89 protein-coding genes, 1 tRNA gene and 2 pseudogenes (2 of these 92 cut by a window edge) are annotated in these 115,343 nt (G+C 69.2%); 45 read left to right on the forward strand and 47 right to left on the reverse strand.

Going from position 1 to position 115,343, the window contains the following annotated elements; all coding sequences use genetic code 11:
• The 3 genes from ACTWQD_RS10455 to ACTWQD_RS10465 form a co-directional block, all read left to right on the forward strand.
• Window positions 1-570 carry the 3' portion of a Maf family protein gene (locus ACTWQD_RS10455; protein ID WP_443196062.1) on the forward strand. The gene continues 105 nt to the left of window position 1, outside the view, so only the last 570 of its 675 coding nucleotides appear in the window; its start codon lies beyond the left edge, outside the window; the stop codon is at window positions 568-570.
• Between the two features lie 157 nt (window positions 571-727).
• Complete coding sequence (locus ACTWQD_RS10460) at window positions 728-2,557, forward strand: acetyl/propionyl/methylcrotonyl-CoA carboxylase subunit alpha (protein ID WP_443196199.1); 1,830 nt, start codon at window positions 728-730, stop codon at window positions 2,555-2,557.
• A gap of 67 nt (window positions 2,558-2,624) precedes the next feature.
• Window positions 2,625-3,356, forward strand: coding sequence for a glutamine amidotransferase (locus tag ACTWQD_RS10465; protein ID WP_443196063.1), 732 nt, complete (start codon window positions 2,625-2,627; stop codon window positions 3,354-3,356).
• A gap of 153 nt (window positions 3,357-3,509) precedes the next feature.
• Here ACTWQD_RS10465 and ACTWQD_RS10470 read toward each other — a convergent pair whose 3' ends face one another.
• On the reverse strand, window positions 3,510-4,922 hold the full coding sequence (locus ACTWQD_RS10470) for an MFS transporter (RefSeq protein ID WP_443196064.1): 1,413 nt from the start codon (window positions 4,920-4,922) through the stop codon (window positions 3,510-3,512).
• Between the two features lie 287 nt (window positions 4,923-5,209).
• On the opposite strand from ACTWQD_RS10470, the gene ACTWQD_RS10475 reads away from it, so the two are divergent.
• From ACTWQD_RS10475 to ACTWQD_RS10485, 3 genes are read left to right on the forward strand one after another with little or no spacing between them, the layout of a single operon-like run.
• On the forward strand, window positions 5,210-6,646 hold the full coding sequence (locus ACTWQD_RS10475) for an MFS transporter (protein WP_443196065.1): 1,437 nt from the start codon (window positions 5,210-5,212) through the stop codon (window positions 6,644-6,646).
• A 1-nt stretch (window position 6,647) separates the two neighbouring features.
• On the forward strand, window positions 6,648-8,819 hold the full coding sequence (locus ACTWQD_RS10480) for a molybdopterin oxidoreductase family protein (protein WP_443196066.1): 2,172 nt from the start codon (window positions 6,648-6,650) through the stop codon (window positions 8,817-8,819).
• Entirely contained in the window at window positions 8,816-10,372 is a 1,557-nt protein-coding gene (locus tag ACTWQD_RS10485) for an FAD-dependent oxidoreductase (protein WP_443196067.1), read from the forward strand. Before ACTWQD_RS10480 ends, ACTWQD_RS10485 begins: the two co-directional genes overlap by 4 nt.
• Before the next feature lie 47 nt (window positions 10,373-10,419).
• On the opposite strand, the gene ACTWQD_RS10490 is transcribed toward ACTWQD_RS10485, so the two are convergent.
• On the reverse strand, window positions 10,420-11,388 hold the full coding sequence (locus tag ACTWQD_RS10490) for a hypothetical protein (protein ID WP_443196068.1): 969 nt from the start codon (window positions 11,386-11,388) through the stop codon (window positions 10,420-10,422).
• A gap of 362 nt (window positions 11,389-11,750) precedes the next feature.
• On the opposite strand from ACTWQD_RS10490, the gene ACTWQD_RS10495 reads away from it, so the two are divergent.
• Window positions 11,751-13,127, forward strand: a complete 1,377-nt coding sequence (locus tag ACTWQD_RS10495; protein ID WP_443196069.1) for a chloride channel protein — start codon at window positions 11,751-11,753, stop codon at window positions 13,125-13,127.
• A gap of 9 nt (window positions 13,128-13,136) precedes the next feature.
• On the opposite strand, the gene ACTWQD_RS10500 is transcribed toward ACTWQD_RS10495, so the two are convergent.
• On the reverse strand, window positions 13,137-13,523 hold the full coding sequence (locus tag ACTWQD_RS10500; protein ID WP_443196070.1) for a hypothetical protein: 387 nt from the start codon (window positions 13,521-13,523) through the stop codon (window positions 13,137-13,139).
• Window positions 13,524-13,693: 170 nt separating this feature from the next.
• On the opposite strand from ACTWQD_RS10500, the gene ACTWQD_RS10505 reads away from it, so the two are divergent.
• Together ACTWQD_RS10505 and ACTWQD_RS10510 are read left to right on the forward strand one after the other, a co-directional pair.
• Window positions 13,694-14,326 (forward strand): hypothetical protein, encoded by a 633-nt coding sequence (locus ACTWQD_RS10505; protein ID WP_443196071.1) that lies wholly within the window; start codon window positions 13,694-13,696, stop codon window positions 14,324-14,326.
• 72 nt (window positions 14,327-14,398) lie between these two features.
• Window positions 14,399-15,088 carry a hypothetical protein gene (locus tag ACTWQD_RS10510; protein ID WP_443196072.1) on the forward strand — a complete coding sequence of 230 codons (690 nt, stop codon included), beginning with the start codon at window positions 14,399-14,401 and terminating at the stop codon, window positions 15,086-15,088.
• Between the two features lie 3 nt (window positions 15,089-15,091).
• On the opposite strand, the gene ACTWQD_RS10515 is transcribed toward ACTWQD_RS10510, so the two are convergent.
• A complete protein-coding gene (locus ACTWQD_RS10515; protein WP_443196073.1) occupies window positions 15,092-15,637 on the reverse strand; it encodes a flavodoxin domain-containing protein in 546 nt (181 codons plus the stop codon).
• 92 nt (window positions 15,638-15,729) lie between these two features.
• Window positions 15,730-17,145 (reverse strand): NAD(P)H-quinone dehydrogenase, encoded by a 1,416-nt coding sequence (locus tag ACTWQD_RS10520; RefSeq protein ID WP_443196074.1) that lies wholly within the window; start codon window positions 17,143-17,145, stop codon window positions 15,730-15,732.
• Window positions 17,146-17,263: 118 nt separating this feature from the next.
• On the opposite strand from ACTWQD_RS10520, the gene ACTWQD_RS10525 reads away from it, so the two are divergent.
• Window positions 17,264-18,082 carry a purine-nucleoside phosphorylase gene (locus tag ACTWQD_RS10525; protein ID WP_066434405.1) on the forward strand — a complete coding sequence of 273 codons (819 nt, stop codon included), beginning with the start codon at window positions 17,264-17,266 and terminating at the stop codon, window positions 18,080-18,082.
• Window positions 18,083-18,122: 40 nt separating this feature from the next.
• Here the strand turns inward: ACTWQD_RS10525 and ACTWQD_RS10530 are convergent, their stop codons facing one another.
• Window positions 18,123-18,605: an RrF2 family transcriptional regulator gene (locus ACTWQD_RS10530; protein ID WP_443196075.1), complete on the reverse strand. Its 483-nt coding sequence runs from the start codon at window positions 18,603-18,605 to the stop codon at window positions 18,123-18,125.
• 142 nt (window positions 18,606-18,747) lie between these two features.
• Here ACTWQD_RS10530 and ACTWQD_RS10535 point away from each other — a divergent pair, with 142 nt between their 5' ends.
• Window positions 18,748-20,508: a phospho-sugar mutase gene (locus ACTWQD_RS10535; protein WP_443196076.1), complete on the forward strand. Its 1,761-nt coding sequence runs from the start codon at window positions 18,748-18,750 to the stop codon at window positions 20,506-20,508.
• Between the two features lie 18 nt (window positions 20,509-20,526).
• Here the strand turns inward: ACTWQD_RS10535 and nirD are convergent, their stop codons facing one another.
• Entirely contained in the window at window positions 20,527-20,904 is a 378-nt protein-coding gene (gene nirD / locus ACTWQD_RS10540; RefSeq protein WP_443196077.1) for a nitrite reductase small subunit NirD, read from the reverse strand.
• Window positions 20,905-21,172: 268 nt separating this feature from the next.
• On the opposite strand from nirD, the gene nirB reads away from it, so the two are divergent.
• The 6 genes from nirB to ACTWQD_RS10570 all read left to right on the forward strand — a co-directional run bounded on the left by nirB (window position 21,173) and on the right by ACTWQD_RS10570 (window position 28,193).
• Window positions 21,173-23,851 carry a nitrite reductase large subunit NirB gene (nirB, locus tag ACTWQD_RS10545; RefSeq protein WP_443196078.1) on the forward strand — a complete coding sequence of 893 codons (2,679 nt, stop codon included), beginning with the start codon at window positions 21,173-21,175 and terminating at the stop codon, window positions 23,849-23,851.
• A 2-nt stretch (window positions 23,852-23,853) separates the two neighbouring features.
• Complete coding sequence (cobA, locus tag ACTWQD_RS10550; protein WP_443196079.1) at window positions 23,854-24,888, forward strand: uroporphyrinogen-III C-methyltransferase; 1,035 nt, start codon at window positions 23,854-23,856, stop codon at window positions 24,886-24,888.
• A 38-nt stretch (window positions 24,889-24,926) separates the two neighbouring features.
• Window positions 24,927-26,063 (forward strand): uroporphyrinogen-III synthase, encoded by a 1,137-nt coding sequence (locus ACTWQD_RS10555; RefSeq protein ID WP_443196200.1) that lies wholly within the window; start codon window positions 24,927-24,929, stop codon window positions 26,061-26,063.
• 148 nt (window positions 26,064-26,211) lie between these two features.
• Window positions 26,212-27,081, forward strand: a complete 870-nt coding sequence (locus tag ACTWQD_RS10560) for an FAD-dependent oxidoreductase (protein ID WP_443196080.1) — start codon at window positions 26,212-26,214, stop codon at window positions 27,079-27,081.
• Between the two features lie 74 nt (window positions 27,082-27,155).
• Entirely contained in the window at window positions 27,156-27,899 is a 744-nt protein-coding gene (gene deoC, locus ACTWQD_RS10565; protein WP_443196081.1) for a deoxyribose-phosphate aldolase, read from the forward strand.
• Between the two features lie 63 nt (window positions 27,900-27,962).
• Window positions 27,963-28,193, forward strand: a complete 231-nt coding sequence (locus ACTWQD_RS10570; protein ID WP_443196082.1) for a hypothetical protein — start codon at window positions 27,963-27,965, stop codon at window positions 28,191-28,193.
• Window positions 28,194-28,274: 81 nt separating this feature from the next.
• On the opposite strand, the gene ACTWQD_RS10575 is transcribed toward ACTWQD_RS10570, so the two are convergent.
• The 3 genes from ACTWQD_RS10575 to ACTWQD_RS10585 form a co-directional block, all read right to left on the reverse strand.
• Complete coding sequence (locus ACTWQD_RS10575) at window positions 28,275-29,105, reverse strand: metal-dependent hydrolase (protein ID WP_443196083.1); 831 nt, start codon at window positions 29,103-29,105, stop codon at window positions 28,275-28,277.
• A 6-nt stretch (window positions 29,106-29,111) separates the two neighbouring features.
• Complete coding sequence (mfd, locus tag ACTWQD_RS10580; protein WP_443196084.1) at window positions 29,112-32,798, reverse strand: transcription-repair coupling factor; 3,687 nt, start codon at window positions 32,796-32,798, stop codon at window positions 29,112-29,114.
• Window positions 32,799-33,043: 245 nt separating this feature from the next.
• Window positions 33,044-38,101 (reverse strand): peroxidase family protein, encoded by a 5,058-nt coding sequence (locus ACTWQD_RS10585; protein WP_443196085.1) that lies wholly within the window; start codon window positions 38,099-38,101, stop codon window positions 33,044-33,046.
• A 273-nt stretch (window positions 38,102-38,374) separates the two neighbouring features.
• Here ACTWQD_RS10585 and ACTWQD_RS10590 point away from each other — a divergent pair, with 273 nt between their 5' ends.
• The 3 genes from ACTWQD_RS10590 to ACTWQD_RS10600 are packed head-to-tail and all read left to right on the forward strand — an operon-like array spanning window position 38,375 to window position 40,645.
• Window positions 38,375-39,871, forward strand: coding sequence for an SDR family oxidoreductase (locus tag ACTWQD_RS10590; protein WP_443196086.1), 1,497 nt, complete (start codon window positions 38,375-38,377; stop codon window positions 39,869-39,871).
• Between the two features lie 51 nt (window positions 39,872-39,922).
• On the forward strand, window positions 39,923-40,420 hold the full coding sequence (locus ACTWQD_RS10595; RefSeq protein WP_443196087.1) for a DUF2505 domain-containing protein: 498 nt from the start codon (window positions 39,923-39,925) through the stop codon (window positions 40,418-40,420).
• A 3-nt stretch (window positions 40,421-40,423) separates the two neighbouring features.
• Window positions 40,424-40,645, forward strand: coding sequence for an SCO4848 family membrane protein (locus ACTWQD_RS10600; RefSeq protein WP_443196088.1), 222 nt, complete (start codon window positions 40,424-40,426; stop codon window positions 40,643-40,645).
• Between the two features lie 56 nt (window positions 40,646-40,701).
• Here the strand turns inward: ACTWQD_RS10600 and sufU are convergent, their stop codons facing one another.
• The 12 genes and pseudogenes from sufU to ACTWQD_RS10660 form a co-directional block, all read right to left on the reverse strand.
• On the reverse strand, window positions 40,702-41,163 hold the full coding sequence (gene sufU, locus ACTWQD_RS10605; RefSeq protein ID WP_443196089.1) for a Fe-S cluster assembly sulfur transfer protein SufU: 462 nt from the start codon (window positions 41,161-41,163) through the stop codon (window positions 40,702-40,704).
• A gap of 12 nt (window positions 41,164-41,175) precedes the next feature.
• Entirely contained in the window at window positions 41,176-42,480 is a 1,305-nt protein-coding gene (locus tag ACTWQD_RS10610) for an aminotransferase class V-fold PLP-dependent enzyme (RefSeq protein WP_443196201.1), read from the reverse strand.
• Between the two features lie 110 nt (window positions 42,481-42,590).
• A complete protein-coding gene (locus tag ACTWQD_RS10615) occupies window positions 42,591-44,663 on the reverse strand; it encodes a LuxR C-terminal-related transcriptional regulator (protein WP_443196090.1) in 2,073 nt (690 codons plus the stop codon).
• Between the two features lie 220 nt (window positions 44,664-44,883).
• Window positions 44,884-45,270: pseudogene (locus ACTWQD_RS10620) on the reverse strand (AAA family ATPase); the annotation flags it as partial.
• A 62-nt stretch (window positions 45,271-45,332) separates the two neighbouring features.
• Window positions 45,333-48,068, reverse strand: a complete 2,736-nt coding sequence (locus ACTWQD_RS10625; protein WP_443196091.1) for a LuxR C-terminal-related transcriptional regulator — start codon at window positions 48,066-48,068, stop codon at window positions 45,333-45,335.
• A gap of 940 nt (window positions 48,069-49,008) precedes the next feature.
• Window positions 49,009-51,708: a LuxR C-terminal-related transcriptional regulator gene (locus ACTWQD_RS10630; RefSeq protein WP_443196092.1), complete on the reverse strand. Its 2,700-nt coding sequence runs from the start codon at window positions 51,706-51,708 to the stop codon at window positions 49,009-49,011.
• Window positions 51,695-54,439, reverse strand: coding sequence for a LuxR C-terminal-related transcriptional regulator (locus tag ACTWQD_RS10635; RefSeq protein ID WP_443196093.1), 2,745 nt, complete (start codon window positions 54,437-54,439; stop codon window positions 51,695-51,697). The genes ACTWQD_RS10630 and ACTWQD_RS10635 overlap by 14 nt, the downstream gene beginning before the upstream one ends.
• A 187-nt stretch (window positions 54,440-54,626) precedes the next feature.
• A complete protein-coding gene (gene pth, locus ACTWQD_RS10640; protein ID WP_066434356.1) occupies window positions 54,627-55,214 on the reverse strand; it encodes an aminoacyl-tRNA hydrolase in 588 nt (195 codons plus the stop codon).
• A gap of 117 nt (window positions 55,215-55,331) precedes the next feature.
• Window positions 55,332-55,946: a 50S ribosomal protein L25/general stress protein Ctc gene (locus ACTWQD_RS10645; RefSeq protein ID WP_443196094.1), complete on the reverse strand. Its 615-nt coding sequence runs from the start codon at window positions 55,944-55,946 to the stop codon at window positions 55,332-55,334.
• A gap of 325 nt (window positions 55,947-56,271) precedes the next feature.
• Window positions 56,272-57,252, reverse strand: coding sequence for a ribose-phosphate diphosphokinase (locus ACTWQD_RS10650; RefSeq protein ID WP_443196095.1), 981 nt, complete (start codon window positions 57,250-57,252; stop codon window positions 56,272-56,274).
• 5 nt (window positions 57,253-57,257) lie between these two features.
• Entirely contained in the window at window positions 57,258-58,790 is a 1,533-nt protein-coding gene (gene glmU / locus ACTWQD_RS10655) for a bifunctional UDP-N-acetylglucosamine diphosphorylase/glucosamine-1-phosphate N-acetyltransferase GlmU (RefSeq protein ID WP_443196096.1), read from the reverse strand.
• Window positions 58,791-58,839: 49 nt separating this feature from the next.
• A tRNA-Gln gene (locus ACTWQD_RS10660) sits at window positions 58,840-58,911 on the reverse strand.
• A 218-nt stretch (window positions 58,912-59,129) separates the two neighbouring features.
• Between ACTWQD_RS10660 and ACTWQD_RS10665 the strand changes: the two genes are divergently transcribed.
• Window positions 59,130-59,729, forward strand: a complete 600-nt coding sequence (locus tag ACTWQD_RS10665; protein ID WP_443196202.1) for a TetR/AcrR family transcriptional regulator — start codon at window positions 59,130-59,132, stop codon at window positions 59,727-59,729.
• A 469-nt stretch (window positions 59,730-60,198) separates the two neighbouring features.
• Here ACTWQD_RS10665 and ACTWQD_RS10670 read toward each other — a convergent pair whose 3' ends face one another.
• The 5 genes from ACTWQD_RS10670 to ACTWQD_RS10690 all read right to left on the reverse strand — a co-directional run bounded on the left by ACTWQD_RS10670 (window position 60,199) and on the right by ACTWQD_RS10690 (window position 66,634).
• Window positions 60,199-62,028: an ABC-F family ATP-binding cassette domain-containing protein gene (locus tag ACTWQD_RS10670; RefSeq protein WP_443196097.1), complete on the reverse strand. Its 1,830-nt coding sequence runs from the start codon at window positions 62,026-62,028 to the stop codon at window positions 60,199-60,201.
• 109 nt (window positions 62,029-62,137) lie between these two features.
• Window positions 62,138-63,100 (reverse strand): 4-(cytidine 5'-diphospho)-2-C-methyl-D-erythritol kinase, encoded by a 963-nt coding sequence (locus ACTWQD_RS10675; protein WP_443196098.1) that lies wholly within the window; start codon window positions 63,098-63,100, stop codon window positions 62,138-62,140.
• A gap of 81 nt (window positions 63,101-63,181) precedes the next feature.
• Window positions 63,182-64,057, reverse strand: a complete 876-nt coding sequence (rsmA, locus tag ACTWQD_RS10680) for a 16S rRNA (adenine(1518)-N(6)/adenine(1519)-N(6))-dimethyltransferase RsmA (RefSeq protein WP_443196099.1) — start codon at window positions 64,055-64,057, stop codon at window positions 63,182-63,184.
• A gap of 220 nt (window positions 64,058-64,277) precedes the next feature.
• A complete protein-coding gene (locus ACTWQD_RS10685) occupies window positions 64,278-65,462 on the reverse strand; it encodes a ubiquitin-like domain-containing protein (RefSeq protein ID WP_443196100.1) in 1,185 nt (394 codons plus the stop codon).
• 281 nt (window positions 65,463-65,743) lie between these two features.
• Window positions 65,744-66,634 (reverse strand): TatD family hydrolase, encoded by an 891-nt coding sequence (locus tag ACTWQD_RS10690; protein ID WP_443196101.1) that lies wholly within the window; start codon window positions 66,632-66,634, stop codon window positions 65,744-65,746.
• A 213-nt stretch (window positions 66,635-66,847) separates the two neighbouring features.
• On the opposite strand from ACTWQD_RS10690, the gene ACTWQD_RS10695 reads away from it, so the two are divergent.
• The 3 genes from ACTWQD_RS10695 to ACTWQD_RS10705 are packed head-to-tail and all read left to right on the forward strand — an operon-like array spanning window position 66,848 to window position 72,037.
• A complete protein-coding gene (locus ACTWQD_RS10695) occupies window positions 66,848-67,993 on the forward strand; it encodes an AAA family ATPase (protein WP_443196102.1) in 1,146 nt (381 codons plus the stop codon).
• 13 nt (window positions 67,994-68,006) lie between these two features.
• Window positions 68,007-69,461, forward strand: coding sequence for a DUF58 domain-containing protein (locus ACTWQD_RS10700; protein WP_443196103.1), 1,455 nt, complete (start codon window positions 68,007-68,009; stop codon window positions 69,459-69,461).
• Window positions 69,458-72,037: a transglutaminase family protein gene (locus ACTWQD_RS10705; protein ID WP_443196104.1), complete on the forward strand. Its 2,580-nt coding sequence runs from the start codon at window positions 69,458-69,460 to the stop codon at window positions 72,035-72,037. Before ACTWQD_RS10700 ends, ACTWQD_RS10705 begins: the two co-directional genes overlap by 4 nt.
• A gap of 18 nt (window positions 72,038-72,055) precedes the next feature.
• Here ACTWQD_RS10705 and ACTWQD_RS10710 read toward each other — a convergent pair whose 3' ends face one another.
• Window positions 72,056-73,555 (reverse strand): NAD-dependent succinate-semialdehyde dehydrogenase, encoded by a 1,500-nt coding sequence (locus ACTWQD_RS10710; RefSeq protein ID WP_443196105.1) that lies wholly within the window; start codon window positions 73,553-73,555, stop codon window positions 72,056-72,058.
• 203 nt (window positions 73,556-73,758) lie between these two features.
• Window positions 73,759-74,655: a 16S rRNA (cytidine(1402)-2'-O)-methyltransferase gene (gene rsmI / locus ACTWQD_RS10715; RefSeq protein ID WP_443196106.1), complete on the reverse strand. Its 897-nt coding sequence runs from the start codon at window positions 74,653-74,655 to the stop codon at window positions 73,759-73,761.
• Between the two features lie 69 nt (window positions 74,656-74,724).
• Between rsmI and ACTWQD_RS10720 the strand changes: the two genes are divergently transcribed.
• Both ACTWQD_RS10720 and ACTWQD_RS10725 read left to right on the forward strand, forming a co-directional pair.
• Entirely contained in the window at window positions 74,725-76,437 is a 1,713-nt protein-coding gene (locus ACTWQD_RS10720; protein WP_443196107.1) for a dolichyl-phosphate-mannose--protein mannosyltransferase, read from the forward strand.
• 57 nt (window positions 76,438-76,494) lie between these two features.
• A complete protein-coding gene (locus tag ACTWQD_RS10725; RefSeq protein WP_443196108.1) occupies window positions 76,495-78,324 on the forward strand; it encodes an AMP-dependent synthetase/ligase in 1,830 nt (609 codons plus the stop codon).
• Between the two features lie 272 nt (window positions 78,325-78,596).
• Here ACTWQD_RS10725 and ACTWQD_RS10730 read toward each other — a convergent pair.
• The 5 genes and pseudogenes from ACTWQD_RS10730 to ACTWQD_RS10750 form a co-directional block, all read right to left on the reverse strand.
• A pseudogene (locus tag ACTWQD_RS10730) lies at window positions 78,597-79,604 on the reverse strand (TIGR01906 family membrane protein); the annotation flags it as partial.
• A 136-nt stretch (window positions 79,605-79,740) separates the two neighbouring features.
• The gene (locus ACTWQD_RS10735; RefSeq protein WP_443196109.1) at window positions 79,741-81,003 is read right to left on the reverse strand and encodes an Ig-like domain-containing protein; all 1,263 of its coding nucleotides are present in this window, start codon (window positions 81,001-81,003) and stop codon (window positions 79,741-79,743) included.
• 227 nt (window positions 81,004-81,230) lie between these two features.
• Window positions 81,231-82,709 carry an adenosylhomocysteinase gene (gene ahcY, locus ACTWQD_RS10740; protein ID WP_443196110.1) on the reverse strand — a complete coding sequence of 493 codons (1,479 nt, stop codon included), beginning with the start codon at window positions 82,707-82,709 and terminating at the stop codon, window positions 81,231-81,233.
• A 148-nt stretch (window positions 82,710-82,857) separates the two neighbouring features.
• Window positions 82,858-83,088: a Trm112 family protein gene (locus tag ACTWQD_RS10745; RefSeq protein ID WP_443196111.1), complete on the reverse strand. Its 231-nt coding sequence runs from the start codon at window positions 83,086-83,088 to the stop codon at window positions 82,858-82,860.
• An 82-nt stretch (window positions 83,089-83,170) separates the two neighbouring features.
• Window positions 83,171-83,560 carry a DUF3499 domain-containing protein gene (locus ACTWQD_RS10750; RefSeq protein WP_443196203.1) on the reverse strand — a complete coding sequence of 130 codons (390 nt, stop codon included), beginning with the start codon at window positions 83,558-83,560 and terminating at the stop codon, window positions 83,171-83,173.
• A gap of 106 nt (window positions 83,561-83,666) precedes the next feature.
• Here ACTWQD_RS10750 and ACTWQD_RS10755 point away from each other — a divergent pair, with 106 nt between their 5' ends.
• The gene (locus tag ACTWQD_RS10755) at window positions 83,667-84,185 is read left to right on the forward strand and encodes a metallopeptidase family protein (protein ID WP_443196112.1); all 519 of its coding nucleotides are present in this window, start codon (window positions 83,667-83,669) and stop codon (window positions 84,183-84,185) included.
• Window positions 84,186-84,218: 33 nt separating this feature from the next.
• On the opposite strand, the gene ACTWQD_RS10760 is transcribed toward ACTWQD_RS10755, so the two are convergent.
• From ACTWQD_RS10760 to ACTWQD_RS10770, 3 genes are read right to left on the reverse strand one after another with little or no spacing between them, the layout of a single operon-like run.
• Window positions 84,219-85,925 (reverse strand): DUF5719 family protein, encoded by a 1,707-nt coding sequence (locus ACTWQD_RS10760; RefSeq protein WP_443196113.1) that lies wholly within the window; start codon window positions 85,923-85,925, stop codon window positions 84,219-84,221.
• Window positions 85,912-89,265: a glycosyltransferase gene (locus ACTWQD_RS10765; protein ID WP_443196114.1), complete on the reverse strand. Its 3,354-nt coding sequence runs from the start codon at window positions 89,263-89,265 to the stop codon at window positions 85,912-85,914. Before ACTWQD_RS10765 ends, ACTWQD_RS10760 begins: the two co-directional genes overlap by 14 nt.
• 29 nt (window positions 89,266-89,294) lie before the next feature.
• Window positions 89,295-89,837 (reverse strand): WhiB family transcriptional regulator, encoded by a 543-nt coding sequence (locus ACTWQD_RS10770; protein ID WP_443196115.1) that lies wholly within the window; start codon window positions 89,835-89,837, stop codon window positions 89,295-89,297.
• A gap of 348 nt (window positions 89,838-90,185) precedes the next feature.
• Here ACTWQD_RS10770 and ACTWQD_RS10775 point away from each other — a divergent pair, with 348 nt between their 5' ends.
• Window positions 90,186-90,890, forward strand: coding sequence for a TIGR03089 family protein (locus ACTWQD_RS10775; RefSeq protein WP_443196116.1), 705 nt, complete (start codon window positions 90,186-90,188; stop codon window positions 90,888-90,890).
• A 60-nt stretch (window positions 90,891-90,950) separates the two neighbouring features.
• On the opposite strand, the gene ACTWQD_RS10780 is transcribed toward ACTWQD_RS10775, so the two are convergent.
• Entirely contained in the window at window positions 90,951-91,547 is a 597-nt protein-coding gene (locus ACTWQD_RS10780; RefSeq protein WP_443196117.1) for a GtrA family protein, read from the reverse strand.
• A gap of 200 nt (window positions 91,548-91,747) precedes the next feature.
• On the opposite strand from ACTWQD_RS10780, the gene ACTWQD_RS10785 reads away from it, so the two are divergent.
• The 5 genes from ACTWQD_RS10785 to ACTWQD_RS10805 all read left to right on the forward strand — a co-directional run bounded on the left by ACTWQD_RS10785 (window position 91,748) and on the right by ACTWQD_RS10805 (window position 97,525).
• Window positions 91,748-92,896, forward strand: a complete 1,149-nt coding sequence (locus ACTWQD_RS10785; protein ID WP_443196204.1) for a 5-(carboxyamino)imidazole ribonucleotide synthase — start codon at window positions 91,748-91,750, stop codon at window positions 92,894-92,896.
• 95 nt (window positions 92,897-92,991) lie between these two features.
• Window positions 92,992-93,516: a 5-(carboxyamino)imidazole ribonucleotide mutase gene (purE, locus tag ACTWQD_RS10790; protein ID WP_443196205.1), complete on the forward strand. Its 525-nt coding sequence runs from the start codon at window positions 92,992-92,994 to the stop codon at window positions 93,514-93,516.
• 10 nt (window positions 93,517-93,526) lie between these two features.
• Window positions 93,527-95,182, forward strand: coding sequence for an LCP family protein (locus ACTWQD_RS10795; RefSeq protein WP_443196118.1), 1,656 nt, complete (start codon window positions 93,527-93,529; stop codon window positions 95,180-95,182).
• A gap of 56 nt (window positions 95,183-95,238) precedes the next feature.
• Complete coding sequence (gene manA, locus ACTWQD_RS10800; RefSeq protein ID WP_443196119.1) at window positions 95,239-96,528, forward strand: mannose-6-phosphate isomerase, class I; 1,290 nt, start codon at window positions 95,239-95,241, stop codon at window positions 96,526-96,528.
• A 4-nt stretch (window positions 96,529-96,532) separates the two neighbouring features.
• Window positions 96,533-97,525 carry a lipid II:glycine glycyltransferase FemX gene (locus tag ACTWQD_RS10805; protein WP_443196120.1) on the forward strand — a complete coding sequence of 331 codons (993 nt, stop codon included), beginning with the start codon at window positions 96,533-96,535 and terminating at the stop codon, window positions 97,523-97,525.
• A gap of 229 nt (window positions 97,526-97,754) precedes the next feature.
• Here the strand turns inward: ACTWQD_RS10805 and galE are convergent, their stop codons facing one another.
• Both galE and glpX read right to left on the reverse strand, forming a co-directional pair.
• A complete protein-coding gene (gene galE, locus ACTWQD_RS10810) occupies window positions 97,755-98,729 on the reverse strand; it encodes a UDP-glucose 4-epimerase GalE (RefSeq protein WP_443196121.1) in 975 nt (324 codons plus the stop codon).
• A gap of 108 nt (window positions 98,730-98,837) precedes the next feature.
• On the reverse strand, window positions 98,838-99,860 hold the full coding sequence (gene glpX / locus ACTWQD_RS10815) for a class II fructose-bisphosphatase (RefSeq protein WP_197410608.1): 1,023 nt from the start codon (window positions 99,858-99,860) through the stop codon (window positions 98,838-98,840).
• Window positions 99,861-100,068: 208 nt separating this feature from the next.
• Here glpX and ACTWQD_RS10820 point away from each other — a divergent pair, with 208 nt between their 5' ends.
• From ACTWQD_RS10820 to ACTWQD_RS10830, 3 genes are all read left to right on the forward strand, one after another.
• A complete protein-coding gene (locus ACTWQD_RS10820; protein ID WP_443196122.1) occupies window positions 100,069-100,803 on the forward strand; it encodes a DUF4245 domain-containing protein in 735 nt (244 codons plus the stop codon).
• A 9-nt stretch (window positions 100,804-100,812) separates the two neighbouring features.
• On the forward strand, window positions 100,813-101,427 hold the full coding sequence (locus tag ACTWQD_RS10825) for a carbonic anhydrase (protein WP_066434274.1): 615 nt from the start codon (window positions 100,813-100,815) through the stop codon (window positions 101,425-101,427).
• Window positions 101,428-101,498: 71 nt separating this feature from the next.
• On the forward strand, window positions 101,499-102,935 hold the full coding sequence (locus ACTWQD_RS10830) for a class II fumarate hydratase (protein ID WP_443196123.1): 1,437 nt from the start codon (window positions 101,499-101,501) through the stop codon (window positions 102,933-102,935).
• A 96-nt stretch (window positions 102,936-103,031) separates the two neighbouring features.
• Here ACTWQD_RS10830 and ACTWQD_RS10835 read toward each other — a convergent pair whose 3' ends face one another.
• Entirely contained in the window at window positions 103,032-103,592 is a 561-nt protein-coding gene (locus tag ACTWQD_RS10835; RefSeq protein WP_443196124.1) for a prepilin peptidase, read from the reverse strand.
• Window positions 103,593-103,651: 59 nt separating this feature from the next.
• On the opposite strand from ACTWQD_RS10835, the gene ACTWQD_RS10840 reads away from it, so the two are divergent.
• The 5 genes from ACTWQD_RS10840 to lepB all read left to right on the forward strand — a co-directional run bounded on the left by ACTWQD_RS10840 (window position 103,652) and on the right by lepB (window position 107,788).
• Window positions 103,652-104,518, forward strand: coding sequence for a hypothetical protein (locus tag ACTWQD_RS10840; protein ID WP_443196125.1), 867 nt, complete (start codon window positions 103,652-103,654; stop codon window positions 104,516-104,518).
• Window positions 104,519-104,564: 46 nt separating this feature from the next.
• Window positions 104,565-105,035: a GNAT family N-acetyltransferase gene (locus ACTWQD_RS10845; RefSeq protein WP_443196126.1), complete on the forward strand. Its 471-nt coding sequence runs from the start codon at window positions 104,565-104,567 to the stop codon at window positions 105,033-105,035.
• A gap of 44 nt (window positions 105,036-105,079) precedes the next feature.
• The gene (locus ACTWQD_RS10850) at window positions 105,080-105,610 is read left to right on the forward strand and encodes a hypothetical protein (RefSeq protein WP_443196127.1); all 531 of its coding nucleotides are present in this window, start codon (window positions 105,080-105,082) and stop codon (window positions 105,608-105,610) included.
• An 83-nt stretch (window positions 105,611-105,693) separates the two neighbouring features.
• Window positions 105,694-107,223 (forward strand): multicopper oxidase family protein, encoded by a 1,530-nt coding sequence (locus tag ACTWQD_RS10855; protein WP_443196128.1) that lies wholly within the window; start codon window positions 105,694-105,696, stop codon window positions 107,221-107,223.
• Between the two features lie 82 nt (window positions 107,224-107,305).
• On the forward strand, window positions 107,306-107,788 hold the full coding sequence (lepB, locus tag ACTWQD_RS10860) for a signal peptidase I (RefSeq protein WP_443196129.1): 483 nt from the start codon (window positions 107,306-107,308) through the stop codon (window positions 107,786-107,788).
• 24 nt (window positions 107,789-107,812) lie between these two features.
• On the opposite strand, the gene ACTWQD_RS10865 is transcribed toward lepB, so the two are convergent.
• Both ACTWQD_RS10865 and ACTWQD_RS10870 read right to left on the reverse strand, forming a co-directional pair.
• The gene (locus ACTWQD_RS10865; RefSeq protein WP_443196130.1) at window positions 107,813-109,255 is read right to left on the reverse strand and encodes a PhoH family protein; all 1,443 of its coding nucleotides are present in this window, start codon (window positions 109,253-109,255) and stop codon (window positions 107,813-107,815) included.
• 233 nt (window positions 109,256-109,488) lie between these two features.
• Window positions 109,489-110,250 (reverse strand): isoprenyl transferase, encoded by a 762-nt coding sequence (locus ACTWQD_RS10870; RefSeq protein WP_443196206.1) that lies wholly within the window; start codon window positions 110,248-110,250, stop codon window positions 109,489-109,491.
• 214 nt (window positions 110,251-110,464) lie between these two features.
• Here ACTWQD_RS10870 and trhA point away from each other — a divergent pair, with 214 nt between their 5' ends.
• Window positions 110,465-111,127 (forward strand): PAQR family membrane homeostasis protein TrhA, encoded by a 663-nt coding sequence (gene trhA / locus ACTWQD_RS10875; protein WP_443196207.1) that lies wholly within the window; start codon window positions 110,465-110,467, stop codon window positions 111,125-111,127.
• A 29-nt stretch (window positions 111,128-111,156) separates the two neighbouring features.
• Here trhA and ACTWQD_RS10880 read toward each other — a convergent pair whose 3' ends face one another.
• The gene (locus ACTWQD_RS10880) at window positions 111,157-111,819 is read right to left on the reverse strand and encodes an HAD family hydrolase (protein WP_443196131.1); all 663 of its coding nucleotides are present in this window, start codon (window positions 111,817-111,819) and stop codon (window positions 111,157-111,159) included.
• Between the two features lie 105 nt (window positions 111,820-111,924).
• On the opposite strand from ACTWQD_RS10880, the gene ACTWQD_RS10885 reads away from it, so the two are divergent.
• Window positions 111,925-112,101 (forward strand): alpha/beta fold hydrolase, encoded by a 177-nt coding sequence (locus tag ACTWQD_RS10885; RefSeq protein ID WP_443196132.1) that lies wholly within the window; start codon window positions 111,925-111,927, stop codon window positions 112,099-112,101.
• 9 nt (window positions 112,102-112,110) lie between these two features.
• Here the strand turns inward: ACTWQD_RS10885 and ACTWQD_RS10890 are convergent, their stop codons facing one another.
• Window positions 112,111-112,443: a hypothetical protein gene (locus ACTWQD_RS10890; RefSeq protein ID WP_443196133.1), complete on the reverse strand. Its 333-nt coding sequence runs from the start codon at window positions 112,441-112,443 to the stop codon at window positions 112,111-112,113.
• 107 nt (window positions 112,444-112,550) lie between these two features.
• Window positions 112,551-113,456, reverse strand: coding sequence for a mycothiol conjugate amidase Mca (mca, locus tag ACTWQD_RS10895; protein ID WP_443196134.1), 906 nt, complete (start codon window positions 113,454-113,456; stop codon window positions 112,551-112,553).
• 138 nt (window positions 113,457-113,594) lie between these two features.
• On the opposite strand from mca, the gene ACTWQD_RS10900 reads away from it, so the two are divergent.
• Both ACTWQD_RS10900 and greA read left to right on the forward strand, forming a co-directional pair.
• Window positions 113,595-114,053, forward strand: a complete 459-nt coding sequence (locus ACTWQD_RS10900; RefSeq protein WP_443196135.1) for a DUF4307 domain-containing protein — start codon at window positions 113,595-113,597, stop codon at window positions 114,051-114,053.
• A 200-nt stretch (window positions 114,054-114,253) separates the two neighbouring features.
• The gene (greA, locus tag ACTWQD_RS10905) at window positions 114,254-114,748 is read left to right on the forward strand and encodes a transcription elongation factor GreA (protein ID WP_443196136.1); all 495 of its coding nucleotides are present in this window, start codon (window positions 114,254-114,256) and stop codon (window positions 114,746-114,748) included.
• 120 nt (window positions 114,749-114,868) lie between these two features.
• Here greA and ACTWQD_RS10910 read toward each other — a convergent pair whose 3' ends face one another.
• A protein-coding gene (locus tag ACTWQD_RS10910; protein WP_443196137.1) for a rhomboid family intramembrane serine protease crosses the window boundary here: on the reverse strand, window positions 114,869-115,343 show its 3' portion. Its footprint extends 149 nt past the window's final position; 475 of the gene's 624 nt are visible here — the last part of the coding sequence; its start codon lies beyond the right edge, outside the window — the gene reads right to left on this strand; its stop codon occupies window positions 114,869-114,871.

Raw genomic sequence — 115,343 nt, forward strand, 5'->3', positions numbered from 1 at the left:
GTCCAGGCCCGCTATGGCGTCACCGATCCGCACGACACCGCCCTGCTCCTGGCCCGGGCGAAGGCAGAGGCCGTCGCCTCCCTGCCCGAGGCCGAAGGCGCGCTGGTGATCGGCTGCGATTCCGTCTTCGAGTTCGACGGCGAGGCGCACGGCAAGCCGTACACGGCCGACGTCGCCCGGGAGCGCATGCTCCGCATGAGCGGCAGTAAAGGTGTGCTGCACACCGGCCACTGGCTGGTGGACTGCCGGGACACCGACGACGCCGAGCCGGGCGCCGCCGGCTCCGGCGCCACGCTGGGCCACGTCACCTCTGCCGAGGTCCACTTCATGGAGATGGCGCCGGAAGAAATCGACGCCTACATCGCCACCGGCGAGCCCCTCCAATGCGCCGGCTCCTTCACCATCGACGGCTACGGCGGGGCCTTCATCCGCAAGGTCGACGGCGACCCGCACGCCGTCGTCGGCCTGTCTATTTCCACCCTCCGCGGCCTTCTGGGCCAGGCCCGGGTGGGCATCACCGATCTGTGGACCACCGGCGCCGCCGATCCCGCACTTCTCCGGGCTGAGTGAGCTATTTCGCAGCACCTTGTGGAAACCCTACAAAGGTTGGGCGCTTTACGCGCGGAATCCGCAAGTAATATCGGCGGAACCTCCAAAACCGCGCTAGGCTCCCTGAAGGAAAGAAGGAGACGCCTTGTCAGCAAATTCGGAGCAGTCCGCAAATCCCCTGCAGCGATCCGCCCAGGAAGGCACCGCCGCAGCCGCGCCGGGCGCCCACTCCCTGAGCAAGGTGCTGGTCGCCAACCGTGGTGAAATCGCGGTGCGCATCATCCGCGCCGCACGCGACGAAGGCATCGCCTCCGTGGCGGTGTACGCGGACCCGGACCGCGACGCCCTGCACGTCAAGCTTGCCGACGAGGCCTACGCACTCGGTGGCAACACCGCCGCGGAGTCCTACCTCGTGATGGACAAGCTGATCGAGGTGGCCCGCCGCTCCGGCGCCGATGCCATCCACCCCGGTTACGGTTTCCTGGCCGAGAACGCCGAATTCGCCGCCAAGGTGATCGACGCCGGCATCACCTGGATCGGCCCCTCCCCCGCCGCGATCTCCGCCCTCGGCGACAAGGTCCAGGCCCGCCACATCGCCGAAAAGGTCGGCGCCCCACAGGTGCCCGGCACCGCCGACCCAGTGGAATCCGCCGAGGAAATCCTCGAGTTCGTGGACAAGTTCGGCCTTCCGGTGGCCATCAAGGCTGCCTTCGGCGGCGGCGGGCGCGGCATCAAAGTGGCCCGTACCCGCGAGGAAATCCCCGAACTGTTCGAATCCGCCGTGCGCGAGGCCGTGGCCGCCTTCGGCCGGGGCGAGTGCTTCATCGAACGCTTCCTGGACGCCCCGCGCCACGTGGAGACCCAGTGCCTCGCCGACGCCCACGGCAACGTGGTGGTGGTTTCCACCCGCGACTGCTCGCTGCAGCGCCGCAACCAGAAACTGGTCGAAGAGGCCCCGGCACCGTTCCTCACCGAGGAGCAGAACCAGCGGCTCTACGAGTCCTCGAAGGCCATCCTCAAGGAAGCCGGCTACCTCGGCGCCGGCACGTGCGAATTCCTCGTCGGACAGGACGGCACCATCTCCTTCCTGGAGGTCAACACCCGTCTCCAGGTGGAGCACTGCGTCTCCGAAGAGGTCACCGGGATCGACCTGGTCCGCGAGCAGTTCCGGCTGGCCCGCGGCGAGGAACTGGGCTACGGCGACCCTGAAGTCCGCGGCCACTCGATCGAGTTCCGCATCACCGGCGAGGACCCGGGCCGCAACTTCATGCCCGCCCCGGGCACCATCACGCGGCTGAAAAACCCCACCGGCCCGGGCGTCCGGATCGACTCCGGCGTGGAGGAGGGCGACGTCATCAGCGGCAACTTCGACTCGATGCTCTCCAAGCTGATTGTCACCGGCGCGACGCGCGCGCAGGCGCTGCAGCGGTCCCGGCGGGCGCTCGAGGAGATGGTGGTTGAGGGCATCCCGACCGTCATCCCGTTCGACCTCGCCGTCGTGGGCAACCCGGACTTCGCTCCCGCCGAGGGCCCGTTCAAGGTCCACACCCGCTGGATCGAGACGGCCTTCGTCAATGACATCCCCGCCTGGGCCCCCACCGGCACCGATGGGGAAACGCCCGACGGCGGCGAACGCCAGCGCGTCGTCGTCGAGGTCGGCGGCAAGCGCCTTGAGGTCGTCCTCCCGGCGTCACTGGGCACCGGGGCGGGCCCGGCCGCGGCCAAGCCGGCCAAAGCCAAAAAGCGCTCGCGCGGCGGCGGGACTGCTGCTGCGGCCAGCGGCAACGCCCTGACCTCGCCCATGCAGGGCACCATCGTCAAGGTGGCCGTGGGCGAGGGTGACACCGTTGCCGAGGGCGACCTGGTGGTGGTGCTCGAAGCCATGAAGATGGAACAGCCGCTCACTGCCCACCGGAGCGGCATCGTGATCGGGCTGGCCGCGGCGGCCGGAGAAACCGTCTCCGCCGGTGCCATCATCGCACTGATCGAAGACGCGGCCGGCGAATAGCTGACCGCCCGGCGGGACGCGGGCGCGCCTCTGGCGCCCCCGCGTCCCGCCCGTGCAGACTTGGTCTGTGAAGCCATTTCTGCTCCTTGCCTCCCGGGCAGAGGACGCCGCTGCCGAGGATGAGTACGAGGCCTATCTGCGTTACGGCGGGCTGGAGCCCTCGCAGCTGGAGCGTATCCGGATGGAGGCCGGCCCCCTTCCGCGGCTGGACCTCACCGACTATTCGGGCGTGATTGTGGGCGGGAGCCCGTTCACGTCCAGTGATCCCGCCGGGCAAAAAAGCGACGTGCAGCACCGGGTGGAGCATGAGCTCGCGGCCCTGCTGGACCGGATCGTGCCTGCGGACTTCCCGTTCCTGGGCGCCTGCTACGGGGTGGGCACGCTGGGCCGGCACCAGGGCGCTGTGATCGACCGGACCTACGGGGAGGGCCTCGGCGGCGTGGCCATCAAGCTGACCGAGGATGGGCTGGCGGATCCGCTGCTGCGGGGGTTGCCGGAGACGTTCACCGCCTTCACCGGCCACAAGGAAGCCTGCACGCTCCTGCCCTCGCACGCGGTGCTCCTGGCCAGTTCCGCAACGTGCCCGGTGCACATGTTCCGGATCAAGAACAACCTGTACGCCACCCAGTTCCACCCCGAACTCGACGCGCAGGGCCTCGTGACCCGGATCGACATCTACCGCCATGCGGGCTACTTCCCGCCGGAGGCCGCCGAGGTGCTGATGGAGGACGCCCGGGGGTCCTCCGCTACGGAACCGATGAAGATCCTCCGGAACTTCGTGGAGCGCTACGCGGCCTAGGCGGACCTGCCGGTAGGCGTCCCGAAGCTCCTGCCCAGTTACTTTCCCGGACTCTCCCCCGGAAACGACAATGCCCGGCGTGTTCAGCGAACACACCGGGCATTTTTCGTCAGTTACCGGGCGGGAGCGTCAGCCCCGGCCCGGGAACCTGCGTCAGGCTACGTTGTTGGTGTAGTCCAGGTCGCGGGTTTCCTTGCTGACGAAGAGTGCGATCAGCGTCAGCACGGACATGACCGCGAGGTAGACACCCACCAGCACGGGGCTGCCCTTCGCCATCTCCCAGAGCCAGACGGCGATGAACGGTGCCACCGCTGCGCCCAGGATGGACGAGAAGTTGTAGCTGATGGCCGAGCCGGTGTACCGGACGTTGGTCGGGAAGAGCTCCGGCAACAGCGCCCCCATGGGCCCGAAGGTCAACCCCATCAGGGAGAAACCGATGATCAGCAGGGCCATGGTGCCCACGAAGCCGGCGCTGAAGAGCGGCACAAAGAGCAGGCCGAAGGCGAAGATGCCAAAGGTCACGGCGATCAGCATTTTGCGGCGGCCGTACTTCTCGGCCAGCGGGCCGGAGACCAGGGTGAAGATGCCGAAGAACACGACGCCGGCAATCAGCATCCAGAGGAAGTCGTTGCGGGAGTAGCCCAGGCCGGGAACAAACGCGGCTGCGGCCGCCTCGGTCATCGGCTTGCCGGCCTTCTCGGCTGCAGCCCTGGCGGCATCCAGGCTGGAGGCGCGGGTGCCGTAGGTCAGGGTGAACGTGGTCATCAGGTAGAAGAGGACGTACGTGGCAAGCATGATGAACGTGCCCAGGATCAGCTGGCGCCAGCTGGTCTTGAAGACCCGGGCCAGGGGCAGCTTGGCAACCTCTTTGGATTCGAGGACCTTGGTGAAGGCGGGGGTCTCGATCAGCTTGAGGCGGACGTAGAGCCCGATGATGACCATCACGGCGCTGAGCAGGAACGGCACACGCCAGCCCCAGTCCATAAACGCTTCCGGGGACAGGGCGTAGCTGAAGACCAGGAAGATCACGTTGGCGATGATGAAGCCGATCGGGGCACCCAGCTGCGGGAACGTGCCGTAGATGGCGCGCTTGTCCGCCGGTGCGTTTTCGGTGGCCAGCAGGGCGGCACCGCTCCACTCACCGCCGAGGGCCAGGCCCTGGGCGAAGCGCATCACAACCAGCAGAGCCGGCGCCCAGAACTCCCAGCCCGGCACAAGCGCCGTCGGGAGGCAGCCGATGAGGAAGGTGGCGATGCCCATGGTCAGCAGCGATGCCACCAGGGTGCCCTTGCGGCCGAACTTGTCACCGAAGTGGCCGAAGACGATGGACCCGAGCGGGCGGGCGATGAAGGCGACACCAAACACCGCGAAGGAGCTCAGCAGCTGGGTGGTTTCGTTCTGTCCGGGGAAGAACAGGCGGGGGAAGACGAGCACAGCGGCGGTGGCGTACACGTAGAAGTCGTAGAACTCAACGGTGGTGCCGACCAGGCTGGCGACGATGACGCGGCCGCGCGAGTTCACCTGTTTGGCGGACCCATGCTCCGTGGTTGTAGCAGTGGATGACATGTAGTAGCGCTTTCATTGAAGACCGGACTGGTGCTGCTCGAAGCCGCCCGGCGGAGGATACGTATGCTTACATAATAGTTCCGGGCGTCCAGTCAATGGACAAATGTTCCACTATTTGGACAAGTCGGTTTGTCTCACGTGGTGGTCATCACACTATGCCCCCAACATTCCCTCACCCCGTCACAAACGCGCCGATAGGCAAACGTCACAGCACGTTAACAAACAGCGACGGTCCCGGAAACGCGGCGTCCCTACCGTGAAAGGACAACATCCCCAAGGAGGTCCCCGTGACTGCTGAACGCACCGCAGATGCCCCGACCGGCATTTCCCCCGGTATTTCCCCCGCTGCCAACGCCGGCACCGCCCTCGGCGGGCCCGCTCTCGAACACCGTCCCGGCCGCTGGATCGCGAACTGGGATGCGGAGAACAAGGAGCAGTGGGAATCCCAGGGCCGGGCCATCGCCCGACGCAACCTCAACTGGTCCATCTTCGCCGAGTTCCTTGGCTTTGTGGTGTGGCAGCTGTGGTCGATAGTGGTGGTCCAGCTCCCCGCGGCCGGCTTTACCTTCACCACCTCGGAAATCTTCTGGCTGATTTCCATGCCCAGCCTGGTGGGCGCCACCCTCCGGATCCCCTACACCTTTATGGTCCCCCGCTTCGGCGGCCGCAACTGGACCATCGTCTCGGCACTGCTGCTGCTCATTCCCTCGATCGGGCTGGCGCTGTGCGTCTCCAACCCGGAAACGCCGTTCGGCACCATGCTCGTGGTCGCAGCCCTGGCCGGGTTCGGCGGCGGCAACTTCGCCAGCTCCATGGCCAACATCACCTTCTTCTACCCCGCCCGCGAAAAGGGCTGGGCGCTGGGCCTGAACGCCGCCGGCGGAAACCTGGGTGCCGCCGTCGCGCAGCTCGCCGTCCCGGTGGCCATCACGCTCCTGGCCGCCGGCACCGTGAACCTGCCCGTGGCCGGCTGGATGTGGGTCCCGCTCATCCTGGTCGCCGCGTTCGGCGCGTGGAAGTACATGGACAACCTCACCAGCGCCAAGGGCGACGTCGCGGGCTCGCTCGCCGCGCTCAAGGAACCGCACCTGTGGATCATGGCGCTGCTGTACATCGGCACCTTCGGCTCCTTCATCGGCTTCGCCGGGGTGTTCCCCAAGCTCATCAAGGACTACTTCCCGGCGTTCTCCTCCATCGGAGTCGGCACCGTGGCCCTGTCCCTCGCGTTCCTCGGCCCGCTGGTCGGCTCGCTGGCCCGCCCCTACGGTGGACGCATGGCCGACCGCAGGGGCGGCGCCCGGATGACCGTCGCGGCCTTCGCCGCCATGGCCGTCATCACGCTGACCATGGTCTGGACCCTGCCGCTGAAGAACTTCTGGCTCTTCCTGGGCCTGTTCCTGCTGCTCTTCACCGCCAGCGGCTTCGGAAACGGTGCGACGTACCGGATGATCCCCATCATCTTCGCCACCTCCAGCCGGGCAGCAAAGTCCGGCGCCGGCACCGTCACCACCCAGCGCCTCGCCTCCTCGGCCCTGGGCCTGGTCTCGGCCATCGGCGCCTACGGCGGCTTCGTCATCCCGCAGGTGCTCAACGCCTCCAACACCGCCAGCGGCTCGTACACCCCGGCGTTCTACGGTTTCGTCGGGGCCTATGTCCTGATGCTCGCCGTCTGCTGGTTCTGCTACATCCGCAACGCCAACCGGAACGCGATGGGACACGTCTAACATGACCAACGGCGCCGCCACGCACTGCCCCTACTGCGCCCTGCAGTGTGCCATGACGCTCACCCCCGCGCCGGCCGCGCCCCTGGACGTGGCCGGCCGGGACTTCCCCACCAACCGCGGCGGCCTGTGCCGCAAGGGCTGGACCTCGGCGTCGCTCCTGCAGCACCCCGGCCGCGTCACCGAACCTCTGCTCAAGGGCGCCGACGGCGTCCACCGCCCCATCGGCTGGGACGAGGCCCTGGCGCTCATCACCGCCACCGTCAAGGCCACCCGCGCCCGCCACGGCGCGGACGCCGTCGGAGTCTTCGGCGGCGGCGGGCTCACCAACGAGAAGGCCTACCAGCTGGGCAAATTCGCCCGGCTGGCCCTGGGCACCTCGCGGATCGACTACAACGGCCGGTTCTGCATGTCCTCCGCCGCCGCCGCCGGGATGCGCGCGTTCGGCGTCGACCGCGGCCTGCCGTTCCCGGTCGAGGACCTCGACTCCGCCAGCACCATCCTGATGCTCGGCTCCAACGTCGCCGAGACCATGCCGCCCTTCGTCCAGCACCTCCAGGGCGCCCGCGACGCCGGCGGGCTGATTGTGGTGGACCCCCGCCGTTCCGCCACCGCGGCGTTCACCTCCGACGGCGGCGGCCTGCACCTTGCGCCGCTGCCGGGCACGGACCTCGCCCTCCTGCTGGGCATCTCGCACGCGGTCATCCACGAGGGCCTGGCCGACGCCAGCTACCTCGCGGCCCGCACCTCCGGCTACGAGGCCGTGGCCCGCAGCGTGGCCTCCTACTGGCCCGAGCGCGTGCAGTCCTTGACCGGCGTCCCGGCCGGGCTGATCCGCGACACGGCCCGCCGGCTCGCCGACGGCTCCCGGCGCGGCGGCAGCTACATCCTCACCGGCCGCGGCGTCGAGCAGCACGTCGACGGCACGGACACCGCCACGGCCGCCATCAACCTGGCCCTCCTCCTCGGCCTGCCCGGCTCCGCGCGCAGCGGCTACGGCACCCTCACCGGCCAGGGCAACGGCCAGGGCGGCCGCGAACACGGGCAGAAAGCGGACCAGCTTCCCGGCTACCGCAAAATCACGGACCCCGCCGCCCGCGCCCACATGGCCGCCGTCTGGGACGTGCCGGAAACCCTGATCCCGGGCCCCGGGCTGCCCGCCGTGCAGCTCCTGGAGTCGCTGGGACAGCCCGACGGCGTCCGCTGCCTCTTCGTGCACGGCGCCAATGTGGCGGTGTCCGCGCCAGACGCCAACGCCGTGATCGCCGGCCTGCGGCGCCTGGACTTCCTGGTGGTCTGCGATTTCTTCCTCTCCGAGACCGCGGCCGAGGCAGACCTGATCCTGCCGGTCACGCAGTGGGCCGAGGAGGAAGGTACCCTGACCAATCTGGAAGGCAGGGTGCTCCGCCGTCGACGGGCACTCGCTCCCCCGCCCGGGGTGCGCAGCGAGCTGTGGATCATGGCCCGGCTGGCCGAAACCCTGGATGCCCCCTCGAGGTTCAGCGAAGATCCGGAGACCGTCTTCGAGGAGCTCCGGCTCGCCTCCGCCGGCGGCCTGGCCGACTACTCCGGCATCGACTACGCCATGCTGGACCGCGGCGAGGCTGCCTACTGGCCCTACCCCGCCGGCAGCACCGGAACGCCGCGGCTGTTCCTGGACACCTTCGCCCACGCGGACGGCCGGGCCGTGTTCACCCCTGTGGCGCCCCGCCGTCGAACTCCGCCTCCGGCGTCCGGCACCGGGTCCGCCGCGGACCGTGCGGGCACTGGCCATTCCGGAACGGCGATGACCCTGATCACCGGGCGCCTATTGGAGCACTACCAGTCCGGTGCGCAGACCCGCCGGGTGGCCGCACTCGCCGCGGCCCAGCCGGAGGCGCGGCTGCAGATCCATCCGGCAGCGGCCGCCGCGCAGGGCATCGCCGAGGGAGACCTCGTCTCGATCTCCAACAGCCGCGGCGAGGTGTCCTGCCGCGCGGAGCTGAGCACGGACATCCGGCCCGAAACGGTGTTCCTGCCGTTCCATTTCCCCGAGCTGGAGAGCGCCAACCGGCTGACCGAGGCGGCCACGGATCCGATCTCCGGGATGCCGGAATTCAAGAAGAGCCACGTCTGGGTCCGGCCCGCTGCCGCCGACTCGCGTGCCATAGAACTGCAGAAGGAAGGTGCGTTGTGACTGAGCGCATTGTTGTTGTGGGCTTCGGCCCGGTGGCCGCGCGGCTGGTCGATGAGCTGCTGCCGGCGGTCCGCAGCGGCCTCGCGCACCTGAGTGTTGTCGGCGAGGAGGCCGAGGCCGCCTACAACCGGGTGCTGGTGGCGGACCTCGGCGTCGGACGGACCACGGCAGCGGCTCTGGCACTGTCCGACGCTGCCGCGCTGATTGCCGACGGCGTCGATGTGCGGCTGGGCGTCCGCGTCCGCCGTGTGGACCGGGCCCGGCAGCAGGTGGTGCTCAGCGACGGCACGTCCCCGGGTTATGACCGGCTGGTCTTCGCCACCGGATCCCGCCCCGTGATCCCCAACCTCACGGGCCTCAACCCGGACCCGGCTGCCCCGGTGCTGCCGGCCGGCGTGACGGCGCTTCGCGACCTGCGCGACGCTGCGGCGCTGCAGGCGGCAGTGGCCGGGGGCAAGCGCGTGGTGGTGCTCGGCGGCGGTGTCCTGGGTCTGGAAACGGCCCTGGCCGCGGCCGAGGAGGGTGCCACCGTGACGGTGGTGCACAACGGCCCGCATCCGCTGGGCCGGAACATCGACCGCGGCGGCGGCGCCGTGCTCGCCGCGTCACTGCGGAACTGCGGCGTGCGGGTGGCGGGCAACGCCCGGTCCACCGGCGTCGAACACAATGCCCCCGGCGGCGGCTTCTCGGCGCTGCTGCTCGACGACGGCTCCGCGATTGACGGTGACCTGCTGGTGCTCTCCTGCGGTGTCCGGCCGCGGACCGAGCTGGCTGAAGGCTGCGGACTGTCCACCGGAGCCGGGATCCTGGTGGACCACCGGCTGCGGGCGCACCACGAGCCGCACATTTTCGCGATCGGCGACTGTGCGGAGGTCCGCTGCCCCGATCCGGAGTGCATCCAGTGCCGCACCGCGCGCGGCCCGTCAGGGCTGGTGGGTCCGGGTTGGCGGCAGGCCGAATGGCTCGCCGAGTACCTGACGCTGCTGGCCGCCGGATCCCCCGACGCCGGGTCGCTTCCTCCCCTGGCCGCGGAGCTGCCGGGCGTCATTGTGCTGAAGGCCCGCGGCATGAACATGGCAGTGGCAGGGGACGTCTGTGCCGACCCTTGGGACGAGGAGGCGTTGACGGCCGGGGCCGTGAACGGCCGCGCCCGGCTGCAGATTGCCCAGTGGGCTGATCCGGAACACGGCCGCTACGTGAAGATGACCACCCGGGCCGGTGTGCTGGAAGGGCTCGTCGCGGTGGGCATGCCCCGCACCGCGGCCGAGCTGGTGCAGCTTTTCGAACGCGGCGCCGAGCTTCCGGCGGACCGGTCGCTGCTGTTGCGCCTCGACGGCCCGGACCAGGCGGCCGCGGCCGGTACCGCCGACCCGGAGCGCACCGTGTGCCGGTGCGCCGGGGTCAGCGGAACCACAATCGCCGCCGCGGTGTCCGAGGGTTGCGGCACGGTGGCCGAGGTCTCGGGCGCCACCCGCGCGGGGACGGGCTGCGGCGGTTGCCACAACGACATCAGGGGCCTCATCGAGGCCCACTTCCAGGGGGCCGTGGCCTGAGGGCGGCGCGGGCTGACCGGTGATGCGCCAGTCCGCGCTGCCGCGCCTCAGGAGTAGCGCAGGCTTGTCAGCAGCGCCTTCAGCTGGCCGTATTGCGGCGTGGCCATCCAGGCCTTAGCAGCCGCCCGGCTCGGGAAGGCGGGGCTATTGAAGACGACGGACGTGGAGAACCAGCCCGTGCCGGTCTTCACCAGCCGGCACGCCGAAGTGACACCGTCGCCCTCCTCGAGGAACCGGGGATGGCTCAGCCCCATGCTGTAGTAGAAGCTGCCATCGCCTGGGATGGATTCCTCCGCGAATCCGAACACCGGGGCTTCTGCTTCGCCCGCCGCCAGGCCGGGCACGGGCGCCCGGTCCAGCAGGACGCGGGTAACGGGGGCGGACGTGCAACCGGACACGTAGTTGTTGCGGATGTCGACCAGCGCGTCCCCCGTGCTGTCGTGCACGGTCGCCGTAATGCCCGCAATCGTGCCGGGAACGACGGTCCGGACGGTCCAGCTTCCCGGGTAGGTAAAGGTGAGCCCGTCCGGAAAACGATAGGTCGCCGGCGCCGCGGGGTCCACAGGGGCCGGTGGGACCTCGGGGGCCGGAGCCGCCGGGGCCGGGGCTGCCGGGGCCGGGGCTGCCGGGGCCGGAGCTGCCGGGGCCGGAGCTGCCGGGGCTGCCGGGGCCGGAGCCGCGGGGGCCGCGGGGACGGGCGCGGCAAGGGATCGCGGCAGCGCAGGGGTCCGCGGCCCCGCAGGGGCAGGGGCCACCGGGGCCGGCGCTGTCGGCGCCACCGGTGCGGACGCCGCAGCCGACGGCGTGCCGGCCGGCGTCGCGCTGGCGGCCGGCGTCGCACTGGCGGTCGGTGTTGCACTGGCGGTCGGGGCAGGTTCGGAGCTGACGTCGGGTCCAGGCGAGGACGCGGCCGAAAGGTCCGTATTTTTCGCGGGCCCGCATCCCGCGAGGGCGAGGCTGAGAGCCAGTCCGGTGGCGATAAGAGCGCTCCTGTAGCCGGCGCGGTTGTCATTCATTATTGTGCATCCCCCAAAGAGTTCCGAGCGGCGGGATCGGCATCCCGTCACACGCTAAGTTTCCGGCATGGCGGCATTGGTTACAGAGTGCCCTCGAGAATATTTTCCCGCCTCCCGGCAACCCCTCCCGGCAACGGGGGTTGAACCATGCGGCGTCCCGGTTTCCTTTCACCCGCATCGGGTGATGACTGACCCGCCTTCGACCGTTAGCTTGGGGACCACGTGAATGACCAGCCCCACGGCTGGCGAGGCCCCACGAAGGTTCCCGCCGTCCAGCAACGGCCAGCGGAAGGGGACGGGATGCTCCACTGGGACCACGGAAAAGTGACTGGAATGCCCACAGGCCTGCCGGGCCGCCGGTGATGGGCGCGCCTGCAGCGCCGCCGCCCAGCATCGATCCGGCCGCCGTGATGCGGTCCAGGGCGTACATTTCTGCGCTCGTGCTGGCCGCGGTCCTGGGCGTTCCCATCTCGGTCCTTGCCTACGGCTTTCTCGCCCTGGTAGCGGCCGTGCAGCGGTTCGTCTTCATCGAACTTCCGGGGCAGGTGTTCGGGGGTTCAGCGCCCGCGTGGTGGCCGGTTCCGTGGCTGCTGCTGTGCGGGCTGCTGACAGCGCTGACCATCCGGTACCTGCCGGGCACCGGTGGCCATTCACCCGCGTTCGGATTCAAGACCGGCGGCGGGCCGCCCGGCGGCCGGGAGCTCTGGGGCATCGTCCTTGCAGCACTGACCACGCTCAGCCTGGGCGCGGTGCTCGGGCCCGAGGGGCCGCTGATCGCGATCGGCGGCGGTCTCGGGGCACTGGCGGTGCATCTGGTGAAAAAGGACGCTCCGCCGATGGCCCAGACGGTCATGGCGTCGGCCGGCAGCTTCGCGGCGATCAGTACCCTGCTGGGATCCCCCGTGCTCGGTGCCTTCCTGATCATGGAGGCGGCCGGAATCGGAGGAATGACCCTCAGCCTGGTGGCCCTGCCCGGACTTCTCGCGTCCGGCGTCGGGGCGCTGGTATTCGTCGGTCTGGACGGATGGACCGGGCTGGGCAGTTTTTCCCTCGCGCTGCCCGACGTGCCGCCGGCCGTGTCGCCCACGCTGGCGACGATGGGCTGGGCAGTGGCCATGGGCGCAGCCGGTGCACTGCTGGGCTGGCTGATCCGCTGGGCCGCCCTGTCGCTTCGCCCGGTGGTGCATCTGAACCGGGTGCTGGTGACGTCGGCGCTGGGTTTGCTGATCGGCCTGACCGCCATGGTGTACCAGCTGGTCTCCGGGCGGAGCTTCACGCAGGTGCTGTTCTCGGGCCAGGAGGCGCTCCCGGAGCTGGTCAAGGACGCCGCCGACTACTCGCTGGCGGTCCTGATCCTGCTGATCGCCTGCAAAACGCTGGTCTACGGGCTCTCGCTGAGCGCATTCCGCGGCGGGCCGGTATTCCCGTCGATGTTCATCGGCGCGGCACTCGGCATTGCTGCCAGCGGGTTGCCGGGCATGGATCTCGCGGCCGGCATCGGCATGGGCATGGGTGCCATGTGTGCGGCCATGCTGCGGCTGCCGTTGACGTCGACGCTGCTGGCCACGCTCCTGCTGGGTGTGGACGGTGTGGCCGTCACGCCCCAGGTGGTGGTGGCTGTGGCCGTGGCGTTCGTGATCACCAACGTGCTCCCGGTCCCGGGTCCGAAGTCCGGATCCGGCGAGACTGCAGGCAGTGGCACCCGGCCGGGCGGCGGAGCGGTTCAGCGTCCTGCCTGAAGGGCTGCGCTACCCCTTCGTAGACTTCCGGCCCGTCGGGGTGTCACTGAAATACGCCGCGAGGTCGAACTCCTTCTGCCACTGCGCATGCTCGCGGCCCGCGTCCAGCCTGCGGCCGGGAGTCCACCGCGGCAGGTAGTCGGCCGCGGGGATATCGCGGGCAGGCGCCGGCCGCGCCCGTACGGGCTGGGGCGCGGGCCGTACCTGGACAGATCTGGATACGGGCCGGGACTGGACGGGTCTGGATGCACGGCGGCGGTCCGGCGTCGGGCCCGCCGACGTCATCGTCAGAAGGGCGCGCACAACGCTTACGCCCGCCCAGAGGACGAGCCCCACCAGGATGAATTTCCAAAACAGGACCACCAGCGCGATGGCCACTAGCACGACGATCCACATGGCGACACTATTTCACATCCGACACGCCGGAGATAGAGTCCAGCGGCCGGATTTCTGGCGCGTGCGGCCTGCTCGGCCGCCCGGCATGAAGCGGGCCTTTCTCCCCTTGGCACGGCCGCCGGGCAGGGGTGCAATGGGCTGAGGCTCCATTCGTCCGCAGGAGGCACCCCATGAACATCCCGGTCATCCTTGCCGTCAGCGCAATCCTGGTGGTCGCCGTCGTGGTTTTTATGACACGCGAGAAGGATCCACGGCACCGGGCGGCCGCGCTGCAGCGCACCGGTGCGTCCGTTATGGGTGTGTTTACAGTCCTCGCGGGCATCTTCATCGCCGGCTACGCGCTGCAGGATCCCGGCGGAAGCAACGGACTGCTGATCACCCTCGCGTGGGTGCTGCCGATGCTCATCCTCGCCGCCGCGGCCTGGTTCTGGCCTGCCGCCACCGCTCCCCTGCTGCTGGCCCTCTCCTCTGCCTTTATCGCGGCCTGCATCTGGCTCGCATTTGATCCCGCGGCCCTGCGCAGCTTTGTCAGTGACAACGGGCCCGTCATCGCCGTCAGCGTCATTGCGCTGTCGTTCCCGGCTGCCGTCCTCGGCCTGAAGAGGGCTGCCCTGGCCGGGTGGCTCCTCGTGGCCCTGGGCGCGCTGCCGCTCCTGATTACGGTCATCGGCCGGTCGGGTCCGGTCGCATCCCTCGCCGCGGCGAGCGTGGTTCCGCTGATCGCCGGCATCAGTTACCTGGTCTCCGCCCGGATGGCAGGCGGAAGCACCACCCCGGGCCACCAGCGGGCGGCTGCGGCGTAAAATTGAAAACCGTCGGACATTTGCGCGTCACAGGAATCGGGCCCGGAGCCGATGGCAGGTAGCATCGGGGCCATGAGCGCCGACGACGACGACATCACCGAAGAACTCCTGGCCGACGCCGACAAGCTGACCGGTTTGAGCCTCGAACTCCTGGGCCTCGACCCGCACCCGGATGACATGACTCCGGAGCAGCGGCTGCAGTTCGAACCGGTTGACCTGGCCGAGATGTCCGCTGTTCCGGCGGAGGAACGCCGGAAGGCCGTCACCCAGGCCCGGCTCCTGGCCGGCCTCCTGTGGAACTCCTCGAGCATCCTCCTGGACCAGCTCTTCCGTGACCTGGGGACGCTGAGCGGGCTGGACGAGGTCACACCGTCCGATATTGCCGGCACCTCGGTGCTGTCCTCGCTGCCGCCGCAGTTCGCGGCCGGCTACGACGCCAAATTCACCCAGAAGTTCATTGTGGTGGCCTCCGACGTCACGGCGTCGCTGGTCCGGGGCTGGACCGCTCCCGGCAGCCTCGCCGCGGAGCTTGCCGTCCGCTGCCTGCTCGACCAGGCGGAGATTACCGAGGACATCTACGAACTGGACCTCCCGGACGGCTGGCGGACACAGGTCGAGGAACTCCTGCTGGAGGACGCCGACAGTGCATCCCTGTACTCGGACAGCCCAGACCTCGGCGGGGACGACGGCAGGCTTGGCTTCGAGCGCTGGTTCGCACCTCTCGCGCCCGGCGACACGGTCCCGCCGTACGCCTGCTCCTGAGCCCTACCCGCTGCCCCGCGGCGCGGCAAGGCGCGCCAGGAATTCCTCAGTGAACCGCTGGACGCCGTCCCATTCGGTGTAGACGTAGTCCCGGGTGGTGTCAGTGTCGAGGGAGCCTTTGTCGCTGGCGATCTTCTTCATGACGTGCTTTTTGATGAAGCCGTAGTGGGTGTACAGCAGGGCGCCGGCGAACAAGCCGACATGGGCGGGCCGCCACCCCGTTTCCGCCTCGAACTTCTCCACGTATCCCTCGGCGCCCTCGGCGTCCCCGTGCGCGGCCAGGCTCACCGAGACCAGCGCGGACGGCAGGCGCTCAAGCTCGGCACGGTTCTTCTTGACGAAGTCCGTGACATGCCCCTCGTGCTTGCCCATATGTACCGACGCCGCCACGATCACGGCGTCGTAGCCCTCCGGAAGAGTGTCCCCGGACCGTTTGATGTCCGCCGCCTCGGCCGCGTGCCCGTGCGCGCGGATCAGTTCCGCAATGTACTCCGCAATCTGGGCCGTCTGTCCTTCGACGGTGCCGTACGCAATGTAGATGTTGGCCATAGCCCAGTGTGCTGCGCCGGGCCGGGGCGCGGTACGGCCGAAGGTCCCCCCGGGCAGGCTCCCGGGGCGTCCCGCCGGGCGCCGCACACGGCCTACATGTGGACGTGCAGGCGCCGGGCTGCTTCGGAGATGGAGCCGCTCAGCGAGGGGTACACCGTGAAGGTGCTGGCGACGTCGTCGACGTGCAGTTTCTGCGCCACTGCGAGGGAGATCGCGAAAATCAGCTCGGAGGCGTTCGGGCCCACCACCACACCGCCGATCACGGTGCCAGAGCCCTTGCGGGCGAAGATCTTGATGAAGCCGTCTTTATGGTTGCGCATCTTGGCGCGGGCGTTGCTGCGCAACGAAAGCTTGACGACGTCGGCCTGGTACTTGCCGGATTCGATTTCCGCTTCGGACACACCCACGTTCGCGATTTCCGGCGAGGTGAAGATGTTGGACGCGACCTGGTGCAGCTTGAGCGGGGTAACGCTGTCGCCGAGGAAGTGCGCGATCGCGGTCCGGCCCTGCATCGCCGCCACGGACGCGAGCGCCAACACCCCGGTGCAGTCCCCGGCGGCGTAGATGTTCGGCGCGGTGGTGCGGGAGACGCCGTCGACCTTGACGTGACCGCTCTCCGTCAGCGCAACTCCGGCCTCCTCGAGGCCGATCCCGGCGGTGTTGGGGATGGAGCCGACGGCCACCAGGCAGTGGCTGCCGGCAACCTTGGAACCGTCGCCCAGGGTGATGGTCACGCCGTCATCGGTGCGCTCCACGGTCTCGGCGCGGGCGCGGGACAGGACCTTGACGCCGCGGCGTTCGAAGACGCCCTCCAGCACTTCGGCAGCGTCGGTGTCCGAGCCGGGGAGCACGCGGTCGCGGCTGGAAATCAGGGTCACCTTGGAACCGAGGCCGTTGTAGGCGGAGGCGAACTCGGCGCCGGTCACGCCGGAACCCACTACGATCAGGTCCTCGGGGAGTTCGTCCAGGTTGTAGATCTGCGCCCAGTTGAGGATCCGGACGCCGTCCGGGCGGGCGGTGGGCAGTTCGCGCGGGTGCGCGCCGACCGCGAGCAGGATCGCGTCCGCCTCGATGGTCTCGGTGCCGTCGGCGGTGAGGACCTCGATGGTGTGGTTGTCCAGCAGCCTGCCGGAGCCGAGCATGATCCGGACGTCCTGGTTCTCCAGGCCCTTCTGGATGTCGGCGGACTGCTGCCGGGCCAGCCGCAGCAGGCGGTCGTTGATGTGCTTGAGGTCCGCGCGCATTGTCGGGGTGCAGTCGCCGCCGTCGAGGTCGAACTTGACGCCGAGTTCGCCGGCCTCGCCGACGCGGGTCATCAGGTCCGCCGTCGCAATCAGGGTCTTGGACGGCACGACGTCGGTCAGCACCGCGGAGCCGCCCAGGCCGGCGCGTTCAATGATGGTGACCTTCGCGCCGAGAGAGGCGGCGACCATGGCGGCTTCGTAACCGCCAGGACCTCCGCCGAGGATTGCGATGCGGGGTGAGCTGAAATCGGGATGCGTAGTCACAATCAGCCATTGTCCACCATCCGGACCGGCACCACCAAGAATCCGGGCCTGTCCGGCACCGGCCCCGGTGCTGAGCACGGTGCTGGGCAGCCGGCCGCGGGCAGGATAACTTGTACCGGTGAGTACAACAGAATTCCTGAACACGGACCCCTTCGACGCCGCCCGCGCCGCCGCCGACTACATCGCAGAAGAGACGGGCGTTGACGCGCACGACGTGGCCCTGGTGCTCGGCTCCGGCTGGGGCGACGCCGCCGAGCTGATCGGCGAGACCACCGCCACCCTCTCCGCTGACGAGGTTCCCGGCTTCTCCTCGCCCTCCGTGGTGGGGCATGTCGGCACCATCCGCTCCGTGCTGACCACAGAGGGCAAGCGCGCCCTGGTCCTGGGCGCCCGCACCCACTACTACGAGGGCAAGGGAGTCCGCGCCGTCGTCCACGGCGTGCGCACGGCCGCGGCCGCCGGCTGCAAAACCCTGGTCCTGACCAACGGCTGCGGCGGCCTCAACGAGGACTGGACGCCCGGCACCCCCGTGCTGATCAGCGACCACATCAATCTCACCGCCACCTCGCCGCTCGAAGGCGCCACCTTCGTGGACCTCACCGACCTCTACTCCGCACGGATCCGGGGCCTGGCCCGCGAGGTGGACCCCTCCCTGGACGAAGGTGTCTACGCCCAGTTCACCGGCCCTCACTACGAAACCCCTGCCGAGGTGCAGTACGCCAAGCGGATCGGCGCCGACCTGGTGGGCATGTCCACGGCCCTCGAGGCCATCGCGGGCCGCCACGCGGGCATGGAGGTCTTCGGCATCTCCCTGGTGACCAACCTCGCCGCCGGCATCAGCCCCGTGCCGCTGAGCCACGAGGAAGTCCTCGAAGCTGGCCAGGCCGCGGGACCGCGCATCTCGAAACTGCTCGCGGAGATCATCGCCAAGCTCTGAGTAGAGCTCTGAGTGGATCTTTCTCCGAAACGCCGGGGCGTCAGCTCCCCGGAATGAGGTAGCGCACGGCCTTCTCCCGGTCCTGCGGAAACCGGCGCTCCATCGAATCCGCGATCCCGGCGATGGTCTGCCGGGCCAGGGCCTGCCGCCAGGCGAGTTCTGCCTGGCGCATGGTCTGGGCGATCAGGCAGCTCCGGACGAAGTTCTGCTCCGTGTCCGCCTCCGGGACATTGGCCAGGATGCCGTCGCAGCGGAACACCGGATCGGGGCCTTCCAGGGCCAGCACGATGTCCAGGACGGTGACGTTCTCCGGCCGGCGCGCGAGGTGGAAACCGCCGCGCGGGCCCGAGACCGAACCGAGGATCCCGGCGCGGACCAGCGCCTGCAGCTGCTTGTTGAGGTAGGCGCCGGGCAGCTTGTAGTACTCCGCCAACCGGGCGCTGTTCACTGCCTCCCCCGCCGGCGTCCACGCCATGTTGACGCAGCTGTGCACCGCCCACTCCACCCCACGCCCCATCCTCATATTCCAGACGCTACGTGTCCGGAAAAATGGCTGTCAAGGGTCTGGGCCAACACCGCCGTGACGGTTCTGGAAGGCACACACCTGTTGTCAAAACAGCTTGTCAAAAGAGGCATCCGCCGCGAATGGCGCTAGTTTGGTTCCTATGACGTCTTCTGATGCCGAACTCGCCCGCCTGCTGGACGACGCCCGGAGCTGGGCCGCGCAGGACCCGGATCCCGCCACCGCCGCCGCCCTGACCGAGCTGGTCCGGCTCGCCGCCGACGGCACCGCAGCGGCCCGGCAGGAGCTCGCCGACAGCTTCAGCGGCACCCTGCAGTTCGGTACGGCAGGCCTGCGCGCAGCCCTGGGTCCCGGCCCCAACCGGATGAACCGGGTGGTGGTGCGCCGCGCCGCCGCCGGCTTCACGGCATTCCTGGCCGGCGCCGTCGGGCAGACCGCCCCGGGGACCCGGCCGCGCGCCGTCGTCGGCTACGACGCCCGCCACAATTCGGACATCTTCGCCGAAGAGACCGCCGCGATCCTCACCGCCGCCGGCGTCGAGACGTTCCTGATGCCGTCTGCCCTGCCCACACCGCTGCTCGCCTACGCCGTGCGGGCGCTGGACTGCGACGGCGGCGTGATGGTCACCGCCAGCCACAACCCGCCGCAGGACAATGGCTACAAGGTCTACCTGGGCCGGCATGCCGTGGAGGAAAGCGGACGCGGGGCGCAGATCGTCGCGCCCTACGATGCGCTGATCGCCGCCGAAATCGACCGTGTGGGCACCCTGGACACCATTCCGCTGGCCGCCGGGGGGTGGACCATCCTGGATCCGTCCATCGCAGCTGACTACGAGGCCGCCGTCGCAGCCCTGGCGGAGCGTGGGCAGTTCCCTGCCCGCGACCTCAAAATCGTCCTGACCCCCATGCATGGCGTGGGCGGCGAGACCGCGGTGGCGGTGCTGCACGCGGCCGGCTTCGCGGACGTCACCCTGGTGAGCGAGCAGGCCGCACCGGACCCCGACTTCCCCACGGTGAACTTCCCGAACCCGGAAGAGCCCGGCGCCCTGGACCTTGCCCTCGAAACGGCCCTCCGCGAAGACGCCGACATTGTGATCGCCAACGATCCCGACGCCGACCGCGCCGCGGTTGCCGCGAAGGATCCGGACACCGGCGCCTGGCGCATGCTGCGCGGCGACGAGGTGGGTGCCCTGCTGGGCGCCCACGTCGTGGCCCGGCTGGCGGCAGCCGGCAGCAGCGGCAGCGGCAGCTCCGAAACCACGCCGGGGGTTTTCGCGAACTCGATCGTGTCCTCGCGGCTGCTCGCGCGGATCGCGGCGGCAGCTGGCTATGCCCATGAGGAAACCCTCACCGGCTTCAAGTGGATTGCGCGCGTGCCGGGGCTGCTCTACGGCTACGAGGAGGCACTGGGTTACTGCGTGGCGCCCTCCCTGGTCCGGGACAAGGACGGGATCTCCGCGGCGGTGCTGATCGCGGAGTGCGCGGCGGCCGCGAAAGCCGAGGGCAAGACGATTTTCGACACGCTGGACGAGCTGTACCTGGTGCACGGCCTGCATGCGAGCGACCAGCTGAGCATCCGGGTCGCGGACCTGGGCCTGCTGGACGCCATGATGAACCGGCTGCGGGTCAGCCCGCCGGAATCCTTTGGCGGGTCCGCCGTCGAGACCGTCACGGACCTCGCCGACGGCAGCGCCCAGCTGCCGCCCACCGACGGGCTGCTGTACCTCACGAAGGACGGCAGCCGCATCATCATCCGCCCCAGCGGGACGGAGCCCAAGCTGAAGTGCTACCTGGAAGTCATCCGCGCCGTCGGCTCCGCCGCCGAGCTGCCGGAGGCCCGGGCCGAGGCCCGCGCCGCGCTGGACAGCGTCCTGGCAGACGTCCGCGAGGCCTTGGGCCTCTAACGCCTTGGGAACAGGTTCCTAGAGCTCGACCTCAATGTACCCGCCCACAATCCGGGTACCGAAGGTCCGGAGCCGGAGCCCCGGCGTGCCAAGGCACTCGCCCGTGCCCAGGTCATAGACCTCCTTGTGCAGCGGCGACGCCACCGTGGGCCGCGGTCCGCGCGATCCCGTGATGCCGCGGGCCATCACAAACGCCCCCGTGGCAGGGTCCTGCTGGTCGACGGCGTAGACCTCACCGGAGGCGGTGCGGAACAACGCCACCTGGCGCCCGGCGATCAGCGCGGCCTCACCCCAGGCCGGCTCCAGGTCCTCCACGGCGCACACCCGGTGCCAGCCGGTGCCGAGGCCCGGGTGTTCAACGAAGCTCCGCGCTGCGCTTTCAAGTACGGCTGTCATGCCGGCCCCTTTCTGTCCATTCCTGACGGGCTCAGCCGCTCCTGCGGCCACACCTCCACGCTAGGGGCGGGGTGTTTCCACCGGGTGCGGTGAATGTGTCCGGCGGGTAAAAGAGACCTCACGCGGCCGGAAATGCGTTCGTGATGCAGAAGTTAAGACCACGAAACATTCGGGAAACTGAAGCGAAACTGCGCCTGCCTAGTCTGGACGGACACTTCGATTGAGAAGGCCGCGGAGTACTGACTGCGGCCCCTGCGAAAGGCCCACAGTGACCGGACAGACTTCAAGCCCCCAGAACCAGGGCGCAGAGCGCACACCACCGCCGCGCCGCGTGGTGGTTGCCGGAGGCGGCCCCGCCGCCCACCGTTTCGCCGATGCCATGCATGCCCGGGGCCTGGACGGCTGGCAGGTTACCGTCCTCACCGAGGAAGCCCACCTCCCCTACGACCGCGTCGCTTTGAGCAAAGCCCTCACCGACGCCGGCGTCGACCTCACCCTGGGCACTACGTCCTTGTGGGACCACGAGGCGCTCACGCTGCGGACCGGCGAGCGCGTCACTGGCATCGACACGGCCGGCAAGTCCGTCACCACCGCCGCCGGAACTGTGTACCCCTACGACGACCTGGTGGTGGCCACCGGTTCCGACGCCGCCCGCCTGCCCATCCCGGGCGCCGAGCTCACCCACGTCTACCGCACGCTGGAGGACGTCTGGGCCATCAACGCGGCCATCGCCGACCTCACGGAGAGGCTGGGCCGCAAGGTCACCGCGGTCACCATCGGCGGCGGGCTGCTGGGCCTTGAGTCGGCGGCAGGCACCGAGCAGCTCGGCGCCACCCCGGTGGTCATCAACGGCTCCCCCTGGCTGATGAACACCCAGCTGGACGAGGGTGCCGGGCAGGCCCTCGGCCGGCTGATCGAGGCCAAGGGCTTCACGGTCCACGGCGGTGTGTTCCCTTCCGAGGTCCTGTCCGACGACGACGGCCAGGTCACCGGGGTGATGATGGCCGACGGCCGGATCATCGACGCCGACCTGGTGATCGTCGCGATCGGCGTGAAGCCCCGCGACGAGCTGTTCCGCGCCGCAGAAGGTGAACCGCAGCTGTTCCAGCTCGGTGCGCGCGGCGGCGTCGTCATCGCCGACGACTGCTCCACGGAGGTTCCCGGCATCTGGGCGATCGGTGAGGTGGCCAACTTCGGCGGCATGTGCCTGGGCCTTGTGGCCCCGGCGAACACCATGGCCGAAATCGTCGCGGACCGGCTGCACGGCGGCGACGCGACGTTCCCGGGCTTCGATACCGCCACCAAGCTCAAGCTCTCCGGCGTCGACGTCGCCAGCTTCGGCGACGCGTTCGCCCGCACCGAGCACGCCCTGGAGATTGTGTACGCCGATCCGGCCCGCGGTGTCTACCAGAAGATCGTCACCACGGACGATGCCAAGACCCTGCTCGGCGGCATCTTCGTCGGCGACGCCGCCCCGTACACGTCCCTGCGCCCCATGCTCGGCCGTGAGCTCCCCGCCGAACCCGGGGCGTACCTCACGGCGGCGGGAGGCGGGGACGCAGGGGGCGGGGCCCTGGAACTCAGCCTGCCGGATGACGCCATCCTCTGCTCCTGCAACAACGTGAGCGCCGGGACCATCCGCGACACCGTCAACGGCTGCGGCGCCTGCGAGGGCCAGGCGCCCGTCCGGGAGCTCGGCGAACTCAAGGGCTGCACCCGGGCCGGAACCAGCTGCGGCTCCTGCGTGCCGATGCTCAAGAAGCTGCTGGAAGGTGAACTGACCAAGTCCGGCGTCGAGGTCTCCAAGGCCCTCTGCGAGCACATCGCACTGTCCCGGCAGGAACTCTTCGAGACCATCCGGGTGCGGGAACTGACCTCCTTCGAGGAGATCATGGCCACCTACGGTACCGGGGCCGGCTGCGACATCTGCAAGCCGACCATCGCCAACATCCTGGCCAGCCAGAACAGCGCGTACGTCCTGGACGCCGGCCGCGGCACCCTGCAGGACACCAACGACCGCGCCCTGGCCAACATGCAGAAGGACGGCACCTACTCGGTGGTGCCCCGGATCGCCGGCGGCGAGATCACCCCGAAGAAGCTCGGCGTCATCGCCGCCGTGGCCGAGAAGTACAACCTCTACACGAAGATCACCGGCGGCCAGCGGATCGACATGTTCGGCGCCCGGCTCGAGGAGCTCCCGGAAATCTGGAAGGAGCTGGTGGACGCCGGGTTCGAATCCGGCCAGGCCTACGGCAAGAGCCTGCGCACGGTGAAGTCCTGCGTCGGCTCCACCTGGTGCCGGTTCGGGGTGCAGGACTCGGTGGCCATGGCCATCGCGCTGGAACTGCGCTACCGCGGCCTCCGCAGCCCGCACAAGCTCAAGATGGGCGTCTCCGGCTGCGCCCGCGAATGCGCGGAGGCCCGCGGCAAGGACGTCGGTGTGATCGCCACCGCGGACGGCTGGAACCTCTACGTCGGCGGCAACGGCGGCGCCACCCCGGCGCACGCCCAGCTGCTGGCCAAGGACCTGGACGACGAAACCCTGATCAAGTACATCGACCGCTACTTTATGTACTACATCCGCACCGCCGACAGGCTGCAGCGCACCGCGCGCTGGCAGGAGGAGCTCGACGGCGGCATCAAGCACGTCGAGGACGTGGTGGTGCACGACACCCTGGGCATCGCCGCGGACCTCGAGGCGGCCATGGCCAAGCACGTGGACACGTACGTCGACGAATGGGCTGACACCCTCAAGGATCCCGAACGGCTGCGCCGCTTCCGCTCCTTCGTCAACGCGCCGGACCAGAGGGACGAGTCCATCACCTTCGTCCCGGACGAGCGCGGGCAGATGCGCCCGGCCACGGCAGAAGAGAAGGCGAAAGTCCTCATCGGAGCTTCCATCCCGGTCCGCCCCTCCACGCCGGAACCCATCAGGAACGAGGTATAGGCATGCAGCTCAGCATTGATCTCACCGGCCGTGAAGTACTGGTCACCGGCTCGGACGCTGCCGCCCGGCAGGCGGTCCGCCGCTATGAAGCCGCCGGCGCCGTCGTCTCCCGGCTCAGCACTCCGCAGGGCGCACCCCACGACGGTCCCCTTCCCGAACGCCCCTTCCTGGTTGCAGCTGTGGACGACGGACAGCCCGGCTGGAATTCCCTTCTTGGCCGCTGCCGCGACACCGGCATCCCGGTGGCGGCGGAGCCCGCTGCCGGCGCCCCCGGGCACGTCACCCTGGTGGGCGGCGGACCGGGAACCACCGAGCTCCTCACCGTCGCCGCCGTCAAGGCGCTGCGGGACGCCGACGTCGTATTCTACGACCGGCTGGCCCCCTACCAGGAGCTGCCCGCCCTGAGCACCGCCGAGCTGGTGGATGTGGGCAAGCGCCCCGGCCACCACCCGGTGAGCCAGGCCGGCATCGAGGAGCTGATGGTGGACGCCGCCCTGGCCGGAAAGAACGTGGTGCGGCTCAAGGGCGGCGACCCGTACGTGTTTGGCCGCGGCGGCGAGGAGGTGGCCTACTGCGTGAAAGCCGGTGTGCCCGTCCGGGTGATCTCCGGTGTTACCAGCGCCATCTCCGTCCCGGCCGCGGCCGGGATCCCCGTCACGCACCGCGAGGTCAGCCACATGTTCACCGTGGTCTCCGGCCACGCGCCGCTGACCGAGAAGGAGCACACCCACTTGGCTGGCCTGGGCGGCACCATCGTGGTGCTGATGGGCATCGGAACCCTGCACCAGCTCGCGGCGGGCCTGCGCCGGGCCGGAATGCGCGCGGACATGCCGATGGCCGTGGTGGAGCGCGGCTACCGCCCCGGCCAGCGGACCACCATCGCCGAGCTGGGCACCATCACCGCCGCGGCTGCGGACTGCAGCAACCCGGCCGTGCTGGTGATCGGCGACGTCGTCAAAGTGGCGGAGGCCAACCGCGGCTGCGCGGAGGCGGAAGCCGAACTGGACCGCCTGGCCGCGTCCCTGATGGGGGCGTGAGGGCGGTGAGCGCGCTCAACGCGATCGCCCCGGCCGGGCTGCCCGGCACCGGCCCGGCACCCGAAACCGAGCCGGACACCGCGGAACTGCCGCTGGAAGGCTTCCGGATCGGTGTCACCTCACACCGCCGGTCCCAGGACCTGATCGAGGCCCTGGAACGGCGCGGCGCCGAGGTGCTGCACGCGCCGGCCCTGAAGATCGCCCCGGTCCAGGAAGACCTGAACCTGATCGAGGACACCCGCGCCATCATGGCCGCACGCCCTGATCTGTGCATCGCCACCACCGCCTACGGCATGCGGCGGTGGTGCGAGGCCGCGGACACCTTCGGAATCGGCGAGCAGCTGCTGGACACCCTCGGCGCCACCCGGATGTTCGTCCGGGGACCGAAAGCCCGCGGCGCCGTCCGCGCAGCCGGGTTGGCCGACGTCGGGATCAGCAGCGACGAGACCACCGCGACGCTGGTGGACATGCTCCTCGCCGAAGGGGTGCGCGGCAAGACCGTCGCGGTGCAGCTGCACGGCTACACCGATGTCCGCCAGCTCGAACGGCTCCGGATGTCCGGGGCCACGGTCCTGACCGTCACCCCCTACCGATGGGTTAAACCCGACGGCGCGGACCGGCTGCCGCGGCTGATCGAGGCCGCCTGCAGCGGAAACCTGGACGTGCTGACGTTCACCAGCGCCCCCGCGGTGGACGCGATGTGGAGCACCGCGCACGAGATGGGCCTGTACAAACAGCTGGTGGAGAGCCTCAAAACCACCGTGGCCACCGCTGTGGTCGGCCCCATCACCGCACAGCCGCTCATCGATGCGGGCCTGCAGCCGCTGGTCCCGGACCGGTTCCGGATGGGCGCCCTGATCCGGCTGGTCGTGGAACACCTTGCCCTCAACCACGTCCGGCGCCTGGACACGGCGTCGGGCCGGGTGGAGCTGCGGGGCCGTTCGCTGCGGATCGACGGCGAGGCCGTGGAACTGGCACCCGCTCCGCTGCTGCTGCTGCGGGCCCTGCTGGGTGCCGGCGGCGCGGTCCTGTCCCGTGAGTCGCTGTCCGAGCTGCTGGAACTCCGCGGTTCGGTCCATGCCCTGGACATGACGGTCAGCCGGCTGCGCTCGGCCCTGCCGGACGGCAGGCTGGTGGAAACAGTGGTCAAGCGCGGCTACCGAATCCGTGTGTGACCCACGCCATTACTGGCCGGTAAACATTGGCGAACGGCCCGGGAAAATACTGCAACACCCGGGAAACACGCCGGAAAAACCGCCCGCCTACGCTGGTGGCATCAAGCAGTCAGGCCACACCACAGGCCACCAGCGAAAGGGCCTCACCATGTCCGCCACCTCCACCGTTTCCGCCGCCTCCACCGACTCCGCAGCCCGGCCCCGCATCGTCATCGCCGGGGCCGGACCAGCGGCGCAGGCCCTGGTCCGCCAGCTCACGCGGACCCCTTTCGCGGGCGGCATCACGGTTCTCAGCAACCGGGACGACGCGCCCGCCGAGCTGCTGGAACTCGCCGCCCTCCCGCAGGTCTCCGTCCGCTTCGGCCAGCCGGCAAGCTACATCGACCCCGACAGCCGCTACGTCACGACGGCAGACGGCCTCGAGTTCAGCTACGACCAGCTGGTCATCGCGACCGGGTCGTCCCCCGCCGGGGCGCCGCTGGCCGGGGAAGGCCGCTGCCTGAACTACGCAACCATCGACGACGCCGCCCGGCTGGGCGAGGCCGTCAAGGAGGTCACCCGGGTCCTGGGCCGCCGTCCGCTGGGCATCCTGGTGGGCACCGGAACGTCCGCCGGCCAGGCCGAAGCCGTGCTCCGGGCCCGGGGCGTCCGCCCCGTCCGCACCACCCAGCGGCCGGCTTCGGTCATTCCCACCCTCGCAGGCTCCGCGCTCCCGGCCGCGGGGGTGGTGTTCGAGGACGGCTCCAGCATGGCCGGCGACCTCGTGGTCCTGGCCGAGGAACCGCTGGCGCGGGACGCCCTCGCGGTCAGTGCCGGGCTTGCGACGGCGCGCCAGGGCGGTATTGTCATCGACCGGAACTTCCGCACCTCGGTCCCGGGAATCTGGGCCATCGGGGACGCCGCCGTGTTCGAGGGCGTCCGCCTGGGACTCCTGGTGGCGGCGTCCTCCGCCGCGTCCGTCTGCGCCTCCCAGGTGCTCCAGGCCGGCTTGGCGGTGGACCTCGCCCGGGCCGCCTGACCCCCGTGCATGCTCCGGCCGCAGGTGGGCCATTATGGCAAGATGGACACCTTAGAAGCCACGAAGGGAACACCATGAGCAACGAAGCCCCCGTCACCGCCGGAAGCGCCACCCCTGCCGCCGGCGGAGCGGCCAACGCCCCCGCCGCCGGAAACATCGCCTCGTACATCGATCACACCCTGCTCAAGCCGGAGGCCAGCGAGGCCGAGGTCCTGAAGGTTTGTGCGGAAGCGGCCGAGTACCGCTTCAAGTCGGTGTGCGTGAACCCGGTCTGGGTTAAGTCGGTCAAGAAGGCCCTCAAGGGTTCGGGCGTCCTGACGTGCTCCGTTGTCGGTTTTCCGCTGGGTGCCACCCCGAGCGACGTCAAGGCTTTTGAGGCCCGTGGCGCCGTGCTGGACGGCGCCGAGGAAGTCGACATGGTGATCAACATCGCCGCGGCCCGCGCCAATGACAAGGGCGCCCTGGTCGATGACATCGCGGCTGTCGCCGAGGCCGTCCACGAGGGCGGCGCCATCCTGAAGGTCATCATCGAGACCGCTCTGCTGGACGACGCCCAGAAGGTGCTGGCCTGTGAGGCTGCGGTGGAGGCCGGCGCCGACTTCGTGAAGACCTCCACGGGCTTCAACGGCGGCGGGGCCACCGCTGCCGACGTCGCCCTGATGCGCCGGACGGTGGGCCCTGACCTCGGTGTCAAGGCCTCGGGCGGGGTGCGGTCGCTCGCCGACGCTCAGGCTATGATTGCTGCAGGTGCAACACGAATTGGCGCCAGCTCCGGCATCGCGATCGTCAAGGGTGAACAGGGTTCCTCCGCGTACTGACCGCTATCCGGTAAGAACCGTTGCCGCCACAGTTTTGAGCCCCACGGGGCCGAGGAGGAATGAATGTCCAGCAAGACCACCACCGCCACGACGCCGCAGAATGAGAACGGCCTCGGCTCCAGCATCATCTTGTTCGCCCTGATGATGGTCCTGTTCCTCGCGTCGATCTACTCGCTGAGCTTCCTGACCCTGGGCAACCCGTGGCCGATGGCCGTCTGCCTGGGCCTGTTCGCCCTGGCCTTCTGGATTCCCCAGACCGTCACGGGCCGCTCGGATTCCGCCGGCGAAAACTGACACCACCTGCTTAAAGCACTGAAGCCCCGGGAAACCGGGGCTTCAGTGCTTTAACCGCTGCTCGTTCAACGCTGCGTACAGCTACGCGGCGGCGAGCAGGGCGAACAGGCTGTTGATCAGCCCGGTCCCCAGGGCGACGGCGTCCGGCCAGTGCAGCCTGGCCAGGGCCAGCGCCGCGCCGAACATGCCAACCATCGCGTAGGCGCTGACCGGGATCAGCACAAACCATTCCCGCCTCGACCCCGCCCGGCCCAGCAGCGGGATGGAGAACGCCCCGTTGGCCTTCCAGACGTTCCGGAGCAGCGGCAGCTTCCGCAGCAGTTTCGGCGGTTTGATCACAATGGGCCACAGCAGCGGCACTCCCCCGGTGGTGATCATGTCCCCCACAATGTGCACCAGCACGCCGGTCAGCATGGAGACGGGCAGCCAGGTCCACTGGTGCGGCGCGAACCACGTCACCAGCCCGGCCATGGTGAGCGCGAAGACCCAGTTGCTGATCCAGCCGTACTTGGGGAACAGCTTGAGCGCTTTGGCCGCGATGTTGATCATGAACATGCACAGCAGGCCGGCGCCCACCGACAACAGCCCCCACTCCGTCTGCAGCTGGAACTGCCCGGCCAGCGCCGCGAGCATCACGAAGAAGGCCGCGCCCAGCAGCGAATGTGTGCCCTGCCGGTGCCCGCCGGAGACGTTCTCGATGCCGACGGCGATCACGTTCGACAGCGGCGGCAGCGAGTGCGCCACCGTGCTGGAGCGGTGGTCCCAGTCGCAGACCAGGGCCGTTCCCGCCGTCGCCATCCCCCCGATCACAATCCCGGCCGCGTCCAGCGGGTACCAGCCCAGCGCGTACGGCCCCGTCGAGGCAACCGCCACCCACGCCGCGGCTCCCGACGCGGCGTGGTGTCCTCCCATCAACGGCTAGCTTCCCGTCGGTGAGGTGGTGACCGGCGCGTCCGTGAAAATGTTACGGATGACGCCGTTGGCCCATTCCAGGATTTCGGCGTCCTGCAGGTCCCGCCCGCCGATCCGGGCGGTTTTGGGCTTGGGGACCAGCACCGCGTCCAGGGCCGGCTTGGACTGCGATCCGGGGTACATCCGGGTGAGCCGCATGAGCTTGGACTCCGGCAGCTGCGCCGGGGAGAACCGGATGAAGTTGCCCTGCAGGGCCACATCGGACAGCCCGGCCTCGCGGGCCCCGACCCGGAAGCGGGCGACGTCGATCAGGTTCTTCGCCGGCAGCGGCAGCTCGCCGTAGCGGTCCACGAGTTCGGCGAGCACCTCGTCGATGGCTTCTGTGGTGATGGCGCTCGCCAGCTTGCGGTAGGCCTCCAGGCGCAGCCGTTCACCCGGCACGTAGTCGTGCGGCAGGTGCGCGTTGACCGGCAGTTCGATCTTCATTTCCGCGGCCTTTTCCTCGGCCTCGCCGCGGTACTCGGCAACGGCCTCGCCGACCAGGCGGATGTAGAGGTCGAAGCCGACGCCCTGGATGTGGCCGGACTGCTCGCCGCCCAGCAGGTTGCCGGCGCCGCGGATCTCGAGGTCCTTCATGGCCAGCTGCATGCCGGCGCCGAGTTCGTTGTGGGTGGCCACGGCCTTGAGCCGTTCCAGCGCCACCTCGCCCAGCGGCTTTTCGGACGGGTACAGGAAGTAGGCGTAGGCGCGTTCGCGGCCGCGGCCCACCCGCCCGCGCAGCTGGTGCAGCTGGGAGAGGCCGTACTTGTCCGCGCCGTCCACGATCAGCGTGTTGGCGTTCGAGATGTCCAGGCCGGTCTCGATGATGGTGGTGCAGACCAGGACGTCGAAGCGTTTTTCCCAGAAGTCCACGATGATCTGTTCCAGCCGGCTTTCGGACATCTGTCCGTGCGCCACTTCCACCCGGGCCTCCGGGACCAGCTCGCGGATCTTTGCCGCCGTGCGGTCGATTGTGGAGACCCGGTTGTGCACCAGGAACACCTGGCCTTCGCGCATCAGCTCGCGGCGGATCGCGGCGGAGGTCTGCTTGTCGGTGTACGGGCCCACGTACGTCAGGACAGGGTGCCGCTCCTCCGGCGGGGTGGCCAGCGTCGACGTCTCGCGGATCCCGGTCAGCGACATTTCCAGGGTCCGCGGAATCGGGGTGGCGCTCATGGCCAGGACGTCCACGTTGGTGCGCATCTTCTTCAGCGCTTCCTTGTGTTCGACGCCGAAACGCTGCTCCTCGTCCACGATCACCAGGCCGAGGTCCTTGAACGCGAAGTCCTTGGACAGCAGCCGGTGGGTGCCGATCACCACGTCCACGGACCCGGCTTTGACCCCTTCGGCGGTTTCCTTGGCCTCCTTGGCGGCTTGGAAGCGGGACAGCGGCTTGACCACCAGCGGGAAGCCGGAGAACCGTTCGGTGAACGTCTCATAGTGCTGCTGCGCCAGCAGGGTGGTGGGCACCAGCACGGCCACCTGCTTGCCGTCCTGGACCGCTTTGAAGGCAGCCCGGACCGCGATCTCGGTCTTGCCGTAGCCGACGTCGCCGGAGATCAGCCGGTCCATGGGGATCTCACGCTCCATGTCCGCCTTGACCTCGTTGATGGTAGTCAGCTGGTCCGGGGTCTCGACGTACGGGAACGCTTCCTCGAGCTCGCGCTGCCACGGGGTGTCCGGGCCGAAGGCGTACCCGCGGGAGGCCATCCGGGCCGAGTAGAGCCGGATCAGTTCGCCGGCGATTTCCTTGACGGCCTTGCGGGCCTTGGACTTGGTGCTGGCCCAGTCCGCGCCGCCCATTTTGCTCAGCGCGGGGGTGTCGCCGCCGACGTAGCGGGTGACCTGGTCCAGCTGGTCCGTCGGCACGAAGAGCCGGTCGCCCGGGGCGCCGCGTTTGGACGGCGCGTACTCCAGCACGAGGTATTCGCGCACGCCGTCGCCGCCTCCCGCCACCCGGCGCTGGATCAGCTCCACGAACCGGCCGATGCCGTGCTGTTCGTGCACCACGGAGTCCCCGGCCACCAGCTGCAGCGGGTCCACGGCGTTGCGGCGCTTCGACGGCATGCGCCGCATGTCCTTCGTGGAGCCGGCGGACGTCCGGCCCAGCAGGTCGGCCTCGGTCAGAAGGGCGAGCTTGAGCGGTTCCAGGACAAACCCGCGGCCGACGGCGGCGGTGGTCACCTCGATCAGCCCGGCCTGGGGCTCGCCGTCGAGGGACTCCACCCGGGCGCACGGGATGTCGTTGTCGTGGAACAGTTCGGCGAGCCGCTGGGCCGGTCCGGGGCCCTCCGTGGCCACCACAATCCGCCACTGCTCGCGCACATGGGAGCCGATGAAGTCCATCATCTCGGCGACGTCACCCTGGTAGCCGCGGGGTTCGCGGGCATGCAGGTTCAGGACGTCGACGTCGGGCAGCAATTCCTCGTCGGTGGCCAGCGAGGTGATGGACCACCAGGACACCTCGTGGGCGAGGGCCGCCGTGCGGGTCTCGGTGAGCGAGCGGAAACTGGCCGAGTGCAGGGCCTCAGACGCCTGCGACGTGAGGTCCAGGGGCGCGACGCCGCCGTCGGACGCCGTGGACCAGGCCGCTTCGAGGAATTCCTCGTTGGTGGCGGCAAGGTCGTGGGCGCGGGTACGGACCTTCTCGGGTTCGATCACCACGGCCATGGACCCGGCCGGGAACTGGTCCAGGAACGGCACCATGGCGTCCACCAGCACCGGGGCCAGGGATTCCATGCCCTCGACGGCGATGCCGCCGGCGATCTTCTCCAGCATGTCCGCGGCGGCCGGCAGTTGGGACTTCAGCGTCGCGGCCCGCGACATCACGGACGGGGTGATGAGGATTTCGCGGCACGGCGGGGCGTGCAGTTCGGTGGGGTGGTGCAGCCCGGGGCCGGTCAGCGACCGCTGGTCGGCGACGGCGAACCAGCGCATCTGGTCCACCTCGTCACCAAAGAACTCCACCCGGATGGGGTGATCCTCCGTGGGCGGGAAAACATCCAGCATCCCGCCGCGGACGGCGAATTCACCGCGCCGGGTCACCATGTCCACGCGGGCGTAGGCGGCGTCGGCGAGGCTGCGGACCACGTCGCTGAACGGGACCTCCTGCCCCACCTTCAGGGTCACCGGCACCAGGTCGCCCAGTCCGGCCACAATCGGCTGCACCACGGCGCGGACCGGGGCCACCACAACGCGCAGGGCGCCGGCGGCGGAAGCGTCGGGGTGCGCCAGCCGGCGCAGCACGGACAGGCGCCGGCCCACCGTGTCCGAACGCGGTGAAAGCCGTTCGTGCGGGAGCGTTTCCCAGCTGGGGAACTCGGCGACGGCGTCGGCCGGCAGGAAGGCGCGCAGCGCTTCGGTAAGGTCCTCGGCTTCCCTGCCGGTGGCCGTGATGGCCAGGACCACGGACGCGGGGGCGCCGGTGCCGTCCGCCGGCGCAGCGTCGTCTGCCGGCTGATTTGACCCTGACTGCGTCAGGCCGTCCGCCATCTCCGCGAGCAGCGCCGCGCGCAGGCCGGCCGGGGCGCTGATCTGGTAGTCCTCGCTCCGGGCCGCGAAGCCCCGCGAGGCTTCGGCCTTGACGCGGGCGTAGTTCCGGTCCTCGGCCAGGGCACGGCGCAAGCCGGTGAGAGAGGGTCCGTTGAGGCTCATAGCTGTGGCTCCTGAAGGGATCACGGGGGTGCAGGCAACACGAATAGCCGGAATTCGCGAGAATCCCGGGTACCCCAAGCCTACCGCGCAGCCCGGTGGCCCCGGACTGCCGGGCTCACCGTGACGGGCCGGACGCGGAAGGTCCCCCGCATCCGGAGGGGATGCGGGGGACCTTCCTTTCTGCCGTGACCTTACCTGGGGACCTCCACCGCTTTTTACTGCGTTTTCCTGCGGAGGTCCGGCGGTTACAGGATCGCGGTCATGGGGCTCCAGCCTCCGCCGAGGTCGATGCGGGTGAACCAGTCACCGGCACCGTTGTTCGGGTAGAGCCAGAGCTCTCCGGTGGTGTCCCGGGCGATGACGTCCGGCTTGCCGTCGCCGTTCATGTCACCCGGAGCGGTGATGGCGTTCAGCGTGTTCCAGCCAGTGCCGAGGCTTTCCCGGGTGAACCATTCGTTCTGCCCGTTGCCCGGGTAGAGCCACAGTTCGCCGCTGGAGTCGCGGGCGATCAGGTCCACGTTGCCGTCGGCGTCGAAGTCGCCGGGAGCCACGATGGAACTCATGATGTTCCACCCGGCGCCCAGGTCAACGCGGGTGAACCAGTCACCGGCACCGTTGTTCGGGTAGAGCCAGAGCCGTCCGCTGCTGTCCCGGGCGATCAGGTCCGCCCGGCCGTCGGCGTTGAAGTCACCCGGAGCGACGATGGACGTCATCACGTTCCAGCCGCCGCCGAGGTTCTGCCGCTGCAGCCAGTCACCGGACCCGGTGCCCCGGTAGAGCCACAGCTCCCCGTTGGTGTCCCGGGCGATCACGTCCGCGTCGCCGTCGCCGTTGAAATCACCGGCGCTGACAATCGAGGTCATCACGTTCCAGCCGCCGCCGAGGTTGATCCGGGTAAACCAGTCACCCGTCCCCGTACCCGGGTACAGCCACAGCTGGCCGGAGGCGTCACGGGAGATCACGTCCGTGTTGCCGTCCCCGTTGAAGTCGTTCAGCCGCATCGACGTTGCCGGCACCGCGGGAGCCGCCGGAGTCACCTCGTTCGAGGCCGCGGACCGCGGGCTGGTTCCTCCGGCGTTGACTGCCTCAACCTGGAAGTTGTAGGCGGTGCCGTTGGTCAGTCCCACCACGACCAGGGACGTTTCCGTTGCCGCGACGCCTTCAATGGTGTTGACCACTGTGTTGCCTTCGCGGACCAGGATGTTGAGCGTGTCGGCACCCTCAGGTGCCTCGAAGCCCACCGTCGCCGTGGTGTCGCCGCCAACCGCGGTCGGCGCAGCCGGGGCAGCGGGGGCTACCACAGCGTCCGGGACCACATTGATGGTCTGGTCCAGGAACCGCAGCCGTTCGACGTTGGTGATCCTGTCCGTACCGTCTTCTGCCCGGCCGCCGACGTGGGTCACGGTGGTGACTCCGTCGACGGTGCTGATGTCGTATTCGTCCAGGTTTCCGGAGAAGGCCGCCGTGTCGACGTCGGCTTCGCCCGGGCTGGAGAGGATCTCCCGGACGATCTTCACATTGCCGGGATCGATGGTGCCGGCCATGATGTCGGCCTGGAGCTCGGTCAGCGAAGTGGCCGTCCTGATCTCGGCGCCGTTGTCGTCGAGAACGCTGAGCCTGACGTTGAGCCACTTGTCGCCGTCGATGATGTCATCGGCGCCGTTGCCCCAGATCTCGTCGCTGCCGGAGCCGCCGATGACGATGTTGCCGGCCCCGAAGGTGGTGGCGCCCGGAGGCAGCAGGTCAGCGAGCCCGCTGATCCGCGCGATGCCCGCCGCGTCGAGTTCGTTGGTCAGGCCCTCGACGTTGACTTCGTTGTTCGGCTCGGACGGAACGAGGTCGTCGCCGTAGAGCACGTCGTCCTTGTCCCAGCCGGAGAGGGCCTCAACCAGGAGGAAGCGGTCCCTGACGGCGTTGGGGCCGTCGACGATGATCATCCGCATGTCCGAGTTGGCTGCCTCCACCGAGCGGGCGTGTGTGACCCAGTCGAATCCGAAGACGCCGTGGTTGCGTTCGATGCCGGGGCCTGCGACCATCACGTCGTCGCCGCCTTCGGCGTCGTAGTCGTCTTCGCCGGAGTCGCCGATCAGGACGTCATGGCCCGGAGCGTTGATGTCGTCGAAGAACGGTGCGCCGCTGTCGCCCTGGAGCAGGTCGTTGGAGTTTCCGCCTTCCTGCCAGTCATCGCCGCCGCCACCGAACACTGCGTCCGGACCGTCACCGGAGAGGACCAGGTCGTTGCCTTCACCCGCGAACGTTTCGTTGCCGTTGAGGCCGCCGTTGGAGAAGTCGTCGCCCTCGCCGGACATGATGATGTCGAGGCCGGGTCCGGAGTCAATCGCATCGTTGCCGGGTCCGCCCTTGAGCACGTCGTCGCCGTGCGAATCCGTGATGCGGTCCCTGCCGTCGCCGCCGAGGACGACGTCGGCGCCATCATTGCCTTCGATGATGTCGTCGCCGTTGTTGCCCCAGACGGTGTCGTTGTCGATGCCGCCCCAGATCCTGTCAACAGCGAGCGCGGGGTCCGCGTTGTCCTTGCCGTTGAAGGTGGACTGGGCGTTGAGCCCCGGGCGGTCGACGGTGTTGGTGACGCGGTACCGGATGGTGCCGTCCGCCATCCGCATCAGGAGCGCGGATTCATCACAGGCCGACGCCGGATCGTCCGCCACCGAGTTGCCGGTGGTGGCGTTGATGTTGGCCATCTCGAACTCGCAGTCCGCGACGCCGAACACGTCAGCTTTGAGGGCCGATGCGTCGGTGTTGCGCATGATGAGTTCGGAGAGGGAGTTGCCTTCCAGCTGGGTCCGCAGGTTCAGGCCCGAGGTGCGGGAAAGGTAGTACAGGCGGTCCCCGTCCTGGAGGTCCGTCATCTGGCGCTCGAAGATGTAGTTGAACGTCGAGCCCAGCAGGCCGCCGAAGAGGTTCGTGTACTCGGCGAGACCGCCAACCCAGAGGTCCACGCTGCCCAGGCCGGTGGCTCCGTCAGCCCAGGCGCCCGTGCTGTTGACGAACTCAAACGAATCGGCCGGAGTCAGCGCATCCGCGGTGTCCATGTCGAACAGCCGCTGGGCGGCCGCCCGCTTGTCCACGATGGACGTCGCCGCCGTGATGGTCGGGTGGGTGCCGTAGGCAGCCATGAAGTTCACCACGGAATCCGGGTGCTTGAGGTTCTGGCCAAAATCCACCCAGCTGGTGTACGGCTTCAGCGAGGACTCGCCGGTGCTCTCGTACAGCTGGGCGCGGAAGTTGTTCAGGGACGGGACGCCGGTGTCCCTGCCGCGGGCCAGGTTCAGCGAGGCAAGGTCCAGGGGCAGGCCCAGGACGTTGTTCCGCAGGGTGTCGGTGACGAACTCGTCGAGTTCGGCGCCGACCTGGTCCGTCATGCCCATGGCGATCGCTCCGGCGGCCTGCTTCGGGGTGAGCGTACCGGCTGTGCTGGAGTAGTACGCCGTGGGGTTGAGGAAGGCATCCAGCAGCGGCATGCCGATATCGGCGCCGGTGTTGGTGGTCCGGTCGACCGTCTCCGTCAGCATCGAGTGCCCGAACCGGTATGTGGCGTGGGCGAACTCCGCCTTGATGGAGGGGTCGATGCCCGTGTCCGACTGGGTGAACACGTTGAACGGGTTGATGCCGGGCTGGATCTTGCGGGCAAAATCCTCGAAGACGATGTGCTGGTATTCCATCTCCGTGACGTAGCGGGCAGCCTGGAACAGGCGTTCGCCGTTCCACTCCCCGTTGGGGAGCTTCCACTCACTGACGTCGATGTTCTGCGTGGTGATGAGGTCCTGCATGTAGGTGACCAGCCGGTTGTGCTCCGAGTGGAACACCTGGTGGATCGCCGTCAGGCCGATGTTCTCGTTCACGCGTCCGTCGCCGGCAACGAAGTGCGCCGCCAGCTGCTCGTCGTCGTAGGTGCCGGGGGTGGTCAGCGGCACGGCGACCGGGTTGAGTTCTCCGTCGCCGTCAGCCGCCAGCGGCTGGCCGGTCTGGGAGTTGAACGGCGCCGCGTTGTGCGCGATGTCATCCAGGAAGGCGATGCCGATGCGCTCGACGTTGGCCGGCGGGGCGACCGGCGCCGACAGGTTGCCTTCGACCCGGCCGGTGGCGGTCTCGTACTGCGGAAGCCCGTTGGGTCCGCGCAGGAAGCGGCCGTACTGGTCGGTGGCGATCTTGGGGATGTCGGCCACGTCAACGTCCGACAGCTCCAGCCCGAGGAGGTCCCGGGCCTGCTCCTTGATGTGCCCCCAGGTGGCCATGCCGCCCGGTTCGCCTTCAATCAGCTCGCCGGTGGTGACCGGATCGCCGTTCTCGTTGAGGACGTATTCCCGCAGGAACACCTGGTGCGCGGGATGGGACGCATAGGTCTGGCTCTGGTCCACCCACGGCGAGTCGGTGTTGGTGGCGTCCTGGACGTCATCGGCGGTGCCGAGGGCCCCGTCGGGACCGGCCTGGTTCTCAGCCCGGTTCAGCAGCATGAAGTTGGTGCGGCCGCCCGGAACGTACAGCGGATCGTCCTCGGCCAGCGGCATCATGACGTAGTTCTTGGTCTTCTTGGTGAAGTCCACGCCGTGATCGAAGAACTGCCCGAACAGCGCGAACATGCCGTTGTAGGGCGGCGAGAGACCGAAATCGGTGGTCACGTTGGGGATGTCCAGGGTCGCACCTTCGGGCACACAGTTCTCCGGCAGGCCCGCCCCATCGCAGGGCACCGCCGTCGGGCTGTCATTGACCGTGCGGTGGGCCTGGCCGGCAGCGGCCACGGCGGCGGGGTTGGTCGCCGTCTGGTCCACGATCACGTTGCTGATGAAGCGGGGGTTGCTGTCGGTGACGTTGGAGTTCACCGACTGGTAGCTCTGCCCGCCTGTCGACGTGCGCCACTCGGGATCCGAGAGGCGCGGGAACGCGCGGCTTGCGGCACCAAAGTGGTCCTGCCCTTCCACCAGGTTGTTTTCCGTGCCGTCCACGGTGCGGAGGCCGTAGGGCAGCAGCGGACCGGCAATCTGGTTGGGGCCGGAGCCCAGCAGTGGCTGGCCCGGGACGTCGTTGCCCTGGGCGTCTTCCTTGGTGGCGTGGTTTTCAGCGATTTTGATCTGCTTCAGGATGAACCGCATATCGCCTGCATTGAGGGTGAAACCTTGACCGGTCGGGGCGGCCGAGACCGCCGGCGCCAGCACGGACGGGACAACCCCGGCACTGAGCAGGAGGGCAAGGGCACCGGCCGCGACTTTGCGCGTGACACCCGGTGCCTTCCCTCGAACCGGGAGGTTGCCATCCCTCCCTCTGGTCTTGCGATGTTTCGCCATGATGTATTCCTCCATCGAGTCGCACCGGCTCCCCCCTGAATGTGGTCGCTCGGCTCACTGGATGGCCACAGCCTCGTCCTGATGCCTTTGGAAATTCTTGGGACTCGTGCGCCGGCAGGTGCGGAGGATGGTAGAGAGAGGCTTGTTACTGCGTGTGCATGCTGAGGCGGGATGACTACGTGAGTGACAGGCCTCGCCTCATGCGGCCGGACGGCCCGCGCCCGTCATTGCTAAGCTTGCTGTCCAGGCTGTCCCACCCTTCGAGGAGACTCCATGAACGGCAACCCACGAACGGTGCTCGTCACCGGCGCCACCGGCTACATCGGAGGACGGCTGGTCCCCCGGCTGCTGGAGGCCGGCCACACGGTCAAGGTCCTGGTCCGGACCCCGGCCAAGATCGCGGGGGTGCCGTGGCTGTCCGACGTCGAGGTCGTCCAGAGCAGCCTCGACGACGGCGATGCCCTGCAGGCGGCGCTGGAGGGCGTCGACGTGCTCTACTACCTGGTCCACTCCATGGCGGCCGGCTCGGGCTTCGAAGCCAAGGAAAAGGCGATGGCCGAGACAGCGGCGCGGGCGGCCGCCGCCGCCGGGGTGGAGCGGATCGTCTACCTGGGCGGGCTGCACCCGTCCAACGCCGAACTCTCTACCCACATGCGGTCCCGCGAGGCCGTGGGCAAGGTCTTCCTCGACAGCCCGGTCGACGCCGTTGTTTTCCAGGCCGGTGTGGTGATCGGCTCCGGGTCCGCGTCGTTCGAGATGATCCGGCACCTGTCCGAGACGCTCCCCCTGATGCCGGCCCCGAGCTGGGTGCGCAACAAAATCGAGGCGATCGCTGTGCGCGACGTGCTCCACTACCTTGTGGGGGCCGCAGAGCTGGAGGGTCCGATCAACCGCACCTTCGACATCGGCTGCCGCCAGGTCCTCAGCTACGCGGGCATGATGCAGGAGTATGCCGCGGAGGCCGGGCTGCCGCACCGTGTGGTGCTGGCACTGCCCGTTCCGGCGCCCAAGCTTGCCGGAATGTGGGTCGCGCTGACCACGCCGATTCCGCTGTCGATGTCACTGCCGCTCGTGGAGTCGCTCCAGCACGACGCGGTCACCCAGGAGCACGACATCGACGCGTACATTCCCCCACCCGTTGGCGGACTCACCCCGTACCGCCGGGCCGTGGCCCTCGCCCTGGGCAAGGAGCGCGACGGCCAGGTGGAAACCACCTGGGCCAGCGCGGGCGCCGACGCCGATCCGCTTCCCTCCGATCCGGAGTGGGCCGGCCACCTCGTGTACCTGGACGAGCGCAGCTTCTCCAGCGACGTGGACCCCAAGCACGTCTGGACCATCATCGAAGGAATCGGCGGGCAGAACGGCTGGTACTCCATGCCGCTGGCCTGGCAGGTCCGCGGCTGGCTGGACAAACTCACCGGCGGTGCCGGTCTGCTGCGCGGCCGCCGGCACCCGCACCAGCTGGCCGAAGGCGAAGTGGTGGACTGGTGGCGGGCCGAGCGGATCGATCGCGGCCGCCTGCTGCGGCTGCGCGCCGAGATGCGGGCACCGGGCCGGGCCTGGCTGGAGCTGTCGGTGGAGCCGGAGGGGACCGGCAGCCGCTACCGGCAGCGGGCCATCTTCTTCCCGAAAGGCCTCAGCGGGAAGCTGTACTGGCTGGCGGTCCTGCCGTTCCACAGCCTGATCTTCCCTGCCATGTCACGGAACATCACGGCGGCGGCGAAAGCGCTCCAGGATCAGGAATCGGAGCCCGCCGGGCACACCCCGTAAGATGTTTGGAGCCCGAAACGACCAGTTCCACCCCACGGAGGACCCCCAACCATGGCTTTGAGCGCATCCACCAACCTTCCGCACAGCGTTGACCGCGTCACCGCTGTTTTTGTCAACGAAGACTTCCTGCGCCACACGAGCGAGCTCGTTGGCGGCACGCTGGAGTCCTTCGCCATCTACGGCGACACGGCCGGTGCCTTCAGCACCACCACGGTGCGCACCGTCCCCACCAACCGGATGCCGGACCTGGCCCGCAAGTTCGTCGGCGAAAGCCTCAAGGTCACCCAGCTTGAGAACTGGGACGCTCCCGCCGCTGACGGGTCCCGGGTCAGCAACATCACGTTGAAGGTCGCCGGCGCCCCGCTGGACGTCAGCGCCGTCCAACGCCTCGTGGCCGACGGCGGCAGCACCCGGATCGAGCTGGAGGGAACCGTCACGTCCTCCGTGCCGTTCCTGGGCGGCAAGATCGCTGACGCGGCCGAGCCGATGGTGGGCAAGGCCCTGAACATCCAGTCCAAGCAGGCCCAGGCCTGGCTCGAAAGCCACTAGCGCATGGAGCTGCCGGCATTCCTGGCTGTTGTCCTGATCGTGGCCGGTGTCTGGTCCCTGGTGGTCTGGCCGCAGTTCCTGCGCCGGGTCCTCAAGGATCCGCGGTCCCGCGACGCGGACGGCAAAGCCACCCGCTTTCTGACCGTCCACGTCGTCCTGGTCAGCATCTCCATGCTGCTGGGGGCGGCGACGGCGGCGATTGGGATCGCCGGCCTGCTCGGTTAGGCGGGGCACAGCGCCCTGGGTGCGTTCCGCGCTCAGGGCGCTGCGCTTCCGGACGATTAGCTGCCGGACGCCGTCGCCTGGGCCAAGGCGTCTTCGGCCGCTACCCAGGAGATCATCGCGCATTTGACCCGGGCGGCGTATTTCGAGACGCCTTCGAAAGCCGAGGCATCGCCAAGGATCTCGGGATCCGCGGCAACTTTTCCCCGGGACCGCAGAACCTCGCGGAAATTGTCGATAACCCCGGTGAACTCGCTGACGTCCATGCCTTCGGCCAGTTCGGCGAGCACCGAGGCCGAGGCCATGGAGATCGAGCAGCCTTCCCCGTCCCAGCGCAACTGGGCGACCTTCCCGCCGGACACCGCCACCCGAACCGTGACCTCGTCCCCGCAGACGGGATTTAGCTGGTGGGACTGCCCCGTGGACGTCCCCGCCGGCGCCGGCGCGTCCGCCAGGCCGCTGCCGGACCGCAGTTTCGCGTGCTCCAGGATGATTTGCTGGTACAGCTGTTCGAGGCTCATATCTGCTGGTCCTTAGGCTCCAAAGTAGGGGCGGACCTCCGCGACGGCCGCGAGGAAAGCGTCCACATCGGAGGTCGTGTTGTAAAGATAGGTGCTGGCCCGGGTGGTGGCGGTCAGGCCCAGCCGGCGGTGCAGCGGCTGCGCGCAGTGGTGGCCAACGCGGACCGCGATTCCCTTGCTGTCCAGGAACTGTCCGACGTCGTGCGCGTGCACGCCGGCGACGTCGAAGGACGCCAGGCCGATCCGCTCCTGCCCCGGCGCGGGGCCGAGGACGCGGACGCCGGGAACGGATGCCAGGCCTTCGACGAGGCGCTGCCCGAGGAAGGATTCCCAGGCGTGGACCCGGCCCATCCCCGTCTCGGTGAGGTAGTTGGCCGCGGCGGCGAGCGCGATGGCCTGCGAGACTTTCTGCGTGCCCGCCTCGAAGCGCTGCGGGGCAGGCAGGAAGGCGGCCCGCTCCATCGTCACCGTGGTGATCATCGATCCCCCGGTGAGGAACGGCGGCAGCGCGTTCAACAGTTCGGACCGGCCGTACAGCACGCCGATGCCGGTCGGCCCCAGCATCTTGTGGCCCGAGAGGACCGCGAAGTCGACGCCGAGGTCCCGCACATCGAGGGGCAGGTGCGGTGCCGACTGGCAGGCGTCCAGCACCGTCAGGGCCCCGGCGTCGCGGGCCATCGCCACGAGCGCCTTGACCGGGTTAATGGTGCCGAGGACGTTGGAGGCGTGGCTGAAGGCGAGGACCCGGGTGGCCGGGTTGATGATGCCGGCGGCGGCGTCGAGATCCAGCTCGCCCGCGTCGTCGACAGGGATGAACCGCAGGGTGGCCCCGGTCCGCTCCGCCAGCTGCTGCCAGGGGATGAGGTTGGCGTGGTGCTCCATCTCGGTGACCACGATCTCGTCGCCCGTTCCGAGGGCGAACCGTGCCGCCGCCGCGCCGGCGCCCGGCAGGGACGAATTCAGGAACGCATAGCTGAGCAGGTTCAGGCCCTCCGTGGCGTTGGAGGTCCAGATGATTTCATCGGCCCCCGCGCCCAGGAACGCGGCAAGAATCTCGCGGGCGTCCTCGAAGGAGTCCGTGGCTTCCACGGCCAGCAGGTGGGCGCCGCGGTGAACGGCGGCATTCCGCTGCTCGTAAAATTCCTGCTCAGCCTCAATGACGCTCAGCGGGTTCTGGGACGTGGCGCCGGAGTCCAGGTAGATAAGCGGCTGCCCTCCCACGGTCCGCGAGAGGACGGGAAAGTCGTTGCGGATCCGCAGCACCTCATCGTCGGTCAGGGCGGGCGCGGTCAGCGCCTGGGACTCTGACGTGGGCAGAAAAACCACGCTGGCCTCCTCGGATCGGGTCAAATGGACTGATATCCATCATCCCACGGAACGGCACGCCGCATTCTGCCGCCCCCGTTACGGGGCCGGCGGCGCCCGGTTCAGGGCCGGCGTGAATCGCCGCCCGTGTCGATGAGATCGACCCTCCGGCTGACACCCAGTTTGGCGAAGACCCGGTAGAGGTGTCCTTCCACGGTCCGCTGGGACACGCAGAGCCTGCTGGCGATCTCCGCATTCGTGGCTCCGCTGGACACCAGGTCCAGGATCTCCGTTTCCCTGGCCGTGAGTTCCGCGTCCTGCTCCGGACGGACCAGGTCGATGTGGGCGGCCATCCCGGCGGCGGTCATCCGGTTCTGGATCTTGCGCTGGACCGCCAGCAGCTTCCGCTTGTCCGTGGTTTCGGCCAGGCACCGTTCCGCCTGCTGCGCCGCTTCCAGGGCCAGCAGCACGTAGCCGCCGCGAAGCGCCTTGTCGCTGATCCGGACGAGTTCGACGTCGTCGGCGTTCAGTACTGCGAGCGCGTAGTCGTGCAGCATCCCGGCCTCCCGCCCCTCGACCGCCAGGCTGCTGGCGACCAGGCCGTCCGCCGCTTCGGTGTCCCCCCGGCGCACGGCAAGCCGCCTGATGTCGGTTTCAATGCCGCGCAGACCCTGGCGCTTGGCTTCCGCGGCAAGGCCCGCCAGCCTTCTGCTGGCCTCGCCGGCACCGCCGGGCGCTCCGCCCGCCGCGGTGGAATACGCCTCGGCCAACAACGGAAGGGTTCCGGGGCCGCGGTATCTGGAGTGCCGGAAGGCGGCCGTGTGCTCTTCAGCCTCCCGGGTGTGACCCACCACCGACGCCGCGTACGCTGCCACGGCGTGGGCGAAGGGCAGCAGTTCCCAGGGATCGGCGATGGTCAGTTCCTCGACGCCGAGGACGAGTTCGGCGGTGCCCTCGGGCATGCGCCCCTGCCGGACACGGGCGAGGCCCCGCATCAGGTGCAGGATGCCGCCGCTGAGCAGCAGCCTCGACGGGTAGTGGGCCTCGTACTCATCGAGGGCCGCGGCGAGCGCCTCCCACTCCCCCGCCCAGTTCAGGCTCAGGCTGTAGCGCACCAGGAGGTCCTCGTAGACCAGCGGCAGTGCCAGGCCCGCGCTCTGCGCCTCCTGCCAGGCTTCCCGCGCCAGCCCCAGCCCTTCTGCAGTTCTTCCCTTGGCGCAGAGCAGTTCGGCGAGCAACGACTCCGCAGGGATCTTGATGTCGGGCCGCCCGCCGGCGGCCGACACCAGCCGGCTGAGCCCGCTCTCCCGGTCCGCCGCTGCGCCGGCCGGCTGGCTTCCGGGGATGCCGGCGGCGGTGGCAACCGGGCCTGCGTCCAGCCATGACGGTCCCGCGACGCCGCCCATCGGGGGGCCGCCGCGGCCGTTGGGCCGACGGACCGCGTCCGGCGCCGCGGTGCCGGCGGGTCCGGCGCTTTCCGCCGTCGCCGGTGGCCGTCCGCGGAGGCGGGCGGCCAGCAGTGCCGCCAGGTAGCTTGTGTCTTGGTCCGGAAGGGGGTGGGCGAGCTGGAGGAGCTTTGCGGACTGGCCGCCGTCGCCCAGCAGGTACCGCGCGTAGGCCATCTGCAGCCGCGCCGCGGGAATCATCGCGGCATCGGAGACGGCCTCCGCCACCCTGAGTGCGGTGTGCGCGTCGAGCGCGGTGTTGGCGGCGGTGGCGGCGGCCAGGAGCTGCTCCGCCGGTACGGGCGCCCCGCAGTCCAGGGCCCAGCGAACACGGTTAAGGAAGGCCTCCGGAGGTACCGAGGTTCCCGGCGGCAGTGACACGAAACTCGCGCGCAGCCCGGCGCTCCTGCCGGCCGGAACCCACCGGCGGATAATCTCGCCGATGAGCGGGCTCGCGGGGCGGACCGTGCGGTCGGCGCCCCGGGAGACGGTGATGATGCCCGCCCGCTCCAGGGTGTCCACCGCCTTGGGGCCGCCAAACCCCAGCAGCTGGCCGAGGGGAAGCGGACCCGCCAGCGACACGATCGCGGCGGCGGTCCGTTCCTCGGGCGACATTGCCCGCAATTCGTGGCCGATCAGGTCGGCGACCGGGACATCGGACAAGCCGGGCCGGAAGAGCAGGTACCACACGCCATGGCGCAGTCCCAGCGCAGCGGTGGCCCGTGCGTGTTCGATCAGCGACAGCAGCATAAAGGTTTCCGGCGGAAGCGTCAGCCAGCACCGCGGAGGCCCAGGGCGACACATCGGCGCGCAGGACCTGTTCGCAGAGCTGGTGCACCTCGGAGCGGGTCAGCGGCTCCAGATCGAACTTCGCCAGGATCCCGTCGTCCCAGAGGGCCAGGAATTCATCCGGGATCAGCAGGCCCGGCCTGCAGGTGGCCAGGACGCTGGCGGCCCCCGTGGCGACAGCCTGCGCAACGAGCTGCGTCGTCCCGCGGTCCAGGCACTGGGCGTCGTCGATCACGAACAGCGGCTTGGTGGGCTGGGCTTTGATGCTGTCCGTTACGGCCTTCACGACCGCGGCAAAGGAGTCCAGTTCGTGTGCGGGGAGCTGCCCGAGGTAAGGCGAGAGCGCGCCGAAGGGCACGGCCGAGAGGGCAGGCGTCGCCGTGAGCTTGATCATGGCGGTACTGGGCTGGAGTTCGCGGATGACAGCCCGGGAGACTGCGGTCTTTCCGGTGCCAGGGTTGCCCACGATGAGGGCACCGGAGGTCCCTCCCTCGCGCAGGCACTTAACAATGTCCTTCACGACGCCGGACCGGCCGACCAGTGTGGCGGACTCAGTCAGGCTTTCCACCCGCGGACCTCCCTGCGGCGCGGCTGCTCCAGGACCGCCCGGAGGATAAGGTGCCTGGCCGGTTAGCCGAGGCGCGCGTGTTCCACTGGTCCGGAGATGACATCTTTGAGTTCCGACCTGCTCGCGACGTGCAGTTTCGCGTACACCTGGTAAAGGTGACCCTCAACCGTTCGGACAGAAACGTGCATCTCGTCGGCGATTTTCCGGTTGGACGTTCCCGCGGCGGCCCTGACCGCCACTTCGGATTCCCGGGCCGTCAACGTTGAGGTCAGCAGTGACAGCACACCGTTCCTGGGATTGCCGAACCGGTCCTCGAGGGACTGCTGGGTGCGCTGGGCCATCCGGAGCGAGATCCGGTTGCCGGCGTCGTTGGCGCAGCTGACGGCTTTGCGGGTCACGTCCCGGGCGAACACCGCGTGGCCGGCGGCGTCCGCGTCCTTGGACGTTGCCAGCAACTCCTCGCTGTCCGAGTCCTTCAACCCTTCTGCCAGCCGGGCGCACAGCCCGGCGAAGTGCCCGGTGACCTGCCCCGCGAGTCCGCTGAGCTTCTGGCTGGCCTGGCGGTCCCCCAGCCGGGCGACCGCTGACAGGAACTGGAGACCGGTGGCCAGCGCGAGGGCCTCTGTGTCACTGTCCGCCTCCAGCTTCAGCGCGCGGAGAGCCTCGGTCTTCTGGCCGATTTCCGCTTTGGCGGAAAGCTCGTAGTACCGGGTGATCCGGTTGACGAGCCACGACGCGCGGGGCTGCACCTCTTCAATGTCCACCAGCAGTGCCCCCGCCTTTTCCTCGTCTCCCTGGAGCGCGAAGGCATAGGCGCAGGCCGCCGTGGCGAGGCCGGCGACGGCATCCGGATCGTGGACCCGCAACTGCCAGACCCCGGACTGCAGCCGCTGGACGGCTCCGGCGAGCTGGCCGCGGTGCAGTTCAACGATCCCCTGTCCGATCTCGAACATGCCGCCCAGGCGGGACTGTTCGTCCAGGGACTCCGTGGTGCCGGTGATGAAGTCTGCGGCCTCCCGGAACTTGGCGGACAACAGCAGGAGCAGCAGGAAACGTCCCCGTATTTCACGCATCACACGGTCCGAGAGGTCAAGGAAGCCGGCTGCGGCAGTGATCTGCCGGCCCAGCGCCACAGCGCCGAGGACGTCGCCGGTGACGGCCTTCGCCTCGCACAGCAGGCTCGCTGCCATGATCTTGGCTTCGCTGCCAAGGTCAGTGGCATCGACGTCCTGGAACATCTGCAGGACGTCCCCGTACCGGCCTTCGAAAGCCGCCAGTTCGGCGTAGGCCAGCCGCACCCGGTCACCCACCGGACCGGGCACCGTCCCGTCGTCGCGGGACACCGTGAGACGCAATTCAATCTCCTGCAGCCTGGCCAGAGCGTTGGCCCCCGCCGCGGGGCTTCGCCTGTCCAGCTCAGCCAGCAGCAGCTGCAGGGAGGCCCATTCAGCCAGGCCCAGGGTGTCGCCGGCGCGGTGCTCCGCGTCAGCCAGGACGCGGCGGGCCGCCTCATCGTTGTGCAGGGCCATCAGGGCCCGGGCAGATTCGATGGCCACCTCCGTCAGGTTTTCGCTGCCGGCTACTTCCCGGGTGAACCTCAGGGCGGACTGCGGGTCGGACGTTTTGTTGGCCTGGCGGGCAGCGGCCAGGGCCACCTGGGGGCCCACTTCTTCCCCGCAGTCCAGAGCCCATGCGACAGCAGTGGAGCCGGCGTAGTCGTCAAGGTCCAGGTCCTGGAGCACAGCGCCCAGCCGCCGGCGCAGCTCGGCACTGCGGCCGGGAGGCACCACGCTGGCGACTATGCCCGCGGTGACCGGGTTGGCGATGCTCACCATGGGCGGATGGTCATGGCTGACGCGGATCAGTGCCCGTTCCTGGAGGGTGTCAATATCCTGCGCCTTCGACACGCTCATCAGCGTCTGCAGGGGCAGGGCGCCGGCCAGCGACAGGAGCTCGAACACATCGCGCTGGCCGGGGCTGAGCCGGTTCAGGCGGGCCTTCAGCACATCCCGGATCTCACCGGCGAGGGCAACCGGCTTGTCCCCGAGGACCCACGAGTCGTCGTGGCGGACAATGATGCCGAGCTTGATCTGCTCACGGGCCAGGGCGTGCAGGAAAAGGGCATTCCCCCCGCTGGCGTTCCACAGCGCCCGTGCGGCGGTGTGGGAGAAGTGTCCCCCATACTCCTGGGCGAGGCTGTCCACCGTCTCGCTGAAGTCGAAGGGGCCCAGGTCTACCCGGCGCAGCAGGTCATCCTTCCACAGGCCCATGATGTCGCTGCCGAGGTTGGGCAGGTCCACACACGCTGCGAGCAGGAGCACGTGGCCGCCGGCGCAGAGCTGGGCGACCATCATGGTGGAGAGCTCATCGAGGTCATGGGCGTTGTCGACGAAGAGCACCACGCTGCGGCCCTGGGCCCGGGTGTGGAGCAGCTGGGTCAGGCCGCGGAGCACCATAAGCGGGTGCTCCAGGTGGGAGGCGTCGAGTTCATTGAGCAGCACACTGAGGGCCCCGTACGGGAGCTTCGAGGAAATGGAGCTTCCCCGGACCTGGACCACCAGGAAGTCGTCACCGAGCTGTTCCAGGGCGCGCTGGGCAATGAAGGACTTGCCGGCCCCGTGTTCCCCCACAATGACTGCCCCGCAACCGGTTCCTGAGGTCAGCGCCGCGACTACGTCAACAACGATCTTGTGCCGTGTGTAGTGCTTTTGGTGCCACCCCTTCCCCGGACGTTGGGCGGCTGAAATCACATCTGTTCTGCCGCTGCCCGCAGACAGGCCGGCTTCTTGCTGAAACATGAGAGAGACCTTCGCAATCAAAGTATTGACTACCGATAAACCCAACTTAGGGAGGTAGCGGATCATCGGGATGCGTAAGTGCTACTCGATTACCTCTCTGGTGCCCGGCCCCGGGCTACGTAGATGTACTCAGTCTCGCAGCGCCCCCAAGGTTCCGGAACCAAGTAGTCGGGCCGCCCCGCCGTCCTGCGGCCGGGGCCCAGGGTTCCGCGTGCGGTCTCCGTGCGGCCAGCCGCCGCGGAGGTCCCTGCGCTCATGGGATGAGTGTCGCAACAGTGCCGGTACAGACAATGCCGGTACAGACAGTGCCGGTACAGACAGTGCCAGTACCGACAGTGCCGGCACAGTCTTGGCACGGCCGCCCGGCCTGCGGGCGGCCGAGCCAGGACTGGGGCAGTGAAAGTTTAGGGAGCCGACGGCGGCTGGGGGGAGGAACCTCGGTCTCAGAAGGTTCCGACGCCGTCGGCTCCGTCAAAGGGGTTTCCGTAGCGGAAACCATTGAGGGAGACCCTTGCGAAGCAATTCAATGTCTACTGCGGCCTAATGTCTAGGGCACCTGCCGGTAACGCCCGGGCGGTCCATCGTCCCCACGGCCACGGTCCGCGCAGCTTCATTGCTGTAGCCGGGCCGCTTGTGCGCTGATGGCTCCACGTTCAAAGTCCCTTCCTTCAAAGACTTCCATGTTCAGAGACCCTTTACGTACTACGAACTTTGGGTGGTTCCTGGTGCTGACTACAATCTAGCGAACCTGACGGCAGCGGCACACCGGTAGTCCGTACTCGAATTCGCGGCGGCTTGGGAGCCCGCCGGGAACGGGGGTACTTGCCGCGGCGGCGGGCTCCGGACGTCGGCACGGTCCGGCTACGCGGACCCCGTACCCGGGTAGCCGGCAGCCTACTTGCCGCGTTCCGGGAGCTACGCACTCCGGAACGCGGGCCGGCTAGGAGGGCGGTACACCCGGCAGCTGGTCCCTGCCTTTGACGTTGAGCTTGGCATAGCTGCGGTAGAGGTGGCCTTCAACCGTCCGAATGGATACCTGGAGCTCTGCGGCAATCTGGCGGTCGCTGAGGCCGCGCACCGCCAGGGCCACGATGTCGCGCTCACGGCGGGTCAGCAGACCGAGTGCATCGATCTCAGCATCCTCATCCCGGCCGGCTACGCTGTCTGCCCGGTCCAGGCACCGCTTCCGCTGGGACAGCGCCATGCGCTCCCGCAGGGTGTCACCCGCGGCACGGTAGCCGTTCGCGGCCGCATCGTAGGCCAAGGCCGCGAAGCCCCAAAGCTCCGCGTCCTCGCAGGCCTTCCCTGCCTCCAGATGGTCCGCCGCCTCGTCGGTGCTGACAGCCGCGGCATAGTGGCAGATCGCGGCGGCCCGGGGGCCTTCCAGCTCCGGCCGCAGTTCAAGCAGCCGGGCCGCGGCCTCCCGGTCGCCGAGGGCGAGGCACAACGCCAGCGAGTCGAACTCCAGTCCGGCGGTGGAACCATCGCCGTGCAGCCGGCCCAGCGCCCGGAGCTCGCCGACGGCGCCGGGGTAATTCCCCAGCCGTGCCTTGCCGTAAACCACTTCCATCTCCGAGAGGATCCGCAGGTAGCGTGACACCGCCCGCGGCGCGGCCTCGTAGTCGGCCAGGAAAGCCGCGGCTTTGTCCTTCGCCCCGACTTCGGCGGCGGCGGCGAAGGCCATCGCGGCAGTCAAGGCAAAGAGCTGCTGGGGATCCGCGAGCCGCAGCGACTCCAGGGCCGCACTCAGGGTGGTCATCGCTTGGGCGGCTTTGCCCTGGTACAGCTGGATGATTCCGTGCGCGGCGTGGACACCCCCGCCGAACGAGATGAGGTTGGGGCCCGGGCCCGCGGCCACACCGGCCAGGAGCGTCTCGGCGGCGTTCCAGTCCCCGCCATGGATGACGGCAGCCGCTGCCCTCGCCACGAGGAACTCCGCCAGAAAATACAGTTCCTCATGTCCAGCACCCGCGGATTCCAGCGCCTGGGAGGCTGCCGCGAACGCCTGCAACGCCTTGCCCTGCACGAGGAGCCGTTCCGATTCCAGGGCCAGCTTGAACGCGCCCTCCAGCACGTTGCCGGACGGTCCCGGGTCTGCTGCCCCGCCGGAATCTGCCGGATACTCGCCGGCCAGAGCGAACACCATGGCATGCATGGTGGCGTAGCGCTCCCGTGTGGCCGCCAGGATGCCGCCGGAATCCTCCGGGTGTTCCGTGGCCAGCCGCTCCCCGGCTTCCAGGAGGGCTCCGGCACGGTCCATGATCTCGGCCGGAGGGTGGCCGAGGGCCGCCTGTACGGCCGCCCACATCAGGGTTCCCGTCAGGAGGACAGCCACACTGAGGCCCTGGGCGAAGTCCGCCTCCAGGATGTCCCTGGCAGCGGCATAGTCCGATGTGTTGAACAGGGTCCGTGCCGTCACAGACCGCGCCACCACCTGCAGGTCGGGGTCCTTGACCAGCGCCGCGGCCTGGCGCGCCAGGTCGTCCTGGTGGAGCCGGCTGGCCAGGACGGCCGCCCGGAGCAGCTGCCGGTCATCGACCTCCGCTCCGCATTCCATCGACCAGCTCACCTGGCGGAGCAGGCCCTCCGCCGACGTCGGCTCGCTGTCCATCAGCCGCAGGAGGCTCTGCCGGAGCTGGAGGCTCCGCGCCGGAGAAATGAGGTTGCGCAGCGTGTCGCCGTAGATGGAGTGCCACAACCGGAGCTGGGGGTGGGGCGCGGGCGTCACACGGATCAACTCGTGCTCGATCAGGACCGCCACCGGGTCCTCGCCCACCATGGCCTCAATCAGCTCGCGGGATACGGGCTCGGCCAGGGCAACGAGGTTCAGGGTCTGCCGCTCCTCCGGCGTGCGCCTCAGCAATTGGCGGCGGACCACGTCGCTCAGGCGGTCCCCATGGCTGTTGAGAGGGCGCGTGAGCAGCCACACGCCGTTGCGCTGGAGCAGAGTGCCGTCGCTCTTGGCGTCGTCGATCAGCCCGTTGAGCAGCAGCGGGTTGCCCTCGGAGGCTTCCCAGAGAATCTCGGCGACGTTCGGCAGGACCTGGGGTCCCAGCGCGCGGGCCAGGATAGCGCCCGTCTGCCGCTGGGTCAGGGGCCGGAGGTCGATGCGCTGGGCAATGCCCTCAAACCAGAGCTGCAGCAGTGGCTCGGGCAGGCCGGGCCGGCTGGCCGAGGCCACCAGGAGCTTGGCCCACCCGGCAGCGGCCAGTTCCACAAGGATGCCCGCGGTAGCCTCGTCAAGGTCGTGGGCGTCGTCCACAATCAGCAGCAGCGGCTTTCCGGTAGCCTGGCGCTCCTCCTCCAGTCGGGACCAGAACGTCCGGAGCACCGCCAGCTGCGAGGTGGCCTCCTGCACGGGGAGCCCGACGATGAACGGGCCAAGCACCCCGTACGGGACATTCGCCAGGGACGGGCTGCCGTGGATGCGGACCGGCGTCACGTCGGCGTGCAGGCCGGCCACCACGGCCTCCAGCAGCCTTGATTTGCCGATCCCGCTGTCCCCGAGCAGGAGGACCGCGACGTGGGTGTTGCCTTTAATGGCTTCTACCGCCGAGCCCAGGTCCTCGGTGCGGCCGGTCAGGGCGTTGGATTCTTCTGGCGCATCCGGGACGGGCGCGCGGTTCCTAGATGAGTCCAAGCAGATCACTTCGCGAAGAAACTCCAAGCTTCGTGAACACCTGGTACAGGTGCCCTTCAACCGTCCGGACCGAGATGCCGATGGCCAGGGCAATGTCTTTGTTGGAGACCCCGTTGCCGGCAAGAGTGGCGATCTGGCGCTCGCGGTCCGTGAGCAGCGGACCCTTGTTCCGGGGCATGATGGGCAGGGCGGGCACGGAATCCGCAAGGCTTTCGAGGATTGCGTGGGCGGCGCTGGCCTTCCCGCTCAGGCCCGCGGCCTTGGCGAAGTCGAAGGCGAGGGCCGCGCACCGCGCCTGGACGGCGTCGAGCTCCATGGCTGCGGCCTGGCCCGCGGCCTCCAACATGATGGCGGCATCTTTCTTCCGGCTGCCCACGGCGATGGTGCGGGACAGTTCCGCGAGCGGTCCCTGCCGCAAGGCCGCGATTTCTTCCATGAACTGGAAGTCCTTGGTGGTGCCGTTGACCGTCGCGCCGAGCATAAAGATGCCCGCCAGGGTGTACCGGCCCTTGCGGAAATGGTCCTCCGCGGACCGCACCAGGCGGTCCTTCGCTTCCGGGTCACCCAGCCAGCGCGAGGCCATGTCCAGGCAGAAGTCCGCGGAGCTCCGGACGGCGAAGCGTGCGGCGCCCTCGGCCGACCGGGCCCGGTCCAGGTAGACGGTGGCCTGCACGGAGTTCCCGGTCTGGGCGTAGGCGAAGGCAGTGGCGGCGTAGGCCTGCCGCAACGAGTGCAGGCTTGCCCGGACTTCGAGCTGGGCGATCGCGGCCAGCAGCGGATCGAGGGCCATATAGCCGCGGCCCGCGTAGACGTAGGCCAGTCCCACAGCCAGGTCGGTGGGCGCGCTGCCGGAGTGCAGCCCGTGGCCGGCCCTGCCGCTGGCGTCCTTGAGCATGTCGATGCTCTGCCGCCATTGCCCGGACAGCAGGAGCACGTTGAAGGATCTCCAGGCGAAGTTCTCGCGGATCCGCGGGACGTTGGACCATTCGCCGAGCTGCCCGCCGATGTCGCGCATCAGCTGGCGGGCCTCGAGTTCCCTGCCCGTCATGCACAGTGCTTCCATCAGGATGATGCCGGATCTCAGGCGGTGCACAGGATTGATGTCGTCCACGTCCGCCGAGGCGGCCGCCCGGAGCCGGTCCATCATGGGCGCGTAGTCGCCTATGAAGGAAAGGTAGTTGAATTCGCAGAGATCCAGGCACAAGCCGGCGCGGGCCAGCTCCTCGGTTGATGCCGCCGGCTGGTCCGCGCCGAGCCCGGAAAGCCGCAACCGGGCCTGCCGGATCAGTTCCGGGACCTGTCCGGTCCGGTCTTCGAGCCAGGCCATGCAGTCCGCTTTGGAGGCAATCAGCTCGGCGTAGGCCGCCGCGCCGAGGCCGCTGATCTGCTGGTCGGTGACATCATCCAGGGCGGCCATGGCCTGGAGCGGCAGTCCCAGCTGCAGGTAGGCTGCGGATTTCTGCAGCTGTCCCTCTGTCCACTCCGGGTCCTCCGGTTTCAGGCTGGCGGCGCACTTGAGCGCAAACTTCGGGTCGAAGAGCCTGACGGCGGCGCCGGCGGCCGCCACGGCGTGGGCCGGGGCCAGGGGCGCGTCACAGTCGTGGGTCCACGCCGCGTAGGCCAGCAGGTCCTCCACCGTCAGCTGATCAAGCTCATCCTGCTGGTGCCCCGGAACCTTGTCCCGCAGCTCGAGCCGGCGCTCCACGCTGAGCCAGTTGCGGACGATGTCACCCAGGTAGCGGTCACCGAGCGACACGAGGTGCCGGCCCGTCCGGTCGACGACAATCTGGCCCGCGTCCTCCATGTCCGCGATGACCTCGGGGCTGTACATCCGCGCGAGCCTGGCCAGGGGAAGGGTCCGGGCGCAGGAGAGGACTTCGATGAGTTCCCGGGCCACCGGGGTTTCGCGTGCATACCGGGCCCGCACAATGTCCTCCAGCGCAGTGCGCCCGTCGAGGACCAGCTCGTCCACCAGGGTCCAGACGGATCCGGACAGCACGAGGTTGCCGCGTTCGATCTGCTCAGAGACCACCGCCTGCAGCAGGGTGGGGCTGCCACCCACCATCTGGTGCAGCTGGCTGGCCAATGCGCTGGAAACCCGGTGGCCGAGGGCTGCCTGGAGCACCTCCAGGGTTTCGACCTCCGTGAGGTTGGCGAGCCGCACCTCGGCCAGCTGGCCGGAGGTGATCAGCCAGTAGAAGTCGGGCGGCAGGTCCGTAGTGCGCTGGGCGGTGGCGACCAGGCGCGCGGTCCGGGTCTGCATCAGGTTGAGCAGCACGCCGGTGCTGAGTTCATCCAGCGCCCCGGCATTGTCCAGCAGGATGACGCATTTCCGTCCCGCGGCGTCGTCCCGGATCAGGGAGGTGAGGCCGTGCAGGATGGCCGTCGGCGAGCCAAGGGAACTTTGCGGCAGGCGGGCGAGGGTAAACGCCAGGCACCCGTACGGGGTGGCCGAGCCGGGTCCGGAGCTGCGCAGCTGCAGGGTGTAGACGTCGGGCCCAAACCCGGCGATTGCGGCGCGGCCCACCTGGGTCTTGCCCACGCCCCGGTCACCGGTGATGACCACGCCCATCCTGTCCTCTGCGAGCAGGGCACTGCGCACCCGGTCGGCGTCGGCATGGCGCGCCAGGCCTGACCACCTGTGCCGGTCCAGCGGACCTGCCGCAGGATCTTCTATTCCGGGTGCCAATGTAGTGGAACCATTTCCCCAGCCCAGCGATTCCCTAGACATTTTGTTTCCTTTGTACCGCTGTGCGGACAGCAAACCAGAGCCCGTCCGCTAGAAGTAGCGTATCCCTATCCCCCGATATGAGAGTAGAGCGATCATAACGGGATTTCCGGAGGCTTGGAAAGGAAAAAGGGTATCGGCGGCAGTGCGTTACGCCGGGCGTTTCCGGGGACGTCCCCGCACGTCGCGGCTAGGGCGCCTTCGCGGGATGGAATTGCTGCTGGGCCGCCAGCAGGCCTTCGCGGACCAGTGCTTCCACCGCATCCGCCGCGGCACCGATCAGGAAGGGCAGTTCCTTCTTCTCCGCACTTGAGAAGTCCTTCAGCACAAAGTCCGCGGTGTCCATCCTGCCGGGCGGGCGCCCCACCCCGACCCGGACGCGCAGGTAATCCTTCGTGGCCAGGGCCTTGGAGATGTCCCGCAATCCGTTGTGCCCGCCCTCGCCGCCGCCGAGCTTCAGCTTCACGGTATCGAAGGGGATGTCGATCTCGTCGTGGACGGCAATGACATGGGCGGGATCGATCCCGTAGAACTGCGCCAGCGCCGAGACCGGGCCGCCGGAGACGTTCATGTATGACAGCGGCTTGGCGAGGACCACCCGGGGCCCGCCGATGCCGAGGCGCCCTTCGAGGACCTGGGCGCGGGCCTTGTGCGACTTGAAGCCGCCGCCGGCGCGCGCAGCCAGTTCGTCCAGGACCATCTGGCCGACGTTGTGCCGGTTCTGGCTGTAGTCGGGTCCGGGGTTGCCAAGGCCTACGATCAGCCAGGTGTCATTCATGCGTCAATCCTAAGAGGGTCAGGGGTCCGGTGCCCGGCCCGGGCGGCGGCTTAAGACGGCAGTGGCCGGGTCCCGCAGGGGACCCGGCCAGAGCAGGAAAATCGAGGGTAGCCGAAATTACTCGGCGGCTTCCTCGGGGGTGGCCTCGGCGGCCTCTTCGGAAGCAGCTTCCTCGGTTTCTTCTTCTTCAACAATCTCCACAGCTTCGGAGATGTTGACGACCAGTGCTTCTGCGTCGGTCAGCAGGACTGCGCCCTTCGGCAGGACCAGGTCGGAAGCGTGGACGTGCTCGCCGGCGCCGCGGCCTTCAACGTTGACCTCGACGGCGGTGGGCAGGTGGGTGGCCTCGGCCTCGAGGGACACAACCGTGAGCTCAAGGTTCTGGACGTTGCCCGGGGCAACCTCGCCGACAACGTGGACCGGAACGTCAACGGTGACCTTCTCGCCCTTGCGGACGGTCAGGAGGTCGATGTGCTCAACGATCTGCTTGATCGGGTCGCGCTGGACGTCCTTCACGATGGCCAGGTGGCCCTCGCCGTTGATGTCCAGGGACAGCAGGGCGTTGGGGACGCGGACGGCCAGGGTGGTGGCCTTCGCCGGCAGGGTGATGTGGATCGGCTCAGCGCCGTGGCCGTAGATGACGGCCGGAATCAGGTTGGCCATGCGGGCGCGGCGGGCGAAGCCCTTGCCGAATTCGGTGCGTACTTCTGCTGCGAGCTTCTGCTCAGACATGGGTATCTCCTCGTTGGATTTCAAGCTGTGGGGCTAAACGCTGTGGGGCTAAACGGTGCAGCAAGGGCGGAGGTCTGTTTGCGACCTTCAACGCCGGGCGGCCGTGGCCGCCCTTCCGAAGGGAGAATCAGACCCAGTCGATAACGGAGACCAGCGCTGCGGTGTGCCGTGCGAAGTTCTTGAGCAAACTTCGTTTGTCACGGAATACCGGCGCTCTCCCTCGCCAAGGTTCGGTTCAAGGCTACCAGTGCGGGGTCCGCTTTGCGAAAAGCGGCCCCGCCCAGCCTGGCTGGTATGGCTGCTGTTGTGGGTGCTGTTGTGGGTGCTACGCGTTGCCGTCGAAGAGGCTGGTGACCGAGCCGTCGTCGAACACTTCGCGGATAGCGCGGGCGATCAGGGGCGCGATGGACAGCACGGTGAGCTGCGGGAAGCGCTTGCCGGCCTCGATCGGAAGCGTGTTGGTGACCACTACCTCGCGGGCACCGGATTCGGCCAGGCGCTGGGCCGCGGGATCGGAGAAAACGGCGTGGGTTGCCGCGATGATGACATCCTTCGCGCCGGCATTCTTGAGTACCTGCACGGCGCCGGAGATGGTTCCGCCGGTGTCGATCATGTCGTCGATCAGGACGCAGGTGCGGCCCTCGATCTGGCCCACCACCGTCTTGGAAACGGCCTGGTTGGGGACGGTGAGGTCCCGGCTCTTGTGCACGAAGGCCAGCGGCGCGCCGCCGAGCCGCTCGGCCCACTGCTCCGCGACGCGGACGCGGCCCGTGTCCGGGGAGACGACCGTGACGTTGTCCGAGCCGACCCGGGTGCGGATGTAGTCGGCCAGGAGCGGGATGGCCATCAGGTGGTCCACGGGGCCGTCGAAGAAGCCCTGGATCTGCGAGGTGTGCAGGTCCACGCTCATGATGCGGTCGGCGCCAGCAGTCTTGTACAGATCGGCGACCAGGCGGGCGGAGATGGGCTCGCGGCCGCGGCCCTTCTTGTCCTGCCGGGCGTACGGGTAGAACGGGGACACCACAGTGATCCGCTTGGCGGAGGCCCGCTTGAGCGAATCGATCATGATCAGCTGTTCCATCAGCCAGTTGTTGAGCGGGGCCGGGTGGGCCTGGATCACAAAGGCGTCGGTGCCGCGGACGCTCTCGCCGGCCCGGACGTAGATCTCGCCGTTGGCGAAGTCATAGGCGTCCAGCGGCAGCAGCTCGGTTCCGAGCTCCTTCGCGATTTCCTTCGCCAGCTCCGGGTGCGCCCGCCCCGCGGCCAGCACCAGCTTCTTCTCGCCGTGTGCCGTAATTTCGCTCATGATTGCTAGCCCTCTTCTGTCGGTGCCGGAGTAGTGGAGGATGTAGGGGCGGCGCCGGGGGCGTCGGTTTTGACCGCGCCAGCGGACTGGGCCGCGGCGGCGGACTGGGCCAGGGCGGCGGAGACCGAGCCGGGACGGTTCTCTTGGACCCAGCCTTCGGCGTTTTCCTGCTTCGCGAGGGACAGGACGAGGGCGCCGGCCGGCACGTCTCGGCGGATGACGGCGCCGGCGCCGCTGTAGGCCCCGTCGCCGACCCGGACGGGAGCCACGAACACGGTGTTGGAACCGGTGCGCACGCCGGACCCGATGACCGTGCGGTGCTTCTTCTCGCCGTCGTAGTTCGCGGTGATGTTGCCGCAGCCGATGTTGGTGTCCTCGCCGATCTCGGCGTCGCCGGCGTAGCCCAGGTGAGACAGTTTGGAGCCGCGGCCGATGGTGACGTTCTTGGTCTCGTAGAACGCGCCGATCTTGCCGGTCTCACCAAGGACGGTGCCGGGGCGCAGGTAGGTGAACGGTCCGACGCTCGCCCTGGCGCCGATGGTGGCGCCGGAACCGTGCGTGCGCAAGACTGTGGCGCCCTCCCCCACCTGGACATCGGTGAGGGTCGTGTCGGGGCCGACGACGGCGTCGCGCGCCACGGTGGTGGTGCCGTGCAGCTGGATGTTGGGCAGCAGCCGCACGTCCTCGTCGAGGATGACGGTGGCATCGATCCAGGTGGTGCCGGGGTCGACGACCGTGACGCCGGCACGCATCCAGGCCTCGACGGTGCGCCGGTTGAGTTCGGCGCCGAGTGCTGAGAGCTGGACGCGATCGTTGGCGCCTTCGACCTGCCAGCGGTCTTCCGTGACGACGGCGGCAACGCGGCCGCCGGCGGCCCGGGCAAGGCCCAGCACGTCGGTGAGGTACTTCTCACCCTGGGCGTTGTCGGTGGTGACGTGGGCCAGGGCGTCGCGCAGCACGGCGGCGTCGAAGGCGTAAATGCCGGAGTTGATCTCCCGGATGTCGCGTTCGGCGTCCGTGGCGTCCTTGTGTTCCCGGATGCCGGTGACCGTGCCGTCCGCAGCCCGGAGGATGCGGCCGTAGCCGGTGGGGTCCGCGAGGACGGCGGTGAGGACGGTGACGGCGTTGCGTCCGGCCTCGTGGCTGGCGACGAGTTCGGCGAGGAGGGTGCCTGTGAGCAGGGGCACGTCGCCGTAGGTGACAACGACCGTTCCGCTGAGCTGCCCGCCGGGGTGGCGCGCGTCGAGGGCCTCCAAGGCAGCTTCGACGGCGCGGCCGGTGCCGGGCACCTCGTCCTGGTCGACGATCAGCGCTGCCGGGTCGACGGAGGCGATGTGGGCGGCCACGAGGTCGCGTTCATGCCGGACCACCAGGGCCAGCTCCTGCGGCTGGATGGCCCGGGCGGCGTGCAGGGCGTGCCCGACGAGGGACCGTCCACCGATTTCGTGGAGGATTTTCGGGGTACGGGACTTCATCCGCGTACCGGCGCCTGCCGCCAGGACGATGACGGCGGCCGGGCCGGTTTTCTCGGGGCTCACGTACGGGCTCTCCTTGCTCATTGGCTTAGCTCATGCCGTTATTCTGCGGTTCCGCCCATAGGACTCGAACCTATACTCCACGGCTCCAAAGGCCGGGGTGCTGCCATTACACCAGAGCGGACCATGCCGAGGCGCTGAGCCTGCGGCACGAGAATCAATTCTGCCATACTGCGTTGCCGTTGCGTGCTGGGGGCGGCACACGGCGGCACGGCCGCGCCGCCCGCCGTCGGTGTTCTGGGGCATGATGGAGCTGTGAGCAACAGCGCAGGGGTAGCCGAGGGGGCGGAGAGCCGAAGCGGCCGCCCGGCGCGGCCCGCCGGCAACGTACCCCGGATCCGGATGACGGGCGCGCAGCGCCGCAGCCAGCTCATCGGGATCGGCCGGGGCCTCTTCGCCCTCCGCGGCCTGGACGGCACCACGATCGAGGAAATCTCCGCTGCCGCGGGCGTCTCCAAGCCGGTGATCTACGAGCACTTCGGCTCGAAGGAAGGCCTCTACACCCAGGTCGTCGACTACGAGTTCCGGATCCTGCTGGGCGCCATCAACGACGCCTTGTCCGAAGAGGCCAAGCCAAGGGTCCTGGTGGAGCGGGCCGCCCTGGCCCTGCTGAGCTACATCGAGGACCGCACCGACGGGTTCCGCATCCTCATGCGTGACGCCCCGCCGACGCAGCCCGAGGGCGCCTTTTCCACCCTGCTCTCCCACGTCACGGCCCGGGTGGAGCACATCCTGGCCGACGAGTTCGCCCGCCGCGGCTTCACCGCCGCGGACGGGGCGATGTACGCGCAGATGCTGGTGGGCATGGTGGCCATGACCGGCCAGTGGTGGCTGGACAGCCGGACCCCGGACAAGCGGGACGTCGCAGCCCACCTGGTCAACCTGGCCTGGAACGGCCTCACAGGACTCCAGAAAGACCCGGAGCTCCGCAGCGAGAACTAACCTTTTGGCGTCTGCTCGCCTCCGCGGTGCGGCGGCCCTTCGCCGTCGCTTAGACACGGCGCATAGGGGCCCCTGCGGTCGCTGGGCGACCTCCGGAGCCCGATTCACCGCGATGCGCTCCTTTGCGAAGGTCCCCCGCACCGCTTGTGCCTGCCGTCCAGTTCTGAGGTCCGCCGCACCCGCTTGTGCCTGCCGTCCCGTTTCGCGACGGGCCGCCGCACCGCTTGTGCTAGCCGTCCAGTTTGGCGGAGGTTCTCCGCGCTCTCTGCCGAATGTTCAGTTTGCGAACTGGGCCCAGCCGTAAGGTGGCGCTCCGAGCGCCGGAGGCGGTCCTTCCGAAAGGAGCGCATCGCAGCACATCGGAGCGCGGAGGTCGCCCAGCGACCGCAGCGCTCCCTATGTGCTGTGTCTAAGCGACGCGGAAGGGCCGGCTGCGGCACCCAACCCGGCACAGCACAGGCTGGACGGCTTATTCGCCGAGGACTTCCAGCGCTCCCAGCCATTCAAGTTCGAGGGCTTCGCGTTCGATGGCCAGGTCCTTGAGCTTCTTGCCGAGCGCGGCGAGGTCGCCGACGGCGGCGGGGTCGGCGGCCGCGGCGGTCATCTGGGCGTGGAGCTTGTCTTCCTGCTGCTTGAGCTTGCCCAGCTGGCGGTCGATGCGGTTCTTTGCCTTGCGGGCGTCGCGCTTCTCGGCTTCGGTGGGGCCGGCAGGCGCGGGGGCCGACGTGGAGCTTGCGGCCGTGACGGGGTTGCCGCCGCCGGTGATGGTCGACCCGGCCAGCGCACCTTCGCGCAGTTCCAGGTACTGGTCCACGCCGCGCGGCAGGGACCGGATCTTGCCGTCGCCGAGGAGCGCCATCTGGTGGTCCGTGACGCGTTCGAGCAGGTAGCGGTCGTGGCTGACCACCACGAGTGTGCCCGGCCATCCGTCCAGGACGTCCTCGACGGCGGCCAGGGTGTCCGTGTCGAGGTCGTTGGTGGGCTCGTCGAGCATCAGCACGTTGGGCTCACCCACGAGCAGGCGCAGGAGCTGGAGGCGCCGGCGTTCACCGCCGGAGAGGTCCTTGACCGGGGTCCACTGTTTCTGGTTGGTGAAGCCGAGCTGCTCCACCAGCTGGCCGGCGGTGAATTCCTTGCCGCCGACGTTGAACGAGCGTTTCTCCCGCTCGATGACCTCGATGACCCGCAGGTCCTTGACGTCGTCGAGTTCCTTGACTTCCTGCGTCAGGACGGCGGTGACAACGGTCTTGCCCCGCTTGAGTTTGCCGGAGGTCGGCTGGATTTCACCGTTGAGCAGTTTAAGCAGCGTGGTTTTGCCGGCGCCGTTGACGCCCACCAGGCCCAGCCGCTCCCCCGGCGCGAGGCGCAGGGTGATGTCGTCGAACAGTTTCTGCCCGGGCTCGCCGCCGAGGAAGTCGAGCGAGACATGCTCGAGGTCCAGGACGTCCTTGCCCAGCCGGGCCGTCGCCATCTTGCTGAGCGCCGTCGAGTCGCGCGGTTCGGGGACATCGGCGATCAGGGCGTTGGCCGCCTCAATCCGGAATTTAGGCTTGGCGGTGCGCGCCGGGGCGCCGCGGCGCAGCCAGGCGAGCTCCTTCTTCACCAGCTGCTGGCGCTTGCTTTCGACGACGGCGGCCGTCCGGTCGCGCTCGGCCCGGGCCAGGACGTAGGCCGCGTAGCCGCCCTCGAAGGGATCCATGATGCCGTCGTGGATTTCCCACGTCTTGTTGCAGACTTCGTCGAGGAACCAGCGGTCGTGGGTGACGACGAGGAAGGCGCCCTGGTTGGCCCGCCAGCGGGTCTTCAGGTGCCGGGCCAGCCACGCGACGCCTTCGACGTCGAGGTGGTTGGTGGGCTCGTCGAGCATGATGACGTCGTGGTCCTCGATCAGCAGCTTGGCCAGCGCCACGCGCCGCTTCTGCCCGCCGGAGAGCATGTGGACGTTGGCGTGCCAGTCGACGTCGGACACGAGCCCGCCCATGACTTCGCGGATGCGGGGATTGCTTGCCCATTCATGGTCGGCCTGGTCGCCGACGATCGCGGCGCCGACTGTGAGGTCGCCGTCGAGCACGTCGCTCTGGTCCAGGTAGCCGATGTTGACCTCGCTGCGTTTGGTCACCCGGCCGGAATCCGGGGTGGAGCGCATCGCGAGCAACCGCATGAGGGTGGACTTGCCGTCACCGTTGCGGCCCACCATGCCGATCCGGTCGCCTTCTTCCAGGCCGAGGGTGATGCCATCGAGGACGGTACGGGTTGCATACGAGACGGTGAGGTTCTCGCCGCCGAGCAGGTGTGCCACTGGAAGCTGCTTTCCTAGAGAAAAATACTGTCAAACAGGAAATGGCCGGGCCGGATCGTTCCAGGCCCTCCGGGGCCGTGCGGACGACGGCACCTCTTAGACATTCCTATTAAAGGAGCGTATCGGAGATGATGCGCGCCCCGTGAACTGGCCCGTGCACCGCCAGGGCCTCCAGGCCGTGGTGCCGGAGGTCCTCGGCGAGCCCTTCTGCCGCCGCCGGACTGTGGGCCAGGAGCGCGACCGTGGGCCCGGACCCCGACACAATCCCGGCGATCGCTCCGAGGGATTCCCCGAGCCCGAGGGTGTCCCGGAGCCCGGGGGCCAGTTCGATGGACGCGCGCTGGAGGTCGTTGACCAGGACCCGGCTCAAGGCATCGGCGTCGCCGCCGCGCAGGGCCTGGAGGATCAGGGGGTCCACCGCGGTGGGTTCCCCGACCACCGCCTCCTCGGCAGCGCGCAGCCGGTCCAGGGTCCGGTAGACCTCGGGGGTGGGCAGGCCGTAGTCCGCGGCCACCAGGACCCAGTCGGTCTGCGCCTTGACGAGGGCCGGGGAGAGTTCGTCACCCAGGCCAAGCCCCACGGCTGTTCCGCCGAGCAGGGAAAACGGCACGTCGGCACCCAGTTCGGCGGCCAGGTGGGCCAGTTCGTCGCGGGACAGCCCGCTGTTCCACAGCGCGTCGCAGGCCAGCAGGGTGGCGGCCGCGTCGGCTGAACCGCCGCCCATGCCGCCGGCCACCGGGACGCGCTTGGTGATTTCGAGGTGCACGCCGGTGGAGTGCTCCGAGACGTCGGCCATGATGGCTGCGGCTTTGTAGGCCAGGTTCCGCTCGTCCAGCGGGATGTCCACGCCGTCGAGGTTAAGGGTGCTGGCCGGGCTGATGCTGACGGTGATGTCGCCGGTGTCCGTGCTCGTGGCGGCGACTTCCTCGTAGAGCGAGACGGCGAGGTAGACGCTGGCTACGGAGTGGTACCCGTCTGCCCGCAGGGGCCCGACGTCGAGTGAGACGTTGATCTTGCCGGGAGCCTTGACCCGGACAGTCCTCGCGGCAAAGCGCCCTCTCACTGCGTTCATGGCTCCACGCTATGGCATGGCAGGGTCAGGCTCCAAGCACGGCGCCCGGCCGGGCGCACCCTTCCGGGCGCGCCGCAGGGTTCAGCTGGCCGGCTGCTCCCGCGCTTCCGCGATCCGCGAAAACGCGGCAATGTCGATCACTTCACCGCGGGCGGTGGGGTCGACGCCGGCCGCCCGGAGGCAGCGCTCGGCCTCTGCCGCGGTACCGGCCCATCCCGCCAGGGCGGCGCGAAGGGTCTTGCGCCGCTGGGCGAAGGCGGCGTCGATGACGGCGAACACCTGCTCCCGGGTGGCGGTGGTGGCGGGTGGTTCGCGGCGGGTGAACGCCACCAGGCCGGAGTGGATCTTGGGAGCCGGCCAGAAAACGTTCATGCCGATCACACCGGCTTTGCGCATGCTGCTGTACCAGGCCGCCTTGACCGAGGGAACACCGTAGGTTTTGGACCCCGGGCCGGCGGCGAGCCGGTCGGCCACCTCGTCCTGGACCATGACCAGGCCGTGCCGGAGGCTGGGGAAGTGCTGCAGGAGGTGCAGCACCACGGGGACGGCGACGTTGTAGGGCAGGTTCGCCACCAGCGCGGTGGGCTCGACGGGGAGCTCGGTGACCTGCATGGCGTCGGCGAGGACCAGGTGGAAATTGTCCACGGCGTCCGGCCGCCACCGGGCGACGGTGCCGGGCAGCTTGCCGGCCAGGATCGGATCGATTTCGACGGCGACGACGGACTGCGCGGCGTCCAGGAGGCCCAGGGTGAGGGAGCCCAGCCCGGGCCCGACTTCGAGGACGGTCTCGTCCGGGTGGATGTCCGCTGCGGCAACGATCCTGCGGATCGTGTTGCCGTCAATGACGAAGTTCTGGCCGAGGGTTTTGGTGGGCCGGACCCCGATTTCCTCGGCCAGCCTGCGGATGTCGGAGGCGCCCAGGAGGGGTGCCGGCGCGGAGGGGGTCGGTTCAGTCACCTAGGTATCCTATCCCGCCGCCCCGCCGGCCAAGGCGACGGTCAGGCAAGGCGACGGTCAGGCATGACGAAGGCCGGGCAAGGCGACGGTCAGGCATGGCGAAGGCCGGGCCCGGAAACCGGACCCGGCCTTCGCCGGGGCGTCCGTCGCTGTGGTCAACTGCTGCGGATGCCGTGGGTGCCGCTCCCCCGGCAGGAGCCGGGAAGCTGGCGCTGGGCCTCTAGCGGGTGGCTGCCCAGCCGCATCCCCAGGGCTGCAGGCCGCGCTGTGCGTAGACGCGGTTGGCGATGTCGATCTGCTGGGCCTTGGTGGCCAGGCTGGCGTTGGGGGCGTACGCGCCGCCGCCGGCCCCGAGCCAGGTCCGGATGTCGAACTGCAGTCCGCCGTAGTAGCCGTTGCCGTTGTTGATGCTCCAGTTGCCCGTGGACTCGCACTGGGCGATCTTGTCCCACATTGCCTCGTTCATCATGGCGGGGGCCGCGGCTCCGGTGTTGGCGCCGCCGGCCTGGGCAGCAGGCTTGGGCTTGGGCTTGGTGCCGATGGTGACCTTTTCGGTGACCGGCTGGGTGCTGACGGACTGCGCCACCAGCGTGCGGGACGCTTCGCGGCCGTCCACGAGGACCAGCTTGAAGCTCTTGTTGATGGTGCCGGCCACGCCTGCCTGGGTCACCTTTTTCTCGCCCTTGGTCAGCTCGGGGTCTTCGGTGGTGAGGGTTTCGAACGGCACGGGCTCGGTTGCTTCTGCGGTCTGGCTGACGTCCACCCGGGAAACCTTGATCACCATGTCATTGACCACGGGGGCGTTGCCCGGCTGCGACACCCGGTCGCTGGCACCGAGGGTGATGCCGGCGTCGGCGAGCACCTGGGAGACGCTGGGGGCCGTGGTGGTGGTCGTCTCGGCCTTGCCGTCAGCCACGATGCTTACGGTCTTCGGCGTCGAGATGGACACGAAGGAACCGGAGACGGCGAGCTGCGCGTCCTTCGGAACGGAGAGTTCCGAGGCGCTGGCGACGCCGAGTTCCGTCACGAGGCCCTCGACCGTGGGCGAGGTGGTGTTGATGGTCCGCTCCGCGCCGTCCAGGCTGACCTTGACGGCCTTGGCGAGGTTGACGTTGATGACGGAGCCGTCCTGTACATGGGTGTCCGTGGCAGGCGAGACCTTGTCGGAGGGCTGGAGTTCGAGGTTGGCGCCCTTGACCACCTGGCCGACGGTGCCGCCGAAGGTCTGGACCGAACTCACTTTGCCGTCAACGTTGAGGGTGACCGTCTTGTTGTTGCCGACGAAGGCGACAAGACCCAGCACGAGCGCCACAAGGACGACGAGTTGGGTGCCGACTTTGACGAAGCTGAACTTGCCATCCGATGTAAAGAACTTGACCACGATTGCCCATATCTCTTGGACCATCCGGGCACGGGGAAAAGCGCACGAAACCACCCGCCGCAGACGGCCCGAAGGCAGCACCGCAGCCGGTGCATTGTGTCTGCGGCAGCTGAGTGCACTGCCAGCTCACAAACGAGAGCGCGCCCATGGTTCGTTGGCCACGATGCGCGCCCTGCAGGAGAGAAATTATCCGAAGGCCTTCCCCGACCCCGGCTAATAGTTGACCACTGTAACCGGAGCGTTATAAACGAGCCAACAAATCATGCATACCCGGTATCCCCGTGGAGCGGTCAATTTTCGTCGTATTAGTCCCAGGTTCCGTAGGCGCGCACGGTATTTTCGGTAATTTTGGCGCACAGTTCCGAGAGCTCCCACCCAGTCAATTCGGCCATGGCGCGGACGGTGTACGGGACCATGTAGCTGGCGTTGGGCCGTCCCCGGTGCGGGTGCGGTGTGAGGAACGGGGCGTCGGTCTCGACCAGGATCCGCTCCGGCTCGGCGACGGCCAGCGCGGCACGCAGGTTGGCGGCGTTCTTGAACGTCAATGTCCCCGCGAAGGACATGTACCAGCCCTCGGTATTGCAGGTCCGGGCCAGTTCCTCCCCGCCGGAGAAGCAGTGGAACACCACCCGCTCAGGGGCGCCTTCCTCCCGCAGCACCTGGACGACGTCGTCGTGGGCGTCGCGGTCATGGATCTGCAGCGTCAGCCCGAGCCGCTTGGCGATATCGATGTGGCGGCGGAAGGAGTAGCGCTGGTGGACCAGCCCCTCCCCCTCGGTGCGAAAGAAATCCAGCCCTGTTTCGCCGATCGCCCGGATCCGGGAGTGCGCCGCGAGCGCCTCGATCTCGGCCAGGGCACCTTCCAGTTCGCCGCGGGCGGCGTACTCCGGAGCGTCGTTGGGGTGCAGGGCGACGGCGCCCAGCAACCGCAGGTCCTGCTCCACCGCCTGCACCGTGAACCGGGACGACTCAAGGTCGCATCCCACCTGCACCGCGCCGCGCACCCCGACGGCTTCGGCGGCGTCCAGCGCATCAGTGATGCTGACCTTCCGCTCCCCCTCCCAAGGGAAATCCAAGTGGGTGTGGTTGTCCAGAACCGGCACCGGAAGCGGCTCCGGCGCCGGCGGGAATCCCTGCCGGCCGGAGCCATCGCTGCCGGGCGCACGGAAGGGGACGGGAGTCAGGGGATTGTGCATCCTCCTACCCTAGCGAAGGCCGCCGAAGCCGGATAAAAGCACCCGCGGCGGTATTAACGCAGCCGCGCTATTTCCACTGCCTCTTTCCTGCCCGGATATTTGCCCGGAACTCTCTGTCAGGCCCGGCAGTTGTGTGAGTACGCTGTTATTGGCAGTGGCTGTACAACCACACCTGACCTGTCCCGGGTACCCACCAGGGCTGAAAGGCTACCGATGGATTACCAGCGCACCTCCCTAGACGAAGCCCTCCCCGAGGGCCAGGGCCTCAGGGACGGGTCCGCCGCGTCCGGCCGCCCGGGAACCCCGCGGCCGGCACAGCCGCCGGCCGCCCTGGACCCCGAGGCGTTCAGTTCCGCCAGCAGGAACATCCTGGCCGCCATCAACACGGTGATCGACGGCAAGGCGGACGCGGCCAAGCTGGCCCTCACCGTGCTGCTGGCCCAGGGACATCTGCTCCTCGAGGACGTGCCCGGGGTCGGCAAGACGCTGCTCGCGAAGACCCTGGCCCGCACCATCGACTGCTCGGTGAGCCGCATTCAGTTCACCCCTGACCTGCTCCCCTCCGATGTCACCGGCGTGTCCATCTATAACCAGGCGTCCCGGTCCTTCGAGTTCCGCCCCGGCGCGGTCTTCGCGAACATCGTCATCGGCGATGAGATCAACCGGGCATCGGCGAAAACCCAGTCGGCGCTGCTGGAATGTATGGAGGAGCACCAGGTCACCGTGGACGGAAAGTCCTACAAACTCGATGAGCCGTTTATGGTGGTGGCCACGCAGAATCCGATTGAAATGGAGGGGACCTACCCGCTCCCGGAGGCGCAGCGGGACCGTTTTATGGCGCGCATCTCCATGGGGTATCCGGACAAGGATGCCGAGATGGAAATGTTGGAGACCCACCAGGCGGCGTCCCCGCTGGCCAAGGTCACCGCCGTTGTCACCGCCGCCGAGGTGGCCGCCATGATCGAAACCGTGCGGCAGGTCTACGTATCCCAATCGATCAAGGACTACACGGTGTCCCTGGGCCGGGCGACGCGGGAAAGCGGCCTGCTCCGGCTGGGCGCCAGCCCCCGGTCCATGCTCCAGCTGCTCCGCGCGGCCAAAGCCACCGCCGCCCTGGACGGACGGGACTTCGTGTTGCCGGACGATGTCGTCGGCGTTGCCGAATCCGTGCTCGCCCACCGGATCATCCTGGACCGGAAAGCCGCCAGCACGGGCGAGACCCCGCAGAGCGTTATCCGCGCCATCCTCGCCCGAATCCCGGTCAGCCCGGACATGGCGGGGGCGGCGCCCGCCTCCAACGGCCAGGGCGCCCGCGGCACGGCGGCCGCGCCGGCTGCCACGCTGCAGAACCGCCGCTAGGGGTGCCCCGGACGTGGCCCTGATTGACCGGTTCCCGAAGCATATCTTCACCACCCGGGGCTGGGGACTGCTGGGCGCCGGCGCGGTGTTCCTGCTGGCCGCCCAGGTCATGGGGCGCCGGGACCTGCTGGCGCTGGCCATTCTCCTGGTGGTCCTGCCCCTGCTGTCGCTGGCCGGAACCCGCGCGCTGAAGCCGAATTTCCAGGTCTACCGCGAGTTCAGCCCCGCGAGCGTGGAAACATCCGCCACCACCACCGTCCGGCTGGCGGTCGCCCGGACCGGAAGCGGCTCCGGCCAGGCCCTCATGGAAGAGAGTCTGCCCGCCCGGTTCGGGGAGTCCCCCGTGTTCCGGTTCCCGGCGCGGACAGCCGAGGGCAGGACCAGCCGCTACGAATACCATCTCCGCTCCGGGAAACGCGGCCAGTTCCTGATCGGGCCGGTGACGGCCGAGTTCAGCGACCCCTTCGGGCTCTCGCTGCACCGCCACGCCATCGACGACGGCGACGTCCTCACCGTGACTCCCGCCGCCGTCGAACTTCCGGCCACCGGCCTGGCCGGCGCCCGGGGGCATGACGGCGTCACCGCCACGCGCATCCGGGCAAACCCGAGCGATGACGACGTGATGACCAGGGAATACCGCCACGGCGACCCGATGCGCCGGGTGCACTGGGCGGCAACGGCACGGCACGGGGAGCTGATGGTCCGCCAGGAGGAGTCCGTCACCACACCGGAAGCGACCGTCATCCTGGACCAGCGGCTCGCCGCCTTTGCCCGCGGCGCGGAGCACCGCGGCGCCGACCACCGCAGCGCCGACCACCGCGGCACGTTCGGCCCGGACAGCCACGAGCTGATCACCACCGACACCTTCGAATGGGCAGTGACGGCCGCGGTGTCGATCGCCGCGCATCTCGCCGAACGAAATTACGCGCTGCGCTTCCTCGACGTTGCCGGGGAGCCCGCCTTCCAGCATTCCCGGTCAGCCCCCGAGCCGGACGCCGAAGAATATGTCGGCGCGTCCGGCTTGCAGTCCGTCGCCGAGAGCCTGGCAGCGATCCAGCTGTCCGGGCCCCACCACGGCCGCAGGGACGCGTCTTCCGCCCGGACTCCCCGCCACCCCTCCGGTGCCGAGGCCGGCCCCCAGCCCTTTGACGACCGGCTGATGGACAAGCTGGCTGCGCACCGGATGCGCGGGCCGGTCCTGGCGATCCTTGGAAACCTCACGCCGGCCGAAGCCCGCGCACTGTCCCCCGCCGCCGGTTACGCCGCCAACGCCTTTGCCCTGGTGGTCACGGAGCGGCCCGGCGAACTGGACGAGGTGCTCGGCACCCTCCGCCTGGGCGGCTGGCGCGCGGTCGCCGCGGCCCCCTCGACGCCCCTGGCTGCCGCCTGGTCTGCCTTCGACGACGGCGGGGCCGCGCCGCTGGCCGGCGCCGCCGATGTCCGGCGCGGAGCGGGGGCCCGGCGATGACGCTGACACCGCAGCGCAGCGCGGGCGGGCGCCCCGGCCAGTCCGGAACGCCCGCGGAGAACGGTTCTTTCCTGACACCCGGGACCACGGGAACGCAGCGGTCCCGGACGAAGGCGGGGGCGCAGCCATGGCTGATGGCCGTATCGGTGGCGGCCGCCGTCGCCGGGGCCGCGCTGGGCCTCAACGGAGTGCTGCGCGGCTGGGCCTGGTACTCGCCCGTGCTCACGACCGTCGTCACCGTGGCGTTCACCATGGCCGGTCTGCGCGCGCTCCGGTGGCGCAGCGTATTTATCACAGCAGGTGCGCTGGCGGCGCTGGTGCTGATCCTGACGTTCACGTTCTTCCGCCCGCACAGCATTCTCGGCTTCATCCCCTCCGGGGAGACCCTTCGGCAGCTGGGCCGGTACCTGCGCCGGGCCAGTGAGACCGTTCTCGCGGAAAGCGCCCCCGTGGCGCCCAACGCCGGGATCGTCCTGCTGGTCTGCGCCGCCCTGGGGCTGCTGGTGATCCTGATCGACGCCCTCGCCTACCCGCTGGCCCTCCCGGCGACGAGCGGCCTCGGGATCCTCGCCATCCTGATCGTCCCCGCGATGATCAAGCCGCAAAGCGTAGGCGTGCTGGGCTTCGCCGGGGCCACCGCCGGCTACTTGATGATCCTCGCCTTCAGCCACTGGTTCGCCCCCGACCCGCGGACCGGCGCCGACACCGCCCGGAACCCCGGCCAGTTCCGCCGCGGTGCCCTGACCGGGGCCCTGGCGCTGACAGTGACCCTCCTGCTCCAGCTCATCGTCCCGGGCTTTGACCAGGGCACCTTCCCGCAGGGCTCCCGGCTCAACCCCTTCGGCACGGCCACTGGACTCAACCCGATGATCAGCCTGGGCAACAGCCTGCGCAGCCCCAGCGGTGACGGCCGCATCACCTATGCCACCAACGCGCCCGCCGCCCCCTACCTGCGGTCCGTGACCGTGGACAACTTCAACGGGGACACCTGGGCGCCGGATGACCGCGACAGCACCCGGCGGCTGGGCACGGGCCGGATGGAAACGGGCCTTGAGCCCGCGGCAGCTGAGGTCCGTGTGGTCACCGCCGTCGACACCGGCCAGTTCACCAGCCCCTACCTGCCCGCACCCTACGCCCCCGAGGCCGTCAACGGCCTCACCGGGCGGTGGAGCTGGGACCCTGCCACACTGAGCATCAAGGGGGTGGATACCAACTCCCGCAACCAGCAGTACGTGGTGCTCTCCGCGTCCCCGCAGCTCACCCCGGACCTGCTGGCCCAGGCCAACGGCCCGGTGCAGGGTGTTCCCGAGCAGTTCCTCCGCATCCCGGACAACGTTCCGGAGATCGTGCGCAGGACCGCCCAGACCGTGACCGAGGGAAGCACCACCGCCTACGCGCGGGCCATGGCCATCCAGCGGTACCTGCGGTCCGTCGAGTTCACCTACTCACTGCAGTCCCCGGTACAGGGCGGCTACGACGGCAACGGGCTCTCCGTCCTGGCGGACTTCCTGAACCAGAAGAGCGGATACTGCATCCACTTCGCGTCCGCCATGGCCGTCATGGCCCGGCTGGAAGGCATCCCCAGCCGCATTGCCGTCGGCTACGCCCCGGGACGGTCCACGGGCGGCACGGTGTCGATCGGGGGCCAGGGCGCGTTGCCCGAATACGAGGTCGACGGCCGCGACGCGCACGCGTGGCCGGAACTGTATTTCCAGGGACTGGGCTGGGTGCCCTTTGAACCGACCCCGTCCCGCGGCGCTGTCCCGTCCTATGCCACCGACGCGCAGGCCCCCAGCGGTGCCAGCACGAACGAAAACAACGATGGCCTGCTTCCCAGCATCAGCGCCAACCCCGCGCCGCAGCCCACAGTCGCGCCGCTGCCGCTGCCGGGTGCGGCCGCCCCGGTCGATCCGGCCGTCCGCCTGTTGCCCGTGCTGTATGCCGCAGGGGCGGTGCTGCTCCTCGGGCTGCTGCTGGCCTCCCCGCGGCTGGTCCGCACCGCTCGGCGCCGGCGCCGGCTGGGCGCCGACCAGGCTGGTGCCGCAGCCGTGCAGGGCTGGGCGGAACTGCGCGACTTGGCCATGGACTTCGGCGTGGCGCCCCGGCCGAGTGAGACGCCACGGCATTTCTCCGACCGGCTGCGCTCTTCGGGAGCCCTCGGGGATCCGGACGGCGTGGACGCGGACGGCCACAGGGCCGTCCGGTCCCTCACCGCGGACTTTGAACGCCGCCAGTACGGGCCCCCGCCCTCCGGCGGGGGCCCTGAAGCCGCTGCGGCCGGGACGGCCGGTGCGGAAACAGCCGGCTTGGGAACAGAAGCCGGGCGCCGGATTGCAGCGGTCCGGGGATCGCTGGGCGCCCATGCCCGGCCGCTGGCGCGGTTCCGAGCGGCGTGGCTGCCGCCCTCGGTCATGGCCAGCTGGCGCGCTGCCGCGGCGGCGCCGTTCCGCGCGGTGCGGCGTACGGTGCAACGCACAGCGCGGCGCGCCGGGCGACACGCAGGGCGCGGCCTGGCCGGGGCCTGGTCCAGCACCAGCGGGGCCGTGCGCCGAAAGCGCCGGCCCCGCGGGAACTGAACCGCCCGGGCGGTGGACCTAGCCTGCGTAGGGGTCCGCGATGCCGATGTACTGGGTGTAAAGGTATTCCTCGATGCCCTCGAGGCCGCCCTCACGGCCCAGGCCGGACTGCTTGACCCCGCCGAAGGGGGCTGCGGCGTTGGAGACCACACCGGCGTTCAGGCCCAGCATGCCGGTCTCGAGCCGTTCGCCCATGCGGATGCCCCGGTTCAGGTCCTTCGTGAAGACATAGGCCACCAGCCCGTACTCGGTGTTGTTCGCCAGCCGGACGGCCTCGTCTTCGGTGTCGAAGGTGATGATCGGCGCGACCGGGCCGAAGATCTCCTCGGACAGGATCCGGGTGCCTTCGGTGACGCCCTTGAGGATGGTGGGCTGGTAGAAGTAGCCCGGCCCCTCGACGGCGGCGCCGCCGGTCACCGCGACTGCTCCGGCGGACACGGCGTCGGAGACCAGCTCGTGGACCTTGTCCCGGCTCTTCGCATCGATCAGCGGGCCGACCTTGGACTCCGGCTCCGTGCCGCGCGCCGTGGTCATGTCCGCCATCTTCGCAGCGAACTTCTCCGCGAACTCGTCCGCGACGGACTGGTGCACAATGAACCGGTTCGCCGCGGTGCAGGCCTCGCCCATGTTCCGCAGCTTGGCCAGCATGGCACCGGCGACGGCGGCGTCGACGTCGGCGTCCTCAAACACCACGAACGGGGCGTTGCCGCCGAGTTCCATCGAGGTCCGCAGGACCGTCTCGGACGCGTCGGAGAGCAGCCGGCGGCCCACCTCGGTGGAGCCGGTGAAGGAGAGCTTCCGGAGCCGGGAGTCCTTGATCAGCGGACCGGTGGTGGCACCAGCCGTGGACGTGGGGATCAGGTTCAGCACGCCGGCCGGGAGCCCGGCTTCCAGCATGACGGCGGCGAACAGCTGGGAGGTCAGCGGCGTCAGGTTGGCGGACTTCAGCACCATGGTGCAGCCGGCGGCGACGGCGGGGGCCACCTTGCGGGTGGCCATGGCCAGCGGGAAGTTCCACGGGGTGATCAGCAGGCACGGGCCCACCGGCTTCTTCGTCACCAGCAGCCGGGACTTGCCGTCCGGGGACACCGAGTAGCGGCCGAACGCGCGGACAGCTTCCTCGGAGAACCAGCGCAGGAACTCCGCTCCGTAGGTCACCTCGCCGCGGGCTTCGGCTAGCGGCTTGCCCATCTCCAGCGTCATCAGCAGGGCGAAGTCCTCAGCCCGGGCGGTGACCAGTTCGAAGGCCCGGCGCAGGATTTCCCCGCGCTCACGGGCCGGAACTTTCGCCCAGGACTCCTGCGCCTCGGCTGCCGCGTCCAGGGCGGCCGCTCCGTCCTCGGGTCCGGCGTCGGCGATGCTCAGCAGGACCTTGCCGGTGGAGGGGTCCTCCACGTCGAACGTCTTTCCGGACGCTGCGGGACGCCACTGCCCGCCGATCAGCAGACCGGTGGGAACAGAAGCCAGCAGCGCGCTCTCGCGCTCTGCGGTAACAATGGGCTGGGCAGTTACAGTCACGGTTGACTCCCTCGTCAGCGATACGGGGTGGATGGGATGGTTCAGCGCTGTCCGGATGACCATCCGGTGCGCTGGATTTACTGCCACGGTACTGCCGTGTTCTTCAGGCTGTCTACGCATCCGCGCACTACGAGGGCCGGTGGGCCCTGTGCAGGTGCACAGCGTACGTACAGGGCAGGTGCACAGCGGCGCTGCCTGCCCGCCTACCGGGCGGCGAGGACGGCGGAGTAGAGCTCGCGCTTGCTGACCCTGGCCTCGTCGGCAACGGCCGCGACCGCTTCCTTGAGCCGGATCCCCTGGGCGATGAGGGCGTTGACGTCAGCCACGTGGTCCTCGGGCCTGCCCGGCTCCCGTTCGGGTGCTCCGCCCACGACGACGGCGATCTCGCCGCGCACCTCGTTTGTTTCGGCCCACTCCAGGAGTTCGCGGAGGGTTCCGCGGATGACCTCTTCGTACGTCTTGGTCAGTTCCCGGCAGACGGCGGCGCGCCGGTCGGCGCCGAACCGCTCCCGCAGGGCGCGGAGCATCGGTTCCAGGCGGTGCGGGGCTTCGAAGAAGACCATGGTGCGGCGTTCGGCGTCGAGGTCGGCGAGGCGCGAGGACCGCTCTCCGGCTTTGCGCGGCAGGAACCCCTCGAAGCAGAATCGGTCGGTGGGCAGGCCGGAGAGCGCCAGCGCCGTGAGGACAGCGGACGGGCCGGGTGCTGCGGTGACGGTCAGGCCGGCCGCCACAGCTCCTTCGACCAGGCGGAAGCCGGGGTCGGAGACGGACGGCATGCCGGCGTCGGTCACCATCACGAGGGTCTTGCCGGACCGCACCTGGTCCAGGAGTTCACCGGTCTTGGCGGCCTCGTTGTGCTCGTGGTAGCTGATGATCCGGCCGGCCACGGTGACGCCGAGGTTCTGGACCAGGCGGTGCAGGCGCCGGGTGTCCTCCGCGGCGACGATGTCCGCCGTGGTCAGGAGTTCGATCAGCCGGTAGGTGGCGTCGCCGGTGTTGCCGATCGGGGTGCCCGCCAGCACAATCCGCCCCGGCCCGTCGGCTGCCGGGCCCGGTTGGTCGCCGGTTGGGGTCGGGGAGGTGCTGAGTTGAGGATCCACCCTTCCAGCCTACTGCCGGCGGCGGGCGCGGCGCTGCCGCCGCAACGGGTCACAGCCGCGAACGGTAGCATGGGCTTCGTGACGCAGACCTCCACGCGGCCTGTCGACGCCGGTTCCACCGGATCGGCGCCCCCAGCCAGCAGCACCGGACGCAATCTGGAGAGGCACCGCTGGATCAGCCGCCCGGCGGAGGCGTTCACACCTGCGGCCCTCAAGGGCCGCCTGATCGGCTTTCCGGGAAGCTGGCGGGAGTATCCGCCCGGACTCCGCCTGTGGTTCTGGCTCATCCCCGCCCTCACCGCGGCGCTCGGCGGGATCCTGCGTTTCGTGCGGCTGGACACACCCCGCAACCTGGTCTTCGATGAGACGTACTACGTCAAGGACGGCTACTCGTTCCTGGTCAGCGGCTACGAACGGTCCTGGCCGGACAAGGCCAACGAGGCGTTCGTCGCCGGCAATCCCGGCGTGCTGCTGGACACCCCGGAATACGTTGTCCACCCGCCGGTCGGCAAGTGGATGATCGCCGCGGGGATGTGGCTCTTCGGCCCCGACAATCCCTTCGGCTGGCGCTTCGGGGCGGCGCTGACAGGCACACTGTCGATTTTCCTGGTGGCCCTGATCGCCCAGAAACTCTTCCGTTCGCTGACCCTCGGTGCGGTGGCCGGTGTGCTGCTGGCGGTGGACGGGCACCACCTGGTGATGTCCCGGACGTCCCTGCTGGACATCTTCCTCATGTTCTGGGTCCTTGCCGCGTTCGGAGCCCTGCTGATGGACCGCGACGACGGCCGCAGGCGGCTCGCTGCCCGGCTCGGCCGGCAGGCCGCCGCCGCCCCGGACGGACGGCCCAGCATGCTCCAGCTGGCGTCCGGGCCCTGGCTCGGGATCCGCTGGTGGCGGCTCGCCGCCGGCGTGTGCCTGGGGCTGGCCGTCGGGACCAAATGGTCAGCGCTGTTCTTCCTGGCCGCTTTCGGGCTGCTGACCGTCTTCTGGGACCTCAGCGCGCGCCGGATCGCCGGAGTCCACGGGTGGATCAGCGGCGGGATCCTCAAAGACGGAATCCCCGCGTTCCTCAGCATCGTCCCGGTGGCCGCTGCGGTGTACGCAGCCACCTGGACCGGCTGGTTCCGTTCCACGGACGCCTATTTCCGGAAGTGGGCCCAGACCGTTCCGTCGGCGGACTGGGGCTGGCTGCCCGACGCCGTCCGGTCCCTGGCGCACTACCATCTGGAGGCCTACAAGTTCCACCAGGGCCTCAGTTCGGACCACCCCTACGAGGCCAGCGCCTGGAGCTGGCTGGTGCTGGGCCGGCCCACATCTTTCTTCTATGAGTCCCCCAAGCTGGGCAGCCCGGGCTGTGACACGGCCAGCTGCACCACAGCGATCCTTTCCGTCGGCAACCCGGTGATCTGGTGGGGGGCCGCGGTCAGCCTGGGTGTTCTGCTCTTCTGGTGGGCCGGGCGCCGCGACTGGCGCGCGGGGGCCGTCCTGGCGGGTGTGGCGGCCGGCTACCTGCCCTGGTTCCTGTACCCGGAACGCACCATGTTCTACTTCTACGCCGTGTCCTTCGAGCCCTTCCTGGTGCTGGGTCTGGTGTACTGCCTGGGCCTGGTCCTGGGGCAGCGCACCGACCCGCCATGGCGGCGGCGGTCCGGGCTCTACATCGTTACGCTCTTCATCGTCACGGCCGTTGTGGTCTCGGCGTTCTTCTATCCGGTCTGGACCGCCGAAACCATCTCCTACCAGGACTGGCGGTTCCGGATGTGGATGCCGTCCTGGATCTAGGGCAGGATTGCAGGGGCGTGAGCCTGCGCCCCGCCGGCCCGGAATGGAGAAACCGCTGTGAGAGAAGCAAGCACGGGACTGCTCGTCGAGCTCGATCCGGGCAGCAATGTGACCGACCTGCTGCTGGAGCAGCACGCCAAGGATCCGGTGCATCCCCTCTATTCCCGCAAGGGACCGTCCGGCTGGGCCGATGTGACCGCACAGCAGTTCCTGGACCAGGTCCGGGCACTGGCGAAGGGCCTCATTGCCGGCGGCATCACCCCCGGCGAAACCGTGGCGGTGATGGCGGGCACACGGTACGAGTGGACCGTGGTGGATTTCGCCATCTGGTTCGCCGGCGGGGTGCCTGTCCCCATCTATGAAACGTCTTCGGCGAGCCAGGTCGAATGGATCCTGCACGACTCCGGCGCGCGGCGCATCTTCGCCGAAAACGAGGAGAAATACCGCCTCGTCCAGACCGTCCTGGACGCTTCCGGGCTGCTCGGAGACACCGTGCTCCCCGTGGTCCGGATGGACTACGACGGCGCCGCCCCCAACCTCGCCAGCCTGGCCGCCGCAGGCACGGGGGTCGGCGACGCCGAACTGGAGCGGCACCGCTCCGCGGCCCGGCTCGACGACGTCGCGTCCCTGGTCTACACCTCCGGCACCACGGGCCGGCCCAAGGGCTGCGAAATCACGCACGGCAATTTTGCCCTGGTGGCCAAGAACATTGTGCTGTTCCTTCCCGAGATCCTGTTGCAGCCCCGCACCAGGACCCTGATGTTCCTGCCGCTGGCCCACGTCCTGGCCCGCGCCGTCCAAGTCATCTGCCTCAGCGCCGGCAGCACCGTGGGGCACACCGCCTCCGCCAAGGACCTGCTGGAGGACCTGGCCAGCTTCAAACCGACGTTCCTGCTGGTGGTGCCGCGCATCTTCGAGAAGATCTACGCCGGGGCGGCCCGCAAAGCCGCCCTCGCGGGCAAGGAGCGGTTGTTCGAGTCGGCGGCCGCCGTCGCCGTCGACTACTCCAAGGCCCAGGACGCAGCCGGCCGGGGCACCGCTCCGGGCCCCGGGCCGGTGCTCCGCGCCAAGCACGCCCTCTTCGACCGGCTGTTCTACCCCAAGCTCCGCCAGGCGTTCGGCGGACAGGTGGGATACACGGTGTCCGGGGCGAGCCCGCTGGGCCTCCACGACGCGCACTTCTTCCGGGGGGCAGGCATCCCCGTCCTCGAGGGCTACGGCCTCACCGAAACCACGGCCCCATGCACCGCCAACACGCCCACCCGGACCAAAGTGGGCACGGTGGGCATCCCGGTGCCCGGAACCACCATCCGGGTCGCCGAGGACGGCGAGATCCTGGTCAAGGGCATCGGCGTCTTCAAGGGGTACCACAACAACGCCGCGGCGAATGCGGAAGCGTTTACGGACGGGTTCTTCCACACCGGCGACCTCGGGTCCCTGGACAGCGACGGGTTCCTGACCATCACGGGCCGGAAGAAGGACCTGCTGGTCACCGCCGGCGGCAAGAACGTTGCACCCGGCCCGCTGGAGGAGAAGATCCGCGAGCACGAGCTGGTGCTGCAGGCCGTGGTGGTCGGGGACGGCAGGCCGTTCGTGTCGGCCCTGATCAACCTGGACCCGGAGGGACTGGAAAACTGGTGCGCCGCGAACAAGGTGCCCGCCATGAGCCCCGCCGAAGCCAGCGGCAGCGACCTGGTGCGCCGGGAGCTGCAGCGGGCAGTGGACCTGGCGAACGCGCTGGTCTCCCAGGCCGAGTCGATCCGCAGCTTCGCCGTACTGGACGCAGACTTCACCGTGGAGTCCGGGCACCTGACGCCGTCGCTGAAACTCAAGCGGGCCGCCGTCGTGCGCGATTTTGAAGCGGAGATCAGCCGGATCTACGGCTGACCCCCGCGGCGCCGCTAGACGGTACTGGAGTGTCCCCGCGCCGGAGTGCCGGGCGTCCCGGAGTCCGCCGTGCCCGAAGCCCCGCTGCCGGCGCCCGTGTCCCCGTCAGTGCTTCCCTTGGAGGTGCCGGACCTGTCCCGCCGGAAGCGGGACCGCTTGGCGGGGGCGGCGCCGTCAGACTCAGCCTCAGCAGCCGACCCGGCCCCGGCCGGAACTTCGTCCGCCGCGTCCGCGGCCGCAGGGTCCGTGTCCGCCGCGTCCGCGGGCGCAGGGTCCGTGGCCGCAGGGTCCGTGGCCACTGCGCCGCGCTTGGGCAGCCCGCGGCGCTTGCGCGTCGGCCAGGTGAGGATGAGGGTCACCAGCGAAGCGAGCAGCACCAGGCCGGCGACGGTGATGCCGCCATCCACCCAGAACTGGCCCGGGAAGAGCCGGATCAGGGTGTCCTGCAGCGCGAACGTCCACGTGCCGCTCGCGAAGAAAATGCTGTGGAACTGGGCGAAGAACTGCTCCCAGCCCAGCGCAGCCAGCACGCCGAGGCTGAGGATCACGGTGAGGGCGATGACGGACCCTGCGAACAGTCCGCGCCGCACTCCCCCCGGGGTGCGGCGCCGCAGGTAGATCACCGCGATGAGGCTCAGCAGCATCAGCAGGGCGCCGGCGCCGTACGCGGACAGGATGACCACCTTGACGTCGGCCATGTGGCTGACCTCGCCGTCTCCGAACAACGGGTCGCCGCTGCGGTTGACCAGTTCGCCAAGGTAGCGCGGGCCCGCCCAGTTGCCGAGGTAGTCCACGGCGTACGAGCCGTACGTCATGCGGTCGTCGGTGCTGAAACCGTAGCCGTCGCCGGGGAACCCGGGACGGTTGTATTCCACCCAGAGGAACAACGGGCTGGCGACGGCGCGGACGGCCAGCACCAGAAGGATGACGGGGAAGCACACCGCCAGCAGGACCTGCATCACGCGCGGGGCTACAGGCTTGGCTTTCGCCGCGAGCTCGCGCTCCGCGTTCCGGCGCTGCACTTCCTCCTCCGGCGGCCGGACCTGGAGGGCGGAGGTGGGCAGCGGCTCGTTGTAGATGGCGCGCTCTGATGCAACTGCACTGTCTGATGGCTGCACGACGGCGGCTTCCGCGGCCTTGCGGTCGGCGCGGCTTCCGGCCTGGGGACGCTGGTCCGCGGGCTTCGGCTTCATCCACTCGAACGCGGGTTCGTCGGAATCGTCGGCCGGATCCAGCGGCGGATCCTGTCGGTTCGGAGGGGTGGGACTTGAGTCAGTCACTGCAGCTTCGCTTCCGTAGGTGTCCGCGCCGCCGGCCGGGGCCCGGCAACGCTACATATCTGCTTCCGAGCCTACCGCCCGAGCCTCGCCGCGGGCGAGGTGCCACCCCGTGGAGCGCGGGCGGATTCCCGCGCCGTCAGCGCTTGGCGTACTGCGCCCAGGGGATGTTCCAGTCGCCGAATCCCTCGAGCGGCTCCACGGCGGGGGCTCCGGTGTTGAGGGTCTGCACCACGTCGCCGGTCGTCATGTTGTTGAAGAACCAGGCGGCGTCCGCCGGGAGCAGGCCGACGCAGCCGTGCGAAACGTTGGCCCGGCCCACCGCACCCCACGCGGATTGGAGGGCCTGGTGGACGTAGACGCCGGAGCTGGTGAGCCGGTTGGCGTATTCCACGGTGAGGGGCGGGTAGTAGCCTTTGTCGCCGGGTTTAAGCCCGATGCTGCCGGCGTTGAAGTCGGAGGTCCGTTCCTGCTCCATGATCACGGCGAAGCCGGTCGGGGAGAGCCAGTCGGGGTCCCCCAGCGTGACCGGGGCCGTCTTAACCAGCTGTCCGTCGAAGTAGACCTTCATGGTCTTGGTGATGTCGTCCACGACGGCGAGGCGCTGCGGCCCGACGGTGAAGGAAACCGTGGAGTCGGAGTTGCCGATCATCTTGTTGCCGAAATCGACGCCGAAGAGCTTCAGGTCCACGGTGACCACACTGTTGGACGCCCAGAACGCTTCCGGCCGGATCCGGACGCGGCGGTCCGAATACCACCGCCATGCCACGGCCTGGCCGGAGGTCGCCGTGACGGTGACCGCCTTTTCCATCGCTTCCTTGTTCAGCACCGGTTCGCTGAACACAATCTCGATGGGCTGGCCGGCACCGACGGTGGTGCCGCTCCGCGGGTACACGGCGGCATCCGCTTCATTGGCCGCGGTGACGGTGCCGAAGGTCTGTGCCTTTTTGGTCTCCCGTCCGGCCTGGTCGACGATGGTGAAGCTGTACTTGTACTTCGTGTCGAACTCGAGCGGGTCCTCGGCCGTCCAGGTGGAGCCGTCGGCACTGGTGGTCCCCGGGACGCGGTCCCCTCCGTCGGCCGGGACCAGCACCACGTCCTTCACCGTGCCGTTCACTGCCTTGATCGAGGGCGGGGCGGCGGGGTTGACGCCTTTGGCGCCGTCGGTCGGGGTCACGCCCAGCTCGACGGGCTTCACGACGGGCGCAGCAAGGCCGGACACGTTCCGCATCGGTGCCGAGGCCTCCGAGGGCATGTCCGCGTGGGCCCAGCCGGGTGCGGTGGCGACGCCGATGCCGCCCGCGGCGACAGCCGCGCAGATGGCCAGGACAGCCAGCATTTTCCCGGTGTTGCGGGGACGCTGTCCCGGCTTCCGGCGCCGGCGCCCGCTGTCTTCAGTCATGACCACTTCCAGTATTCCCCCGCTATTGCCCCGCTATTTCTGCCTGCAAGCCCAGCTCAAGGCTCACGGTTCCCTCATGCCAGCATAAGCGAAGCAGCAGGGGGCTACGGCCCCGGTCGTGGCACGATCAGGTCACAAAAGGAGCCCCGGACCGGCAAGTTGTGCACGGTCCGGGGCTCCCTGTCCGGGGGCGCCGCAGCGCTGCCGGGCCCTGATGCGGTAACTTCCTAGTAGCGGTAGTGCTCCGGCTTGTACGGGCCGGAAACCTCCAGGTCCAGGTACTCAGCCTGCTCCTTCGACAGTTCGGTGAGCTCGACGCCGAGGGCGTCAAGGTGCAGCCGGGCCACCTTCTCGTCGAGGATCTTGGGCAGCACGTAGACCTGCTTCTCGTACTCCCGCTCGCCCTCCGGCTGGTCCCGCTTGGTGAACAGCTCGATCTGCGCGATGGTCTGGTTGGCGAACGAGTTGCTCATCACGAAGGACGGGTGGCCGGTGGCGTTGCCGAGGTTCAGCAGGCGCCCTTCGGAGAGCACGATGATGGACTTCTCCCCGTCCGTTCCCTCGTCGAAGACCCACTCATGCACCTGCGGCTTGATCTCGACCTTCTTGATGCCGGGGATCCGGGCCAGTCCGGCCATGTCGATCTCGTTGTCGAAGTGGCCGATGTTGCCCACAATCGCCTTGTCACGCATGCCGGCCATGTGCTCGGCCAGGATGACGTCCTTGTTGCCCGTCGTGGTGATGAAGATGTGGCCCTCGCTGAGGACGGATTCCAGCTTTGCCACCTGGTAGCCGTCCATGGCGGCCTGGAGCGCGCAGATGGGGTCGATTTCGGTGACGATCACGCGTGAGCCCTGGCCGCGGAACGCCTCGGCGGCGCCCTTGCCGACGTCGCCGTAGCCGCAGACGACGGCGACCTTGCCGCCCATCAGGACGTCGGTGGCGCGGTTGATGCCGTCCGGCAGGGAGTGGCGGATGCCGTACTTGTTGTCGAACTTGCTCTTGGTGACCGAATCGTTGACGTTGATGGCCGGGAACAGCAGTTTGCCCTGCTCCGCGAGCTGGTAGAGGCGGTGCACGCCGGTGGTGGTTTCCTCGGTGACGCCGAGCAGGCGGGAGCCGATGCGGGTCCACTTCTGCGCGTCGGCCTGCAGCGAGGCGCGGAGCACGTCGAGGAAGACGCGGCCTTCCTCGGACTCGTCGTCCGCGGCGGCCGGGACCGTGCCGAGGGCTTCGAATTCGACGCCCTTGTGGACCAGCATGGTGGCGTCTCCGCCGTCGTCCAGGATCATGTTGGGTCCAAGGTCCGGGTTGCTGTCCGCGCCGGGCCAGGTCAGGATCTGCTCGGCCGTCCACCAGTATTCGGCCAGCGTCTCGCCCTTCCAGGCGAACACGGGCACGCCGCGGGGATCCTCCACCGTTCCGTTGCCCACCACGACGGCGGCGGCCGCTTCGTCCTGGGTGGAGAAGATGTTGCAGGAGGCCCAGCGGACCTCGGCGCCGAGCGCGGTGAGGGTCTCGATCAGCACGGCGGTCTGCACGGTCATGTGCAGGGAGCCGGCGATCCGGGCTCCCTTGAGCGGCTGGCTGGCGCCGAATTCCTCGCGCAGGGACATCAGGCCGGGCATCTCATGCTCGGCGAGGCGGATCTGGTGGCGTCCGGCCTCGGCCAGGGAGATGTCGGCAATCTTGTAATCGAAGGTCATGGCAATCCTTTGCTGTGGCGGGCGGTCCGGGCCTGGCTGTCCGGAAATTGGCTGTCCGGACGCTGGCTGTCCGGGCAAGCCCGGGGGGCGTGCTTGTCAGTGGCTGGAAGTACTTCGGCGCCGGACGGCGGAACGATGGGCCGGCGGTTCAGGCCCCGGCCTGGGTGCCGGCGTCGTGCTGGAACGAGGGGGCGGCAGCGGCTGCCGGGAGCAGTTCCGGCGGGAGCAGCAGCGGGATGCCGTCCTCGATGGTGTAGCGCAGCTTCTCGCCGGAGGGCCCGGCCGTTGCGGCGACGAGTTCCTCGCCCTCCTGCACCAGCGCGGAGCCTGTCACGGGGCATCGCAGGACAGACAACAGTTCGGGGCTGATCTTCGGCATGGTGGACGCTCCCTGGTGGACGCCGCAGCGGGCGCCGGTGGCTTACGGATTTTGCAGTTCCCAGCCTACCGCCAGTTGTAAGTTACGACGGTTCGCGCAGGACCCGCAGGTGTCCCCGGCGGGTGCCCTCGGCCGCCGGCGGAGCTTCAAGGGCGGCGTGTGCACCGCGCTGGGCCGGGCCGGACTCGGGCGTGGCGGGCCGTGCGGCCGCCTCCCGGACGGCGTTGGCGAGGGCCAGCAGGTCGTCGGGGCCGGGGCCGGCCGGAGTGGCCGGCATGGCCAGCCGCAGCACTTCCCAGCCGCGCGGAACGGTCAAGGATCCGGCGTGCTGTTCACACAGGTCGTAGCAGTGCGGTTCGGCGTAGGTGGCCAGGGGGCCGAGCACCGCGGTGGAATCGGCATAGACGTACGTCAAAGTCGCCACCGCCGAATTGCGGCAGGCTGACCTTGAACAAAGACGAATCGCACCCACGACATCACAGACTACTCCCCCGCGCCGCCGGACGCCGCCCGGCGCGCTGGCGGCGGGTCGGCCGGCCCATATCGCGTAAACCATGCGGCGGGTTTAGAGTCGAGATATGCAGTCATCGCACCACGATCCGGGTTTTACGGTCCGCTTGGCTGAAACGGACGCCGGACGCCACGACGCCGATTCCGGCCTTGCCGCGCCGAGGAGCTTCCGGCAGCGGCGGCGGAACCGGCACGGCCGCGGGCTTCGCGGCGAGCTGATGCTGCCCACCCTGCCGGGGTACCGCACCCGGTCGGACCGCTTCGACGACTTTGTCCTGGACTCGGCGGAGCGCCTCCACGACATCTGGGGCAAGCCGCTGGACGGCGTCCGCTTCGCCGTCGACGAGATTCCGCCCGGGCTTGAGCAGCTCGTCGCGGACCGCGCCCCCGCCCCGATGGGCGCCTACTCCCCCGCCACGCCGGAGGAAGGCCCTGTCATTACCCTGTACCGCCGGGTGGTGGAGCAGGCCTGCGGCAGCCGCGACGAACTCCAGGACCTGGTCCATGACGTCGTCGTGGAGTACACGGCCGAGATGCTGGGCGTGCCGCCGGAGTCGCTGGACCCCGTCTACCGCCGCCGTTACTAGGACTGCACCGCCGGGCGGGCACCACCTGCCCGGTCAATAGCCGAGGGTCACCGGGATCTGTTCCTGCCCCGCCGCCCCGGGGGCAATCGCGATGGTGGAGACGTCCTGCTTGCCGTCCTGCTGCACCAGCACGGCCCCGTACGCGGGATCACCCGCGGCGGAGACGAGGTAGCCGACCAGCGCTGAGCCCTCCACGTCGGCCGGGACTTCAATGGAGGCAGTGGTGCCGCCGGCGATGTCGGCCGCGGCCGCGGCGCGGATCTTGCCGTCCGCCGTGACCGGAGTGTAGGTGATCGTGGCGCGGCCCTCGGGAGCGCCGAAGACAAGATAGCGCTTCCCCGAGCCGGGGACCGGCACGACGTGCTGGCTGCCCAGCCGTGCAGAGGCTGCGGACCACGCGAAATCGACGGGTTCCGCGGCATTGAGGCCGCGGGTGAGGCGGGCTGCCGCGGTGATGGAAACGTCCGAACTGACGGCCACCGTGTAGGGCCCGGCCGGCACCCCGGAGAGCGGAATCTCGGTGACCGATCCGGCCTTGGCCGTGACCGCCCCGCCGCCCGGCAGGGCCTTCTCGCCGTCCCGCCCGAACAGCTTGACCGCCACCACCGCGTCGGCGGACCCGGGCACGGTGATGTGCAGGGCAGGTCCCGCGTCCCCGAAGCCGGGTTTGCCGGTGAGTTCCGCCAGCCCGGCCGGATCCTGGATGTCGACGCCGGTGACCACCTGGCGGAGGGCCGGGGCCGCGGCGGGGGCGATGAACTCGACACCGCCCGGTGTCAGTCCCCGCAGGACGCTTTGCTGGATGGCGGCGGCCACGGGCCCGCCGGCGCTGCGCACCCGGACGCTGAGCCGCTCCTGGCCCGGCGCCAGCCCGCCGAGGATGACTGAGCGGGCGGTGCCCGGGGCGACGAGAAGTCCGCGGCTGCCCGGGGCCTGGATCTGCCCCTTGGCTCCGAACAGGTCGAGGCTGACGGTGGCCGGGCTGCTGGAGGCGTTGGTGAGGTTCAGGACGGCTGTCCGGCCCAGGGACGTGGCGGCGCCGACCAGCCAGAGATCGTTGGCGGGCTGCTGGCATGCTGCGGCCGCCGACCCGCGGAGGTCGCCGTCGTCGGCGGCATAGCGCATCACCGCTCCCGCGGCCGCCTGCCGCCCGTTCTGCGCGTCGGCGCTCAGGACACTCACGCCGTCGACGCCGCGCTGGGACACCACACCGGCCGTCTGGACGGGGGCGCCGCCTGACGGCGCGGAGCTGGCGGATTCCGGCGGGGCCGGCGGGGAGTTGCCGGATTCCGGCGCCGCCGGGGCGAGTTCCACCAGGGCGCTGCCCGCAAGCGAGGCGAGGCGGCTGCCGGGCAGGACGCCGCCGCTGGAACCCAGCACCACGGCGTTGACGTCGCTGCGGGCCGTGGCGGACTCGGGGCTGAACTGCGGGTCGGTGCCCACGGGGGTGCCTTCGAGCAGCCGGGCCGGGCCCGGGCAGACGCCGACGCTGCTGCCTGCGGGGACGGCCGCGAGCGGGGCTTCGACCGGGCGGCTGCTGGCGGAACTTTGCGGGGAAAGCGCTGCCGCGGACACCAGCCCGCCTCCGGCAGCGACCAGCACGACGGCGGTGAGGACGCCTCCCAGCCGGCCGGCGGACGGCAGCGCCTTCCGGCGTGCAGGCGACGCCGGCAGCTCCTGCGGGGTGGCCGCAGGCCCGGAGGCGTCTGGGGTGGTGGCGGGCGTGTCATCCCTGGGCATGGTGGCGTTCCTTCCGCAGGGACCCTTCGTCCCGGGAGAGGCCGGTGTTCGGCCGGCGGGCAGGCATGGGGATGGCAAGCAGGACTGTCAGGCCGATGATGACGGCCTGTGCGACGCCGGCCCAGACGGCCCAGGGCGCTTCGTAACGGAGACTGAGCTGGCCTCCCTGCGGGGGCAGGGTGAAGGCCTGCGCCCAGCCGGAAGTGGTGGAGGTGAGCCGGCGGCCGTCGAGCCAGGCGCTCCAGCCGGGATCGGCGCGTTCAGCCAGCATTACCAGTCGCCCGTCCGGCCCGGCAGGGACCGGGGCATCGGCGGACACTGTCCGGGACGGGACCAGCCCCACCGTGGCGCCCGCGCCGTCGACGATCCGTACCCGGTGCGCGACGTCGGCGGCCTGGAGGACCGGCTGGTTGAGGGGGCTGATCCGCCAGAGCCAGCCGGCGCCCGTCTTGCCGACGGCGACCAGCCCGGGGACGGCGTCCATGCGGCTGGCGGTCAGCTCGGCCGCGGTATCGTCCGCCCGCAGGACCACAAAGCCGACGCCGAGCTGCTCGAGCTCTCCGCGCGGATCAACGCCCTGGCCGGCCACGATCGTGGCAACGACGTTGCGGAGCGAGGCGACCGCGGCGTCGTCGTCCCGGACCTGCTCCTGGCCCGGACCGCCCATGACCGGGCGGGCGGCGGCAATGGTGGAGAGGGCATCGAGCGTGGTGCCGGCGCCGCGCATGAGCGCGGCGTCGAAGGTTCCATCCTCGCCGGTGGAGATCAGCAGCGTGCGGGATTGTTCCGGCCCTTCGCCCCGGTCGATGGCCGTGGCGGGGAGGGTGCGGGGTTCGGCCGGCTGCACCAGCCGCGGCGTGCCCAGCGAGCCGGAGCCGCCTGATGCCGTCCCGGGCAGGCCGGTACCGGCCGCCGGCGGGAGGACATTCTGCGCGGCCCACACGGTGAGACCGGCGAGCGGGCCGGCGAGCAGAAGGACCATGGCTGTGACCGCTGTGGCGCGGACCAGGACCTTGCGGCCCGTCGTTGCCGCGGCGGCCCGGTCGGCGGCGTCCAGCAGGCCTGCGGTGCCGATCAGGGCCGCCCCCAGGAGGGCGAAGGCGGCGGCCGAGACCGCGGGTCCGGTGAAGGGGGTGACCAGGACAATGGCGCTGGCGCCGGTGGCGACCTGGCTGCTGAGCCAGCCTCCGGCCAGCAGCAGGAGCGCGGCAGCCCACAGTGAGCGTGCAGTGCGCGCGGCCCGGCCCGGCAGGAACAGCGCGGCCCCGGCAAGGAGCAGTGCGGGGAGTCCGATCAGGAGCCCCAGCAGGAGCGCCCACGGCACCGCGGAACCGGCGCCGAACACCGGAAGGCCGGTGAGGCCGCCGTCGGCCGCGAAGCGCAGGGGCTGGCCCAGGAACTGCTGCCAGAGCGGTGCGGCGTCGAATCCGAGCGGCACGCCGGGGTCCGCGAGCAGGGCGCGGGGACGGTCCAGGGTGGACACCAGGAACGGGACGAACAAGGCAAGGCTGGGCAGCAGCGCCCACCACACCGTGCGGCCGCGGCGGCCCAACAGGGTGCCGCAAAGCGCCACGAGGACAGCGGCGGGGAGCAGCAGCGAAGGGGCCGCGGCGGTGACGACGGCCAGGGCCAGCCCTGCCGCCGCGGCGGCGGTCCAGGACGGCGTGCCGTTGATTCCGGGCTTGGCCGGGGGCGCCTCGGTGAAGCGCCGTTCGCCGGGGGCCGGCACCGCGTAGCGGCCCCGTCCCGCTGCGGTTCCGGTGGCCCGCAGCAGTGCAAGGACCAGCAGCGGCATCATGACGTGGACAATCAGCGCTCCGGCGCGGCCCTGGTTCAGTGCCACCTGCAGGGCCGGCGCGCCGGCCCAGACGAGGGCGGCCGCAAGGCGCAGGCGGCGGCGCTGCGTCAGGGCCCCCGCGGCGAACCAGGCGCCGAGGGCGGAGAGCGGCATGGCCAGCACCAGCAACCACCCGAGGGCGGCGTTGGCGTCGCCCGCGCCGAGGACACCGAGGGACCACAGCACGTAGCCGAAGGGGTCGGCGTGCCCGGGCAGCCCGGCGCCGAGGGAGATCCACCAGCCGGAGGCGTGGTCCCAGATCTCGCCCAGCTGCTGCGAGGCGGGAATCATCGCACCGCCGGTCACGGCACCGGCGCGGAAGATGTTCAGCAGGCCGATGAGGGAAACCGCGGTGGTGATGAGGATGGCGAGCAGCGCCCCGTTGCCCACCCAGCCGCGCTCCGTGGTGGTGAGGGCGGCAAAGTCATCGGCCGCGTCGCCCGTGGGTTGCTCGGCCAGCGGATCGGGGGCGGCGGGGCTGTCCCCCGAGTCGTCCGCCCCGAGCGCCTCCATCAGGGAACGGCGGTGGGCCCACACTTCACGGCGGGGGGTCTGCAGTCCCCTGATGACCGACCGCCGGATGCGGCGGGTCCGGGCGGCGTTGCGCCGGCCGCGGACCACGGCCGCGGGACGCGCCAGCGCCCCGATGGTCACCAGGAGCTGCGAAAAGCCGTGTCCCGGATCCTTGACGGCAACGCTCAGGACGAGTTTGAAGATGCTGCCCAGCAGCGCGCCGGCCGCGTGCAGCGGGACCATCCACGCGGAGGCGTGCTTGAGCCGCAGGTGCACCTGTGCCTTGCGGGCCGCCGTGGCGTTGCCGAGGGCGTGCGGGCGGTGCGAGACGTGGAACATCCGGGCGCTGGGCACCACCACGACGCGGTGTCCGGCCAGCCGGTTCCGCCAGCAGAAGTCGACGTCGTCGCCGCTGCCCGGCAGTGCCGGGTCGAAGCCGTGCAGGTCCTCCCAGACGTCCCGGCGGACCAGCATGCCGGCGGAGTTGACGGCAAACGTGTCGCTCCGGCCGTCGTACTGCCCCTGGTCGAGCTCGTCGGCCTCGATGAGGGTAAGCCGTTCCGCCCAGCGGCTGGTGGAGAGCCCGACGTCGATCAGCCGGCGTTCGGCATGCCAGTCCAGCTGTTTGCAGCCGGCCACAGTGACGGACGGGGCGCGCTCCACGGCGTGCAGCAGCTCGGCGAGGGCCCCGGGGGCGGGGGCGGCGTCGTCATGCAGCAGCCAGATCCACTCGGTGGCCGCGCCGGCGCCCGCGGGTGCCCCGCTCCAAGGGGCCAGGGTGCCGAGGCCTGCCTGCACCGCGGCGCCCATGCCGCTGCGGGCCTGCTCGAAGACGGTGACGTTGGCTGCGCCGAAGGCCTGTTCGAGGAGGGCCGCCGAGTGGTCGCGGGACCCGGTGTCGACCCCGATGCAGGTGTCCGCGGGCCGGGTCTGGGCTGCCAGCGCCGCCAGGGTCCTGGGGAGAAAATCACCGCCGTCGTGGGAAACCACGACGGCGGTGACTCGTACTTCCTGAAGAATTAGATCGCTCGCTTCCTAAGCCGGCGCCGCTCGCGCTCGGAGAGGCCGCCCCAGATGCCAAAACGCTCGTCGTTGGACAGGGCGTACTCGAGGCACTGCGAGCGGACGTTGCAGGCCCCGCACACCTTCTTGGCGTCGCGGGTGGAGCCACCCTTCTCGGGGAAGAAGGCCTCCGGGTCGGTCTGGGCGCACAACGCATCCGTCTGCCAGCCCAGTTCGCCTTCATCGTCGAAGTCCTGCTGGGAGGGCAGGCCGATCCACACCGGCTGCGCCGTGGTGCCCTGCTGGGCGCCCTCGAGCTCCATGGGCGGGTCGAGGGGGTCGTTGTCCGGGTCCGGACCGGACAAAAGTTCGTCATGGGCCGCGAGGAAGGCCGTGGCCTGGTCCTGCAGCGAGTCATTGGCCTGTTCGTTGTAGCGGTCGGCTGCGTCCGGATCCGCCGGATCCACATACCAGTCGCTCGGCACCCCGCGTGAGCGGTACTTTGCCGTGGCCTGTCCAGCAACGACGGCCTCTTCATGGATACGCTCTGCTAGCCCCATTGGCGTTCCTCTCTGATTTTTGCAGCCTTTGACTGACCCTCGGACACTCGGTTGTGTGCCGGTTTCTGCGCATTGGCCTTCGATACCTAATTACACGTGTGTAAGTATCCGGGAGTCAAGCCACGGCGGAGATAATAATCAACCCCGGATCCAAATCAGGGGCACGCCACGCCCGATTTTTTTCGACGCCGGCCCGGAGAACCCGCGGAATAATCAGGGTGCTGAGTACTTTTGAGAATCTTTCCTGAATTCGCGGGAAAGTTCCCGGGCCGTCCGGGGCCGGCGGCGGATGGCCCGCCCCGGACATGACGGAGATCACACCCGTTCCCGCCGTGACAAGATGAAACCATGAGCATCCCGGCAATCGAACTGATGACAGCCCTGCGGTCCGGCCAGTCCACCTCGCCCCGCCTGACCTGGTACGGCCCCGACGCCGAGCGGGTCGAGGTCTCCGGCCGGGTGCTGGACAACTGGGTGGCGAAGACGTCCAACCTGCTGCAGGACGAACTCGACGCCGAACCCGGGACACGGCTGCGCCTGGACCTGCCGGCCCACTGGAAGTCCGTGATCCTGGCCCTGGCGGCGTGGCAGCTCGGCATGGAGGTGGTCTTCGGGGACGCGGAAGCCGATCTCCTGGCCACCGCCGATCCGGCCGCCGGCGCCGCGCTGGGGGCGTTCGACGCCGTGGTGGCCGTGGCGCTGCCGGCCCTGGCCATGCGGTGGCCAGGCGAACTGCCCACCGGCGTCGTTGACTACGCGGCGGAGGTGCGCTCCCACGGGGATGTGTTTATGCCCCACGTGGACCCGGAGCCGGGGCGGCGTGCCGTGCTGTCCGCCGCGGGGACGGAGCACCTGCACGGCGGCCTGCTGGACGGCTTTGCAGCGGCCCACGACGGCGGCGTGCGGCTCCTCGTGCCGGCCGGCGACGGCCTGGAGACCGCCCTGGCGAGGGCCCTGGGGGTCTGGCACGGCGACGGCTCCGTGGTGCTGGTGCACCCCGACGTCGAGGTGACGGAGAAGCTGCTCGCGGACGAGCGCGTCAGCGCCAGCTGAGCGCCGCCCGGCAGGGCAGAGCAGGACAGAGCAGGACAGAGCAGAGCAGAGCAGGGCAGGCTAGGCCTGCGGGCCCGGCCGCTCCGGATCCGGTACGGCCTGAACGCCGGCGGTGTCCCTGGCGCCCTGTTCCTGAACCGCTGCGCCGTCCCTGCCTGCGGGGTTCGGGTGCCGTTCGATGATCTCGTGGTCGTGGGAGAACTCCGGCTCTTCGTCGAGTTCCTTGTTGAAGACCAGGAAGCGGTAGGCAAAGAAACGCACCACGGTCGCCACCAGGATGCCGACGACTCCCGCGAGGAACAGCATGTTCTTGTCGGTGACCCCGAATGCGTACTTGGCGAGGGCAGTGAAGCCGGTGGAGATGCCGATGCCGATCCCGTTGATCAGGATGAACATCAGGAACTCGCGCAGCACGTTGTCCTGCCGGCGGTGGCGGAAGGTCCAGAAGCGGTTGGCGATCCACGAGAACACGGTGGCCACGCTGGCCCCGACGAAGCGGGCCTTGGCCTCGCTGTCGGTCATCGGGCCGTGCATCAGGTAGTAGGTGAGCCCGTTGTCAATGACGAACGCGACGCCGCCCACGGCACCGAATTTGGCCACTTCGCGCCAGAACAGCGAGGCTAGCCCGCGCAAGCGCTCCGTAAGTGTAGTAATCATGACCCTCCGTGGCCTTTGTGAACTGTCAGCCATAAGGCCAACGGCCCATTTTAGCGCCGATTGGCGTCCGGAAGCGGCGGGACGGCGTCCGGCGCCCGGACCGGGAACACCAAAAGCCGGGATATGCCGAGGCTTTCGGTAGGCTGGGAGATGTGACTTTTCCTGTAATCGGTGTGGTTGGCGGCGGCCAGCTCGCCCGAATGATGGCCCCCGCGGCCACTGCCCTGGGCTTCGAGCTCCGCGTCCTTGCCGAAGGTGAGGACGTCTCTGCCGTCTCTGCCGTGGCCAACGCCCCGGTCGGTGATTACACCGACCTTGACCACCTGCTGGAGTTCTCCCGCGGCCTGGATGTCCTGACGTTCGACCACGAGCACGTCCCCACGGAACACCTCCGCGCCCTGCAGCGCGCCGGCGTCAACGTCCACCCCGGTCCGGACGCCCTGGTCAACGCCCAGGACAAGCTGGTGATGCGGGCCGCCGTCGACCGCCTGGAACTGCCGAATCCGCGCTGGGCCGCCGTCGACGACGTCGCCGCGCTGATCGACTTCGGGGACGACGCCGGCTGGCCGGTGGTGCTGAAGACCCCGCGCGGCGGCTACGACGGCAAGGGCGTGCGGATCGTGGACTCGGCGGCGGACGCCGCGGAGACGGCGGACTGGTTTGACGCCATGTCGCCGCTGCTCGCCGAAGCCAAAGTCGAGTTCAGCCGTGAGCTGTCCGCCCTGGTGGCCCGGACACCGGACGGCGAGGCCCGGGCCTGGCCCGTGGTGCACACGGTCCAGGTCGACGGCGTCTGCGACGAAGTGATCGCCCCCGCCCTGGACATCCCCCTGGAGGTCGCGGCCGCGGCCGAGAACGCCGCGCTGCGGATCGCCAGCGAGCTCGGCGTCACGGGGGTCATGGCCGTGGAAATGTTCGAGACCCCCGGCGTGGGAGCGGGCTTCCTGATCAATGAACTCGCCATGCGGCCGCACAACACCGGCCACTGGACGCAGGACGGCTCGGTGACCAGCCAGTTCGAACAGCACCTCCGGGCCATCCTCAACCTGCCCCTCGGTGCCACGGACCTGCTGGGGCCCGTCGTCGTGATGAAGAACTTCCTCGGCGGCGAGAACCAGAACCTCTTTTCCGCCTACCCGGCGGCACTGGCCAGCGAGCCCGCGGCGAAGGTCCACTGCTACGGCAAAGCCGTCAGGCCGGGCCGCAAGATTGGGCACGTCAACCTGGTGGGCGGCTCCGTGGCCGAGGTGGGCTCAGTCCGGGAACGCGCCGCCACGGTCGCCAACATCATCCGCAACGGCCGGGTCCAGCCGCCCGCCGGCGCGGGAGCCCACGAGGAGAACGTATGAGCACCAGCAACAGCACCAGCACCACAGCCGGCCCGGCTGCGGCAGCCCCTGACGCAGCAGCCCCGCTTGCAGCGGACAAAATTGTCGGACTCGTGATGGGCTCTGATTCGGATTGGCCCGTGATGGAAGCTGCCGCCGAGGCCCTCGCCGAGTTCGGCATCCCCTTCGAGGCCGACGTCGTCTCCGCCCACCGGATGCCCCTGGAAATGGTCCGCTACGGCCAGACCGCCCACGAACGCGGCCTGCGCGTCATCATCGCCGGTGCCGGCGGCGCCGCCCACCTGCCCGGCATGCTGGCCTCCGTCACGCCCCTGCCGGTGATCGGCGTGCCCGTGCCGCTGAAGACCCTTGACGGCATGGACTCCCTGCTCTCCATCGTCCAGATGCCCGCCGGCGTTCCCGTGGCGACCGTTTCCATCGGCGGGGCCCGCAACGCGGGCCTCCTGGCGGTGCGGATGCTGGCCGCGGGGACGGACCCGCTGGCCGCCCGGCTGCGCGCGGACCTGGTGGACTTCGCCCAGGAACTCAACGAGGTTGCCACCCGGAAGGGTGCCAGCCTGCGGGACAAGGTGGCTGACGTGTTCGGCGGCGGCAACGTCGTTCCCCGGGGCAGCCGTTAAGGACCGCGAGATGACCAACAGTTACGCCCCCTCCCGTCAGCCGGCACCGCGGAACCGGACGGCCGCGCCGTCCCTCACGGACCCCGTCCGCTACCCCTCCGGGGCAGCCGCGCCGGTGCTGACCAAGCGGGCCTTCCTGCTGGTCCTGATGACGCTGCTGGTGCCCGGCAGCGCGCAGATCGTCGCCGGCAGCCGGCGTCTTGGCCGGTTCGCGCTGCGGGTCACGCTCACCGTCTGGGCGCTGGCACTCCTGGCAGCAGTCCTCCTGCTGGTCTCCCGGCCGACGCTCATCAACCTGGTCACCGGCCCGGTGACGTCGCTGCTGCTCATCATTGGCCTGGTGGCGCTGGCCGCCGGCTGGGCAGCCCTGTTCATCAACACCCTGCGGCTGATCCGCCCGGTCCTGCTCGCCCCCAAGGTGCGTCCCGCCGTCGTCGGCGTACTGGTCCTCGCGCTGGTCCTCAGCAGCGGGTCCCTGGGCTACGCCGCCTACATGCTTAACGTCAGCCGCGCCGCCATCGGCAGCATCTTCTCCAACGGTCCGGCCATTGAGCCCTCCGAGGGCCGGTACAACTTCCTCATGATGGGCGGCGACGCCGGCGCGGACCGGACGGGCCGCCGGCCCGACAGCCTCTCGGTGATCAGCGTGGACGCCAAAACCGGCAAAACCGCCATCATCTCCGTTCCCCGCAACCTCCAGAACGCGCAGTTCAGCGAGGACTCGCCGATGCGCGCGATCTACCCCGACGGCTACGACTGCGGCAACGAGTGCCTCATCAACGCCATCAACACCGAGGTCACCAACGAACACCGGGACCTGTACCCCGGTGTGGCGGACCCGGGAGCGCAGGCCACGATGGAGGCGGTGTCCGGGACCCTGGGCATCAAGGTCCAGGCCTACGTGCTGGTGGACATGGACGGCTTCGCCAAGCTCATCGATGCCATGGGCGGCATCCGGATCAAGGCCGGCGGCTGGGTTCCGCTCAGCGGCGACATGGTGGATGAAGCCAACGGCATCCACGGCATGCCGATCGGCTGGATCCGCGCCGGCGAGCAGACGCTGGACGGCTACCACGCCCTCTGGTACGGCCGCTCCCGCGAGTTCGTTGACGACTACGCACGGATCCAGCGGCAGCAGTGCGTCCAGCAGGCCATGCTGAAGCAGCTGGATCCGGCCACCCTGTTGGCGAAGTTCGAGGACATTGCCAGCGCCGGTACCAAGGTGGTGGACTCCAACGTGTCCGCCGGCCAGCTCGGCAGCTTCGTGGACCTTGCCATGAAGGCCAAGGGCCAGGACGTGAGCCGGCTGACCATCGGGCCGCCGGACTTCGATGTCTCCTTCTCGACCGTCCCGGACTTCGAGCAGATCCACCGGAAGGTCGACGAGCTCCTCGGCCCCGCCCCCGAGGCTGCCGCCGGCGATGCCATCCTCCCGCAGGACGCGGCTCCCGGACCGCTGTCAGCAGCAGGGGCCCTGCCGTTGGCCAAGCCCGGCGCCCAGCCTGGCACCCAGCCGGCACCGTCGCCGTCGGACTTCACTCCGGTGACAACCACGCCGGACGGTGAGCCGATCACGGTGGAGATGCTCAATGAGTTAAAGCGCATCGGCGACGAACAATCCATCCGCAACCTGGTCGCCACGAACGGCCAGTGCGCACCGCTGTAATTCCAGCGGCCGCACATTCGGCAGCACGCATCAGTAACAGATAGGGACACCAGGCAGTGTACGAACTCGAGAATGTCCTCCGGCCTTATGCCTGGGGTTCCACTACGGCCATCGCCGGGCTGCTGGGCAGGGCGGCCTCCGGCGGACCGGAGGCCGAACTGTGGATCGGCGCGCACCCGGACTCGCCCTCGGTCGCCCTCAGCCGGGCCGGCGCCGGACGGGCCGGCGCCCATGCCGCCGCTGAACACCCCGGACGCCGGGACCTGGACGCGCTGATCGCGGAGGACCCGGAGCACCACCTGGGCGGCGACAGTGTGGCGGAGTTCGGCCCGCGGCTTCCCTTCCTGCTCAAGGTCCTGGCCGCCGAGAGCCCCCTCTCGCTCCAGGTGCACCCGACGCTGGAACAGGCCCGGGAGGGGTTCGCCCGCGAGGAGGCGGCCGGCGTCGACCGCGCGGCAGCGGACCGCAACTACAAAGATGACAACCACAAGCCGGAGATGATCTTCGCCCTCACACCGTTTGAGGCGCTGTGCGGCTTCCGGCCGGCGGCGGAGGCGAAGGCGGTGTTCGAGCTGATTGCCGCCGACTTCGAACTGGCCGGCCTGGAACTGCCCGCCCTCGTCCCGCTCCTGCTGGCGGACTTGTCCCATCCCGAGGAGCACAAGGCCCTGCGCTCGGCGTTTGAGCGGCTGATCGCCGGCGGCGCGGACATCTCCGACGCGGCGTCCGTGATCGTGGCCGCCCTTGTCTCCGGCGCCCCCACCGCCCCGTTCCAGGCTGAGCTGTCCACGGTGGTCAACCTCCAGGCGCAGTACCCGGGCGATCCGGGGGTGCTGATCTCGCTCCTGCTCAACCGCATCTCCCTGGCACCGGGCGAGGCCGTCTACCTTCCCGCCGGCAACGTCCACGCGTATCTTCACGGCCTGGGCGTCGAGGTGATGGCATCTTCGGACAACGTGCTGCGCGGCGGGCTGACCCCCAAGTTCGTGGACGTGCCGGAGCTGCTCCGGACCATCGCCTTTGAACCCGCCGGCGTCCCCACTCTTACTGCCGAGTCGACGATGCTGGGCCAGGAGGTCTTCCGTCCGCCGTTCCGGGAATTCCAGCTGCAGCGCATAGAGCTGGAGCCCGGCGCGGAACCGGTCCCGGTGGCCCAGTCCGGTGCCGCCGTCATCCTTGTAGTATCCGGCTCCGTCCTCCTGGACTCCCCCAAGGGCGAACTGCGGCTGGAGCGCGGCGGCAGCGCCTTCCTCCCCGCGGCCGAGGCCCCGGTCAATGCCCACCCCGTGTCCGGCGCCGCCGGGACAGCCGTGGCTTTCGCCGTCACAACAGCACTGAAAGCCTGAGACTGTGGACCACTTCCTGCAGAGCCCCGCGTGGGCCGATTTCCAGCGAGCCCAGGGGCGGACCGTCCACCAGCTCTCCGGCCCCGGCTGGAGCTGCCTGGCCATCGAGGAGAGCAACCCGGCCGGCAAACTCCTGTACGCGCCGTACGGCCCGGTGGCAGCGTCCCTGGCAGCGTTCGACGCCGCCCTGGCGGCACTGGTGGACCTGGCCCGCAGCCGCGGGGCCGTGTTTGTCCGGATCGAGCCGGTGGATGCAGGCTTCACGGCGGCCGATGCCGGCACGGTCCTCCGCGCGCGGGGCCTGCGGCCGGCCCCGGCCAACCAGCAGCCTGAGCTGACCTGGATTGTGGACCTGGACCGTGACTTCAAGGACGTCCTCGCCGACATGAAGCCGGCGAACCGGAACCTGTACCGCAACATCCACAAAAAGGGTGTGACGTTCCGCTCCAGCCAGGACCCCGAGGAGATCTCGGTTCTGCTGGAGTTCCTGCACCTCACGGCGGCCCGCAACGGGTTCAAGCCGCAGAGTGACGAATACCTGACCCAGGTGGCCCGCGCGCTGATGCCGGCGGGCGCCGCGACCCTGTTCATTGCCGAGCTGGAGGGACAGCCGGTGGCAGCCGCCCTGGCCTACGACTCCGCGGACACCCGCACCTACGCCCACGCCGCGCTGGACGACGCGCACCGGAAGCTGAGCGCAGGCATCCCGCTGCTGGTCACGCTGATGGCCGACGCCAAGGAAAAGGGCCTGAAGCAGGTGGATCTCTGGGGCGTCGCGCCGGCGGACCAGCCTGACCACAAGTGGGCCGGTTTCACGGCGTTCAAGAAGTCCTTCGGCGGGCACGAGGTGGCCTACCCGGGAACGTGGGACCTGCCGGTCAGGAAGCTGCGCTACGGCGGATACCAGGCGGCCCGGCGCGGGGCACAGGCGGCCCGCCGCGGGGTGAAGGCGGCCCGGGCGTTGCCTGCCCGCCTCCGCGGCGCCCTCCGCCGCTGACTCCCCCGCCGGACATGCCCCCTGCCTGACGCGCCGGGTGGACATAGGGCCACTATGTCCGTTCCCGGGCCCGAACACTGGGCATGTCCCCCGGTGCACCCCGCGCACGTCGCCCCCGTGCCGCGGGACATGCCCCCTGCCTGACGCGCCGGGTGGACATAGGGCCACTATGTCCGTTCCCGGGCCCGAAGACTGGACATGTCCCCCGGTGGCGGCGCGTCGCCAGGCGCTAGTGTCCGGCGGAGACTGCCTTCTTCTGCGCCTCGAAGGCGCTAGCCACCATGTCCTCCACGGAGTGCCGCATTTTCCAGTCCAGGTCCCGCGCAGCCAGGGTGCCGTCGGCCACGATCCGGTCCGGGTCGCCGGCGCGGCGGGGGCCGATTTCCGGCTCGAAGTCAATCCCGGTGACCGCGGCCATTGCCGTCATGATCTGGCGGACGGACAGCCCGTCGCCGGAACCGAGGTTGTAGACGCGTTCCAGCGGGGTGCCGGCAGCGAGGGCCCGGGCTGCCGCGACGTGCGACGCCGCCAGGTCGGCCACGTGCACGTAGTCCCGCACGCAGGTGCCGTCGGCGGTGTTGTAGTCGGTGCCGTTGATGCGCGGCGTCTTGCCGCCGGTCAGCGCGCGGAGCACGATCGGGAAGAGATTGTGCGGGCTCGTGTCATACAGCTCGGGCGAGCCGGAGCCAACCACGTTGAAGTAGCGCAGGGAGGTGTGCTTCAGCCCCCGCGCCTTCCCCTGGTCCCGGATCAGCCATTCGCCGATGAGCTTGCTCTCGCCGTAGGGCGATTCAGGCTGCGTCGGGGTGTCTTCGGTGACGATGTCGCCGGTGGGGGTGCCGTAGGTTGCGGCGGAGGAGGAAAAGACCAGCTTGTCGACCTCGGCCAGCTCCATGGCCTTGAGCAGTTCCGCCGTGCCGGTGACGTTCTGCTCATAGGTGAGCAGCGGCTCCTGCACGGAGACGCCGGCGTATTTGAAGCCGGCCAGGTGGATCACGCCGGCCACGTTGTGCTCCAGCATGGTGCGGGCCACAAGCTCCGAATCGAGGATGGTGCCGTGCACGAACGGGACGTCCTCCGGGACGAACTCGCGGTGCCCGCTGGACAGCGAGTCAATCACCACGGCCTGCATCCCGGCGCCCCGCAAAGCGGAAACCACGTGCGAACCGATATACCCTGCGCCACCTGTTACGAGCCATGTCATGGCTCCACCCTACCCAATCAGTGGGTGGCCCCGGCGCGCCCGGAAACAGCGGATCCCGGAGCGCGGAACGCGCCCCGGGATCCGGAGTTTGCTGGCCTGCGGCCGGCGCTAGTTCTTGCGGGCGTAGCCCTCCCACTTGCTGGCCTGGTGCTCGCCGTCAACGAAGCGGATGGTGCCGGACTTGGAGCGCATCACGATGGACTGCGTGAGGACCTTGTCCTTGGAGTAGCGGACGCCCTTGAGCAGGTCGCCGTCGGTAATGCCCGTCGCCGCAAAGTAGCAGTTGTCGCTGGAGACGAGGTCGTTGGTGGAGAGCACCCGTTCCAGGTCGTGGCCGGCGTCGATCGCCTTCTGCTTCTCGTCGTCGCTGGTGGGCCACAGCCGGCCCTGGATCACGCCGCCCAGGGACTTGATGGCGCAGGCGGCAACAATGCCTTCCGGCGTCCCGCCGATGCCCATCAGGGCGTCGACGCCGGTTCCGGAGCGGGCTGCGGCGATGGCGCCGGCAACGTCGCCGTCCATGATGAACTTGGTCCGGGCGCCGGCCTCGCGGATCTCTTCCACCAGCGGACGGTGCCGGTCGCGGTCCAGGATCATCACGTTGAGCTGGTTGACCTTGACGCCCTTGGCTTTGGCAATCAGGTGCAGGTTCTGCTTGACCGGCAGCCGCAGGTCAACCATGTCGGCGGCTTCCGGGCCGGTGACCAGCTTCTCCATGTAGAAGACCGCGGAGGGGTCGAACATGGAGCCGCGCTCGGCAACGGCAAGGACGGCCAGGGCGTTGTTGATGCCCAGTGCGGTCAGGCGGGTTCCGTCGATCGGGTCGACGGCGACGTCGCACTCGGGGCCGGTGCCGTCACCGACGTGCTCACCGTTGAAGAGCATCGGGGCTTCGTCTTTTTCACCCTCACCGATCACAACAACGCCGTTGAAGTGGACGGTCTGGAGGAAAGAACGCATGGCGTCGACGGCGGCGCCGTCGGCCTTGTTCTTGTCCCCGAACCCCACCCAGTGGCCGCCGGCGATGGCGGCGGCTTCGGTGACGCGGACCAGTTCCAGTGCAAGGTTGCGGTCCGGCTCGTCGATGCCGACGGCGAGGGACGGGGAGAGCGTGGAGTACTTCTGGGTCATTGGCGCTGGTGTCACGGGAACCTCTTCTTCGAGTGGCGATCATTGAATCCGCACGGACAGGTCGATCCGTCGCGGTGATTCTTTGGTAAGTGATCTCGTCTGCTACTGATCATAGTCGCGGCGAAAAGCTGCGTCTCGGAAATGACCGGTTCGTGAAACGGCCTTCCCCGCCCGGCGGAGCTCCTCCGAATGTGAGAACGGGCCCGCGATGGGCGACTATAGAGGGGTGAGTGAATTGCAGGAAACGCCCCCCGCCGCCCCCGCCTCCCCTGCCGGCGGCGCCGGCCAGGGAGTACCCGGCGCGTCCGGGCAGCAGCCCGTCAAGCCCGTCCTGACCGCCGGAGCGGCCAAGCGCGCGAACGCCTCGGTGATCGGCATGATCATTGCGCTGGTCCTGAGCATCGCCACGTTCCTTCCGATCGTCCTGCTGAACCCTTCGCCGAAATCGGACGGCTACCGGCCGGACATCAACGTCAGCGCCGTGGCGGCGAACGCGGCAGATGTGGCGGGATTCACACCGGCCGCCCCGGAAACGGGCGACACATTCCGGGCAAATTACGCCCGGTGGGAGTCCGGGACCAGCAGCGGCGTCCCCACCTGGGAGGTGGGTTACCTCACCCCCAAGGAATCCTTTATCGGCCTGGTCCAGACGCGCCAGTCCAATCCCACGTGGCTGCTCCAGCAGGTGAAGAGCGCGCCCGTCACGGGCACCCGCAGCGCCGGCGGCAGGGAGTGGGAGCTCCGTGACACCGGCAAGGGCGAAAAGTCCATGGTGCTGAACGACGCCGCCGGGACCACCGTCATCCTGACCGGGTCCGCCCAGCTGGACGAATTCACGACGCTGGCCGCCGCGGTGGTCCAGTCCCTCGCGAACTCCGGCAGCGCGTCCCCGGGTAACAGCGCCGGCGCAACAGTTTCGCCCTCCCCTGTTCCTTCGCCGTAAGGTATTGCCGTGGCCACTTACCTCACCCCTGCCCTTGCCTGGCGCCGTCTGCGCGAAGGCAACGAACGCTTCGTCGCCGGAGAGTCGTCCCATCCCAACCAGGACGCCTCCCGCCGTTCCTCGCTCGTGGAGAACCAGCACCCCTTTGCGGTGATCTTCGGCTGCTCGGACTCGCGCCTGGCCGCAGAGATCATCTTCGACCTGGGCCTGGGGGACGCCTTCGTGGTCCGGACCGCCGGTCAGGTGATCGACGACGCCGTCCTCGGCTCGCTGGAATACAGCGTCGGTGTGCTGGGCGTGCCGCTGATTGTGGTCCTCGGCCACGACAGCTGCGGAGCGGTCATCGCCACCCAGAACGCCGTGAAGACCGGAGAGATGCCGGCCGGGTTCATCCGCAGCCTGGTCGAGCGCATCACCCCGTCCGTGCTGACCTCGATCCGCAACGACCAGCACGACATCAACGACATGGTGGTCGAAAACGTCAAGCAGACCTCGCAGCGCCTCGTGGACAGCTCCCGGGTCATTTCCGACGCCGTCCAGGGGGGCCGCGCCGCAGTGATCGGACTCGCCTACCGCCTCGCCGAGGGCCGCGCCGACCTGGTCTCCGGGATCGGCGAGCTCTAGGCCCTGCCGCCGGCCGGCCCCGGCGGCTTCACGGTTTTCGGTGGGGCGCCTCCGCCCAATAAGCTAGCCCCATGACTTCCACAGACGAGTTGCACACCGAAGAATTCCGCATCGAACACGACACGATGGGCGAAGTCCGCGTCCCCGTGAACGCCCTGTACCGTGCCCAGACCCAGCGTGCTGTCGAAAACTTCCCCATTTCCGGCAAGACCCTGGAGCGCGCCCACATCGAGGCCCTCGCCCGGGTCAAGAAAGCCGCAGCGCAGGCCAACGCAGAACTGGGAGTGCTCGACGGCGAGCTCGCCCAGGCCATTGCCGGCGCCGCTGACGAGATCGCCGCCGGGAAGTACGACGGCGACTTCCCCATCGACGTCTTCCAGACCGGCTCGGGCACGTCCTCCAACATGAACACCAACGAGGTCATCGCCGAGCTCGCCACCCGGGCGCTGAAGGCCGCCGGCAGCGACAAGGTGGTCCACCCGAACGACCACGTCAACGCCTCGCAGTCCTCCAATGACGTCTTCCCGACGTCGGTGCACGTCGCCGCCACGTCGGCCCTGATCAACGACCTGATCCCCGCCCTGGGCTACCTCGCCGACTCGCTGGACCGCAAGGCCGTCGAGTTCAAGGACGTGGTGAAGTCCGGCCGCACGCACCTGATGGATGCCACGCCGGTGACCCTGGGCCAGGAGTTCGGCGGGTACGCCGCCCAGGTCCGCTACGGCATCGAGCGCATCAACGCCTCCCTCCCCCGCGTCGCCGAGGTCCCGCTCGGCGGCACCGCCGTCGGCACCGGCATCAACACCCCGGCCGGCTTCCCGGAACGTGTCATCGAGCTGCTCGCCGCCGACACCGGCCTGCCGCTGACCGAGGCCCGCGACCACTTCGAGGCCCAGGCCAACCGTGACGGCCTGATCGAGGCGTCCAGCCAGCTGCGCAACATCGCGATCTCCTTCATGAAGATCAACAACGACCTGCGCTGGATGGGCTCGGGCCCCAACACCGGCCTCGGCGAGATCGCGATCCCCGACCTGCAGCCGGGATCCTCCATCATGCCGGGCAAGGTGAACCCGGTGATCTGCGAGGCCTCCATCATGGTCTGCGCCCAGGTCATCGGCAACGACACCGCCATCGCCTGGTCCGGCACCAACGGCGCCTTCGAACTGAACGTCGGCATCCCCGTGATGGCCGCCAACCTGCTTGAGTCCGTCCGCCTCCTGGCCAACACCAGCCGCGTCATGGCGGACAAGATGATCGACGGCATCACTGCCAACGTCGAGCGCGCGCGCTTCCTCGCCGAGGCCTCCCCCTCGATCGTTACGCCGCTGAACAAGTTCATCGGCTACGAGAACGCCGCCAAGATCGCCAAGAAGGCCGTTGCCGAAGGCCTCACCATCCGCGAGACCGTGGTGGCGATGGGCTTCCTGGAGCGCGGCGAGCTGACCGAGGAGCAGCTGGACACGGCCCTGGACGTGATGTCCATGACCCGCCCGCCGCACAAGGCCTAGCCCCCGCGCGGCGCTGGCAGGCGCCGCAACACGGCAGCACCCGACGGCGGCCGGCACCTTTGACCCGAAAGGCGCCGGCCGCCGTTGGCGTTCCCGTCACGCCGGCAGCAGGGCCATCGCAGCGGTGGCGCCCGCCAGCATGAACGGGCCAAAGGGGATGCTCGATTGCAGGCTCCCGCGCCGGGTCGCCAGCAGGGCCAGGCTCCACAGCCCGCCGAAGAGGAACGCGGCGAACGTCCCGGCGAACACGTGCGGCCAGCCGAGGAAGCCCAAGTACATGCCGAGCACGCCGGCCAGCTTGACGTCGCCGAACCCCATTCCCGGCGGATAAACGGCCCGCAGCAGGAAGTAGAACAGCCACAGCGCCGCGCCCCCGGCCACCACGCGAAGCCCAGGCACCCCGAAGAGCCCCGCGCCGCCGTCGGGCACGGCCGCCGACGCCGGGGCGCCCCCCGCCGCGTGGACGGCCGCTGCGCCCAGCAGCAGCACCGCGGCCACAGCGTAGGACGGGAAAACGATCCGGTCCGGCAGCAGATGGTGCCGGATGTCGATGACCGTGAGCCGCACGGCCGCGACGGCCAGATAGGCGCAGGCCAGGAGCACCAGCCAGAACGCCAGCGGCGCCGCTTCGCCCAGCCCGTCGAGTCGTTGGATCACCCTCGGATGCTACTGGAATTTCCGGCAGCCAGGACCGGGGCCGCGCGTAAACTGTGGATATGGCCGCATGGGACAGCTCGAACCGGCGCGGGACACGCCAGCCCGGGGACGCCGCGGAGCGGGCCGCCGCCTTCCGCCACCTGTGCCGCTCCTCGCCGTGGAAGTGGCAGACCCTGCGCTTTGAGTACCTGGACCGGCCCTTCGACGGCGGGCCCGGCGCCCTGGAAACCCCGCCGGACCTGGTCCGCGCCTGGCTGCGCCGTCCCGGCGCGTTGCGGCTGGAAACCCCTGCCGGGCTGGTCCTGGAGAGCACCACCGGAATCAACGATTCGCGGGATGTCTTCTACGTCCGCTCCACCCGTAAGACCTGGCTGCTGCCGCCGCACCTGGTCACCCCGGTTTACGACGACCACGGGCTGGTCCGCCGCCGGCCCGAGGCAGCGTACGGCGAACCCGGATTCGGCAACGGCCGCTTCGCCGCCGCGCTGGACCCCGTGGAGCTGGCCGGCAATGCCCCGGTGCCGCTTGAGTTCCCCAATGCCAACGCCGTCGAACTGGGCTCCATCACCGACGTCGTCCACGAGGGCCGTCCCGCGCTGGAGGCCACGGTGGCGCCGAACCCCGGCTACCGCCCCGGCGACCCCTCCGCCCCGCTGTGCCGGCCGGGCCGCACCCGGGTCAGGATCGACACCGGCACGGGCGTCTGCGTAGCGAGCCGTTGGCTCGACGGCGACCGGTCCGGGCCCGGACCGGAAAAGCCAGGACAGGAAAACCCCTTACTGGAAGAGCCGAGGCAGGAAGAGTACGGGCACTGGCTCCGGATCCTGGCCGTGGACGAGTACATGCTCGATGACCTGTTCCTCGCCGAATCCATGAACCTCACGGACGTGCGCCGGCACATCAGCTGGGAACTTCCCGCCGGCTGAGCGCGTGTGACTGGCCGCCGCCTGCCCGCACCGCTAGGCTTCCCGGATGACCGAGCTCATCCGCTACTGGCCGCCATTCGGCCTCACGCTGACCACGCCCCGCCTGGTGCTGCGGCCCATCCGCGACGAACACGACGGCGCATTCATCGGCTGCCAGGACGTCGCCGCCAAGGACTTCGCTTCCCTTAAGACGGTGTCCACCGGCTCCTGGCTGCGGCAGAGCGCACAGGGCCGCGGGTTCGGGAAGGAGATGCGTGCCGCCGTCGCCCTCTACGCCTTCGACTGGCTGGGCGCGGACGCCGCGGAATCCGAGGCCGCCGCCTGGAACCGGCAGTCCCTTGGAGTTTCCCGCGCCCTCGGCTACGAACTTAACGGCGTAGGCCGTGCAACCTGGGGCGGCACGCGCCAGGACGTCCAAAAAGTCCGCCTCACCCCCGCCGCCTTCATCCGCCCCGGCTGGCAGCTGCAGGTGGAGGGCCATACCGCCACCGCGGCATACCTGGGCATCGGCACCTAGCACCGCCTAGGGTTTTCCCAAGTCCGGCGGGCTTGACTGGCGCCATGTCCGCCACCGAGGTCGCAGCGAAGCTGCCGGAGCGCGCCAGGCGCCGGCGTCTCATCCTTGTTCCCCTCGCCCTGCTGGCCCTCATCGGGCTGGCCCTGGCCTACCTGTTCCTCACGGCGAAGCCCGAGCCCAGCGTTCCCCTCGGGGCGTCCGCGTCCGTCCCGGGCGGCATGGCCAGCATCAGCGAGATTGTCCCGGTGGAGAACGACGGCTGGGAACCCGACGGCGACGACGATGCCTTTGACGCCGCCCCCGCCGACGGCAGCCACAGGGTGCGCCTCGTGGTCCGCGTCACCGCCCTGGAGCCGGGCGGGATGCGCCTGGACACCCGGGAGTTCAGCATCTCCGGCCTGGGCCGGGACATCTTCCGCCCGGTCTGGCAGGCACCGTCCGTGGTGGACCTCAAGCAGGGAGCGTCGGTCGGGGCGACCCTGGTCTTCGAGGTACCGGACCAGGCCGTGGCCCTCGTCCTCGACGGCCCCGGCGGCTCACGGCTGTCCCTGGGGCTGGCCCACCACACCCCCTAGCGGGGGCATTCTGTAGGTTTTTCCAAGCTCCGTGGCGGACGCTGGCGGCAAAATACACCAAGGGTGAAAGGAAGCTGGTCAACATGACGGTTACACGGCGGCAGGCGCTCATCCTCGGCGGAGTCGGAATGGTGGGGGCTGGCCTGGTGACAGTGCCCATCTCCGGGGTCAGCGCAAAGTCGGCCAGCAAACTCAGCAGGAGCGACATGCCACGGCCCTATGCGACGCCGTTGACCATCCCTCCGCCGCTGGCGTACCAGACCACCGTGGGCGCCGACGGTGTGACCACCCGCCACTACACCATGACGCAACGGCTGAGCAGCGCCAGGATCCTGTCCCGGCTGACCACGCCCATCCTGGGGTACAACGGCATCTTCCCCGGCCCCACCATCCGGATCGACCGGGGAACCCGGGCAATCGTGCGTGTCCGCAACCAGCTGCCGGCGAAGCACCCGACGCTGGGCTACGCGCTGCCGACGTCGACCCATCTTCACGGGTCCGCCTCCCTGCCGCAGTATGACGGCTACGCCAACGACCTCACCCTGCCCGGGTTCTACAAGGATTACCACTATCCGAATTTCCAGCCGGCGCGGTCCCTCTGGTACCACGATCACGCGGTGCACTTCACGGCGCAGAACGTGTATTCGGGGCTCGCCGGCCAGTTCCTGATCAGCGACCCGGTGGAGAAGGCCCTGCTCCCGCAGGGCGCCTTCGACGTCCCCCTCACCATCAGCGATGCCATGTTCGCGGCCAACGGTGCGCTGGGCTTCGACGACCGGGAGCATTCGGGCCTGTGGGGCGACGTCATCCTGGTCAACGGCAAGCCCTGGCCGGTCATGAAGGTCCAGAAACGGGTCTACCGCTTCCGGATCCTGAACGCCTCCGTATCCCGGTCCTATAACTTCAGGCTCAGCACCGGAGATCCGGTCACCGTCGTCGCCACCGACGCCGGCCTGGTCCCCGTGGCGCAGACGGTAGGGTCATGGCGCCACGGCGGCGCCGAACGCTACGAGATCCTGATCGACTTCCGCAAATACGCCGCCGGCACCCGGATCGAACTGCGCAATTCCTCGAACGAGAACAACCGCGATTTCGACCACACCGGAAAGATCATGGCCTTCGACGTCGTCGGGGACGCCGTCAACACAGCGGACCCCACCTGGAACACCATCCCCACCACGCTGGCGTCCAGCCATCCAATGAACCTCACGGCAGCCGATGCCACCAAGACCCGCCGGTTCCGGATCAAGCACGACGATGAGACCAACATCTGGACCATCGACGAGCTGACCTGGGAGGACGTCATCGCCAGCGGTTTCAAGCGGGTGATGGCCGCACCCGCGCTGGACGCCGTGGAAATCTGGGAGCTGGAGAACAGTTCGGGCGGCTGGTTCCACCCCATGCACCTGCACCTCGTGGACTTCCAGATCCTCAGCCGCAATGGCAGGCCGCCGTTCGCGTACGAAAAGGGCCCCAAGGACGTGGTCTACGTCGGCGAGGACGAAACCGTGCGGCTGCTGGTCCACTTCGGGCCCCACCGCGGGCGCTACATGGTCCACTGCCACAACCTGACCCACGAGGACCACTCCATGATGCTCTCCAGTTCCGGGTAGGGCTCGGAGCCGACGAGCCGGACCCGAACGATCCGATCACGGCGGCCCCGGCCGTCTGGGATCCGGTGAAGGGCTGATCCGGGTGCCGGGCCGGACCCTCGCCGTCGCTGCCGTCTGCCTCGGCGGGCTGCTGGCGCTCCGGCTCTGGGTGGTGGAGCCGATCACGGTCAGCTCCACCAGCATGGAACCCACAGTCCCGGCCGGCAGCATCGTCTTTCTCAACAAGGCCGGCCACCAGCTGGCCGGCGTCCGCCCCGGCCAGCTGGTGGTATTCACCGGCCCGGACGACGGCGAGATGCCCAACCAGGCGGTCCTGCTTAAGCGCGTTGTCGCCGCCGAAGGCCAGACCGTCGCCATCCGCGACGGCGTCCTCTACGTGGACGGGGCCGAGGCCCGGGAACCCTACGTCAACCGGCGGACCATCGACGGAGTCTACTTCGGCACGGTGACGGTCCCGCCGGGCCAGCTGTTCGTCCTGGGCGACAACCGGGAATCCTCAGTGGACTCCCGGGACTTCGGCCCCATCCCCGCCGCAGCGATCCACGGCACGGTGCTGGGACAGTAAGGGCCGCGGCCCGGCGAACCCGGCCTAGACCTCCGCCCCTTCCAGCAGGTCCGTCACCAGGGCCGCAATCGGCGAGCGCTCCGACCGTGTCAGCGTGACATGGCCGAAGAGCGGATGACCCTTGAGCGTCTCGACGACGGCGGCCACGCCGTCGTGCCGGCCGACCCGGAGGTTGTCGCGCTGGGCGACGTCGTGGGTGAGGACGATCTTGGAGTTCTGCCCGATCCGGCTCATGACGGTGAGCAGGACGTTCTTTTCGAGCGACTGGGCCTCGTCCACGATCACGAAGGCGTCGTGCAGGGAACGCCCGCGGATGTGGGTCAGCGGCATCACCTCGAGCATGCCGCGGTCCATCACCTCCTCCACCACCTCCTGGCTGACCAGGGCGCCGAGCGTGTCGAAGACAGCTTGGGCCCACGGGTTCATCTTTTCCGCCTCGGAGCCGGGCAGGTAACCGAGCTCCTGGCCGCCCACGGCATACAGCGGCCGGAACACGATCACCTTGCGGTGTTCCCGCCGCTCCAGCACCGCCTCAAGGCCGGCGCAGAGGGCCAGGGCCGACTTTCCTGTTCCCGCCCGCCCGCCGAGGGACACGATGCCCACGGAGGGGTCCATCAGCAGGTCGATGGCCAGCCGCTGCTCGGCCGAGCGCCCGTGCAGCCCAAACACGTCGCGGTCGCCCTTCACCAGGCGGACCTGCTTGTCGGCGCCCACGCGGCCCAGCGCGGATCCCCGCTGGGAGAGCAGCACCAGGCCGGTGTTCGCCGGCATCTCCGCCGCTTCCGGGATGAACACCGGCTCGTGGCCGTAGAGGGTGGAGACGTCGTCCTCGGTAGCGTCGATTTCCGCGACGCCGGTCCAGCCCGAGTCCTTGACGAGTTCACTGCGGTACTCGTCGGCCTGCAGCCCCATGGCCGAGGCCTTGACGCGCATCGGGAGGTCCTTGGACACCACCGTGACGTCGCGGCCCTCGTTGGCGAGGTTCTTGGCGACGGCGAGGATCCGGCTGTCGTTGTCCCCGCCGCGGAAGCCGGCAGGGAGCACGTCCGCGGAGATGTGGTTCAGCTCCACCATGAGGGTGCCGCCGTCGTGGCCCAGCGGGATGGGACGGTCCAGCCCGTCGTGCTCCACCCGCAGGTCGTCGAGGAGCCTGAGGGCTTTGCGGGCAAAGTAGCCGAGTTCGGGGTCGTGGCGTTTGCCTTCGAGTTCGGTGATAACGACGATCGGCAGGATCACTTCATGCTCCGCGAACCGCAGCAGGGCCCGCGGGTCCGAGAGCAGCACGGAGGTGTCGATCACGAAGCTCCGGCCGCGTTCGGTGGTTGCTGCCCCTTCCCCGGAAATAGCAAAACCGGCCGCGGCGTCACTGGCCGCTGCACCGGTTGTTGAGGTGGCTCGCTTGGCGCGAGAGGTAGCTTTCTGTCCCTGGTCGGTCACGACGTCGGGCAGTTGTTCAGAAATAGCCACATCGACTCCAGCCCCGGGGCGCATGCCCGGAATTGTTATTGGTGAGGCGGCTCGGCCAGGAGGCCGGACGCGGCCTCCCCTACACCCGGTGCGGACGTCCGCTCCATGTACTGGCCTCCCCGATCAGCCGGCGGTTTGCCTGCTGATGGGATTAACGTACGTCCGGCGTGCGGCGTTTCCGTGTCCATTTTCCGGCGATTCCTGTTGCCATCACGTGAACAGCTGTTAACGCCTCAGGAGCCGTAGCGGCGCTGCCGGCCGGCGTAGTCGCGGAGGGCCCGGAGGAAGTCCACTTTCCGGAACGCCGGCCACAGGGCCTCGCAGAAATAGAACTCGCTGTACGCGCTTTGCCACATCAGGAACCCGGAGAGCCGCTGTTCCCCGGAGGTGCGGATCACCAGGTCGGGATCCGGCTGGCCACGGGTGTAGAGGAAGCGGGAGATGTCGTCGACGCTGAGTTCGTCGGCCAGTTTCCCGATGTCCGAACCGCGGGCGACGGCGTCGTGCAGCAGCTCGCGGACGGCGTCGACGATTTCCCGGCGTCCGCCATAGCCGACGGCGACGTTGACGTGGAGTTTCTCCCGCACCGGGGTGCGGGCCGTGAGCCGGTTGAGCCTCGCGGCCAGGTAGTCCGGGAGGAGTTCCGGGGCGCCCATGGCGTGGACGGAGATATCGGCGTCCTCGTCCAGCCGGTCCAGGGTGTTGGCGATGATGCCCATCAGCAGGTCGAGTTCTTCCCCCGAGCGGTTCATGTTGTCCGTGGACAGCATGTAGAGGGTGACCACCTTGACGCCGAGTTCCTGGCACCACCCGAGGAACTCGTGGATTTTGTCCGCGCCTGCCTGGTGGCCCTGGCTGGTGGGGGCGTTGAACTGGCGGGCCCAGCGGCGGTTGCCGTCCACCATGACGCCGATGTGCCGGGGGATGCGCTCCGGGTCCAGTGACCGCTGGAGTTTGCGCTCGTAGAAGCCGTAGAGGAACCCGGGCATTTCCATCCGGAGATTCACCTGGCTTCCTTGAAGTACGACTGCAGTGCAAATCCTAGGCTACCGTCCGGAGCGCGGGGCGGCGCGCAAGGGCGGTTCAAATTCACCAGCGATGTGTTGTTACTCGCGGGTAACTTACTGAGCCGTAGGTTATTATTGCGGCATGGAAAGCAACATGTCCGGCCCCCTCCCGGAGCAGCCTGCGGACCGTGGGCACGGCCCAATGGACGACGCCGCCGTCCGGCTCGCCGAGCTCCTGATGATCAAGCCGAAGTGGCGCGGCTGGATCCACACCGTCACGGCCCCGCTGGCGCTGGCCTCCGGCCTGGTGCTGGTTCTGCTGGCCCCGACGCCGGACCTGAAGATCGCCTGCGCCATCTACGCCTTCACGGGAGTGCTCCTGTTCGGGGTGAGCGCCGTCTACCACCGCGGAAACTGGTCACCGCGCGTCAAGATTGTGCTGAAGCGCCTGGACCATACGAACATCATGCTCGTCATCGCCGGCACCTACACGCCGCTGGCGTGGGCGCTCCTGGACCGGGACAAGGCCGAACTGCTGCTGTGGGTGATCTGGTCCGGGGCCATCCTGGGCGTGCTCTTCCGCCTGCTGTGGACGGACGCTCCGCGCTGGCTCTACGTGCCGATCTACATCGCCTTGGGCTGCGGCGCGCTGTTCTACCTGCCGGACTTCTTCGCCGCCAACGTGGCCTCGGCGGTGCTGATCTGCGTCGGCGGCGCCCTCTACATCACCGGCGCCGTGTTCTACGCCCTGAAGAAGCCGAACATCAGCTACGAGCACTTCGGCTTCCACGAACTGTTCCACGCCCTGACGGTGTTCGCCTTCGCCGCCCACTACATCGCCATTGCCATCGCCGTCCTGAGCTGATTCCGCCACGGCTGATCCAGCCGCCCGGCTCAGGAGGGCCAGCCGGCTCCGATGAGCCCGGGCAGCTGCCGCATGTCGGTGAAGACCGTGGTTCCGGGCCCTGCCAGCCGCTCCGCCGGGGTCACCCCGCCGGCGTACGCGAAGACGTGCATCCCGGCCGACCGGGCGGCCTGGACGCCGTGGGCGCTGTCTTCGACCACGGCGCACCGCTCCGGTGCGGCGCCGAGCGTCCCGGCGGCGTGCAGGAAAAGATCCGGGGCCGGTTTGCCGTTGGCGACGTCCGTGGCGCTAAAGATCCGGCCCTCGAAGCGGTGCCACAGCCCGGTCTGCCCGAGCGTCCGCCGCATCTTGGCATGGGTCCCGCTCGAGGCCACGCAGTGCGGGAGCCGGAGCGCATCGAGAGCCTCCACGATGCCGTCCACCGCGGTCAGCCCGCGCTCGAAGGCGGCGCGGTACCAGGGCTCGTATTTCCGGTCCCACCCCGCGGCCAGTTCGAGGCCCAGATGCCTTTCGACCGTGGCGACGAAGTGGGCCTCGCTCCTGCCGACGAAGCGCTCCACGATCTCATCCAGGTTCAGGTTCCAGCCGAGGTCGGCGAGTACGCGCTGGTCCACCCGAACCGCGATGGTCTCGGAATCGACCAGGACTCCGTCGCAGTCGAAAACCACGAGTTCGAAAGGGCGGGGAGTCATTGCGCCAGTGTAGCCAGGTGCTGCGGCCGCTCGCTGGCAGAATCCTTGAGGCTTGAGGCCGGCCGCTCTGGATCGAAGAACCTTGGAACGAAGCTTCCACGCGGTGTGCCGGTTTATGTCTTCCACGGCCGCGCGGACCACGCGGTCCCGCCGGCGCACGCGGACCTGTATGCCGCGGCGATCCCGCAGGCACTGGTGCACCGGCTGCCCGGCCGCGACCACCAACTGAACAACGATCTGAGCGACCTGGCTAAGGTGATCGGCGCCGGGTCCGGCGACTGAAGTGCGGCGTCAGCGGCTGCCGGGCCCTGCCTCACCGTTGGCCTCGGGACGGCTGCCGGGCCGGCCGGCCGGGTCCGCGGCGCCGGTGGCCTGCGGGGCGCCGTCGGCGGCCGCAACCTCAGCCGCGGCCGCGCGCTCCTCCTCCACCTGGGCGCGGTAGCGCACCCGCCGGATGCGGCGGACCATGTCCACGATCAGCAGGGCCGTCAGCACCACGATAAAAGCGGTGAGGAGGAACCCCAGGAGGCCGGGGGTCACCTGGTCCTGGGACAGCCCGGGACGCAGCGACGGCGTGGGTGCGGGCGCCGGGGTGGTCGCCAGGGCGATAAGCAAGGAATGCACGGTTGGGACCTTCTATGGGACTTCGGTGGCGGCACCCGGGCCGGGCGGGGAGCTGCCGGGAACTTTTCCATAACGTCTTCTACGCGTCATAGAAATGGCCTGTCGCTCTATCTTAGCCCGGCGAAGAAGTCCTTCTCGGGCAGTTCGGCGGGGACGCGGGACTGGATCAGCGAGTAGTCCTCCCACGGCCAGACCCGGCGCTGCATGGCCGTGGAGACGGCGAAGAAGAAGCCTTCCGGGTCCACCTGGGTGCGGTGGGCCCGCAGCGCCTCGTCGCGGGCTTCGAAGAAGTCGCCGCACTCGATCTGGGTGGTTGTAGGGTGGGTCGGCGCGGGCGGGGTGTGGCCCTCGGCGTCGGCTTCCAGCCAGGCGGCGAGCCGTTCGGCGTACGGCGACTGCAGACCCGCCTCCTCCAACGCGTTGTGCAGGGCGCGGAAGCGTTCGGGGCTGAACGCGCGGTCGTAATACAGCTTGCTGGGCACCCAGGCCTCGCCGGTGCCCGGGTAACGGCCTGGGTCACCGGCGGCCTCGAAGGCCTCGACGGCGACGCGGTGCGCCATGATGTGGTCCGGGTGCGGATACCCGCCGTTCTCGTCGTAGCTCAGGATGACCTGGGGCTTGAACGCGCGGACAAGCCGGACCAGCGGGGCGGCGGCGCGCTCCAGCGGAAGGGTGGCGAACGAACCTGCCGGCAGCGGCGGCAGCGGATCGCCTTCGGGCAGCCCCGAATCGACGAAGCCCAGCCAGCGCTGCCGGACGCCCAGGACCTTGGCGGCGTGCTCCATCTCCAGCCGGCGTGCGCCGGCCATGTCGCGCTTGGGGTGCGGTGCGCCCTCCACGGCCGGGTTCTGAATGTCCCCGCGGGACCCGTCGGTGCAGGTGGCCACCAGCACGTCGACGCCGGCGGCGGCGTACATGGCCATCGTGGCGGCGCCCTTGCTGGATTCGTCGTCGGGATGAGCATGGACAGCCAGAAGCCGTAGGGGTGCTGACGGGCTGGTGGACGCTGTCATCGTGGACGGCTCCTCTTTCATCTTCAGGGACGGGTTGGTGCGCGGGACGGAACTGCTGGACGGAACTCTGCGGCCGGCGTGGCGGGCCGCGGCGGCGGCGCGGCGGACCCGCCCCGGGATCCACACTAAACTGGACTGGTGACTTCCAAGGATCAGCCTGCCGCGCCCGCACCGGCATCCCCAAGCCTAGCCAATCGCTACGGCGGCCAAAAGCGCACGCTGAGCGGCAAAGCCAAACGCACCATCCTCCTCCTCGCCCTTGCGGCCGGAATGGCCCTGATGGCGTGGATCTCCACCTCGAACGCGACCGAAAGCGTCACGTTCAAGGACATCGGCTACAGCACCCCGGATGCCACCCTGGCGGAGATCGACTTCCAGGTCACCAAGGAACCCGCCACCGCCGCGAAGTGTTCGGTCAAGGCGCTGGATTCCAAGTTCGCGGTCGTGGGCTGGAAAGTGGTGGACATTCCGCCCAACGCGGCAGAAGCCGGCACCGACGGCGGGCGCACTACGGCCCACCGGGCGACGCTGCGCACCGAGTCCCAGGCCGTCTCCGGCGTGGTCGACAGCTGCTGGATTCCCGACGGCGGAAACTAGCGTCCCGGCTCCAGCCCCGGTTGCCCCGCGGGGAAGCCCGGCGGTAACACGGTGTGATGCACACCGCAGTGTTCTTTGGTTTATCCACAGCATTGACTACAATGGATCAATACCTCTACCCCGCTGAGCTGGTTGCTGAGATCCATAAGTGGCCACCGTGGCGGGGTCTTTGCTTGTTTGACCATCAAAAGGAGAAGTCCGTGTCGACCACCAACAGCGCAACTGCAGCTTGGCTCACCCAGGAAGCTTTTGACCGCCTGAAGGCAGAGCTGGACCACCTCTCCGGCGCCGGCCGTGCAGACATCGTTCAGAAGATCGAAGCTGCCCGCCAGGAAGGCGACCTCAAGGAGAACGGCGGCTACCACGCCGCCAAGGAGGAGCAGGGCAAGATCGAGGCACGCATCCGCCAGCTGACCGTGCTGCTCCGCGACGCGCACGTGGGCGAGGCTCCGGCCGACGACGGAATCGTCGAGCCCGGGATGATCGTCGTCGCGAAGATCGCCGGCGACGAGGAGACCTTCCTGCTCGGCTCCCGGGAAATCGCCGGCGACTCCGATCTTGACGTCTTCAGCGAGAAGTCCCCGCTGGGCGCTGCCATCGCCGGCCACAAGGAGGGCGACAAGCTCAGCTACACCGCCCCGAACGGCAAGGACATCACGGTGGAGATCATCTCCGCCAAGCCGTACGCCGGCTGACCAGGCGGCTGTGCCGCAAGACAGCGAACGACGCCGGCCCTCCCCCTGAGCGGGAGGGCCGGCGTTGTCCGTTGGTGTCTGTTGTTGCCTCGGGCGGGGGCGGGTCAGGCGCGGGGCGGGTCAGGCGCGGGAACGGGGCCGTTCCGCCCGCGGGAGGCTCAGCAGGACGGCGGCGATCACTCCCCCGATGGCCCCGCCGAGGTGCGCCTGCCAGGAAACATAGCCGGCCACGGTGGGCAGGATCCCGAACAGGATCCCGCCGTAGGTCAGGAACAGCACCACGGAGAGCAGGATCTGCCACCAGCTGCGGTTGAAGAACCCGCGCACCAGCAGGAACGAGAAGAGGCCGAAGACCAGCCCGGACGCCCCGACCGTGACGTTGAAACCGCCGATCAGCCACACCACCACCCCGGAGGCCAGCCAGCTCATGGCCAGGGCCGTGAAGAACACCCGGCGCCCGGACAGCAGCACCAGGAAGCCGAAGATGATCAGCGGGAGGGTGTTGGAGAACAGGTGCGCCAGGTTGGCGTGCAGCAGCGGGAACGTCAGGATGTCCAGGAGGCCGTCCAGGCTGCGCGGGCGCAGACCGAACGTG

This window comes from Pseudarthrobacter sp. 1C304 (genome assembly GCF_052245515.1).
Lineage (GTDB): Bacteria > Actinomycetota > Actinomycetes > Actinomycetales > Micrococcaceae > Arthrobacter.

Bases quoted from the DNA above. Each gene is read 5' to 3' on its own strand.
- mca (WP_443196134.1), bottom strand. From the start codon at position 113,456: ATGACAGCGTCCACCAGCCCGTCAGCACCCCTACGGCTTCTGGCTGTC.
- ACTWQD_RS10770 (WP_443196115.1), bottom strand. From the start codon at position 89,837: ATGGGGCTAGCAGAGCGTATCCATGAAGAGGCCGTCGTTGCTGGACAG.
- ACTWQD_RS10705 (WP_443196104.1), top strand. From the start codon at position 69,458: ATGACGCTGACACCGCAGCGCAGCGCGGGCGGGCGCCCCGGCCAGTCC.
- ACTWQD_RS10505 (WP_443196071.1), top strand. From the start codon at position 13,694: ATGAACATCCCGGTCATCCTTGCCGTCAGCGCAATCCTGGTGGTCGCC.
- ACTWQD_RS10535 (WP_443196076.1), top strand. From the start codon at position 18,748: ATGACGTCTTCTGATGCCGAACTCGCCCGCCTGCTGGACGACGCCCGG.
- ACTWQD_RS10625 (WP_443196091.1), bottom strand. From the start codon at position 48,068: ATGTTTCAGCAAGAAGCCGGCCTGTCTGCGGGCAGCGGCAGAACAGAT.
- ACTWQD_RS10880 (WP_443196131.1), bottom strand. From the start codon at position 111,819: ATGACTCCCCGCCCTTTCGAACTCGTGGTTTTCGACTGCGACGGAGTC.
- pth (WP_066434356.1), bottom strand. From the start codon at position 55,214: ATGAATGACACCTGGCTGATCGTAGGCCTTGGCAACCCCGGACCCGAC.
- ACTWQD_RS10840 (WP_443196125.1), top strand. From the start codon at position 103,652: ATGGCCGCATGGGACAGCTCGAACCGGCGCGGGACACGCCAGCCCGGG.
- ACTWQD_RS10775 (WP_443196116.1), top strand. From the start codon at position 90,186: ATGAGCATCCCGGCAATCGAACTGATGACAGCCCTGCGGTCCGGCCAG.
- glpX (WP_197410608.1), bottom strand. From the start codon at position 99,860: ATGACCCAGAAGTACTCCACGCTCTCCCCGTCCCTCGCCGTCGGCATC.
- ACTWQD_RS10645 (WP_443196094.1), bottom strand. From the start codon at position 55,946: ATGTCTGAGCAGAAGCTCGCAGCAGAAGTACGCACCGAATTCGGCAAG.
- ACTWQD_RS10560 (WP_443196080.1), top strand. From the start codon at position 26,212: ATGTCCGCCACCTCCACCGTTTCCGCCGCCTCCACCGACTCCGCAGCC.
- trhA (WP_443196207.1), top strand. From the start codon at position 110,465: ATGGACGACGCCGCCGTCCGGCTCGCCGAGCTCCTGATGATCAAGCCG.
- ACTWQD_RS10585 (WP_443196085.1), bottom strand. From the start codon at position 38,101: ATGGCGAAACATCGCAAGACCAGAGGGAGGGATGGCAACCTCCCGGTT.
- ACTWQD_RS10495 (WP_443196069.1), top strand. From the start codon at position 11,751: ATGGGCGCGCCTGCAGCGCCGCCGCCCAGCATCGATCCGGCCGCCGTG.
- ACTWQD_RS10500 (WP_443196070.1), bottom strand. From the start codon at position 13,523: ATGTGGATCGTCGTGCTAGTGGCCATCGCGCTGGTGGTCCTGTTTTGG.
- ACTWQD_RS10830 (WP_443196123.1), top strand. From the start codon at position 101,499: ATGACTTCCACAGACGAGTTGCACACCGAAGAATTCCGCATCGAACAC.
- ACTWQD_RS10820 (WP_443196122.1), top strand. From the start codon at position 100,069: ATGGGCGACTATAGAGGGGTGAGTGAATTGCAGGAAACGCCCCCCGCC.
- ACTWQD_RS10850 (WP_443196127.1), top strand. From the start codon at position 105,080: ATGTCCGCCACCGAGGTCGCAGCGAAGCTGCCGGAGCGCGCCAGGCGC.
- purE (WP_443196205.1), top strand. From the start codon at position 92,992: ATGGGCTCTGATTCGGATTGGCCCGTGATGGAAGCTGCCGCCGAGGCC.
- nirD (WP_443196077.1), bottom strand. From the start codon at position 20,904: ATGACAGCCGTACTTGAAAGCGCAGCGCGGAGCTTCGTTGAACACCCG.
- ACTWQD_RS10650 (WP_443196095.1), bottom strand. From the start codon at position 57,252: ATGAGCGAAATTACGGCACACGGCGAGAAGAAGCTGGTGCTGGCCGCG.
- ACTWQD_RS10720 (WP_443196107.1), top strand. From the start codon at position 74,725: ATGGGCTTCGTGACGCAGACCTCCACGCGGCCTGTCGACGCCGGTTCC.
- ACTWQD_RS10575 (WP_443196083.1), bottom strand. From the start codon at position 29,105: ATGGGAGGACACCACGCCGCGTCGGGAGCCGCGGCGTGGGTGGCGGTT.
- ACTWQD_RS10510 (WP_443196072.1), top strand. From the start codon at position 14,399: ATGAGCGCCGACGACGACGACATCACCGAAGAACTCCTGGCCGACGCC.
- ACTWQD_RS10780 (WP_443196117.1), bottom strand. From the start codon at position 91,547: ATGATTACTACACTTACGGAGCGCTTGCGCGGGCTAGCCTCGCTGTTC.
- ACTWQD_RS10615 (WP_443196090.1), bottom strand. From the start codon at position 44,663: ATGCTGCTGTCGCTGATCGAACACGCACGGGCCACCGCTGCGCTGGGA.
- ACTWQD_RS10675 (WP_443196098.1), bottom strand. From the start codon at position 63,100: ATGAACGCAGTGAGAGGGCGCTTTGCCGCGAGGACTGTCCGGGTCAAG.
- ahcY (WP_443196110.1), bottom strand. From the start codon at position 82,709: ATGACCTTCGATTACAAGATTGCCGACATCTCCCTGGCCGAGGCCGGA.
- ACTWQD_RS10785 (WP_443196204.1), top strand. From the start codon at position 91,748: ATGATGGCCCCCGCGGCCACTGCCCTGGGCTTCGAGCTCCGCGTCCTT.
- ACTWQD_RS10480 (WP_443196066.1), top strand. From the start codon at position 6,648: ATGACCAACGGCGCCGCCACGCACTGCCCCTACTGCGCCCTGCAGTGT.
- ACTWQD_RS10755 (WP_443196112.1), top strand. From the start codon at position 83,667: ATGCAGTCATCGCACCACGATCCGGGTTTTACGGTCCGCTTGGCTGAA.
- sufU (WP_443196089.1), bottom strand. From the start codon at position 41,163: ATGAGCCTCGAACAGCTGTACCAGCAAATCATCCTGGAGCACGCGAAA.
- ACTWQD_RS10690 (WP_443196101.1), bottom strand. From the start codon at position 66,634: ATGCACAATCCCCTGACTCCCGTCCCCTTCCGTGCGCCCGGCAGCGAT.
- ACTWQD_RS10595 (WP_443196087.1), top strand. From the start codon at position 39,923: ATGGCTTTGAGCGCATCCACCAACCTTCCGCACAGCGTTGACCGCGTC.
- ACTWQD_RS10685 (WP_443196100.1), bottom strand. From the start codon at position 65,462: ATGGTCCAAGAGATATGGGCAATCGTGGTCAAGTTCTTTACATCGGAT.
- ACTWQD_RS10590 (WP_443196086.1), top strand. From the start codon at position 38,375: ATGAACGGCAACCCACGAACGGTGCTCGTCACCGGCGCCACCGGCTAC.
- ACTWQD_RS10665 (WP_443196202.1), top strand. From the start codon at position 59,130: ATGACGGGCGCGCAGCGCCGCAGCCAGCTCATCGGGATCGGCCGGGGC.
- ACTWQD_RS10695 (WP_443196102.1), top strand. From the start codon at position 66,848: ATGGATTACCAGCGCACCTCCCTAGACGAAGCCCTCCCCGAGGGCCAG.
- ACTWQD_RS10845 (WP_443196126.1), top strand. From the start codon at position 104,565: ATGACCGAGCTCATCCGCTACTGGCCGCCATTCGGCCTCACGCTGACC.
- ACTWQD_RS10600 (WP_443196088.1), top strand. From the start codon at position 40,424: ATGGAGCTGCCGGCATTCCTGGCTGTTGTCCTGATCGTGGCCGGTGTC.
- ACTWQD_RS10490 (WP_443196068.1), bottom strand. From the start codon at position 11,388: ATGAATGACAACCGCGCCGGCTACAGGAGCGCTCTTATCGCCACCGGA.
- ACTWQD_RS10870 (WP_443196206.1), bottom strand. From the start codon at position 110,250: ATGGAAATGCCCGGGTTCCTCTACGGCTTCTACGAGCGCAAACTCCAG.
- ACTWQD_RS10745 (WP_443196111.1), bottom strand. From the start codon at position 83,088: ATGCCGAAGATCAGCCCCGAACTGTTGTCTGTCCTGCGATGCCCCGTG.
- ACTWQD_RS10760 (WP_443196113.1), bottom strand. From the start codon at position 85,925: ATGCCCAGGGATGACACGCCCGCCACCACCCCAGACGCCTCCGGGCCT.
- cobA (WP_443196079.1), top strand. From the start codon at position 23,854: ATGCAGCTCAGCATTGATCTCACCGGCCGTGAAGTACTGGTCACCGGC.
- mfd (WP_443196084.1), bottom strand. From the start codon at position 32,798: ATGAGCCTCAACGGACCCTCTCTCACCGGCTTGCGCCGTGCCCTGGCC.
- ACTWQD_RS10855 (WP_443196128.1), top strand. From the start codon at position 105,694: ATGACGGTTACACGGCGGCAGGCGCTCATCCTCGGCGGAGTCGGAATG.
- ACTWQD_RS10635 (WP_443196093.1), bottom strand. From the start codon at position 54,439: ATGTCTAGGGAATCGCTGGGCTGGGGAAATGGTTCCACTACATTGGCA.
- ACTWQD_RS10795 (WP_443196118.1), top strand. From the start codon at position 93,527: ATGACCAACAGTTACGCCCCCTCCCGTCAGCCGGCACCGCGGAACCGG.
- ACTWQD_RS10735 (WP_443196109.1), bottom strand. From the start codon at position 81,003: ATGACTGAAGACAGCGGGCGCCGGCGCCGGAAGCCGGGACAGCGTCCC.
- ACTWQD_RS10515 (WP_443196073.1), bottom strand. From the start codon at position 15,637: ATGGCCAACATCTACATTGCGTACGGCACCGTCGAAGGACAGACGGCC.
- ACTWQD_RS10530 (WP_443196075.1), bottom strand. From the start codon at position 18,605: ATGAGGATGGGGCGTGGGGTGGAGTGGGCGGTGCACAGCTGCGTCAAC.
- galE (WP_443196121.1), bottom strand. From the start codon at position 98,729: ATGACATGGCTCGTAACAGGTGGCGCAGGGTATATCGGTTCGCACGTG.
- ACTWQD_RS10570 (WP_443196082.1), top strand. From the start codon at position 27,963: ATGTCCAGCAAGACCACCACCGCCACGACGCCGCAGAATGAGAACGGC.
- ACTWQD_RS10470 (WP_443196064.1), bottom strand. From the start codon at position 4,922: ATGTCATCCACTGCTACAACCACGGAGCATGGGTCCGCCAAACAGGTG.
- deoC (WP_443196081.1), top strand. From the start codon at position 27,156: ATGAGCAACGAAGCCCCCGTCACCGCCGGAAGCGCCACCCCTGCCGCC.